The organism is Glutamicibacter sp. AOP12-B1-11 (assembly GCF_052379245.1).
In the GTDB taxonomy this organism is placed as follows: domain Bacteria; phylum Actinomycetota; class Actinomycetes; order Actinomycetales; family Micrococcaceae; genus Glutamicibacter.
This window is the reverse complement of record NZ_JBQSYL010000016.1, coordinates 1-104,019: the sequence shown is the minus strand read 5'-3', so window position 1 is coordinate 104,019 and position 104,019 is coordinate 1. Positions and strand designations below refer to the sequence as shown.

General features: G+C 60.0%; 82 protein-coding genes and 1 pseudogene. 35 read left to right on the top strand and 48 right to left on the bottom strand.

From position 1 onward, the window contains the following. The 6 genes from ACT3UQ_RS11290 to aqpZ all read right to left on the bottom strand — a co-directional run. On the bottom strand, nucleotides 1-2,135 hold a 2,135-nt coding region (locus ACT3UQ_RS11290; protein WP_444637123.1), incomplete at its 3' end, for a choice-of-anchor G family protein. A 1,081-nt stretch (nucleotides 2,136-3,216) separates the two neighbouring features. Next, nucleotides 3,217-4,539, bottom strand: coding sequence for a YjiH family protein (locus ACT3UQ_RS11285; protein WP_444637122.1), 1,323 nt, complete (start codon nucleotides 4,537-4,539; stop codon nucleotides 3,217-3,219). 209 nt (nucleotides 4,540-4,748) lie between these two features. Further along, on the bottom strand, nucleotides 4,749-6,194 hold the full coding sequence (locus ACT3UQ_RS11280; protein WP_444637121.1) for an APC family permease: 1,446 nt from the start codon (nucleotides 6,192-6,194) through the stop codon (nucleotides 4,749-4,751). A 150-nt stretch (nucleotides 6,195-6,344) separates the two neighbouring features. Continuing rightward, entirely contained in the window at nucleotides 6,345-7,529 is a 1,185-nt protein-coding gene (locus ACT3UQ_RS11275) for an MFS transporter (protein WP_444637120.1), read from the bottom strand. 1 nt (nucleotide 7,530) lies between these two features. Further along, nucleotides 7,531-8,304 (bottom strand): CPBP family intramembrane glutamic endopeptidase, encoded by a 774-nt coding sequence (locus ACT3UQ_RS11270; RefSeq protein WP_096286147.1) that lies wholly within the window; start codon nucleotides 8,302-8,304, stop codon nucleotides 7,531-7,533. A 150-nt stretch (nucleotides 8,305-8,454) separates the two neighbouring features. Continuing rightward, on the bottom strand, nucleotides 8,455-9,207 hold the full coding sequence (aqpZ, locus tag ACT3UQ_RS11265) for an aquaporin Z (protein WP_105552680.1): 753 nt from the start codon (nucleotides 9,205-9,207) through the stop codon (nucleotides 8,455-8,457). A gap of 319 nt (nucleotides 9,208-9,526) precedes the next feature. Here aqpZ and ACT3UQ_RS11260 point away from each other — a divergent pair, with 319 nt between their 5' ends. Beyond that, nucleotides 9,527-9,820, top strand: a complete 294-nt coding sequence (locus tag ACT3UQ_RS11260) for a DUF4287 domain-containing protein (RefSeq protein ID WP_105552679.1) — start codon at nucleotides 9,527-9,529, stop codon at nucleotides 9,818-9,820. Nucleotides 9,821-10,176: 356 nt separating this feature from the next. Here ACT3UQ_RS11260 and ACT3UQ_RS11255 read toward each other — a convergent pair whose 3' ends face one another. The 5 genes from ACT3UQ_RS11255 to ACT3UQ_RS11235 all read right to left on the bottom strand — a co-directional run bounded on the left by ACT3UQ_RS11255 (nucleotide 10,177) and on the right by ACT3UQ_RS11235 (nucleotide 16,260). After that, nucleotides 10,177-10,380: a hypothetical protein gene (locus tag ACT3UQ_RS11255; protein ID WP_105569503.1), complete on the bottom strand. Its 204-nt coding sequence runs from the start codon at nucleotides 10,378-10,380 to the stop codon at nucleotides 10,177-10,179. A gap of 8 nt (nucleotides 10,381-10,388) precedes the next feature. Next, nucleotides 10,389-10,904 carry a hypothetical protein gene (locus ACT3UQ_RS11250; protein WP_146113349.1) on the bottom strand — a complete coding sequence of 172 codons (516 nt, stop codon included), beginning with the start codon at nucleotides 10,902-10,904 and terminating at the stop codon, nucleotides 10,389-10,391. A gap of 204 nt (nucleotides 10,905-11,108) precedes the next feature. Beyond that, a complete protein-coding gene (locus ACT3UQ_RS11245; protein WP_444637119.1) occupies nucleotides 11,109-13,202 on the bottom strand; it encodes an ABC transporter ATP-binding protein in 2,094 nt (697 codons plus the stop codon). Next, nucleotides 13,203-14,936 carry an ABC transporter ATP-binding protein gene (locus ACT3UQ_RS11240; RefSeq protein ID WP_444637118.1) on the bottom strand — a complete coding sequence of 578 codons (1,734 nt, stop codon included), beginning with the start codon at nucleotides 14,934-14,936 and terminating at the stop codon, nucleotides 13,203-13,205. A 310-nt stretch (nucleotides 14,937-15,246) separates the two neighbouring features. Next, entirely contained in the window at nucleotides 15,247-16,260 is a 1,014-nt protein-coding gene (locus tag ACT3UQ_RS11235; protein ID WP_258133486.1) for a LacI family DNA-binding transcriptional regulator, read from the bottom strand. Between the two features lie 332 nt (nucleotides 16,261-16,592). On the opposite strand from ACT3UQ_RS11235, the gene ACT3UQ_RS11230 reads away from it, so the two are divergent. Genes ACT3UQ_RS11230 through ACT3UQ_RS11215 form a run of 4 tightly spaced genes read left to right on the top strand, consistent with a single transcriptional unit; the run spans nucleotide 16,593 to nucleotide 22,107 of the window. Continuing rightward, nucleotides 16,593-17,927: an ABC transporter substrate-binding protein gene (locus ACT3UQ_RS11230; RefSeq protein ID WP_105552673.1), complete on the top strand. Its 1,335-nt coding sequence runs from the start codon at nucleotides 16,593-16,595 to the stop codon at nucleotides 17,925-17,927. Nucleotides 17,928-17,932: 5 nt separating this feature from the next. Continuing rightward, nucleotides 17,933-18,853 (top strand): carbohydrate ABC transporter permease, encoded by a 921-nt coding sequence (locus ACT3UQ_RS11225; protein WP_219843913.1) that lies wholly within the window; start codon nucleotides 17,933-17,935, stop codon nucleotides 18,851-18,853. Further along, nucleotides 18,853-19,689: a carbohydrate ABC transporter permease gene (locus ACT3UQ_RS11220; RefSeq protein ID WP_444637117.1), complete on the top strand. Its 837-nt coding sequence runs from the start codon at nucleotides 18,853-18,855 to the stop codon at nucleotides 19,687-19,689. The genes ACT3UQ_RS11225 and ACT3UQ_RS11220 overlap by 1 nt, the downstream gene beginning before the upstream one ends. A gap of 30 nt (nucleotides 19,690-19,719) precedes the next feature. After that, nucleotides 19,720-22,107, top strand: a complete 2,388-nt coding sequence (locus ACT3UQ_RS11215) for a glycoside hydrolase family 3 N-terminal domain-containing protein (protein WP_444637116.1) — start codon at nucleotides 19,720-19,722, stop codon at nucleotides 22,105-22,107. Between the two features lie 16 nt (nucleotides 22,108-22,123). On the opposite strand, the gene ACT3UQ_RS11210 is transcribed toward ACT3UQ_RS11215, so the two are convergent. After that, nucleotides 22,124-22,807, bottom strand: a complete 684-nt coding sequence (locus tag ACT3UQ_RS11210) for a GntR family transcriptional regulator (protein ID WP_444637115.1) — start codon at nucleotides 22,805-22,807, stop codon at nucleotides 22,124-22,126. A gap of 114 nt (nucleotides 22,808-22,921) precedes the next feature. Here ACT3UQ_RS11210 and ACT3UQ_RS11205 point away from each other — a divergent pair, with 114 nt between their 5' ends. From ACT3UQ_RS11205 to bcp, 7 genes are all read left to right on the top strand, one after another. Then, complete coding sequence (locus ACT3UQ_RS11205; protein ID WP_105552670.1) at nucleotides 22,922-23,911, top strand: sugar phosphate isomerase/epimerase family protein; 990 nt, start codon at nucleotides 22,922-22,924, stop codon at nucleotides 23,909-23,911. Between the two features lie 37 nt (nucleotides 23,912-23,948). Continuing rightward, a complete protein-coding gene (gene dhaL / locus ACT3UQ_RS11200; RefSeq protein ID WP_105552669.1) occupies nucleotides 23,949-25,664 on the top strand; it encodes a dihydroxyacetone kinase subunit DhaL in 1,716 nt (571 codons plus the stop codon). Nucleotides 25,665-25,693: 29 nt separating this feature from the next. Next, the gene (locus ACT3UQ_RS11195; protein WP_105552668.1) at nucleotides 25,694-26,161 is read left to right on the top strand and encodes a ribose-5-phosphate isomerase; all 468 of its coding nucleotides are present in this window, start codon (nucleotides 25,694-25,696) and stop codon (nucleotides 26,159-26,161) included. Nucleotides 26,162-26,205: 44 nt separating this feature from the next. Beyond that, nucleotides 26,206-27,171, top strand: coding sequence for a 3-hydroxyacyl-CoA dehydrogenase family protein (locus tag ACT3UQ_RS11190; protein WP_444637114.1), 966 nt, complete (start codon nucleotides 26,206-26,208; stop codon nucleotides 27,169-27,171). 6 nt (nucleotides 27,172-27,177) lie between these two features. Next, nucleotides 27,178-27,981 (top strand): triose-phosphate isomerase, encoded by an 804-nt coding sequence (locus ACT3UQ_RS11185; protein ID WP_444637113.1) that lies wholly within the window; start codon nucleotides 27,178-27,180, stop codon nucleotides 27,979-27,981. Next, nucleotides 27,978-29,402: a GntP family permease gene (locus tag ACT3UQ_RS11180; RefSeq protein WP_105569493.1), complete on the top strand. Its 1,425-nt coding sequence runs from the start codon at nucleotides 27,978-27,980 to the stop codon at nucleotides 29,400-29,402. The genes ACT3UQ_RS11185 and ACT3UQ_RS11180 overlap by 4 nt, the downstream gene beginning before the upstream one ends. A gap of 403 nt (nucleotides 29,403-29,805) precedes the next feature. Continuing rightward, on the top strand, nucleotides 29,806-30,285 hold the full coding sequence (gene bcp, locus ACT3UQ_RS11175) for a thioredoxin-dependent thiol peroxidase (RefSeq protein WP_374954788.1): 480 nt from the start codon (nucleotides 29,806-29,808) through the stop codon (nucleotides 30,283-30,285). Between the two features lie 65 nt (nucleotides 30,286-30,350). On the opposite strand, the gene ACT3UQ_RS11170 is transcribed toward bcp, so the two are convergent. The 3 genes from ACT3UQ_RS11170 to ACT3UQ_RS11160 form a co-directional block, all read right to left on the bottom strand. After that, complete coding sequence (locus tag ACT3UQ_RS11170; protein ID WP_444637112.1) at nucleotides 30,351-31,721, bottom strand: NAD-dependent succinate-semialdehyde dehydrogenase; 1,371 nt, start codon at nucleotides 31,719-31,721, stop codon at nucleotides 30,351-30,353. Between the two features lie 141 nt (nucleotides 31,722-31,862). After that, nucleotides 31,863-32,522: a dihydrofolate reductase family protein gene (locus tag ACT3UQ_RS11165; RefSeq protein WP_444637111.1), complete on the bottom strand. Its 660-nt coding sequence runs from the start codon at nucleotides 32,520-32,522 to the stop codon at nucleotides 31,863-31,865. Nucleotides 32,523-33,040: 518 nt separating this feature from the next. After that, the gene (locus ACT3UQ_RS11160; protein WP_444635962.1) at nucleotides 33,041-33,814 is read right to left on the bottom strand and encodes a FadR/GntR family transcriptional regulator; all 774 of its coding nucleotides are present in this window, start codon (nucleotides 33,812-33,814) and stop codon (nucleotides 33,041-33,043) included. A gap of 79 nt (nucleotides 33,815-33,893) precedes the next feature. Here ACT3UQ_RS11160 and ACT3UQ_RS11155 point away from each other — a divergent pair, with 79 nt between their 5' ends. Both ACT3UQ_RS11155 and ACT3UQ_RS11150 read left to right on the top strand, forming a co-directional pair. Beyond that, a complete protein-coding gene (locus ACT3UQ_RS11155; RefSeq protein WP_444637110.1) occupies nucleotides 33,894-34,772 on the top strand; it encodes a carbon-nitrogen hydrolase family protein in 879 nt (292 codons plus the stop codon). Between the two features lie 45 nt (nucleotides 34,773-34,817). Continuing rightward, complete coding sequence (locus ACT3UQ_RS11150) at nucleotides 34,818-36,170, top strand: APC family permease (RefSeq protein ID WP_096286123.1); 1,353 nt, start codon at nucleotides 34,818-34,820, stop codon at nucleotides 36,168-36,170. A gap of 130 nt (nucleotides 36,171-36,300) precedes the next feature. Here ACT3UQ_RS11150 and ACT3UQ_RS11145 read toward each other — a convergent pair whose 3' ends face one another. Continuing rightward, complete coding sequence (locus tag ACT3UQ_RS11145) at nucleotides 36,301-37,362, bottom strand: 2,3-butanediol dehydrogenase (RefSeq protein WP_105569488.1); 1,062 nt, start codon at nucleotides 37,360-37,362, stop codon at nucleotides 36,301-36,303. Between the two features lie 228 nt (nucleotides 37,363-37,590). On the opposite strand from ACT3UQ_RS11145, the gene ACT3UQ_RS11140 reads away from it, so the two are divergent. The 7 genes from ACT3UQ_RS11140 to ACT3UQ_RS11110 all read left to right on the top strand — a co-directional run bounded on the left by ACT3UQ_RS11140 (nucleotide 37,591) and on the right by ACT3UQ_RS11110 (nucleotide 45,630). Further along, nucleotides 37,591-38,082, top strand: coding sequence for a very short patch repair endonuclease (locus ACT3UQ_RS11140; RefSeq protein WP_096286119.1), 492 nt, complete (start codon nucleotides 37,591-37,593; stop codon nucleotides 38,080-38,082). 230 nt (nucleotides 38,083-38,312) lie between these two features. Further along, the gene (locus tag ACT3UQ_RS11135; RefSeq protein WP_181150495.1) at nucleotides 38,313-39,596 is read left to right on the top strand and encodes an MFS transporter; all 1,284 of its coding nucleotides are present in this window, start codon (nucleotides 38,313-38,315) and stop codon (nucleotides 39,594-39,596) included. 216 nt (nucleotides 39,597-39,812) lie between these two features. After that, the gene (locus ACT3UQ_RS11130) at nucleotides 39,813-41,357 is read left to right on the top strand and encodes an ABC transporter substrate-binding protein (RefSeq protein ID WP_444637109.1); all 1,545 of its coding nucleotides are present in this window, start codon (nucleotides 39,813-39,815) and stop codon (nucleotides 41,355-41,357) included. Nucleotide 41,358: 1 nt separating this feature from the next. After that, a complete protein-coding gene (locus ACT3UQ_RS11125) occupies nucleotides 41,359-42,312 on the top strand; it encodes an ABC transporter permease (protein ID WP_444637108.1) in 954 nt (317 codons plus the stop codon). After that, a complete protein-coding gene (locus ACT3UQ_RS11120) occupies nucleotides 42,305-43,156 on the top strand; it encodes an ABC transporter permease (protein ID WP_105569484.1) in 852 nt (283 codons plus the stop codon). Before ACT3UQ_RS11125 ends, ACT3UQ_RS11120 begins: the two co-directional genes overlap by 8 nt. Then, nucleotides 43,149-44,675: an ABC transporter ATP-binding protein gene (locus tag ACT3UQ_RS11115; RefSeq protein WP_444637107.1), complete on the top strand. Its 1,527-nt coding sequence runs from the start codon at nucleotides 43,149-43,151 to the stop codon at nucleotides 44,673-44,675. Before ACT3UQ_RS11120 ends, ACT3UQ_RS11115 begins: the two co-directional genes overlap by 8 nt. Before the next feature lie 145 nt (nucleotides 44,676-44,820). Next, nucleotides 44,821-45,630: a transporter substrate-binding domain-containing protein gene (locus ACT3UQ_RS11110; RefSeq protein WP_444637106.1), complete on the top strand. Its 810-nt coding sequence runs from the start codon at nucleotides 44,821-44,823 to the stop codon at nucleotides 45,628-45,630. Between the two features lie 91 nt (nucleotides 45,631-45,721). On the opposite strand, the gene ACT3UQ_RS11105 is transcribed toward ACT3UQ_RS11110, so the two are convergent. Further along, the gene (locus ACT3UQ_RS11105; RefSeq protein WP_444637105.1) at nucleotides 45,722-46,795 is read right to left on the bottom strand and encodes an alkene reductase; all 1,074 of its coding nucleotides are present in this window, start codon (nucleotides 46,793-46,795) and stop codon (nucleotides 45,722-45,724) included. 274 nt (nucleotides 46,796-47,069) lie between these two features. Beyond that, entirely contained in the window at nucleotides 47,070-47,843 is a 774-nt protein-coding gene (locus ACT3UQ_RS11100; RefSeq protein ID WP_105552654.1) for an SDR family NAD(P)-dependent oxidoreductase, read from the bottom strand. A gap of 246 nt (nucleotides 47,844-48,089) precedes the next feature. Between ACT3UQ_RS11100 and ACT3UQ_RS11095 the strand changes: the two genes are divergently transcribed. The 4 genes from ACT3UQ_RS11095 (at nucleotide 48,090) to ACT3UQ_RS11080 (ending at nucleotide 52,143) form a co-directional block, all read left to right on the top strand. After that, on the top strand, nucleotides 48,090-49,427 hold the full coding sequence (locus tag ACT3UQ_RS11095) for an MFS transporter (RefSeq protein WP_105552653.1): 1,338 nt from the start codon (nucleotides 48,090-48,092) through the stop codon (nucleotides 49,425-49,427). A 57-nt stretch (nucleotides 49,428-49,484) separates the two neighbouring features. After that, nucleotides 49,485-50,363, top strand: a complete 879-nt coding sequence (locus tag ACT3UQ_RS11090) for a transketolase (RefSeq protein WP_444637124.1) — start codon at nucleotides 49,485-49,487, stop codon at nucleotides 50,361-50,363. Continuing rightward, nucleotides 50,364-51,356 (top strand): transketolase family protein, encoded by a 993-nt coding sequence (locus ACT3UQ_RS11085; protein WP_105552651.1) that lies wholly within the window; start codon nucleotides 50,364-50,366, stop codon nucleotides 51,354-51,356. It begins immediately after the preceding gene. Between the two features lie 127 nt (nucleotides 51,357-51,483). Then, nucleotides 51,484-52,143, top strand: coding sequence for a GntR family transcriptional regulator (locus ACT3UQ_RS11080; RefSeq protein WP_105552650.1), 660 nt, complete (start codon nucleotides 51,484-51,486; stop codon nucleotides 52,141-52,143). A gap of 110 nt (nucleotides 52,144-52,253) precedes the next feature. Here ACT3UQ_RS11080 and ACT3UQ_RS11075 read toward each other — a convergent pair whose 3' ends face one another. From ACT3UQ_RS11075 to ACT3UQ_RS11060, 4 genes are all read right to left on the bottom strand, one after another. Further along, a complete protein-coding gene (locus ACT3UQ_RS11075) occupies nucleotides 52,254-52,901 on the bottom strand; it encodes a 4a-hydroxytetrahydrobiopterin dehydratase (protein WP_105552649.1) in 648 nt (215 codons plus the stop codon). Between the two features lie 233 nt (nucleotides 52,902-53,134). Beyond that, nucleotides 53,135-54,529: a copper amine oxidase gene (locus tag ACT3UQ_RS11070; RefSeq protein WP_444637104.1), complete on the bottom strand. Its 1,395-nt coding sequence runs from the start codon at nucleotides 54,527-54,529 to the stop codon at nucleotides 53,135-53,137. A gap of 199 nt (nucleotides 54,530-54,728) precedes the next feature. Further along, entirely contained in the window at nucleotides 54,729-60,422 is a 5,694-nt protein-coding gene (locus tag ACT3UQ_RS11065) for an SdrD B-like domain-containing protein (protein WP_444637103.1), read from the bottom strand. Nucleotides 60,423-61,592: 1,170 nt separating this feature from the next. After that, complete coding sequence (locus ACT3UQ_RS11060; protein ID WP_105552646.1) at nucleotides 61,593-62,345, bottom strand: SDR family NAD(P)-dependent oxidoreductase; 753 nt, start codon at nucleotides 62,343-62,345, stop codon at nucleotides 61,593-61,595. Nucleotides 62,346-62,539: 194 nt separating this feature from the next. On the opposite strand from ACT3UQ_RS11060, the gene ACT3UQ_RS11055 reads away from it, so the two are divergent. Further along, nucleotides 62,540-64,015 carry an AAA family ATPase gene (locus tag ACT3UQ_RS11055; RefSeq protein ID WP_105552645.1) on the top strand — a complete coding sequence of 492 codons (1,476 nt, stop codon included), beginning with the start codon at nucleotides 62,540-62,542 and terminating at the stop codon, nucleotides 64,013-64,015. A gap of 10 nt (nucleotides 64,016-64,025) precedes the next feature. Here the strand turns inward: ACT3UQ_RS11055 and ACT3UQ_RS11050 are convergent, their stop codons facing one another. The 12 genes from ACT3UQ_RS11050 to ACT3UQ_RS10995 all read right to left on the bottom strand — a co-directional run bounded on the left by ACT3UQ_RS11050 (nucleotide 64,026) and on the right by ACT3UQ_RS10995 (nucleotide 77,173). Then, the gene (locus tag ACT3UQ_RS11050; protein ID WP_258133896.1) at nucleotides 64,026-65,696 is read right to left on the bottom strand and encodes a cytochrome b/b6 domain-containing protein; all 1,671 of its coding nucleotides are present in this window, start codon (nucleotides 65,694-65,696) and stop codon (nucleotides 64,026-64,028) included. A 76-nt stretch (nucleotides 65,697-65,772) separates the two neighbouring features. Continuing rightward, a complete protein-coding gene (locus tag ACT3UQ_RS11045) occupies nucleotides 65,773-66,729 on the bottom strand; it encodes an electron transfer flavoprotein subunit alpha/FixB family protein (RefSeq protein WP_444637102.1) in 957 nt (318 codons plus the stop codon). Nucleotides 66,730-66,791: 62 nt separating this feature from the next. Then, nucleotides 66,792-67,571, bottom strand: a complete 780-nt coding sequence (locus ACT3UQ_RS11040; RefSeq protein WP_105552643.1) for an electron transfer flavoprotein subunit beta/FixA family protein — start codon at nucleotides 67,569-67,571, stop codon at nucleotides 66,792-66,794. A gap of 56 nt (nucleotides 67,572-67,627) precedes the next feature. Beyond that, entirely contained in the window at nucleotides 67,628-68,341 is a 714-nt protein-coding gene (locus ACT3UQ_RS11035; protein ID WP_181148352.1) for a TetR/AcrR family transcriptional regulator, read from the bottom strand. Nucleotides 68,342-68,407: 66 nt separating this feature from the next. Continuing rightward, nucleotides 68,408-69,607 carry a CaiB/BaiF CoA transferase family protein gene (locus ACT3UQ_RS11030; RefSeq protein WP_444637101.1) on the bottom strand — a complete coding sequence of 400 codons (1,200 nt, stop codon included), beginning with the start codon at nucleotides 69,605-69,607 and terminating at the stop codon, nucleotides 68,408-68,410. Nucleotides 69,608-69,631: 24 nt separating this feature from the next. Continuing rightward, a complete protein-coding gene (locus ACT3UQ_RS11025; protein WP_181148350.1) occupies nucleotides 69,632-70,801 on the bottom strand; it encodes a flavin reductase in 1,170 nt (389 codons plus the stop codon). Between the two features lie 17 nt (nucleotides 70,802-70,818). Beyond that, complete coding sequence (locus ACT3UQ_RS11020) at nucleotides 70,819-71,781, bottom strand: phosphotriesterase family protein (RefSeq protein ID WP_105569463.1); 963 nt, start codon at nucleotides 71,779-71,781, stop codon at nucleotides 70,819-70,821. Between the two features lie 118 nt (nucleotides 71,782-71,899). Then, nucleotides 71,900-73,195, bottom strand: coding sequence for a TRAP transporter substrate-binding protein DctP (gene dctP, locus ACT3UQ_RS11015; RefSeq protein ID WP_105552639.1), 1,296 nt, complete (start codon nucleotides 73,193-73,195; stop codon nucleotides 71,900-71,902). Nucleotides 73,196-73,223: 28 nt separating this feature from the next. Further along, a complete protein-coding gene (locus tag ACT3UQ_RS11010) occupies nucleotides 73,224-74,036 on the bottom strand; it encodes an enoyl-CoA hydratase/isomerase family protein (RefSeq protein WP_105569462.1) in 813 nt (270 codons plus the stop codon). 5 nt (nucleotides 74,037-74,041) lie between these two features. After that, entirely contained in the window at nucleotides 74,042-74,830 is a 789-nt protein-coding gene (locus ACT3UQ_RS11005; RefSeq protein WP_181148348.1) for an enoyl-CoA hydratase/isomerase family protein, read from the bottom strand. Then, a complete protein-coding gene (locus ACT3UQ_RS11000) occupies nucleotides 74,827-76,077 on the bottom strand; it encodes an acyl-CoA dehydrogenase family protein (protein ID WP_219843910.1) in 1,251 nt (416 codons plus the stop codon). Before ACT3UQ_RS11000 ends, ACT3UQ_RS11005 begins: the two co-directional genes overlap by 4 nt. Nucleotides 76,078-76,087: 10 nt before the next feature. Next, the gene (locus ACT3UQ_RS10995; RefSeq protein WP_181148346.1) at nucleotides 76,088-77,173 is read right to left on the bottom strand and encodes an LLM class flavin-dependent oxidoreductase; all 1,086 of its coding nucleotides are present in this window, start codon (nucleotides 77,171-77,173) and stop codon (nucleotides 76,088-76,090) included. A 340-nt stretch (nucleotides 77,174-77,513) separates the two neighbouring features. On the opposite strand from ACT3UQ_RS10995, the gene ACT3UQ_RS10990 reads away from it, so the two are divergent. From ACT3UQ_RS10990 to ACT3UQ_RS10965, 6 genes are all read left to right on the top strand, one after another. Continuing rightward, complete coding sequence (locus ACT3UQ_RS10990) at nucleotides 77,514-78,299, top strand: SDR family oxidoreductase (RefSeq protein WP_105569461.1); 786 nt, start codon at nucleotides 77,514-77,516, stop codon at nucleotides 78,297-78,299. Between the two features lie 152 nt (nucleotides 78,300-78,451). Then, nucleotides 78,452-79,225, top strand: a complete 774-nt coding sequence (locus ACT3UQ_RS10985; RefSeq protein ID WP_105552634.1) for an SDR family NAD(P)-dependent oxidoreductase — start codon at nucleotides 78,452-78,454, stop codon at nucleotides 79,223-79,225. Between the two features lie 68 nt (nucleotides 79,226-79,293). Next, a complete protein-coding gene (locus ACT3UQ_RS10980) occupies nucleotides 79,294-79,818 on the top strand; it encodes a TRAP transporter small permease (RefSeq protein WP_105552633.1) in 525 nt (174 codons plus the stop codon). 19 nt (nucleotides 79,819-79,837) lie between these two features. After that, nucleotides 79,838-81,346 (top strand): TRAP transporter large permease, encoded by a 1,509-nt coding sequence (locus ACT3UQ_RS10975; RefSeq protein ID WP_105552632.1) that lies wholly within the window; start codon nucleotides 79,838-79,840, stop codon nucleotides 81,344-81,346. A 476-nt stretch (nucleotides 81,347-81,822) separates the two neighbouring features. Beyond that, nucleotides 81,823-82,578 carry a carboxymuconolactone decarboxylase family protein gene (locus tag ACT3UQ_RS10970; RefSeq protein WP_181148344.1) on the top strand — a complete coding sequence of 252 codons (756 nt, stop codon included), beginning with the start codon at nucleotides 81,823-81,825 and terminating at the stop codon, nucleotides 82,576-82,578. Nucleotides 82,579-82,639: 61 nt separating this feature from the next. Then, a complete protein-coding gene (locus tag ACT3UQ_RS10965; protein WP_105552630.1) occupies nucleotides 82,640-83,932 on the top strand; it encodes a hypothetical protein in 1,293 nt (430 codons plus the stop codon). 240 nt (nucleotides 83,933-84,172) lie between these two features. Here ACT3UQ_RS10965 and ACT3UQ_RS10960 read toward each other — a convergent pair whose 3' ends face one another. Genes ACT3UQ_RS10960 through ACT3UQ_RS10950 form a run of 3 tightly spaced genes read right to left on the bottom strand, consistent with a single transcriptional unit; the run spans nucleotide 84,173 to nucleotide 88,041 of the window. Continuing rightward, nucleotides 84,173-85,543, bottom strand: a complete 1,371-nt coding sequence (locus tag ACT3UQ_RS10960; RefSeq protein WP_105552629.1) for an NAD-dependent succinate-semialdehyde dehydrogenase — start codon at nucleotides 85,541-85,543, stop codon at nucleotides 84,173-84,175. A 39-nt stretch (nucleotides 85,544-85,582) separates the two neighbouring features. Continuing rightward, complete coding sequence (locus ACT3UQ_RS10955; RefSeq protein ID WP_105552628.1) at nucleotides 85,583-86,809, bottom strand: acyl-CoA dehydrogenase family protein; 1,227 nt, start codon at nucleotides 86,807-86,809, stop codon at nucleotides 85,583-85,585. Between the two features lie 35 nt (nucleotides 86,810-86,844). Further along, nucleotides 86,845-88,041 (bottom strand): CaiB/BaiF CoA transferase family protein, encoded by a 1,197-nt coding sequence (locus tag ACT3UQ_RS10950; RefSeq protein WP_105569460.1) that lies wholly within the window; start codon nucleotides 88,039-88,041, stop codon nucleotides 86,845-86,847. A 161-nt stretch (nucleotides 88,042-88,202) separates the two neighbouring features. Here ACT3UQ_RS10950 and ACT3UQ_RS10945 point away from each other — a divergent pair, with 161 nt between their 5' ends. After that, nucleotides 88,203-89,105 (top strand): LysR family transcriptional regulator, encoded by a 903-nt coding sequence (locus ACT3UQ_RS10945; protein WP_105569459.1) that lies wholly within the window; start codon nucleotides 88,203-88,205, stop codon nucleotides 89,103-89,105. On the opposite strand, the gene ACT3UQ_RS10940 is transcribed toward ACT3UQ_RS10945, so the two are convergent. The 6 genes from ACT3UQ_RS10940 to ACT3UQ_RS10915 form a co-directional block, all read right to left on the bottom strand. Beyond that, nucleotides 89,102-89,977: a 3-hydroxyacyl-CoA dehydrogenase family protein gene (locus tag ACT3UQ_RS10940; RefSeq protein ID WP_444637100.1), complete on the bottom strand. Its 876-nt coding sequence runs from the start codon at nucleotides 89,975-89,977 to the stop codon at nucleotides 89,102-89,104. The two genes, ACT3UQ_RS10945 and ACT3UQ_RS10940, sit on opposite strands and share 4 nt — an antisense overlap. Before the next feature lie 25 nt (nucleotides 89,978-90,002). Further along, nucleotides 90,003-90,821, bottom strand: a complete 819-nt coding sequence (locus ACT3UQ_RS10935; protein WP_105569457.1) for an enoyl-CoA hydratase/isomerase family protein — start codon at nucleotides 90,819-90,821, stop codon at nucleotides 90,003-90,005. 214 nt (nucleotides 90,822-91,035) lie between these two features. Next, complete coding sequence (locus ACT3UQ_RS10930; protein ID WP_105569456.1) at nucleotides 91,036-92,457, bottom strand: ATP-binding cassette domain-containing protein; 1,422 nt, start codon at nucleotides 92,455-92,457, stop codon at nucleotides 91,036-91,038. Further along, the gene (locus ACT3UQ_RS10925; RefSeq protein ID WP_105569455.1) at nucleotides 92,454-93,209 is read right to left on the bottom strand and encodes an energy-coupling factor transporter transmembrane component T family protein; all 756 of its coding nucleotides are present in this window, start codon (nucleotides 93,207-93,209) and stop codon (nucleotides 92,454-92,456) included. The genes ACT3UQ_RS10930 and ACT3UQ_RS10925 overlap by 4 nt, the downstream gene beginning before the upstream one ends. 11 nt (nucleotides 93,210-93,220) lie before the next feature. Next, nucleotides 93,221-94,027: a glycosyl transferase family 9 gene (locus ACT3UQ_RS10920; RefSeq protein WP_105569454.1), complete on the bottom strand. Its 807-nt coding sequence runs from the start codon at nucleotides 94,025-94,027 to the stop codon at nucleotides 93,221-93,223. Between the two features lie 119 nt (nucleotides 94,028-94,146). Next, complete coding sequence (locus ACT3UQ_RS10915) at nucleotides 94,147-95,193, bottom strand: nucleoside hydrolase (RefSeq protein ID WP_105569453.1); 1,047 nt, start codon at nucleotides 95,191-95,193, stop codon at nucleotides 94,147-94,149. 151 nt (nucleotides 95,194-95,344) lie between these two features. On the opposite strand from ACT3UQ_RS10915, the gene ACT3UQ_RS10910 reads away from it, so the two are divergent. Next, nucleotides 95,345-96,337: a phospholipase D-like domain-containing protein gene (locus ACT3UQ_RS10910; RefSeq protein WP_146113347.1), complete on the top strand. Its 993-nt coding sequence runs from the start codon at nucleotides 95,345-95,347 to the stop codon at nucleotides 96,335-96,337. A gap of 250 nt (nucleotides 96,338-96,587) precedes the next feature. Here ACT3UQ_RS10910 and ACT3UQ_RS10905 read toward each other — a convergent pair whose 3' ends face one another. From ACT3UQ_RS10905 to ACT3UQ_RS10885, 5 genes and pseudogenes are all read right to left on the bottom strand, one after another. Continuing rightward, entirely contained in the window at nucleotides 96,588-99,572 is a 2,985-nt protein-coding gene (locus tag ACT3UQ_RS10905) for a DUF3427 domain-containing protein (RefSeq protein ID WP_105569451.1), read from the bottom strand. Then, on the bottom strand, nucleotides 99,572-99,961 hold the full coding sequence (locus ACT3UQ_RS10900) for a (deoxy)nucleoside triphosphate pyrophosphohydrolase (RefSeq protein WP_105569450.1): 390 nt from the start codon (nucleotides 99,959-99,961) through the stop codon (nucleotides 99,572-99,574). Before ACT3UQ_RS10900 ends, ACT3UQ_RS10905 begins: the two co-directional genes overlap by 1 nt. A 174-nt stretch (nucleotides 99,962-100,135) precedes the next feature. Beyond that, nucleotides 100,136-100,724, bottom strand: a pseudogene (locus tag ACT3UQ_RS10895) (integrase core domain-containing protein); the annotation flags it as partial. A gap of 271 nt (nucleotides 100,725-100,995) precedes the next feature. Next, complete coding sequence (locus ACT3UQ_RS10890) at nucleotides 100,996-101,382, bottom strand: hypothetical protein (RefSeq protein WP_146113346.1); 387 nt, start codon at nucleotides 101,380-101,382, stop codon at nucleotides 100,996-100,998. Between the two features lie 27 nt (nucleotides 101,383-101,409). Next, nucleotides 101,410-101,856, bottom strand: coding sequence for an SRPBCC family protein (locus tag ACT3UQ_RS10885; protein WP_444637099.1), 447 nt, complete (start codon nucleotides 101,854-101,856; stop codon nucleotides 101,410-101,412). Between the two features lie 107 nt (nucleotides 101,857-101,963). Here ACT3UQ_RS10885 and ACT3UQ_RS10880 point away from each other — a divergent pair, with 107 nt between their 5' ends. Then, a complete protein-coding gene (locus tag ACT3UQ_RS10880; RefSeq protein ID WP_444637098.1) occupies nucleotides 101,964-103,625 on the top strand; it encodes an alkaline phosphatase D family protein in 1,662 nt (553 codons plus the stop codon). The last annotated feature ends 394 nt before the right edge of the window (nucleotides 103,626-104,019 follow it).

The window sequence follows — 104,019 nt, the reverse complement described above, 5'->3', positions numbered from 1 at the left end:
GTACCGGTCACATCGGTCGCCTGACCCGACTCAACAGAGACCGGATCCGCGGTGAGGATCGGAGTGCCCGCTTCAACCACGGTCAACGTTGCATCAGCAGAGTTGGTGGTGGTGTCGTCGGTACCGCGAACGGTGTAGTCGCCTGGCTGAGCGTCAGCCTGGGTCGGGACGGGAACGGTGAAGTTTCCGTCGACGTCTGCGGTGGTGATGATCGGATCGCCAACCGGGTTACCGGCCGGATCGATCAGCTGAACGGTTACCGGACCCTCGGGGGTGTATCCGGAACCGGTTGCGTTGGTTGGGTCACCTGCTGGAACGGTTGGCGGATCCAGACCGAGGTTCAACGCCTGCGCATCCGGTTCAATAACCACAAGTGGCTGAGTGATCGGAGTGCCGGTGATGACATCGGTGGCACGCACATCGTAAGTTCCGGGAGGAACAGTGGCGTCAACCGGTAGCTCGGTGGACGGGAAATCGCCATTGGCATCTGCAGGAACGATGATCGGGTCGCCCACTGGGTTGCCCTCAGCATCAACCAGCTGAAGCTCGACATCGCCGCTAGGAGTGAAGCCGGTTCCTTCAACGTTGGTCGAGGTTCCTGCTGGAACCTCTCCCGGGTTGACGGTAATCGCCGGGTTGATGTCCGCGGCGCAAGCGCCGATACGCACACCGGCCGAGCCCAAGTTCAACCGACCTGCGTCAACTGCCTGCACAACGCCCAAGCTCAAAGCCGAAACTTCGAGGCTGTCGACTAACGTGCCGTCTGGCGCTTCACAGGTAGTTTCTACCTGTCGATTCAGCTGCAGCGAAACTGCTTGCTGCGCCAAGGTGAACACTGGTTCCAATACCGTACGGATTGGCACGGTCATCGCATTGGTTTTGATATCCGTGATCAACAGATCATAGATCGCATGCCCGCCATCGCCCACCAAGAAGTCGCGAATCGGAATGATCGCGGTGTTGACCGCCGGGATCACTGCCGTGTTCATCGCCGCTTCCAATGTGGCACAAGCAACCGCTCCGCCAGCACCCGATGGGGTACAAGTTACCGGAGCAACTTCTTCGCCACCGAGGTTAACGGTCCAGGACGCCTCGGCGCCACCCAATGGTGTGTCAAGCGAAGCATCAACGGTCAGCGTGATACTGGAGATCGCGCCTTCGATCGCGTTGGTTGCTACCGCAACGACCTCTTCGATCAAGTCGTGGATGGTTTCCGCGATGATCGGGTAGAGGTCAGTGGTGATCAGTTCCGTGTTCGGAGCCTGGTTGTTAATGCCATCAGGCAGGTCCATACCCACTGGGCGTTCGCCCGAATAGGCCTTATCCAGATCCACGTAAACGGTTCCGGTGCTCAGATCGATGCTCAGCACCTCGTTTTTCGAGGTGATTGGCTGCGCTAGCAGCTCGTTGAACACTTCGTCCTGAATGTTGGAATCGACCGTGAGATCAAAAGTCGCTCCCACTGGGAGTGCACTAAGCACGTCAAGCAGGTCGGTGATTTGCGACAACCCATTGATGGTGTCTTCCAGCGTGGTATCGACCGTGCCGATGGCATCGTACAACTGAGAGGCCATCTCTTCGACCGCTGGCGACTGCAGTTCCAGGTTGGCTTCCGCCACCCGATACTGGCCCTTGCCGCCGAATCCATCTGGGTCTTGGAATACTCCGTCGACTGCCTCAACCCAGGCGCCACCGGCGCCTGCAGTGAGTTCTGCCTTGCTCAAGGCGAGGCTGGTCAATCCATCGATCCCAGCTTCCTCAAAGAGTGCAAGCAAGTTGATTCGGGCTACGCCAAAATCTCCTTGAGCCCCGTCGAGGGTGATCGCTCCGTCAGCTCCCGCTACGCCGGAGATCGCTTCACCGTTCTTGGCATCTGTAGCGGTTGCGCTAGATACCAGCGCACCTAGTTCGCCAAAGTTAATGAACTGATCTACTGGGATCGGGAATTGCCCGAGATCCAGAAGTTCATTCTGCAGCAGGGAGACGTCAAGTCCGCCTTCATCGGTTCCTGGGCCACTTGGATACAGTGCCCGGGTTTGCCCTCCACCCGCGAGTTCGGTACCCAAGAGACTCAGGTCGACGATACTCGCAGCGGATTCGGTTAGTTCGTCCGGTTGTGTGTTGACATCTGCCATGGCCGGTAATCCGTAACTCGACACCACAAGGGTTGAAGCAACCCCTAAGGCTAACGGTCTACGCCACCACGCCGCGTTTCCTGCAGGTACGTTCCTCTTGCGAACTGTACGTCGCATGGAAAGCCCTCCTTGTATATTGGCGATACTGCATTACACCCCCAAGGCCCCCTCATACATTCAACTCGGTGGTTCATGCCAAAACAAGGGGTTTCTGAGAATAAGATAAGTATTTCTATAAAATTTCATGACTGTACTCCTTTTGGCTGATACAGCACACTAAAGGGGGATTGACTAGTGTATTTTCCATTGACGACTGAAGGGTCATTGCCTGGATGCACCATAGTTTGCATGACAGTACCCCGAATCTCCATAATCCCGATCCGTAGATTTATTTCTTTTTCCACAGAAGCCATGTGCGTTTGAGTGGACAGTCAGGTTAGCTTTTGGAACGCGTAGGCAAAAGCAAATCGGACCGCCAGTGCCTTCTTCAGTCGGACGTATTTCCGCAGTTATCAACAAGACCTGATCGATCCACCAGACGCTGCAGCTGCCTTTTGAATGTCAAGATCAATGAGGCACCCCCTCCACGCGACTCCCACCGCCTGGGCTCCCAAACAGTCCAATAACCGCGCGAGAGCTACCCGATTCGTTCAAACTCGCGCATTCCAAAACGCAGACGACGGCACGCTGTCCGAGAAACTATGCATACATTCCGGACGTGTGGGGTCCGTTCCTTACACCATTCAAAAGCTTCGCCTACCGCAATGCCGACCCGTACATGTTCTTCGATATCGATACGGGAACAGGCGAGCTAGCGAAAACCGGTTGCGACCGGTAGGAAACACCGAGCCGAGTTCCTGCCTAAGTCACCAGATGCTCAGGTCTTCATGCTGAGCGTCCGCGGTCCCGCAACCGTGCTCCCTCTGCCGCCTCGGATTGCAAACTGACCTCTCAGTCCGAGCAGAAAAGACAGATTGACTAGCCACCCATGGCCAACGCTGAAAAGATGGGGCTAGCAGCTGGAGATTCACCGGGCTGATAGCCGTCCAACTCGTCACGGAATCACAACTGGTTGGCTGAGCTACAGCAGCAGACGCACCAGCGGGGTCGCGATCAGGATGGTCAGTGCGACGCGGATGAACCAGATGATGACCATGTCGCGCAGGCGCAGTGGAATGCTGGTGGCCAGCAGGCAGGGAACCAGCGCGGAGAAGAAGATGATCGCCGAGACGCAGACGATCGCGACCACCATGCGCAGCTCGATGGACTCATTCCCGGCGGCCAGCGTGGCGGGCAGGAACATCTCTGCGATGCCCGTCGCCGAGGCTTTGCCGACCAGCAGCGGATCCTCCAGGCCGACCACCCAGGCGAACGGCACGAACAGGTAGCCCAGCCAGTCGAAAATCGGTGTGTAGCGGGCCAGCAGCAGCCCGGCGAGCCCGACGGAGAGAATCGAGGGCAGGATGGCCATGGCCATCTTCAGCCCGTCCCAGATGTTGTCCCGCATATTCTTGCCGAAGCTCGGGGCGCGGCCCACCGCGGCGAGCGCTTCCTTCCACGCGGTGGCCGCGCGCCGCCCGGAGATCTTCTGCTCCGCAAGGTGCTCGACGCCCAGATAGGTCTCATCCTTGATTCTGCTCAGCGGCGGAATGCGCACGGTGATCGCGGTGACGGTGAAGGTGACCGCCAGCGCGAGCCAGAAGTACAGGCTCCAATGCTCCATCAGGTCCAGCGCCTTGGCCACGATGATCATGAAGCTAGCGGAGACCGTGGAGAAGCCGGTGGCGATAATGGCCGCCTCGCGCCCGGTATAGCGTCCGCCACGGTACATCCGGTCGGTAATCAGCAATCCCAGCGAGTAGCTGCCCACGAAGGAGGCTACCGCGTCCACCGCGGAGCGTCCCGGGGTGCGCCATAGCGGGCGCATCACCGGCTGGCAGAAGATCCCGAGGAATTCCATCAGCCCGTAGCCCACCAGCAGCGCCAAGAAGATCGCGCCGATGGGAACGATAAGCCCCACGGGGATGACCAGCTTATTGAGCAGGAACGGGCCCATGCTCTCCTCGGTCAGCCACCCCGGTCCCCCGCCGAAGATCAGCACCGCGCCCACCGCGAGCCCCACCACGTTGGCGAAGGCAAAAACCATGCGCAGCTTCGAGGCCTTCCACCCGCCGTTGCTGAAGGGCAGGATGGTTCCCGCCAGCAGCAGCGCCAGGATGTAGAACGGCACCGCGGGCCCCAGCGAATTGCGGATGAAGGTCACCAGATGGTCAAGGGGAATCGTGCTTGTGCCGTTGAGCGTAATCGGCACAAAAAACATGGCGATGCCGATGAGGCTGAAGACGATGAACTTGGTGACGTGGGAGAACCGCGCGGGTTGCGTAGTCACTGCTTCGGATGGCATGGCAGACCTGTTTCTCGTTGGCTGGAGGGAAGCACGCGGCTGCCTCGGGTCAAGTATCAATAACACCCGATTCAGCTTCGGAAATGTGACCCGCAGCTCACCAACTGTCCGAGACCCCAGACTTTGCAGGCAATACCGGAGACTGCAGAGAAATGGCCCAGGGCGTACCCCGCTGGGTGCGCCCTGGGCCATTGGCATTGTGAAGATTTCTAGCGCCTGCGCGCCGCAACTCGTGCCAGGATCTCCTCTTCGGCCTGCGGGCCCGGCTTGATGCCGCCGGGAACCTTGACGAAGAACACCGCGCCCAGCACCCACCAGGCACCGAAGATCAGCCACGGTTCCCAGCTCAGCGAGGCGGGCATGCCCGGCATGTAGAGCATGAACAAGGCCGCGGTCAGCAGCACCGAGGCGTAGCCGATGATTTCGCCACCGCGTCCCTTGCCCGCCACGCGCAGCGGGCGATCCATTTTCGGCTCGCGGCGGCGCAGGATCAGGAAGGTCACCGAGACCAGGAAGTAGGCGATGATGATGCTCGGGGCGCCGGAGTCGACCAGCCAGCCGAGCATCTCGGCTCCGAAGAACGGAGCGAGCAAGGAGATGCCGCCGATGAACATCAGCGCGTTGGCCGGGGTCTGGTACTTCGGGTGCAGCTCGCCGAACCAGGCCGGAAGCATGCCGCCGCGCGCCATCGAGTAGACCAGCCGCGAGGCGCCCAGGAGCAATGAGTTCCACGAGGTCAGGATTCCGGCAAGGCCACCAGCGATCAGCACCTTGGCCATGATCTCCGAATTGAATAGCGCGCCGAAGGCATCTGCGGTGGCAATGTCTGCGCCGGCCAGCTGGTCCGCAGGCATGGCCGAGGCGGTGGTCAACACGACCATCACGTACCACAGGGTCGCCAGCACCACGGAGATCACCACCAGCTTGCCGATCTGCTTGGCCGGGATCTTCACCTCTTCGGCCGACTGCGGGATCACGTCGAAGCCGATGAACAGGAACGGCACGGCCACCAGCACCGCGAAGAAGCCGCTCATGCCCGGGGTGAAGAACGGCTCCATATTCTCCGCCGAACCGTTGGTGGCCGAACCGAAGATCATCAGCACGCCGATGGCTAGCAGGAAGAGCACGATGAAGGTCTGCACAATGCCGGCCTGCTTCACGCCACGGATATTGATCCAGGTGACGAGCACGCCGGCGGCCACACCTACCAGCGCCCAGGTGAGGTTCACTTCGAACCCCGCCACGGTCCACAGCGGGATCTGGCTCATGCCGGGGAAAATGTATTCCACGGTCCGCGGGAAGGCGACCGCTTCGAAGGCCACGATGGTCACGTAACCGCCGATGATCCCCCACGAGCCAATGAACGAGGTGCGCGCGCCTAAGGCGCGGAGGATGAAGTTGTGCTCTCCACCGGCCTTGGGCATAGCCGCGGTGAGTTCGGCGTAGGTCAGGCCCACGATGGCCATGATGGCGCCACCGGCGAGCATCGCGCAGATGGCGCCCATGGTGCCGGCGTTATCAAGCCAGCCTCCGGTGAGCACTACCCAGCCGAAACCAATCATGGCGCCAAAGCCCAGGGCCAGCGCGTCCCAGTTGCCTAAGGTCTTCGCCAGGGTGGTTGGCGATGCCGATGAGTCGGCGGTATTTCTGCTCATGTTGCACTTCCGTGTTGATGGAACGAAGTAAGGATCGTTAGCCATTGTCCGGCCCATCACAGGCGCGCATTCCACAGCTCACAAAATCATGGTAACCCCAAGCGGTGAACGGTAGAGTTAACGCGATAAACGGAAGTTTGATACTCCGGATTACTTTTTGTGTTTCAGCGCCAAGGCGAAGATGACGGCCAGAATCTGCAACAGCACCACGCACAGCACCAACGTGGCCCAGCCGTAGTGCATGAAGGGAACGCCGATCAGCCAGCCGAGCAGCGAAGAACCCACATAGTAGAAGAGGTTGTAGAGGCTCGCGGCTTGGGCCCGGGTGGCGGGCGCAAGCAACGGCACCCAACCGCTGGCCACCGCATGCGCGGCAAAGAAACCAGCGGTGAAGATCACCATCCCCACGATGATCACCACCAGGTTTCCGGGCAGGGTCAGCAGCAGTCCAGCCATGCTCAGCACAATGCTCAGCAACAGCGCCCCGCGCCGGCCTATTTTGGCGACCAGTCGGCCACTGGCCACCGCAGACCAGGTCCCGGACAGGTAGGCGATGAAGACCAGGGAGGCCAGCGACACCGGCACCATGAATGGCGGTGCCTCCAACCGGAAGGCCAGGTAGTTATAGACGGCGACAAAGCCGCCCATCAGCAAGAAGCCCTGCAGGTAGAGCAGCGGCATGCGTCCGCCGAGCGCCCGCTTGAATTTGCCGAGGATGGGGCGCAGCCCGCGTTGCTCGGTCGGGATGAATCCGAGCGCTGCAGGGGCCTTGAGCAGAAAGAACAGCGTGCCCACGGCCGCCATGAGGCTGACCGCCGCGACACCCCAGCGCCACCCGGCAGGTTCCCCCACCCAGCTGGCCACCAAGCGTCCGGCCAACCCGCCAAGGGTGGTGCCGGAAATGTAGGTACCGCTGGCCAGGGCAACCGCGCGTGGGGTCAGCTCGTCGGCAAGGTAGGCCAGGGCGCTGCCCGGAACACCGGCCAGCGCAATGCCTTCGAGGAAGCGGACCACGAGCAGCGGTTCGAAACCGCTCATCGTGGAGCTGGTTAGGCCGAGGACCACCGAGGCGAGCAACGCAATCGCGATGACCCGCCTCCTGCCAATGCGGTCGGAGATGATGGCCCACGGAGTGACGGCGAGCGCCAGGCCAAGGGTGGCCGCGGAGACCGTCAAGGCCGCCTGGGATGAACTGATGTTCAGCTCACCGGCGATGCTCGGCAGCAGGCCCTGCACCGAGTAGAGCTGGGAGAAGGTGGCAACGCCGCTGGCGAACAGGGCCAGCAGCATGCCGCGGTAGGGAACCGAATGCGGTTCGTGCCCGGTAAAACTCAACCTAGACGCCGGTCGGAAGCAGCGGGTAGACCAAGTAGAGCATGAGCAGGGCCATGGCGTTGTTGATGAAATGCAGCAGGTAGGCGTAGGCCAGCGACTTGCCCGAAAGGATGTAGGCCAGGGACATCAGAATGCCGAGCATCAGGTAGGGCAGAACCTGGACGATCGAGGAGATTCCGCCTCCATTGAGGAAGTGGATTCCGGCGAAAACCAGGGTGGAAATGAGCGCGCAAACCCAGATATTGAGCTTGCGCGAAAGCTTGCCGATCAGCAGGTGGCGGAAGAGGTACTCTTCGACAAAGGGTCCGAAAACCGCGGTGACTACGAACATCACCGGGAGCGGGACGGCGGTGGTCATGCCCTGCAGGGCTTCCTGATTTTCGCTGATCTGCGGTCCGCCAAAGATCGTTGTCACGATGGCGGAGAAGATGATCGTCAGCAGCCAACCACCGGGAAGCATCAGCCATTTGGCCCACGGGTAGTACTTCATGGTTTTAAAGGAGTCGAAGAAGTGCGCTCCGCACTGGACCATCGCCAGGATGAAGAAGCTGGTGTAGAGAATCAGATTGATTCCGAAGAGGGCTTGCTCTTCGGTTTCGAAGGCCGTGAAGTAGCCCGGGATCAGCCCAATGAGTGCCGCTCCGCCGAAGACGAAGAACACGATGTAGGAACCCACCGTCCACCAGTCACCGCGGGTCATCGCTCCGGGGTCGAATACCCGTTGCTTGCGGCGTGGCAGGAAATACTGCTGTGGGTAGGGCGGGGGCTGCTGCATGTTCCTAGCCTATCCAGTGAGCGCACCGCCCCTTGCATTCACGGCCTGGGTTCGCCGTTGATTCCTATGAAAAGCGACTCAATCTACCCGCAAACGCCACCGGCCGGCCACACCAAACTTTGGTGTGGCCGGCCGGTGTAATTCGAGGAGTTACTTCGCTGCCTCGGCGGTCACCAGATCGGAGAAGATCTTCGAGTAGCTCACCCCGGCAATGGCCGCGCCGATCAGCGGGGCCACGATGAACAGCCAAACCTGGCCGAGTGCTTCCGGCCCGGCAAACCAGGCAACACCCAAGGACCGAGCCGGGTTGACCGAGGTATTGGTGATCGGGATGGAGATCAGGTGAATCAGGGTCAGCGACAGGCCGATGGAAACCCCGGCGAAACCTGCCGGCGCACGCCGGTCGGTTGATCCGAGAATCACGTACAGGAAGATCGCGGTCAGCACGATTTCGGCAACCAGCGCGGAGACCAGCGAGTAGCCGTCCGGCGAGCGGTCGGCATAGCCGTTTGAGGCAAACCCCGACTCGGCGGCGTTGAATCCGTCTTTTCCGGAGGCAATGGCCAAGAGCACGGCGCCGGCCACCGAAGCGGCGATGACCTGGGTGATCATGTATGCAGGAACCGCCTTCCACTCCACCCGCTTGGCCAGTGCAGCGCCCAGGGTGACCGCTGGGTTGAAGTGCCCACCGGAGATATGGCCTACGGCGTAGACCATGACCAGCACGGTCAGACCAAAGGCAAGGGCTACACCGAGGAAACCGATCCCCATATTGATGGTGTCGCCGTCGAGGACCTGGGCGGCGAAGATCGCCGAACCGCATCCGCCGAAGACCAGAACGAAAGTGCCCAGGAACTCTGCGGTCAACCGCGAGCCCATGGTGGGTGATGATGACTGTGACATGTTTGTCTCTTTCTAGGAGGAATTGCCGCCAGATAGCCACAGTCTATGCGTTGGTCTGCACAAATTATAGAAACAATTGGCAAAAAATCTACGAATCGTTCTGGTGCACCAGCAGAATTCGTTAATACGGTGGCGCGGCCCCTTGGCCTGGGCGCAACAGTTGCGGCGGACGATGCCAAGAGGAAATGCTATGAACCGATCAAAAAGCGCGCACAATGTTCTGAGGAACGACTGCGAACTGTTGGCTTAGCCCTTGTCGTCCATATTTCCTCGGTATAGGTTGAAAACCCACGTTCCTCTTCACTGCGAAGGCAACCACATGTCATTTCAGGCCTACCTCGATACGATTGAAACCAAGACAGGGCTCACTCCACGGCAGCTGTTAGCACAGGCAACAGACCGTGGATTCGGTTCCGCCACCAAAGCGACTCCGATTATCCAGTGGCTCAAGGAAGAACATGGATTGGGGCGCGGCCATGCCATGGCCATGGTTCATGTGATCACCAAAGGTACACAAATCAGCGACAAGCATGTTGCTAGCGGCGGAGTACACGCAGATGCCAGTAATACATTGTGGCTGGATGGCAAAGCTACAAACCCAAACGCCACTTAATGAACTCATTCTCTCCAAAGCCCTGGAGCACGCCGGGAAGTCGAAGGGCCGCAGCGCGAGCTTTCACTTGAAGCAAAGCTCGGACAGAAATCCGAATTCGCGGAGCAGATACGCAGCTTTCGGTCTTTACCGGTGAGGAACCAACCAAGCTGACATGAATCCGCCGGTCTCAGCCCGGTGTTGTCTGCTGAATCCTGCCACGCCTAGAATTCCGGCGGTTTAGCCAATGACCTGTGCAGCTGCGTCTCGGTAATCGCTGAGCACCGCAGCAAGTCCGCTAGCTTTCGGAATTTACGCGAGAAGCGTTTTCAACTCGTTGATTCTTCCTTTACTGGCCTAGCCAAATGAACGAGAACCTACTTGGCTGCGGCGATGAGCGGATCCTTGGCTAGTTCTTTGCCGAGCTCGGGAGCGAGCGAACGAGCAAAATCTTGAGACAGATTCGACTGGTCGAAGTAGGTAAGCAAAGAGCCAATGACCGCAAAGCAACGCTCCGCGGTGCAGATACCGTTCGTCAGGTCAGCATGAACGATACCTTCCGGAACGGTTTCGCTGTCCAATGCCTTCTTCAGGTTGTGCCGAATGGATAGCCCCCCTGGACGCGAGCAACGGAGCAAGACTGCGGGTCATTGGGATTCGCGGCCACGCATGTGGGCACATTCTTGTTGCCAAGTCGAGGAACTTCCTGCAAAACCGCAACTATCTTGCCCTTGTCGGTCCATGAACTCCAGAGGGCGGTAAACCCTTCGGTCTTTTGATCCGCGAACTCGTCGCCGGGCGGGGAAACCCACTGGCGCTTATTGCCTTGGGCTGCCACGATCACCGCATCCAGAGTTTTATCGTTGGCCAGCTTTGGTCCTAATTCCCGAATCGATTCGGCACACAAGCGTTCGGCTTGGCCACTGAGCAGTTCGGCTTGCTTCGGTGCGGAAAGGGATGGCGAGCAGCCTGAACGGATATGGGTTTCGAGCTGGCAACCGGCGCTGCCTGGATACCGGCGAAGCAGTAAGCGATAGCAGGTAAGCTCCTTTGCCGATGACTCAGTCGCAACCCTGCTCACGGCGCTGGGCTGCGGCTGGGGCATCAGTACCAGCGGCGAGCCGCTGCAGGCCGGGGGCGCGCTGCGTTGTGAGACGGCCCAACGCGCGGCACACCCAACGATGGGACGCCAGACCCACACGCAAGCCCCGACCATCAGGCCCTGTTAGCGGATTTTCCCATAAGAAAAGTGGCCCATTTCTCCGAAGAATTCCTTCGAGGAAATGGGCCACCTGCTCCGTGCGACGACCTAGTTTTTCTCGTCCTTGCCGGTAGCTTCCGGCGTCACGGCGCCCGCAACAGGTACGCCACCGGTGACCGGAACCGCGGCGGTATCCGGATTCGCATCCACATCCTCGGCCGGCCCGGCAAACTGCGACTGGTACAGGTTGTAGTAAGCACCCTGGGTAGCCAGCAGTTCCTCATGGTTGCCCTGCTCCACAATCTTGCCCGCTTCCATCACCAAGATGGTGTCCGCGTCACGGATGGTGGACAGGCGGTGGGCAATCACGAAGCTGGTTCGGTCGCTGCGCAGCGCCGCCATGGCCCGCTGCACCAGCACCTCCGTACGCGTATCCACCGACGAAGTAGCCTCGTCCAGGATCAGCAGCGAAGGGTTCGCCACGAACGCGCGGGCGATAGTGATCAGCTGCTTCTCACCGGCGGACACGTTGGTGCCCTCTTCGTCGATGAGCGTGTCATAACCGTCCGGCAGGGCACGCACGAAGCGGTCCACGAAGGTCGCCTTCGCGGCCTCGATGACTTCCTCATCCGTGGCGTCCAGCCGGCCATAGCGGATGTTTTCCATAATGGATCCGCCGAACAGCCACGCATCCTGCAGCACCATGCCAACCTTCGAGCGAAGATCCGCGCGGGACAGCTGGGTGACGTTGACGTTGTCCAGCATGATCCGGCCCGAGTTCAGCTCGTAGAACCGCATCACCAGGTTCACCAGCGTGGTCTTGCCCGCGCCGGTAGGACCGACGATGGCCACGGTGTGCCCCGGGTCCGCCTCGAAGGACAGGTCCTCGATCAGCGGCTGCTCCCGATTGTAGGAGAAGCTCACATTTTCGAAGGAGACGTGCCCGTCGGTGCGTTCCGGAAGCTGGCGCTGGGCATCTTCTGGATCCTGCTCGTCGGCGTCCAGCAGTTCGAAGGTGCGCTCGGCCGAGGCGACGCCGGACTGCAGCATATTCGCGACGCCGGCAATCTGGCCCAGCGGCTGGGTGAACTCTCGCGAGTACTGGATGAATGCGGTGGCATCGCCCAGAGACATCGACCCGGAAGCCACGCGCAACCCGCCGACTACCGCGATGCCCACGTAGGACAGGTAGGACACGAAGTTCATCACCGGCATGATCATGCCGGAGACGAACTGCGCGCCGAAGCTCGCCTTGTACAACTCTTCGTTGCGCGTGGTGAAGCGCTCCACCATGTCGTCCTCGCGGCCGAAGACCTTCATCAGCTCATGGCCGGAGAAGGACTCTTCGATCTGCCCGTTGAGCGCACCGGTGTTCTTCCACTGCGCGGTGAACAGCTTCTGCGCCTTGGAGCCGATAATGCCTGCGCCCACGCCGGACAGCGGCAGCGCCACCAGGGCAATGAGCGCCAGCTGCCAGGAGACCACGAACATCATGATCACGATGCCGATGACGGTCATCAGCGCCTGGACCAGCTGGCTCAGCGCCTGCTGCAAGGCATTCTGGATGTTGTCCACGTCGTTGGTCACGCGGGAGAGGATGTCCCCGCGCTGCCGGCTGTCGAAGTAGTTCAGCGGAAGCCTGTTGATCTTGTCTTCCACATCCTTGCGCAGGTTGTAGACCACCTTCATGACTAGCTTGTTCAACAGCCAGCCCGAGACCCAGGAGAAGATCGAGGCCACGAAGTACATGGCCAGCACGATCAGGATGTACTGCGAGAGCTGGGCGAAATCGATGCCCTGCCCGGGGACAAATTCCACCCGGGAGAGCATGTCCGCCTGGGAGTCCTGCCCGGCATCGCGCATGCCCTGGATGACCTGCTCGGCGGTGGTTCCCGCGGGCAGTTGCATGTCCTTGCCGATCAGCCCGGCGAAGATCACGTCCATGGCGCGTCCCAGGATCCGCGGTGCAATCACCGAGAGCACCACATACACGGTGATCAGCGCGAAGACCAGACTCATGCCCACCTTGTAGGGGCCCATCAGCCCGATGAGCCGCTTGGCCGAAGGCCAGAAGTGCTCGGCCTTGCGCACCGGGGTTTCCTCCCAGCCTCCGGAGGCCGCGGCCACCTCGAACTCGTCTACCTCGGCGAGATCCGCATCGACTTCGGCGAGCTTCTCGCCGCCTTTTTTCTTCGCTGCCATTTAGGCCACCTCCTCCGCACTGAGCTGGGATGAAACAATTTCCTGGTAGGTTTCCGAGGACTGGAGAAGTTCTTCGTGAGTGCCTCGGGCAACGATCGCCCCATGCTCCAGCACCAGGATCTGATCTGCGCCGGTAATGGTTGACACGCGCTGGGCAACGATGATCACCGCGGCGTCCTTGGTCGGCTCGTCCAGCGCCGCACGCAGCTTGGCGTCGGTGCTCACGTCCAAGGCGGAGAACGAATCGTCGAAGAGGTAGGTATTGGGTTTCGCGGCCAACGCGCGGGCGATGCACAAGCGCTGGCGCTGGCCGCCGGAGACGTTGGTGCCGCCCTGGGAGATCCTGGAGTCGAGCTGCTCATCGCGGGCGGCGACAAAATCATCCGCCTGGGCGATGCGCAGCGCTTCCCAGAGTTCTTCTTCGCTGGCCTGCTGGGCGCCGAAGCGCAGGTTGCTGGCCACGGTTCCGGAGAACAGGTAGGGGCGCTGCGGAACTGCCGAAATATTCTCCGAGAGCAGCTCGCGGCCTAGCTCGCGCACCGGAATGCCGCCGATGAGCACCTGACCCTCGGTGGCGTCGTAGAGCCGCGGAATCAGGTTCAGCAAGGTGGTCTTGCCCGAGCCGGTGGACCCGATGATCGCCGTAGTCTCACCGGGCTTGGCGAGGAATGACACGTCGGAGAGCACCGGGGCGTCCGCGCCGGGGTAGCCGAAGCTGACGTTCTTGAATTCAACGGTGCCCGGGGTGGGCAGTGCGACGCCATTGTTCGCCGCGTCGACCATGCTCGGATCGCTGTCGAGCACCTCGCCGATGCGATCGGCCGAAACCATCGCACGCGGGACCATCATGGCCATGAAGGTACCCATCATGACCGCCATCAGGATCTGCAGCAGGTACTGCAGGAATGCGGTCAGCGCACCGACCTCGACCTGGCCGTTGTCCACGCGATGCCCGCCGAACCACAGCACGGCCGCGGTGGACAGGTGCAGGATCATCGAAATGGCGGGGAACATCAGCACAAACAGATTGCCGACCTTGACCCCGAGGATGGTCAGCTTCTGGTTGGCATCGGCATAACGTTCGGTTTCGTGCTGCTCGCGCACGAACGCGCGCACCACGCGGATACCGGTGATCTGCTCGCGCAGCACGCCGTTGATCCCGTCGATGCGCTTCTGCATATCGCGGAACAGCGGCATCAGCTTGATCACCAGGATGCCGACGACAACCAGCACCAGGGGAACTGCAACCCAGACGAGCCAGGACAATCCCGGATCCTCGCGGATGGCCATGACCACGCCGCCGATGGACATGATCGGCGCGGTGATCATGAAGTTCAGCGCCATCAAGGTGAGCATCTGCACTTGCTGCACGTCGTTGGTGCCGCGCGTGATCAGCGTGGCGGCACCGAATTTGTTCACGTCTTGAGCGGAGAAGGTGGAGACCTTCTCAAAGACCGACTGACGGATGTCCCGGCCAACGCTCATCGAGGTCTTGGCCCCGAAGTACACGGCGCCGATCGCCGTGGCAACCTGTATGAAGGCGACTACGAGCATGATTCCACCGGTTCGCCAGATGTAGTCGACGTCGGCGTTGACCACACCGGTGTCGATGATCTTGGCGTTCAGGCTTGGTAGGTACAGCGTGGCTATCGTGGTGGCCAGCTGCAAGATGACTACGGCGGTTATCCAACCGGCGTAGGGTTTGCTGTGTCTGAGGATGATCTTCAGAAGCATGAGGTATTGTCCTTACTCCATCTGCACCGAAAACATCCTGCACCTTCGGATTAAAGGCAGGGTGTTTCGAGCGCGATTGTCAGTCTAACCCGTGCTACCGACAGTGAATATCATCCTTGCGATTGATTTTTGCCAATCATTAAATTTTTCCGAATTCCCGGTGAATATCTGCGCATGGTGGCGTTGATCGTAGCGTGTGCACCTAACAGCGGAATGCGCCCGAATGAGGCCCTCGGCCTGCCCGGCGAGCTCGCTGAATCAACGCGGTCGAACAACACCCATTAAAACCCCCGCTCGATACCTTGCGCCGCTATTTCAAAGAGGTTGTTGACTCGCGAACAACGAGCTTGGTCTCCAGCTGAAAAGGGTGGGCAAACCTGCCCGGATCATCGACTAACGCCAGCAGCCGCTCCACGGCAATTTGCCCCATCGAATCCAATGGCTGGCGCACCGTGGTCAACGGCGGAGACATCCACAACGCAGCAGCTACATCGTCAAAGCCAACCACACTGAGCTTCTGGGGAATTCCAACGCCCAGTTCCTCCGCCGCACGCAGCACACCCAGTGCCACATCATCCGAAACCGCAAAGATCGCAGTCGGAGGGTTCTTTGCATGCAGCATTTTCAACGCTGCGGCACGTCCAGATTCAGGCCTGAAGCTACCGCCGGCAATAAGGGATTCATCAACAGGAACGGCGGCTTCTTGCATTGCGGTGCGGAAGCCTTGCAGTCGCTCGCCTGCCGGCACGGAATGACGAGGGCCGCTAGCGAATCCGATTCTTCGGTGGCCCAGAGCAAGCAGATGCTCGGTTGCCTGCTTTCCACCTTGCCAGTTGGTGGCTCCGATGGAGACCATATGCTCCGCGTTGGGGGCGGAGGGGTCAATGACGATCACCGGCAGTTCATGACTCCGGCACCAGCGGACCTTGCTGTCCTCCAGGAAGGTCGTAACAAGAATCAACCCGGCCACACCGCTCTTCACCTGCTCGCGAAGCCAAGCCATCGACAGCACATCGTGCCCCCGAGCCTCCCCCTCGATACAGGTATTCACCAGGTCCACCCCAGCACGCTTCGCAGCGCGGATCGCCCCATTCAGCACCGTTGCCGCATAAGGGCTGTCGAAGTGATCGAACACGATAACCACTCGCTTGCTTCCATTGTTCGCTTTCGAACGAGGGCGGGGCGCATATTCCAGATCTTCGGCAATTGCCGCAATTTTTCGACGCACGGATTCACTGACGTCCCCGCGATCATTAAGTGCCTTTGAAGCCGTAGACATTGACACACCTGCGGCTGCAGCAACGTCCTGAAGGCGAATACCCACAGAGCCACCTCCTAATCATGCGTTCCGCCGAACGCTCAGCACCCGACTGACATCATCTGTGATGCACGACATAATATATCGCAAATCTGTCAAGAAAATCTACGAAACTTTCGCCATGAGTCTACGGAACAAATGAACGAAAATGAGAATTCCACGCACCCTCCCCACCTATCCCGGCCGAAAATTTGGGAACCCGACGTTTCGGCCAATTCCCCTTGACGAGACCTAGGCCACACTATAACCTTTCTCCACCGTCGCTAACTTTCCGAAACTTTCGTTCATACGTGTCGGTTGAACGTTGTCTCTCCCCTGCCAAGCAAAGGAATCCCGCAATGCGCAACGCCAAGAACTTGCCCTCCTCTTCCTCGCGGAAATTCAGCACCCCTCGACGGCTGCTGGTTTCTGCTGCCATGATTGCCCCGCTGGCCTTGGCCGCCTGCGGGGGCGCACAGCCGGGCGGAGAAGCCAACGGCGAATTCTCCGCTTGGGCACTGACCGGCACCCAGCAGAACGCATTCAAGGATTCCTTCGCCCAGTGGAATGAAAGGAATCAGGAACAGCCCATCGCCGCCGATTTCTTCGCCAACGATGCCTATAAGGAAAAGGTCCGCACCGCCGTCGGTGCCGGCAACGCCCCGACCCTGATTTTCAATTGGTCCGGTGGCACCCTGGCTGACTATGTGGCCAACGGCAATGTGGTGGATCTGACCGGCAAGGTCGATGCGCTGGAAGAACGTGCCATCGAGGCCATCGAGAAGACCGGTGAAGTTGACGGCGTGCAGTACGCCGTCCCAAATAACAGCACCCAGCCAGTGGTGCTCTACACCAACAAGAAGCTCTTCGAACAGGTAGGCGTCGAGGCCCCCGCCACCTGGCAGGAAACCCTCGACGTGGTCAAGGCATTCAAGGCCGAGGGCATCATCCCCTTCGCTGTCGCCGGACAGAGCCAGTGGCCCTACCTGATGTGGATCGCCTACCTGACCGACCGCATCGGCGGCCCGGAGGTCTTCCAGGCCATCCAAAACAATGAACCCAATGCCTGGAGCCACCCGGCGGTCACCGAAGCATTGACCAAGATCCAGGAGCTGGTCGAGGCCGGCGGCTTCGGCGACTCCTACGGCTCGGTGGTCGCCGACGCCAACGCCGACGCCGCCCTGGTCCACACCGACAAGGCCGCCATGCTGCTGCAGGGTTCCTGGCTATACGCCGGATTCAAGGCCGATGCCCCGCAGTGGTATGAGGAAGAGAATCTGGGCTTCGCACCATTCCCAACCATCGATGGTGGCAAGGGCGATCCATCAAATATCGTGGGCAACCCAGCCAACTTCTGGTCGGTTTCGGCCGATGCCTCCGAAGAAGCCCAGCAGGCGGCCTTCGAATACCTCAACGACTACACGCTGAACGAAGAATCGGTTAAGAGCTTCATCGGCCTGGGCCTGGTGCCTTCGGTTGACGGCGCCGAAGAGGCCATTGCCGCCAGTGAGGACGCAGGCTTCCTGGGCTACGCCTACCAGTCGGTACAAAGCGCACCCAATTTCCAGCTCTCCTGGGACCAGGCTCTGGCCCCCGACCAGGCCCAGGTCCTGCTGACCAACCTGTCGCAGATTTTCCAGGGTTCCATCACCCCGGAGCAGTTTGTAGAAGCAATGAACGCAACCATTAAGTAGCCCCCATGCTGATGAAATCCCATACCGCACCCGTGCGTTCGCGCCGACGGCTCGGCACCAACATCGGCCCGAGCACATGGCTGCTGGCGCCCGCGCTCATCTTCTTTGCCATCTTTGCCCTGGTTCCGCTGTTGGGCGTGGCCGTGCTCTCGTTCATGCACTGGGATGGGCTTGGCACCCCATCCTTCGCAGGCCTGTCCAACTGGCAGCAAACCTTCACCAACCCGGTCACCCTGAACGCCATGTGGCTCACCTTTGCCATGACCGTGCTGTGCTACCTCACCCAGGCACCGATCTCCATTCTGGTTGGCGTGTTCATGGCCGGCGAGCAGAAGTACCGTGCCGTGTACTCGGTGCTCTACTTCCTTCCGCTGCTGTTCTCTGCAGCCGCCGTGGGCATCGCCTTCAAGGCACTGCTGGACCCGAATTTCGGGTTGTCCAAGGCCTTCAACATTGCGCTGCTGAGCCAGGACTGGCTCGGCAGCACCGACCTGGTCTTCTACGTACTGATTTTCGTGATCTCGTGGTGTTTCGTTCCTTTCCACTCGTTGCTGTACCAAGCAGCCGTTAAGCAGATTCCCACCTCCATGAATGAGGCGGCCATGCTCGACGGGGCCGGACGTGTGCGCACCTTCTTCTCGGTCACGCTCCCACAGATCAAGTACACGGTCATCACCAGCTCCACCCTGATGATTGTCGGGTCCCTGACCTACTTCGATTTGGTGTTCGTCATGACCAACGGCGGCCCGGGCAATGCCACGCGCATCCTGCCGCTGGATATGTACCTCACCGGTTTCCGCAGCTACCAAATGGGTGCGGCCAGCGCCATCGCGGTGATCCTGGTGGTGGTGGGCTTGGCGGTCTCACTGTTGCTGAACAGATTCAGCGGCACCGACCAGATGGAAAGCCAGCAGGAGGGCGCCTAATGAAATCGCAAATCAAAACCGGGTACGCGCCGAACGTTCCCGGCGGCCTCGCGGCGACCTTCTGGTTGCTGGTCACCGTAGTGCCGATCTACTACATCGTGGTCACCAGCCTGAAGCCGCGCCAAGAGTACTTCGGGTCCAACCCGCTGGCGTGGCCCCAGAATCTCACCTTCGAAGCGTACGGCAGGGTCCTGGAAAACGACTTCGCACTGTATTTCTTCAACTCTGCGCTGGTCACCGTCGTGTCAGTGGGCGTGGTGCTGATCATTTCGCTGCTGGCCAGCTACGTGATTGTGCGCAACCGCGGCGCTTTCGCGAAATTCAGCCACCGGCTGTTCCTGTTGGGCATTGCGATCCCCATCCAGGCGACCATCATCCCGGTCTATTACATGATCGTGAAAATGGGTCTGTATGACTCGTTGCTGGCATTGATCCTGCCGAGCATCGCCTTCGCCATTCCGATCAGCGTCTTGATCCTGACCAACTTCCTGCGCGATGTGCCTTCCTCGCTCTACGAGGCAATGACGCTGGACGGTGCCAGCCACTGGCAGATGTTCCGGTTGCTGGTACTGCCCTTGTCCAAGCCGGCCATCATGGCCGTAGGTATCTACAACGCATTGCAGGTGTGGAATGGCTTCCTCTTCCCGCTGGTCCTGACCCAGAGCACGGAAGTGCGCGTGTTGCCACTGTCCCTGTGGACCTACCAGGGCGAATTCGCGGTAGACATCCCAGCGGTGCTTGCCGCAGTGGTCCTCTCCTGCGTCCCTCTCCTCGCTGCCTATATTGTCGGCCGCCGCCAGCTGGTGGCAGGCCTGACTGCTGGCTTCAGCAAGTAACCCCCAAAAAAACTTCTGTAAAGGAACCTTGTGAACTACGAGAATTCGATCTGGCGTGACACCGGCCAGCCTATTTCCACCCGCGTCGAGGCATTGATGGCCGAGATGACAATCGAAGAAAAGGTCTCCCAGCTCGGTTCCTTCTGGATTCGACCGGCAGAGCGCAATAGCAATGGTGAAGGCAATGTGGCCCCAATGGAGAACACCTTCTCCAAGGACCAAGCCAGTTTCGACACCGAGATTGTCGATGGATTGGGACAGATCACCCGCGCTTTCGGTTCAGCCCCGCGTGATCCGGCCGCGGGCCGGGCACGTCTGGCCGAGCTGCAGCGCAAGGTCGTGGCGGCAAACCGCTTTGGCATTCCGGCATTGGCTCATGAAGAATGCCTGACCGGCTTCACCACCTTGGGTGCCACCTGTTACCCCGCCTCGATTGCGTGGGGTGCCAGCTGGGATCCGCAATTGGTCAATGAGATGGCCACGCGCATCGGCGCGGATATGAAGAAGGCCGGAGTGCACCTCGGGCTGTCCCCGGTGCTTGATGTGGTGCGCGATTACCGCTGGGGCCGGGTAGAAGAAACACTGGGCGAAGATCCGCATCTGGTCTCTGAGCTGTCCACCGCCTATGTGCGCGGCATCCAGAACTCCGGTGTCCACGCCACGTTGAAGCACTTCGCCGGATACTCCGCCTCCCGTGCCGGACGCAACCACGCCCCGGTGACCATTGGGCATCGTGAATTCGAGGATGTCATCCTTCCTCCCTTCGAGCGTGCGGTGCGCGAAGCCGGTGTGAAATCGGTGATGAACTCCTATTCCGATATCGATGGCGAAACCCCCGCGGCTAGCCACCGGCTGCTGACCGAAGTGCTGCGTGAACGCTGGGGCTTTACCGGCACCGTGGTCTCGGACTATTGGGCCATCAGCTTCCTCGAGACCATGCACCGGATTGCCAAGGACCAGGATGAAGCGGGCATTGTTTCACTAGCCGCCGGCATGGACGTGGAACTTCCCGAAACCAATGCCTTCCGCAATCTGGCCCAAGCCGTGGCCGACGGCCGGCTCAACGCCGAAATACTGGACACCGCGGTGCGCCGCGTGCTGGTGCAAAAAGCCGAGCTCGGGCTGCTCAATGCGGATTGGTCGCCGGAAGCGGATTGGGAAGGCGATCAGGTTGATTTCGACTCGGCAGCCAACCGCGCCCATGCAGGCAAGATGGCCGAAGAATCCATCATCCTGCTTAAGAACACCGGGCTGCTGCCGCTTGGTGGGCCATCGGCCCCGGAATCCATCGCCGTGGTGGGCCCTTCGGCCACCCAACCGCGAGCCCATCTGGGATGCTACTCCTTCACCAACCATGTGCTCTCGCGCTTCTTCGGCGAAGATGTGCATGGCATCGAATTGCCTACGATCCTTGATTCGCTGATCTCGGCTCCGGCGCTGGCCGGAGCCGAGATCAGCTACGAGCGCGGTGTCGATTTCACCGATATGGATGACAGCGGCATTGCCGCCGCGGTAGCGGCGGCTCGCGCGGCCCAGGTGGCCATTGTGACCGTGGGTGACCTCGCGGGCCTCTTTGGCCGTGGCACCTCCGGCGAGGGTTGCGATGTGGTGGATCTTTCGTTGCCGGGCCGGCAGGCTGACCTGGTGGAAGCCGTTCTGGCTACCGGCACTCCGACCATTTTGGTCTTGGTGACCGGACGCCCGTACTCCCTCGGTGCCTTCGCGCAGCGGGCGGCCGGAATTGTGCAGGCATTCATGCCAGGTGAGGAAGGCGGACCGGCTCTCGCTTCGGTACTGACCGGAGATGTCAATCCTTCGGGCAAGCTGCCGGTGCAGATTCCCGATCATATTGGCGGACAGCCGGGCACCTATCTCCAACCCCCGTTGGGTTGGTACTCCGATGGTGTCTCCAACCTTGATCCACGGCCGCTGTATCCCTTCGGGCACGGGCTGTCCTATACCGATTTCGAGCTGCGCGATCTGCAGATTTCGGATGCGGAAATCGCCAATGACGGTACCGTGGACATCTCGGTGACGCTCACCAACACCGGCGATCGTTCGGGAGCGGAGGTCATCCAGCTCTACCTGCGAGATGAGGTCGCCTCGGTAGTTCGGCCCCGTCGCTGGCTGACCGGCTTTGCGAAGGTGGCGCTGAAGGCTGGCGAGTCCAAGCGCGTGAGCTTCACGGTGCATGCGGATCGCACCTCGTTCACCGGGCTGGAGAACCAACGCATTGTGGAGCCCGGCAGCTTTGCCGTGGAAGTTGGCAACAGCAGCGAGGAATTGCCGTTGACCGGTTCCTTCACGATTGCTGGAGAGGTACGCGAAGTGCCCGAAGGAAGAGTCATGGATACGCCGGTGCAGGTGAACGCCGTGGATTCACCCCATTTCCAGGAAGCTGCACCCAGCGGGGCCTAGCTTCGCCGGCGAATAGCTATTCGCTGCTGTCTTCCACCGCTCGCCGCCCGACACCTTCAAGATGCTTTTCCATGGCTGCTCGGGCGGCTTGCGGATCCCCGGCCTGGAAGGCCAGCAGGATCTTGGTGTGTTCGGAGATGGCGCAGTCAGCATCCGTGACGCCGCGTCCGGCGAAGAGCCGGAAGCGCTGCACCTGTCCACCCAGGGCCTGGAAGGCAGTGAGCAAAAAGGGGTTGCCGGTAAATTCTGCGATGAGTCGGTGAAAGTCCTCATCGGCTTTCCAGTAATCCCGGAATTCGCTGTAGGACCCGCCGGTCGGCGCGGTTCGCAACCGCTCGATGGTGTCGGCGAGCTGCTCCACCATTTCCCCGTCAGCCCGGGCGCAGGCCAATTCCGCATTCTCAGCTTCGATAAGTTTTCGAACGGCTACCAGCTGGCCATGTTCCTCTGCCGTCATCAAAGGAGCCACCCGATAGCCCTTGAGCGCAGCACGGCGCACCATCCCGGTATGTTCCAGCCGCGCCAAGGCTTCTCTCACCGGTGTCGGCGAGACACCTAGATCACGGGCAATTCCGTCGATGCTCAGCGCGGCATCAGCCTCAAACCGCCCATCAATCAGGGCGGCGAGGAGCTCCTCATACACGCGATCGGCCAGAACCTGGCGTGAGGGCAGCGAGGTTTGGGAAAAGACGGAGGCCATCAAACCATCATATATTCGTCGGCATTCATTGGCGCTACTTTCAGGTCGAACTATTGACACGGATCACACTTTCCTAGATCCTATAGGAAATAGGATTCAAATATTGGAGGCAGAATGCCCTATACAGCAGCCGACTGGCCGATCACCGCAGCCCTACTGCAGTTCCCCCACGAACTGCCCGCTGGTGGCACAGTCCAAGAAGCCGACGCATCGGTGTGGTTGGACGTTTTCACCGAAGTTCGCGAAGCCGGATTCACCAACGTTGATCTCTTTGATGGTTGGGTCCGCCCCGGAGACCTCAGTGCACAACGCCTCGATGAGCTCAAGGCCACCGCGCAAGCCGCCGGCGTCGGCGCACCAGCCATTTCGGCCATCCGACGCAGCGTGATCGATGAAAAAAGCTGGGAAGGCAACCTCGCCTACAGCCATCGCACCCTCGAAGCCGCCGCCCATTTGGGTTGCGAAGTCGTCTCCTTCGGATTGCATCAGGCCCTGACGCCCGCCCAGCGCGAACAACTGTGGTTCTGGACCGTTGAAGGACATCAAGATCCGGTGGGCGATAGTGAAACCTGGGATAAAGCGGTCTCCCGAATCCGCGAACTCGGCACCCATGCGGCAGAACTTGGCCTCTTGATCTCCTTGGAAATGTACGAAGATACCTACATCGGCACCGGAGACTCGGCCGTGCGCCTGCTGCAGGACATCGATCTTCCCAACGTCGGGCTCAACCCGGACTTGGGCAATCTGGTTCGGGTGCACCGCCCCATCGAGGACATCCATGAGCTCATCGCCAAGACCATGCCCTATGCCAACTACTGGCATGTAAAGAACTACCAGCGCGATGAAAATTTGGCCCGAGGCCATTTCTCAGCCATGCCAACCCCGCTGGAAACCGGCGTGATCAACTACCGCGAAGCCTTCAAGGTAGCCCTCGAAAACGGCTTCCAAGGCATCATCTGCACCGAGCATTACGGCGGAGACGGACTGAGCGTCAGCGCCACCAACCAGCGCTACCTGCGCGAGCAGATCCTGCCCAAAACCACCGGCTACCAGCTCGGCACCCCGCTCGTAGCCCAGGGCCGGCAGCAACTCCAAACCTCCTAACTCGTTTCCCTTCAAGCACAAGCAGGTTCCAGAAGACATGACAAAAATCTTTGACGATCCCACCGGATTCGCCGATGCGGCCATCGACGGTTTGGTCGCAGCCCACCGCAACCGCCTCGAACGGGTGGACGGCGGCGTGGTTCGTGCCAGCGAAATGAAGCGGAACCAGGTCGCCGTGGTCATCGGTGGCGGTTCGGGACACTACCCGGCCTTCGCCGGGCTGGTAGGCCCTGGCCTGGCCGCCGGTTCCGCCTGCGGAAACCTCTTCGCCTCGCCTTCGGCCGGTCAGATTTACCGTGTAGCCAAGGCCGCCTCCACCGGAGGCGGGGTGCTGCTCAGCTACGGCAACTACGCCGGCGACGTGCTGCATTTCGGCCAGGCTCAAGACCGATTGAACGCCGAGGGAATCCAAACTCGCACCGTGGTGGTCACCGACGATATTGCCAGCGCCCCTGTGGAGCGCCGGCATGAACGCCGCGGAATCGCCGGAGACCTCACCGTCTTCAAGATCGCCGGGGCTGCCTCGGAAGAAGGTGCAGACCTCGATGAAGCAGTCCGACTGGCCGAGAAAGCCAATGAGCGGACCCGCAGCCTGGGCGTAGCCTTTGATGGTTGCACCCTGCCCGGCGCCGAAGCCCCGTTGTTCCACGTGCCAGAACAGAGCATGTCGCTGGGTCTGGGCATCCACGGTGAACCAGGAATCTCCGACCATCAGTTGCCTACCTCCCGAGAGCTGGCGGAATTGCTGGTCTCCCAGCTGCTTGAGGAGCGTCCTTCCGCTGCCGGGACCCGGGTAGTACCTATTGTCAATGGCCTGGGCACGGTGAAATACGAGGAACTCTTTGTGCTCTTCGGACACGTAGAACGCCTGCTGACCGCCGCCGGATTGCAGGTCGTTGAGCCCGAATGCGGTGAACTGGTCACCAGCCTGGACATGTCCGGTGCCTCGCTGACCCTCTTCTGGGTGGACGAGGAGCTTGAACGGCTATGGCGCGCCCCTGCCGATACACCTGCATTCCGGCGCGGCAACGTCGCTACCGCGGCTCGACGCACCTTCGCGGTGGCCGACACTGCGGAGCTCGCCCACGAAGCAGCCACCGAGTTCTCCGCGCAGCTCGGCCAGCAAGCGGCCAGCCTGCTGGAAACTACGCGTGAAATCATCGTGCGCCACGAAGCGGAACTGGGAGATCTCGATGCCATCGCCGGGGACGGCGACCACGGGATCGGCATGCGCCGCGGCATCGAAGCAGCACTCGGCGCCGCCCAAGCCGCCGCCGGGGCGCAGAGCGTGCGCGAGGTCCTGGCGGCCGCCGGTGAAGCATGGAGCGAGAAGGCCGGCGGAACCTCCGGCGCCCTGTGGGGCGCGGGAATCACCGCTTTCGGTGAGTCTCTGGGCAACCGTGAACAGTACGGCCCTGCAGACCTGGCCCAAGCCGTCGAGGCCTTTAGCGATGCGGTCATCACCTTGGGCAAAACGGATCTGGGTGATAAGACCATGGTTGATGCCCTGCACCCCTACACGGCAGCCATCCGGGAAGGCATCGAAGCCGGCCAGCCCCTGGGCCAAATCTTGGAACGCAGCGCCAGCACCGCCCGGGAAGCGGCCCTGGCAACCTCGAATCTGCGTCCGAAGAAGGGTCGTGCCCGTCCGCTGTCGGAGAAGTCGCTTGGCCATCAAGACCCCGGAGCGTATTCCTTTGCGCTGATCGTTGCCGGTCTCTCCGCGCAGCATGCCAACAGCACCTTGGCCTAGCCCAACCGAGCACAACAGAAAAGGACAACATGGAAAAGACACTGAAGATCATCATCGGCAATGACGAAGCCGGAGTGGACTACAAGGTAGCACTGAAGGCCTTCTTGGAAGCCGATGACCGCGTGGAATCCGTAGTGGATGCCGGGGTTGGTCCCGATGATTCCACCGCCTACCCGCACGTCGCGGTCGCGGCTGCAAGGCGGGTGGCTGCTGGCGAAGCTGACCGCGCGTTGCTGATCTGCGGCACCGGATTGGGCGTGGCCATCGCCGCCAACAAGGTTCCAGGCATCCGCGCCGTTACGGCTCATGACTCCTATTCCGTAGAACGATCAGTGCTCAGCAATAATGCACAGGTGCTGACCTTCGGGCAACGGGTCATCGGCTTGGAGCTGGCCAAGAAGCTGGCCTCCGAATGGCTCGGCCACCAGTTTGATGCCTCCAGCGGCTCAGCGGCCAAGGTCGATGCGATCTGCTCCTACGAGCCCGAAACCAACTGAACCCACCATAGGGTCAGCGAATCCCCGTCTACGAAAGACTCATCATGGACATCAAAGTAGCAATTATCGGTTCCGGTTACATGGGCGGCGGCATTGGCCAGGTGCTGGCCTTGGCCGGTGCACGCGTAGCCTTGGCCGACACCTCGGCAGAAATCGCACAGAAGAATCTGGAACGCCTGTTGGCCGAATCAGTTGATTTCGAATCCCGCGGACTGTTCCCAGAAGGTGCCACCGAGACCCTGAAACGGAACCTTTCTGCCGCGGCCTCCTTGGAAGAAGCTGTCGCCGGTGCCGACTTCATCGAAGAAGCCGTCCCCGAAGTTCTGGATATCAAGCACGAGACCCTGCGCCGGATCAGCGCGGCCGCCTCGGCAACCGCGGTGATCGGTTCAAACACCTCGACCATCTCCATTGGCGATATGGCGAGCGCCGTGGCCAATCCGGAGCGCTTCCTGGGCGTGCACTTCTCCAATCCTTCTCCGTTCATTCCCGGCGTGGAAATCATTCCCCACGAAGGCACTTCGCAGGATGCGATCGACACGGCCGTCGGCTATGTCGAAGCCACCGGCAAGGAAACCGCCGTGGTCAAGGATGTTACCGGGTTCGTCCTTAACCGCTTGCAGTATGCGCTCTTCCACGAGGCCACCCAGCTGGTGGAAGACGGCGTCGCCTCCGCCGAGGCCATTGACACCCTGGTGCGCACCACTTTCGGATTCCGTTTGCCGTTCTTCGGTCCCTTCGCAATTGCCGACATGGCCGGGCTGGACGTCTACAACTTCTGCTACACGTCCTTGCAAACCGATTTCCCCGAACGGTTCGCCACCCCGGCGATCCTCACCGAGAAGATCGAGGCCGGCCAGCTCGGCACCAAGTCGGGCGGGGGATTCCTGGACGTCCCGGCCGATCAGCTCGAAAGCCTCATCGCCTACCGCAACGAGGCCTACGTCAAGATGGGCCAGCTGCTCAAGGAACTCGGTCCGGCGCCGCTGGCCTCGGTCACCGCCAAGTAGCGTCCCATGGCCGTCATCGATCGTCCGCGCTCCCTCTACATCGGCGTGAGCACAAAAATGTACCTCGGCTACCGGCAGTCGCTCACCTGGCTGGAGGGGGTGCGCCGCGAGCTGCTCGCCCGCAGCGCGGGCGCCCAGGATTTCGGCGGGCGGGACGTGATTCCCTTTGCGGCGCCGTCCTTCCCCGTGCTGGAATCCGCGGCGCGGATCCTTGAGGGCACCGGTTGCCAGCTGGCCGCGCAGAACTGCTCAGCGGCGGACGGCGCCCTGACCGGCGAGGTCAGCGCCGGCATGCTTGCCGAGGTCGGGGTGCGGATCGTGGAGATCGGGCATGCCGAACGCCGCTCCGGCTTCGGCGAAGACGACGGTGTGGTGGCCGCCAAGGTGCGTGCGGCTACCGCCGCCGGGCTGACCCCGCTGCTGTGCGTCGGCGAGCTGGAGCGCGGTGCTGCGCAAGCCGCCGCCGCGCAGTGCCTGCGGCAGATCGCCGCGGCCCTGGGCACGGGGACGGAATCCAGCATCGACCCGTCCGCCGTGCTGCTCGCCTACGAACCCATCTGGGCGATCGGCGCCGCCGCGCCGGCCTCCCCCGGCCACGTCAACTCGGTGCTGGAAATCATCCGGGGGCAGCTGACCGTGCCGGGCTCCCCCGTGGTGCTCATCTACGGCGGCAGCGCCGGCCCCGGCCTGCTGCCGCGCTTGCCGGAGGCCGACGGCCTCTTCCTGGGCCGCTTCGCCCATGCCCCGGCCAACTTCGGCGCCGTGCTCGACGAGGCGCGCGCCCGCCAACTTCACCTGGAGACCCCATGACATCACCGTCCACGCTCGTGCTGGCCGCAGCCGCGGCACCCGAGGCCACGCTGCCCGTGCCCGTCCTGCTGCTGATCGCGGTCCTGGCGATCGCCGTGCTGCTGTTCCTGATCATGAAGGTCCGCCTGCACGCGTTCTTCTCGCTGATCATCGTCAGCCTGCTCACGGCCATCGCCGCCGGCGTGAGTGCCGCCGACCTGCTGGAAACCATCGTCGGGCCGTTCGGTAAAACACTGGGAAACGTTGCCATGCTGGTCGGTTTCGGTGCCGTGCTGGGACGGATCGTGGAAACCTCCGGGGGCGCCCAGGTCATCTCCGAGAAGCTGATCGGGCTCTTCGGCGAGAAGCGTGCGCCCCTGGCGCTGTCGGTGGCATCGCTGCTCTTCGGCTTCCCGATCTTCCTGGACGCCGGATTCATCGTCATGCTGCCCATCATCTATACGGTGGCTCGGCGGGTCGGCGGCGGTCTGCTGAAGTACGCGTTGCCGGCGGCCGGAGCATTCCTCGTCATGCACGCACTCGTGCCACCGCACCCGGGACCGGTCGCGGCGGCCGGCATCGTCGGCGCCGACGTCGGACTGGTGCTCATGGTGGGCCTGCTGGTCGGCCTGCCCACCTGGTACGTGGCAGGCTACCGGCTCTCCTTGCTCCTCGCGGCGCGGACGCAGCGGATCTCCGTACCCGAACTGCTCGGGACCAGGCAGGAAGCGGACCAGGCGGTCCTGCCACGCTTCGCACTGGTGCTGAGCCTGCTGCTTTTGCCGCTGGTGCTGATTTTCATGAATACCGGCATCAAGACCCTGCAAGCCACCGGCGTGGTCCCGGAGGACGCCCTCTGGGCGCAGATTCTCGTCTTCCTCGGCAACACCCCGATTGCCCTGCTGATCTCCGCCTTGCTGGCGATGTACCTGCTGTTGGTCCGGCCACACGAAGGCCCGATCGGTTCAGCGCTGGAGAAGGTCGTCGATGACTCCCTCGCCCCGGTCTGCTCGATCATCCTGATCACCGGCGCCGGCGGAATCTTCGGCGGCGTCCTCACGGCGACGGGCATTGGAGGCGCCATGGCATCCAGTCTCCAAGCCGTCGGCATGCCGCTGATTCTGGCTGGATTCCTGATCGCCGTGATCATGCGCGTTGCCCAGGGGTCGGCCACCGTCGCTGGAACCACGGCGGCGGGACTCATGGCCCCGGCGGTCGCCGCATCCGGCGACCAATCACCGCTGGCGCTGGCCTGCATCGTGGTGGCGATCGTCGCCGGTGCGATCACCCTCTCCCACGTGAACGACTCCGGATTCTGGCTGGTCAGCCGCTTCCTGGGTCTGTCAACGAAGACCGCCCTGTCAACCTGGACGGTCATCGCCACCGCCGTCGGAGTGATGAGCTTCGCCCTGTGCTGGTTGCTCTACGTCTTGGTCGCCTAGCGCGTTTAGGCCGGCCGGCACCGAATCACCGGCCTCTAGCTGACAAACTCCCCAGCGGACCCAAAAGTTCGCTGGGGAGTTTGCTGCATCCAGATGGAAGTCGCTGAACCCACGGCGCGGGAACCGGATTGCATCGGCCCGGCGACCCAAGGTTCTTGAACCCTGGGCAACCCAGTTGCCAAGCCAAGCCCTGCCAACCGCTAGCTGCCGAAAGTCGGCGGCGCAATCCCATCGCGCTTGGTCTTTTCGCGGTCATTCAACTTCTCGGACGGAACAATCACGATGTAATGGTCGATACACAGGAGCATCATTGAGCACCTCAGGATGCCGGGGCCGAAAGCCCTAGAGATCTACCCAAACTAGTCGTAGAATGAAAACTAATTATCGTTATACGAAAGTAGGAATGATGTCAGAACAAGCAGTTAAATTGGTTGCGGGTCAGCCGGCACCAGAATTTACCCTGCGCGATGCACAGTCCGAAGAGGTTTCGCTGTCCGACTTCGCAGGCCAGAACGTCATCGTCTACTTCTACCCCAAGGCAGCGACCCCAGGCTGCACCACCGAGGCCTGCGATTTCCGCGACAATCTCAACTCGCTGAAGAGCGCCGGCTACTCAGTCTTGGGCATTTCCCCGGACGAGCCGGCGGAGATCGCAAAGTTCGCCACCGACGAGTCGCTGAATTTCCCGCTGCTTTCGGACCCGGAGAACCTTGTGGCCAAGGCCTACGGCTCCTTCGGCGAGAAGAGCTTCGGAGAAAAGACCTTTGTCGGCACGCTGCGCTCCACCGCCGTGGTTGCTCCGGACGGCACGATCAGCCAGATTGAATACGCCGTGGATGCGAAGGGACATGTCTCCAGGCTTCGCGAAAAGCTGGGCGTTTAACCACCAGCGGGCCTGTTTCCCAGAGATTTCTGGGAAACAGGCCCGCTGCCAAACTCACCAGCCGGCTAGCGCCCCGCGACCTTCACCAGCTTGTGGTTGATGAACTCGGTCATGCCGTACTTGCCCAGCTCCCGGCCGATCCCCGAGCGCTTCACTCCGCCGAATGGCAATTCGGCCGCCGAGGCCGAAGGTTCGTTGATGGCCACCATTCCGCTTTCCAGCCGCGCGGCGATCCGCTCGGCGCGCGCCAGGTCCTTGGTGTGGACCGAGGCACCCAAGCCATAGTCGGAATTGTTGGCCAACCCGATAGCTTCTTCCTCGCCGTCCACCTTGTAGAGCACCGCCACCGGCCCGAAGAGCTCCTCGGAGAAGGCGCGCATTTCAGGGGTGACATCGGCCAGGATGGTCGGTTCGTAGTAGGCGCCGACGCCTTCGATCCGCTTGCCGCCGGTGAGCACCGTGGCGCCCTTGTCGATGGCGTCCTGCACCTGTTCCGCCAGACCTTCGCGGGCCGCCGCCGAAGACAGCGGGCCGAGAAAGGTCTCGGCCTGGGTTGGATCGCCGACCTTGATGGCGGACACCTGTTCGGCGAGCGCCCGGGAGAAGTCCTCATACACCGAGGAATCCACGATGAACCGCTTGGCCGAGTTGCAGGCCTGCCCGGTATTGCCGAAGCGGGCCCGCATGCCGAGCTTCGCGGTCCGTTCCACATCGACGTCGGGCAGCACCAGGAAGGGATCAGAACCGCCTAGTTCCAGGACCACCTTCTTCAGGTTGCGTCCGGCGACCTCTGCCACCGCCGCGCCCGCGCGTTCGGAGCCGGTCAGCGAGACGCCCTGGATGCGGCGGTCTGCGATGATCTCGGCCGCCTGCTCATTGGTGGCGAAGATGTTCAGGTAGGCGCCGTGCGGCGCTGCGGCTTCACGGAAGATCTGCTCCATGGCCAGCGCGGATTCGGGGCACTGCGGTGCGTGCTTGAGCAGGATCGTATTGCCGTTCATCAGGTTGGGCGCCGCGAAGCGCGCCACCTGGTAGTACGGGAAATTCCACGGCATGATGCCCAGCAGCACTCCGACCGCTTCCTTGCGCACCAGCGCCTTGCCGCCCGAGGCAATTTCCAGTTCTTCATCTTCCAAGAACTTCGGACCGTTCTTGGCGTAGTAGCGGTAGATGGACACCACGATGCCGATCTCACCGAGCGACTGCTTCTTCGGCTTGCCCATCTCACGGGTGATGATCCCGGCAAGCTCTTCGGCACGCGCTTCATAGATATCTGCCACGCGTTCGAGCAGGGCTACGCGGTCGGCCAGCGCAGAGACGGACCATTGCCCATAGGCTTGATGGGCGGTGGTAATCGCGGTCTGGATTTGCGCGTCCGAGGCGATGGGGTAGGTTGCTTCCACGACTCCGGTGGCAGGATTCGTTACTGCGTACATATTCATGCTCCTTCGCTTGGTGGCTTTTCTGCCATGCCCGGAAACCCCGGGTCGACGATCCCATGGCATTTGACCCCAGTCTGCCAGCACCGCCCCACCCGTAGGCAAGACGGCGCGTGAAGAAGCTACACATTCGGTTCGCTAGGACTCGATCCGGGTGAATTCCAGATGCGTCACCCCGCTGCTCGTCGAAGTGGATGCGATCGAGTAGTTTCGCTCCATCCCTTCAAGACCCTCCCAGAGCCTGTCACCGCGTCCTAAGAGGATCGGAACTAGCGCCACGTGCAGATAATCCACCAGTCCGGCGCGCAAGAATTCCCGCACGCTGAGCACCCCGCCACCGAGGCGCACGTCCAGCCCGCCGGCGGCCGCGACGGCTGCTTCCAGGGCTTCCTGCGGGGAGGCATCGATGAAATGGAAGGTCGTCTCCCCCACCGTCTGGGATTCACGCTTCCGGTGGCTGAGCACGAACACCGGAGAATGGAACGGCGGTTCTTCTCCCCACCAGCCGGACCAGCTGGGGTCTTCTTCCCACCCCGGAGGACCGTACTTTCCGGCACCCATGATTTCGGCACCAAGGCCGTCAAACGCCTTCCGGGCAAAAACGTCGTCCTCGGCTGCAGCCTCGTCCAGAGGTACGCGCATTTCGTTGCCCACCAGCGATTGGAAGGTCTGGGTGGGGATGAACCATTCGTGCAGTCGCTCCCCTGCATGCCCGAAGGGTTCTTCGAGGCTGCGGTTCACCCCGCTGCCCATGCCGTCTAGCGAAATACTCAAATTATGCGCTCTGAGTTTTGCCATGACGCATCCTTCCCGTCCAGGTGGGCTACTGTCGTTTCAGGCAACCGCAGGACTGGTCAGCCAGGCGGCCGGAAGTTGTGCCCATAGTCTGCCACTTGGAGGGCACAACCGAAAGGGGTCTGGGCCAGCGATGCTACCGGTTCGGCGGCACATTGGTCGCAAGAAAGTTCCGGCTAATATTTAGGTCCGGTATCCCGCCCTTCCCGGCGAGCATCGCGATGCACGGTATTTCACCATCTCAGGATTGCCGTAGCAGACCAGCGCGTTTCTGAGGTCAATGAAAATTAGTTCATCTCGCTACGAAGTTCCCGTGCTTCTCGGAACTCAAACGCCGTTCAACATCGACTTCTACGCGATAGTTCCCTTATCTTGGGGTGATCCTCACCAATGTTTTCCTTCTGCCCGACACCGCGGTGGGGCTCATGCCGGGGATTCGAACCTTTGCCAAACAGGGGCACTACCTCGCCGGTGAAAAAACAGTGGAGCACAGGAAAGCAGCCCACCGCCTATTGCCGTCACTAGTGCCCTCCACCAGTTCCAAGACCGAAGAACATCTCTTCCCTCAGTGCCGCCACGTGTTCCTGGGTCACCGACATGGCCTCCAAGGGATCATGGCGCCGCAGAGCGTTAACCAGCTGCCGGTGGTGGCCTCGGCCAGCTTCCAGCTTCTCCTGCGGATAGGGCACGAAGTACTTGAGCAGTTCTTCGTAAGCGGCGAGGTAGGTAGGTACCTCGGGAAGGTCGCTGATTTCGGCAAGCAGGCGGTGGAAACGGGTATCGGGGATGTGGTGCTCATGCCAGCTTGCAGCACGAGCCGATTGGCTGATCAATTCTTCCAACTCTTGGCACTGCTCCTCGGTGGCGCGTAGTGCGGCCTGCGCAGCAACGGCGCATTCCATGAGGCTGCGCTGGTCGATCAAGCGGAGTACCGCATCTTCATCTGCGCGGAATGCCTGGACCGAGGAATCATTGAGTTGCGGCGGATCTTGCACCACGAAGGTCCCGCCGCCTCGTCCAGGACGCCGTTCCAGCACCCCGTCTGCCACCAGGCTTTCCAGCCCGCGACGAGCCGTGATGACGCTGACTTCAAGGCCGGCGGCGATCAGCTGGGTACTTGGCAATTTGCCGCCTGGGGCAAGCAGCCGATGTTCGACCGACAGCAGGATTCGTGCACGGACCGTTTCCATCGCCGTTAGCCGGGTAACAGCTGCGGAGCCCGGTGCCGCATGCAGCAATCGCTCGGCTTCACGTTTCTCGGCATTAGCCGAACCCGGATTATTTTTCGCCGTCATGTATTGAGTCTATCGATTGCATCACATACATTTGTATAACTGCTCATATTGATCAGTTATACATCTCGGAAAGAAGTTCATGGTGCCTCGAGAAATCATTGCCGGTTTGGCCCAACGCACTCCGCTGCCCGTGTCGAGCTCGGTAGACGGTTTTGCCGAGGACGTGGAGGCAACGCTAGAGCGTTTCGGAAGGCTGGATTTGCTGGCTTACCCGGAGATGCACTTGCACGGCACCGAGCATCTGCCCGAAGCCGAGCGGAGCGCAGCGTTGGTGAACGCCGCGGTCCCGCTGGATGATCCGTTCATCGCGGCCCTCGGCCGGATCGCGGAAGAACACCGGATCTGGCTCTGCCCGGGAAGCATCGGTGAACGCGACGCTGCCGGCGGTTACTACAACACCCAGCTACTCTTCGCCCCGGACGGAACACTGGCGGCCAGCTATCGCAAGATGTTCCCTTGGCGGCCCTTTGAACCGCATCAGCCGGGCACCGAATTCGTGGTGGCCGCACTGGACGGCTTTGGCCCGGTCGGTTTGTCCAACTGCTACGACGCGTGGTTTCCCGAGCATTCCCGCCATCTCGCGTGGATGGGCGCCGGGGCCATAGTGAACGTCGTGAAGACCACCAGCGATGACCGCGAACAAGAACTGGTGCTGGCCAGAGCTAACGCCATCGTGAATCAGGTCTACATGCTCAGCGTGAACTGCGCCCACCCCGCCGGCCGGGGCCGCAGCATCGCGGTGGATCCCGAAGGCATGGTGCTAGGCGAAGCCGGGCTGGGCGAAGACACGCTCGTGGTGCGAGTCGATCCAACCAGATTACAGCGCGTACGCGAGCAGGGCACGGCCGGAACTAACCGGGTCTGGTCCCAATTGCAGCCTGGAGATCAGCCCATCAAGCTGCCTATGTACAACGGCATGCTTGATCCCTCCCGTTGGGCCCCGGGTCCCCGCTCCTAGATCGTTTCCCTCTCACCTCCCCTACTGAAAACAACGGAGTTTTCCATGTCCACCACCACTGCCCTCACACGCACCTTGACGTTGCCCTCGCTGGTGATCTTCGGCCTGGCCTATCTGACACCGCTAATTGTCCTGGGCATCTTCGGGGTCATCGCATCGCAAACCGGCGGCGCCAGCGCCAGCGCCTACCTCATTGCCTTGCTGGCGATGCTTTTCACCGCCAACAGCTATGGGCGAATGGCAGCCGCCTACCCCGTAGCGGGCTCTGCCTACACCTACGTACGCAAGACTATCGATGGCCGGTTGGGTTTCCTGGTCGGCTGGGCCACCATGCTCGACTACCTGTTCCTGCCCATGGTGATCTGGTTAATCGGAGGTTCCTACCTGCAGGCGCAGTTCCCTGCTGTGCCCATGCCGGTATGGATCCTGGGCTTCATTGTTGCCACGACAATCCTGAACATCGTGGGCATCAAGGTGGCCGACCGGGTGAATCTGGTCCTGATGTCCTTCCAGATCCTGGTCATCGTCTTCTTCGTGGCTCTCTCCGTGGCCAGCGTCGTCGGCGAGCAAGGGGCTAACGGACTGGCCAGCGCCACTCCGTTCACCGGAATCGATGCCACCGCCGCTGGCATCGCCGGCGGCGCGGCCATCGCTGCCTATTCCTTCCTCGGATTCGATGCAGTGACCACGTTGACCGAGGAGACCGTCGAGCCGCGGCGCACCGTACCCAAGGCGATCATGCTGATCGCGCTGATCGGCGGCGGCATCTTCGTGGTGGTGGCCTACACCGTGCAGCTGGTGCATCCGGGCGGCGTCTTCGAGAATTCGGAGGCGGCGGGCTTCGAAATCGCCCAGCAGGTCGGCGGCAATCTCTTTGGAGCGGTGTTCCTCGCCGCCCTGGTCATTGCCCAATTCACCTCGGGCATCGCGGCCCAAGCCGCCGGCAGCCGGCTGCTCTACGCCATGGGCCGTGACGGGGTGCTTCCACGCGGCTTCTTCGGCAAGCTGAACGCCCGGTGGAGCACCCCGGTCTTCTCGATCCTGGCCATTGCCGCGGTGGGCCTGATCGCCATATTCATGGACGTGGCCACCTCGACGTCATTCATCAATTTCGGGGCATTCATCGCCTTCATCATGGTCAACGCCTCGGTGATCGTCTACTGGGCACGAGAACGCCAAGCCGGCAGGCAGCTTAACCCGCTGCTCTATGTCCTGTGCCCGGCCATCGGCGTGTTGGTGATCGGATTCCTGCTCTTGCAGCTGGATATGCACGCGGTAGCCATCGGCTCGATCTGGCTGGTCATCGGCGGGATCATCTTGGGCTTCACGACCAGGGGATTCAGGCGCCAGCCACCGCAGATGGCACTGGATGACCTGGAAGGCGCGGTCCAGCAGTAAATTCCTCCCGCGAGCCACGAACAGTGGCGACCCCCGCCTACAGAGGGAACGGCAAATGCCAAGCCCGACCGGCAGAGCAGTCCTCCAGCTCTGCCGGTCGGTTGCTCTGCCGGCGCCGACAACAGCCAGATCAGGCGCGCGGATTCACGATGATCTTCACATGCTCTTCATTGTTGTTAATCAACTGGTCGAAACCTTCGGACACCAGCCCGTCAAGTCCGATCCGGCCGGTAATGAAGGGCGCCAAGTCCAGCTTCCCGCCCTGCACCAGCGCTATGGTGTCCGGATGATCGCTGGCGTAGCCGATGGTTCCCCGCAGATCGATCTCTTTCAGCACCAGCTTGGGCATGTCAACTGGTGGCTTATGGCCCCAGATCGAAACGTTGACGATCACCCCGCCCGAAGACACCGCATCCAGGAGCATGTCCAGCACCGCAGGAACCGAGGAGCACTCGAATCCGACATCGGCGCCGCGACCTCCGGTTGCGTCGCGCACTTTCTGCGCCACGTCCCCGTCCCGCGGATCGAAGACATCATCGGCCACCCCGGTTTCGCGGGCCTTGGCCTTGCGGGCTTCGGAAAGCTCCGAGACGAAGACCTGAAGCCCCTTGGCTTTAAGCACCGCAGCGGTCAGCAATCCGATCGGACCGGCACCACCGACAATGGCAACCTGCCCGGCTTTGGCCCCCGATCGGACGAACGCATGGTGGGCAACCGACAGCGGCTCTATTAGTGCGGCTTCATCAAGCGGGATCCGGCCGATGGGGTGCACCCAGCGGCGTTCGACCACAATTTTCTCCGAAAGTCCGCCACCGCGGCCGCCCAAGCCGATGAAGTTCATATTCTCGGACAACTGGTAGGGCTGTCCCTGGCTGGTGTCCACGTCTTCATGAACGATATAGGGCTCTACCACCACGTTTTCGCCGATTTCGAGTCCGGTGACTCCTGGCCCCAGGGCCGTGACGGTTCCGGAGAATTCATGGCCCATGGTGACCGGTGCGCTTTCACCCGAGATCGGGTGAGGCTTCCCGGCCGGCGGGATGAAGATCGGCCCTTCAAGGTATTCGTGCAGGTCGGTCCCGCAGATACCGCACCAGGCCACGTCAATGGCCACCCTGCCCGGCTTCAGTTCCGGCTCGTCGATGTCCTCGATCCGGATGTCCCGCTGGTCGTAGTATCGTGCTGCTTTCATTGAGTTTCCCCTTAGTGGTTTCAGTGCTGCCCGGGCCAACGGTCGACGAATTGCCGTTCTCGAGGCCCAACCTACTGGCGCGCCCGGGTCTTGTAAACCGTTGCAATAGGTTTCAATGACATACCCCGGCCCCAGCAGAACAGACCGACCTCGAGTTCCAGCTGCCTCTCGTGGATAGTCTGCAGTGGAACCGTGGCGTGCAGAGCCGATCCGTGCGCACAATGGACCATGGACATCATGACTGTTGGGCAGCGCTCGCGGCTCATGTCGCGGATCCCCGGCAAGAACACCCGCCCGGAACTCGCCTTGCGAAGTCTGCTGCATGCCGCTGGCTACCGTTTCCGGTTGCACGGAGCATTGCCTGTCCGGCAGTTGGCCGCGCTGCGCAAAGAACACCAGGAAATCCTTTTGCGCGGGGGCAAGCTGCCTGGCTCGCCGGATCTCGTCTTCAGCGCCCGGAACAAAGTGATTTTCATGAATGGCTGCTTCTGGCACGGTCACGATTGCCCTGCGGGCCAACACCGCCCCTCATCCAATGCTGAATACTGGAGCCCGAAATTGGATTCCAACATCGCCCGGGACAAGCGCAAACGGCAAGATTTGGCATTGCTTGGATGGGATTCGCTGACGCTGTGGGAATGCGAACTGAAATCGATGGACGAGGTCCTGCGCAGAGCTGCGGAATTCCTGGGGCCTCCACGCAATCCGCGGAGCATGTAGTTCGAGCGGCTATCCGCCTCTGCCCTGCTGTCGATTGGCTTGCCCAAGACCCCGAGAGCAGCCAACAATCCGCCCCGCCGTTACGGCTAGCGGCGGCGGCTTTCTGACAATCGGGTTATTGCTGGCTAAAATTGCAATCCGGTGGCCATACTGCCGACGAAAACCTAAGAAACCGAAGGATCTGATCATCGCCAGAATATCGAAGCGGCCCAACGCGTTCCCTAAGGTCCATGAAAACTAGCTCCCCTCGCTTCGAAGTTCCCGTTCTCCTCGGAACCCAGACGCTGTTCAATATCGGCTTCTACGCGGTGGTTCCATTTCTTGCCGTGGTCCTCACCAATGATTTCCTGCTGGCCGGCACCGCGGTGGGACTCATTCTGGGGATTCGCACCTTCGCCCAGCAGGGACTCTTCCTCGCCGGCGGCAGCCTGGCGGACCGTTTCGGCGCACGAAAAATGATCCTCATCGGCTGCGCGGTTCGCGCGGCCGGGTTTTTCACCCTGGCCGCCTCGTTGTGGGCCAGCACCCCGGTGCTTTGGATGTTCGTTCTCGGAACCCTGCTGACCGGATTTGGCGGAGCGCTTTTTTCTCCCGGGCTCAATGTCCTGGTGGCCGCGGCCCAAGCAGCCCGAGAACGCGGAAAGCCGGCCGAAACCAAACGCACCACGCTTTTTGCCTGGCTGAGCATTACCGGCGAAATCGGCGCGGTCACCGGACCGCTGGTCGGGGCGGCGCTATGGGGCTGGGGCTTCTCGACCGTCGCAGGATTCGGGTCGGTCTTCTTCGTCGCCATCGGCCTGTTCTTATGGGCCAACCTGCGCCGGGATGCCCCAGGGATTTCCCCACGGAGCGCTGGCAATGATTCGGTGCAGCGAAGCATCCCGAAGAGCAGTCTGCGTGCATGCCTGAAAGACCGCAGATTTGTGGCGTTCTGCGGTTTGCACGCGTCGGACCTGTTGGCCTATAACCAGCTCTACTTGGCCATTCCTCTGGAGCTGGCGCGCATGGACTTGCCCACCCAGTGGCTGGGCCTGGTCTTCGCCTGGATTTCCATTCTGACGCTGACCTTGCAGTTGCCCGTTGCGTGGCTCGCCACCCGTCTAGGTCCGTTCATAACCTTGCGTTTCGGGTATCTCTTCAGCGCACTCGGGTTCGCGGTACTCGCGTTCGCTCCCGACTCTGCCTTCGGCGGCGAACCCGGAGCGGCACGGATTATGTGCGCGGTAACCCTGCTGACGCTGGGACATATGAGCGTGCACCCCACCGCGCTGAGCCTGGTCCCGAAATTTGCCGGCACACGTGCCACCGGTTCCTACTTCGGCTTACTGTCCAGTTGCGGCGGGCTGGCGGTACTGCTGGGAAATATGCTCATCGGCTGGCTGTTGACTCGGGCCGGCCAGGAGCTGCTGCCCGGATACCTGCCATGGATGGTTCTGGTTGTTCCGCTGATCTTGGCTTCCATTTGTGCGTCGCGCCTCGTGCGTCGAGTCGGCACCTCCGCCCGGCATTCGTGAACTACGACATATTAGGTAAAACGACGCAGAATTTCCACGCCAATCATCAACTCCGCACTACTCAGGCAGTTATCTCGCTTCCAATCAAACAGCTCTGTTTTTACTCTGCTTTTTCTATGGGCTCAGGACAGCCTCTCGGTGCGGCTAATTAGGGTACGCTTACCAAGGCCCTAACGCTTTAGAAGCCTATTCATTACGTAATGCCGAAGGATTTCCATGAACTTTGGACGTTTGAGCGCAGCCGCCGGAATCGCGGCCGTTGCACTCGCGCTGACCGCCTGCAGTACCTCCACGCAGAATGCCGCACCGGAGCAGGCCGCGGATCAAGACGCTCGCGTAGTTGTGGCCAATTTCCGCGCGCCGGTGTCCAACTGGGCGCTGGAAAGCGATGATGCCTACGTGCTGTCCATCTCCGGGTGCTTGGAAACCCTGACCCGGTATGACCAGACCGAGAAAAAAGTCGAGCCGATGCTTGCGGCATCATGGAAGCAGTCTTCCGATACGCAGTGGGATTTTGAGCTCCGCCCGGACGTGAAGTTCCAGGACGGTAGCGCGTTGGATGCGAAGGCCGTGGCCGCATCGTTGAGCCACGTGCTCGAAGCCGCCGCGCCGGCACGCGCCATCAACCCCAAGACCATCAGCAAGGTCGCAGCTCTCGATGCCGACACCGTCCGCGTCACCACGCCAGCTGCTGATCCGCTGTTGCCCTACCGCATGGCAAGCGTGAATGCCGGTGTCCTCTCCCCTAATGCCTATACGTCCAAGGGCATAGACCCGTTTGGCCACTGCACCGGACCGTTCACCCCGGTCTCCGAAAAGGCCGGCCAGTCACTGACCCTGGACCGCAACGAGAACTACTGGAACGGCACCGCGAAACTGGCCGGCGGCGAAATCCGCTACATCACCGAGGGCGCCACGCGCGCAACCCAGGTCCAGACCGGAGAAGCCGACATCTCCATGTCGATTCCGGCCACCAGCTTGGCCACCTTGGAATCGGATGACTCGGTGAGCGTGCTCAAAACCGATTCTCCACGCACCGCGACGCTCTACCTGAACAACTCACGGGCACCGTTCAATGACGTCAAGCTGCGCAAAGCGGCAACCATGGCGCTAGACCTGCCCGCCATCGCCGCAAGCATTTACGAGGGTGCCGCGCAGCCCGCCACCGGCCCCTTCGCGCCAAGCGAAAGCTGGGCCAATCCCGACTTGGCCGTCCCCCAGCTGAATCTGGACGAAGCCAAGAAGCTGGTGGCCGATTCCGGGTATGCGCAAGATCAGCCGCTGGAGATTATCGCGATCACCGAACGCGCTGAATTCGCCGGGGTCGGCGCCATCATCCAGGAGCAGTTCAAGCAGATCGGCCTCCAGGCCAACGTGGTCACCAAGTCCTACGGCGCCGCCGAACCAGATGTACTGGCCGGCAAGTACGACATGATCCTGAGCCAGCGCAATCGCATGATCGATATTGCAGACCCCATCGGGTTCCTGCAGGCGGACTACACCTGCCAGGGCGGCTACAACCTGAGCCACTACTGCAATGAGGATTACGACGCACTGATTGCCAAGGCGGCCAGCGAAACCGACGAGGCCACGCGCCACCAGCTCTACCGCGAGGCGGGAGACATCCTTGCCGAGGATGCGGCCAATGTGTGGCTGGTCAACGAACAGTCCATCGACGCCGTCGGCGACTCGGTCCAGGGCTACGTCCAGGACCCGCTCACCCGCTACGTGTTGACCAAGGATCTGGCGAAGACCAAGTAAGTTGCTATCCCTCTCATCGGCGCTGCGCCGAGTCGTAGGACTCGGCGCAGCGGTCCTGCTTTCGTCCTTCGCGGTATTTCTCGTACCCTTTGTCTCCCCCGGAGATCCGGTGCGCGCGCTGCTCAGAGCGCGCATGGACATCGGAGCCGCGGATGAGGCGGCGGTGCAAGCCTATGCCCAGCAATTTGGCCTGCATGACCCGATGCTGATGCAGTTCGGTCGCTGGCTTGGCCGGTTCTTCACCGGCGACATGGGGGTCTCTTTTGTCAGCGGAACCCCGGTGGTCGACCAGGTGCTGCCCGCCATTGGCGTCACCCTGGCTTTGGCCGGCTGCGCCCTGCTGGTGGCCATCCTGGTCTCCATAGTGCTGGGTGTGCTTGCGGCCACCCGTGCCGGGCAATGGCCGGACCGGATCATCACCTCGGTGACCCACGCGCTGATTGCCATTCCCGAATATGCGCTGGCTCCGCTGCTGGTCTTGCTCTTCGCGGTGCGCTGGTCCTTGCTTCCGTCGGCCGGATTCGAATCCCCCGCATCATTGGTGCTTCCGGTGTTCGTGCTGGCACTGCGGCCGATCAGCTTTTTCAGCGTGGCGGTACGCTCGGGCGTGCAGCAGGCGCTGGATTCTGAACATGTGCTGGCCGCCAGGGCCCGCGGCCTGAGCCGAAGCCAGGCGCTGATCCGCCACGTCATCCCCCATGGCCTGCTTCCGTTGTGGACCATGGTCGGGGTGTGGTTCGCGGGACTGCTGGGCGGTTCGGTCATCGTGGAAGTCATTTTTGCCATCCCGGGAATGGGACGGCTGATCTTCGACGCCATCGTGGACGCCGACATCCCGGTTGCCCAGGGCGGGGTTGTGGTGGTCGTGGCCTGCGCCGTGCTGGCCACGGGGATCATCGATCTGGTGCACCGGCTCAGCGACCCGAATGTGCGCATTGGAGTACGCCATGACTAAAAAATCTCTTCGCGGGCTGTTGTTCAACCCGCCGGTGATCGTCCTGCTCATCGTTTTGTTCGCGACCATCTCGGCGCCGTGGATTTCACCTTTTGACCCGGATGCGCAAAGCCTCTCCGAACGTCTTGAATCGCCGAGCTGGGCACACCTGCTAGGCACCGATGCGTTGGGACGCGACACGTTGAGCCGGGTGCTTCACGGTGGACGCTTCTCCCTGGCCGTGGCGCTGATTACCACGCTGTTCTCGTTGCTGGTGGGTACCTGTCTGGGCCTGCTCAGCGCGCTGCGCGGAGGCTGGCTCGACGAGATCTTCCTGCGGGTCAACGACCTGCTGCTGGCGCTGCCGGAGATCGTGATTGCGCTGCTGATCATCGCGGTGATGGGCCCCGGATTCACCACCATGGTGCTCTCCGTGGGCGTGGTGGCCTGGACTCCCACGGCACGTTTGGTGCGTTCGCTGGCGGTGCAGTCGCTCTCCACGCACCATGTAGAAGCATCCAAGCACGTGGGTGCCTCACGCTGGTTCATCCTGCGCCACCATGTGCTTCCCTTTGTCGTCGGCCCGGTGCTGGCCCAGGCAGCGTTGCGCTTTGGCCTGTTGCTGGTCTTGCTCGGTTCGCTGTCCTATTTGGGCATCGGCGTCCAGCCGCCGCAGTCGGACTGGGGGTCCATGCTTGCCGACGCGCAACCACATGCAACTCGTTCGCCCTGGGGTCTGGTTGCACCGGGTGCGGCAATATTCTTGGTGAGTTTTTGCGTGACCCTGCTGGGCAACCGCATCACGCAAACGCTCAACGGGCAAGATGTCCTCGCGGCCGGGGCCAAGGCGGATCTGAATGACTAAAGAACTTGAAATCATCGAATTATCGGTCAGTGCCGGAAGCAAATCGCTGCTGTCCAAGGTCAGCTGCTCGGTGCGCGCCGGCGAACTAGTGGCCGTCGTCGGACGCTCGGGTTCCGGAAAAACCTTGCTGACCAAGGCGATCATGGGCCTTCTGCCGGCGCAGCTGCGCGCCGAGGGCGAAATCCTGCTCGGCGGCGAACGCATTGACCAGCTTGATGACAAGGGCATGGATGCCGTGCGCGGGCGGCGCATCGGCATGCTGTTCCAGCAGCCCAAGCGAGTCATGAACCCGCGCCTCACCGTCCGCGCGCACCTGCTCGAGGCCCTCGGCGCGCACGGCGCCGGCAAGGCCCGCAAGCACGACGCCCAGGTCGAAGCCTTGCTCCATGAAGTGGGGCTCGCCCCGGCCGCGGAGATCGCCGGCAAGCGTCCCGACCAGCTTTCCGGTGGCATGACTCAGCGCGCCATGCTGGCCATTGCCTTGGCGGGGAACCCGGAGTTCATTCTGGCCGACGAGCCTACCTCTTCCTTGGATTCCATCCTGAAATCCGAAGTTCTGGAATTACTGCGGCGCAAGCAGCAAGAACGCGGACTGGGCATTTTGCTCATCACCCACGACATCGCCAGCGTCCGGCATATCGCGGACCGAATCGTCGTGGTCAGCGACGGCGAGATCATTGACCAGTGCCCCACTGCCATGATCTTCTCCAAGGACCGGCACGCCAAAACGCGTGAACTGGTTGATGCGACCCAGGCTGGGCCGCGGCAGCGACGCGAAATCAGTTCCGGATGCATCCTCGAAGCCCGTTCGGCCGGCAAGAATTACACGCGCCGGGCCAAGGGCCGTGCGGCTCTGGAACCCACCACGCTGCGTTTGCATACCGGTGAAATTCTCGGCGTGGTGGGGCGCTCGGGCTCAGGAAAAAGCACCTTCGCCAGATTGCTCGCCGGCTTGGAGAAGCCAACTAGCGGTCAGATCCTGAATCATCATGAACACATCACACCCAATGCCGTTCAAGTCATTGCGCAAGAGCCATTTTCGTCTTTTGATCCTGCCCTGACGCTTCGCAAGAGCCTGAGTGCAGCGGTGCACCGATTGCCCGTGCTAGAGGCCACGAAGATCGTTGAGAATGCCATGACCCAGGTTGGGCTTCCTCAGCAGCTGCTGGATCGAAAGCCTGGCCAGTGCTCGGGCGGCCAATTGCAGCGCATGGCCATAGCCCGCGCCCTGCTGGTCGCCCCGCAGGTGTTGATCTGTGACGAATCGACCTCTGCGCTGGATTCCGTGGCCCAGCGCCACATCTTGGACCTCCTGCTGGAGCTGCGCGATCGGCTGGGGTTGTGCCTGGTGGTCATTTCCCATGACATGGACGTGATCCGCTATGTCAGCGATAACGTGGCCGTTTTCTACGAAGGCGAACTCGTTGAGCATCGCAGCCTCGACGACTTCTTGGCCTCCGCCGAACATGAACACAGCCAGGATCTGGTCGCCGCGCTCAGTGCTTCGAGCGGGATTTAAGCAGCGTCAACTTTTTCAGCTGCCGTGCTCCCTGCCAAGGTGCAGGAGTGCGGCCACTGAAGAACTATCCATAACTCTTGCGCTCTGACTAGGTCGGCTTATAGATTGATGGGCTATGACCAAAACTTTTTCTAGTCTAAATTCCGTGACTCGTCTCCTGCCGGTGTTCGCGCTCAGCGCGGTGTTGCTCACCGCTGGATGCTCCGCCCCTAATCCAGGTCAGAGCAACGACGCGGCAACCGCGGCAGGTGATACCCGGTTGGCCAGCGTCAGCGAATCGGGAATCCTCAAGGTTTGTACCACCGGCGATTACCGGCCATTCACATATCTTGACCCGGAAACCGGAGATTGGTCGGGAATCGACATCACGATGGCCAAGGATCTCGCCGAATCGCTGGATGTCGAAGCGGAGTTAATCCAGACCTCTTGGAAGGACCTGATGCCGGACTTCCTTTCCAAGTGCGATATCGGCGTGGGCGGTGTCTCCATCTCTATGGAACGCGCCCAGCAGGCCTACTACAGCGAAGCCACCCTGGATGAGGGCAAAACTCCCATCACGCTGTGTGAAAATGTTGAAAAATACGACACCGTGAAGGAAATCAACACGCCCGGTGTCCGCTCGATCACTCCCATAGGCGGGACGAACGAAAAATTCGCAGAGGCGAATTACCCGGAAGGCGAGATCATTCGTTTTGAGGACAACAATACGATCTTTGATGAAATCATCGCCGGGCGTGCCGACGTGATGACCACCGATGCCTCGGAAACGCGTTGGGTAGCCAATGAACATCCTCAGCTTTGCGCCGTGCATCCGGATAAGCCATTCAACTTCTCGCAGAAGGCCTATTTGCTTCCGCTGGGTGATGACAAATTCCAAGAATATGTTGATCAGTGGCTGAACATGGCCAAGCACGACGGCACTCTTGCCGCCGCGGAGAAGCCATGGTTCGGCTAGCCGATACCGGTTAAAACGAACAAGCCGCATTCATCCGATAAGTATCGGGTAGATGCGGCTTGTTTCTATTCACCTTTGGCTGCGCCGGCGTCTAGTTCTGCCAGAACGGGTAGTCCGTGTAGCCCTCGGCACCTTCGGTGTAGAAGGTGGCGGCATCCGGTTCGTTCAGCGGCAGCTCTTCGCGCCACCGGCGTACAAGGTCGGGGTTGGCAATGGCGGGGCGCCCCACCACAACCGCATCCGCCCAGCCGCCAGCGGCCACCGCGGTGGCGTCCTCATAGCTGGTAATCGTTTGGAACCCGGTATTGAGCAGCACCGGCCCACCAAAGGTGGTGCGCAGACCCTGGACGAGGTCCCCCGATGGTTCCTTGTGCAGAATGCTCAGGGCGGCCAGGCCAAGCGGGGCGATTGACTCAAGCAAGGCCGTGTACGTCGCGGTGACGTCGGCTCGATCCAGCTCGGTGGCACCCTGGATGTTGTGCTCGGGAGAGATCCGCAGTCCGGTCTTTCCAGCGCCGATCGCGTTGGCCACCGCCTTCACTACCTCGATGACGAAGCGCGCGCGGTTCTCCGGGGACCCCCCATAGTTGTCGGTTCGGGTGTTTGAGCTCGGTGCGAGGAACTCGTGCAGCAAGTACCCGTTGGCACCATGCAGCTCGACCCCGTCAAATCCTGCGGCCATGGCATTGCGCGAACCCTGCACAAATTCCTCGATGATTCCCGGCAGTTCAACGGTTCCAAGGGCGCGAGGCACCGGGTAGGGGTGCTTGCCCGTGTAGGTCCGTGACTCGCCTTCCACTGCGATGGCACTGGGCGCGACAATGTGGTCCTGCCCGGTGGTCCCCGGATGCGTCACTCGTCCGGCATGCATTACCTGGGCAACAATGAGTCCGCCCTCGGCATGGACCGCGTCGGTCACCTTCTTCCAGCCGGCGATCTGCTCCGCGGTGACCAGTCCAGGCTGGCGGACAAAACCCTGGCCGGTAACGCTGGGATAAACGCCTTCGCTGACAATCAAACCCATCGATGCGCGCTGCCGATAGTACTCGACCACCTGGTCATCGGGGACGCCGTCCTTGCGTGAGCGTGAACGGGTCAGCGGTGCCATGACTAGTCGATTGGAAAGGCTGAGATCTCCGAGCGTAAGCGGCGAGAACAGATCCATAGGTAGGACTCCTGAAGATTGTAGTTGCTTCGTGCAACCTGCCAGCCGGGAACTATATTCCTGCTTCACAGCGCAAGTGAGATGGATTACGCGCCGATTTCGAAGCGCGTAGACCTGCTTCCGCGGCGAATCTTCTCTCGGCGTCCAACGCAGCAGAGCGAGTAACGGCGCTGGAAGCTGCGCCGTTACTCGCTCCGTTTGGCATCACTAATCCGCAGCGCACCCACCAGCCGCCAAGCGGCAGCCGCCGGGACTTGCGGACGCGGTGCAATCCTTAGTGCATGTGGCTTCCGCCGTTAATATCAATAGTGGTGCCGGTCAGGTAGGAGGCGCCGTCCGAGGCAAGGAAACCGATAACCGAGGCGATTTCGCCGGTGGTTGCCGTGCGTCCGATGGGGATTCCGGCGGCAATTGCGGCCTCTTGCTCCTCGGTGCTGCCAACGCGGATGTTGGTGTCTACCGCCCCGGGAGTAATAGCGTTAACGGTCACTCCGGTAGCCGAGATCTCGCGAGCCAGCGCCTTAGTGAAGCCGAGAATCGCGGCCTTGGCCGAGGAATAGGGAACCTTGCCAAAAACTCCGCCGCCGCGTTGGGCCGAAACCGATGACATGTTGATAATCCGCCCCCAGCCGCTTTCTATCATTTCCGGCAAGAAGGCCTTGGATACCAGGTAGGTGCCGGTGGCATTGACGTTCATGACCTTGTGCCAAATTTCAAGCGTTGTCTCGAGGAAATCGACCGGCGAGGTTATTCCGGCAATATTCACTACCGCTCCGGTGGGCGGCAAACCTCCCGCAGCTACCTGGGCTGCCACGGCGGCCTGCGCGGTGGTTACGGATGCTTCATCGGCAACGTCGATCCGGTGGCCGAACGCGGGAACACCGAATTCTTCGGCGATATCTTGGGCAACTTGCTCGGATGCGGCGTGGTCGAGATCGAGGATCACGACTCCCCAGCCTTCGCTGGCAAAGTGGCGTGCGGTGCTGACGCCGATTCCACGGGGCGAAGTGGCTCCCGTCAGAATGGCGGTGCGCTGGATTTGCTTCATTGCTTTCCTGCTTTCGTTTCGGCTTCTCCTGGCGATGCTTCGGAAAACCTAAGTGAGCGATGGGCGCAGCCTTGCCGGAGCACCCTCGATGCATGTGGTGCACACCACCTTAGTTAAGTTTACTGTTAACAGTCAACTGTTAAATTAGCCCTTGACAGAACTTGTGCTGGTGCTCACACTTCTAATAGTGTTGACTGTCAACAGTGAATGCTTTCCTCCTCCCACAAACCACGAAGGGACCCACTCATGAGCAGCGAAGCTCTAAACATGCGCGGTCCGATCCACGGCACCAAGGACGCCAAGCGCGTTGCGGTAGGTTCCAGTGTCGGAGCCACCATTGAAACCTATGACTTCATCGGATTCGGGACCGCGGCGGCCCTCTACTTCGGCCATACGTTCTTCCCCGGAACAGACCCCCTGACGGGCACCCTCGCAGCCTTTGCCACCTTGGGCGTCGGCTTCGCGGCCAGGCCCTTGGGCGGCATTATCGGTGGCCATCTCGGCGACAAGATCGGCCGCAAGCCGGTGCTTGTGACCTCGCTGATCGTCATGGGCTTGGCAACCTTTATGATCGGGCTGCTGCCGACCTACGAGCAGGTAGGCGTCTTGGCTCCGGCCCTGCTGGTCCTCGTGCGCATCGTCCAAGGCTTGGCCTTCGGAGCCGAATGGGGCGGAGCTATTCTGATGACCTACGAACACGCCCCGTGGAAGCACAAGGGAAGGTTCACCGGCATCGTCCAGTCCGGATTCCCGGTAGGGCTGTTGCTGGCAAACCTGGTATTCCTGGTCAGCGTGCAACTGCCCGGCGACTGGGGTTGGCGAGTGCCATTCTTGGCCAGCATCCTGCTCGTCATCGTGGGACTGGTCATTCGTTCGAAGGTTCCGGAATCCCCGGTTTTTGACGATGTCAAAAAGGCCGGCGAAATCGTCAAGTCACCCATCAAGGAAGTCATCCGCACCGATTGGCGCAATATCCTGCGCGGCATTGGGCTGCGCATCGCTGAAACCGCCGGTTACGCGGTCTCCATCACCTACATGATCTCCTACCTGCACACCACCGGTTTGGCGGCAAACTGGGAGACCCTCACCGCCTTGAGCATCGCCTCGGCCATCGGCATCTTCGCCACCTACAGCTGGGGCAGGCTGACCGACCGGGTAGGCCGGCGATCCGTCTACATTCTCGCTTGCAGCTTTGCGGCGCTCTTCGGCATCCCGATGTTCCTCATGGTGAACACCGGCTCATTCTTAATGATCATCGCCACGATCGTCATCGCCTACGCCGTTTGCCAAAACTCGATGGCAGGAGCCCAAGGCGCCTGGTTCCCCGAGCTCTTCCAAGCCAAGACCCGCTCCTCCGGCGCCTCGCTGGCCTACCAAATTTCAGCCATGGTTTCCGGCTTCACCCCGTTCATCACCACGCTGCTGTTCATCCAGTTCGGCTGGATGGGCCCGGCAACCCTCTTTATCTGCTACGCGGCCATCGGCCTCTGGGCGGCATTGATCACCAAGGAAACCTGGGGTCCTCGCGAGCGCCAGCTAGCTAACGAAGCCGTCGCAGCCCACCCGCAGACGAGCAGCGTCTAATAACTCCATTCGACCAGGGCTCCCGCTAAATAACTTCTGAAAGGACATACAGTGGCAATCACAGCCATCAAGGACAAGACGTTGAATCTCGATCAGCGCACCAAAGAAGTACGCGACGCCGCGTACCGCATCCGCCATCACGCGCTCAATATGGGCGAAGTCCAAGGCCAGGGCTACGTGGGGCAGGCATTGGGCGCAGCAGATATGTTCGCCTCCGTTTATGCCGACCAGCTGGCTTTCCGCCCCGCAGAGCCCGAGTGGGAGGACCGGGATCGCTTCTTGCTTTCCACCGGCCACTACGCCATTGGCTTCTACGCCGCACTGGCCGAGGCCGGCATCGTTCCGGTAGAAGAGCTGGAAACCTACGGATCGGATGATTCCCGGCTTCCGATGTCAGGCATGTCCACGTACACCCCTGGCATGGAAATTTCAGGTGGTTCGCTGGGCCACGGCCTGTCCATCGCGGTGGGCATGGCGTTGGGGCTGCGCCACCAGCACAAGAACCAGCGAATCATCAACTTCCTCTCCGACGGCGAACTGGATGAGGGTTCCACTTGGGAAGCCGCCATGGGCGCCGAGCACCACCAGCTGGGCCAGCTGACCGCCATGGTGGACATCAATGCCTTGCAAGCCGACGGCGCTACCGCCGGGGTGCTGCGCACCGAGCCGGTGACGGAAAAATGGGAAGCATTCGGCTGGTATGCGCAGCGGGTCAACGGCAACGACCCACGGGCCTTGCTGCAGGCCTTCGACAATATCGCAGCCCAGGCCTCCAGCACCGGGCGCCCCTCGGTGATCCTTTGCGACACCAAGGTAGGCCGTGGGGTACCGCTGCTGGAAGACCGCGAGAAGGCGCATTTCATGCGCATCGAAGAAAACGAATGGCAAATCTGCCGCGAGCAACTGACCGAAGGCTTCGAAGGGAGCAACAACTAAATGTCTGCCACCGCCAAACCACGCCTGAAAACCTCCGCGATGATCGCCTCATTCGCGGAGCCCGGCCAGAAAACCGCCGCGGCGCCCTTCGGCCATGCCTTGGCCAAGGCCGCCGAAAACGACCCCCGCATCGTGGGGCTGACGGCCGATCTGGGCAAGTACACCGACATGCATATCTTTGCCCAGCAGCATCCGGACCGCTTCTTCCAGATGGGCATGGCCGAGCAGCTCCTGTTCGGGGCGGCCGCCGGGTTCGCCGAAACGGGACTGGTGCCCTTCGCTTCGACCTATTCGGTCTTCGCCGCCCGCCGCGCCTATGACTTCCTCTGCTTGGACGCGGCCGAGCCCAACCTCAACGTGAACATTGTTGGCGGTTTGCCGGGCCTGACCACCGGGTACGGACCAAGCCACCAGGCTACCGAAGATATCGCCATCTTCCGGGGCATGCCAAATCTGACCATCGTGGACCCCTGCGACTCGATAGACATCGAGCAGTCGGTGCCGCAGCTCGCCGCCTGTGCAGGCCCGACGTATCTGCGCCTGCTGCGCGGCAAGGTACCGACCGTACTGGACGAATACGACTACACCTTCGAGCTGGGCAAGGCCAAGGTCCTGCGTGGCGGAAACGACGTAGTCTTTGTCTCCAGCGGGCTGATGACCATGCGCGCCCTGGACGCGGCGAAGGAGCTAGCCAAGCACAATGTGGATGTCGCCGTGGTGCACTCCCCCACCATCAAGCCCTTCGATTCGGAAACGGTCTTGCAGGAGGTCGCCGGAGACCGCCTGGTGGTGACGCTGGAAAACCATTCGGTCATCGGCGGGCTGTTCGAGACCTTGGCCTCGACCATGATTCGCGGCGGAGTCTCCTCCAAGATTGTGCCGATCGGCCTGCCCGATGAGTTCCTGGATGCCGGCGCCTTGCCCACCCTCCATGACCGCTACGGGCTGTCGATCAACTCGATTGTCAGCAAGGTTCTGGCAGAGCTCGACTAGCTCACCGAGTAGTCCAGCAGGTTGATTCACCTTTAGGTGGGTGCGGTGTTTCCATCGCACCCACCTAAAAGAGCTAAAATCAACAGTTAACAATCAACAGTTGGATTCCAATCTTTAGGGGCACTCAATGGCCATCGCCGATTCTTCCCTGGTAGGGCTTCGCAAGAAGAGCCTGCGCGAGCAGGCCCTGATTGCCTTGCGCCGTGCCATCACCACCGGCGAGTTGCAGCAGGGCACCCATCTGGTGGAGACCGAACTGTCTGCCTCGATGCAAATCAGCCGAGGCACCTTGCGGGAGGCGCTGCGCCAGCTCGAGCAAGAGGGCCTGGTGTCCGCCGGCGAACGCGGAAGGCTCTCGGTTCGCCACCTGGACAACAAGGAAATCCAGGACATCTTTGCGGTCCGTGCCTCGCTCGAAAGCCTCGCGGCCACAACGCTGCTGCAGCGCGAGGATCTGGCTGATGCCCTCGCACAGCTGCGCGCCGCGGTGGGCAACATGGACCGGTTGGCAGGCAACGAAATCGAGGAGCGGATCGAAGCAGACCTCGAATTCCACCGCACCCTGTGCCGGCTTTCAGAGAATGACACCTTGCTGCACGCCTGGGAACAGCTCGAAGGTTCCATCCGCATGTCCATCATGTTCGGTGGATTCGAGCGCGGGGTGCGCAACATGGATGTCGCCCGACACTTCAAGCTGGTCGACACCATCGAGGCCGGGGACAGTGTTGCGGTGAATGCGGAAATTGCCGAGCATATGCGCATTGCCGCCGAAACCCTGATGAACTAGCGGCGCTCAAGCCGCGCTCAACTTCGGTCAGAACTCGATAGCGCAGTCGTCCAATAAACCAGTGCCCCGCCACGCGACGGCGAGGGCCACCGGCGAGGGGGCAGGCCGGCCTAGCGGCCCATCTCGGTGCAAACGCAGAGCCTGTTTCCCTGCGGATCCGTGGCCACCACGAAGTTCGGCGCATGGTCGTGATTCAGCCTGGCGCCGACCAGCTTGAGCCCGTCGATGATGTCCCAATGGTGGGAATGCGGCACCGAGACATCCACATGGAATCGGTTGTCATTGGGCGTATCGGTGCTTTGGAACCAGATCGCCGGTCCACGCCCGTACGGGTCGGTGAGGCTGCCGTCGTGCTGCTCCTTGTAGCCCAGCGCGGTGCGCCAGATTTCCGAGATCTGTTCCCGGTCATCGGTATCGATGGCAATTTCCACCGGCCGAATGAGATTCAGATTCGCCGGGGCTCCATGCTTCTCGGCGAGCTCGGAGATCTTTTCGGCCAGCTGGGTATCGCGCAGCGATACTCCCCCGACGTCATGCGAGACCAGTGACACGAACAAGGTGTCATAGCGCCAATCCACATCCGGATGATGGTTGGCCTCTTCGGCCAAGGCGCCGATTTCGGCGAAGAACTCCAAGGCCACGGCAGCTGAGGGGCATTTGAAGGCAGTGCGCAGAACTCCCAGCACATATCGCCAGTGCGGCAGCTGCGATAATTTGGCTTCTCGGGTTGCTTGATCCAAAACGTCTTTGTCCGACATGGTCCTCGCCTCTCGTGCATTCACGAATTCGCGGTCACCGCGAAACTACGACTCTCGCATACCGTTAGTCTCCCACCATCGCCAGGTCCTTTGAAGTGCCTGGCGACAATTAGTCATCTGCTTTCGACCCGATATCGAAATCCCAAGGCGCTGGTTTCAGTACTTCGCAGTCCTGGTGGCTGCGCGTCGGGAGCCCCCTCGAGGCCGGCCGAGGACACTCCCGGCGCTGGCGGTTAGTTTCCCTCGGGCGGCAGCTGGCCTTGCCAGTCCTCGGGTCTGCCGTTCAGCTCGCTGCGTTCTTCTGGAACGTCGAGGCGCTGCGCGGTCAGGTCACGGGGAACCATGGTGAAGCCCTGCCAATGCACCTCCATGGGTGACTGCTCTTCATCTCGCGGTACGTGGTGGTAGCCCACCGCCACCCAGGACACGACATCTTGGAGTTTCTCCCCGGACTGATTCTTGACGAAATCCAAGACGCCCCGGCCGCAAGTGCCACGGTTGTACGTGGCATAGATGTGGCAGTCATCGGCGTTGGTGAAAGCCACGTCGTAATCCGTTTCACCGTCTGCCCCATGGTTTTTCTCGTCGTCGATAAAGCTGAACCCGTCGGTTTTCCCCATGTCGATTTCATAGGACATCACGTGCCCGTCGGCATTGAGCATCCCGGGGGCGGAGACTTTCCACCAGCGCGCATCGGTCCACTGCGCCGTGGCCGGCTCGCCGATCTTGGTGTAGTTCCCTTCAACGATTGGGGACTGCTCCCCGGACTCGTTGGTGTCCTTGGTATCGTACTGCTCGACCTGCTGGGCACCGGTGCCGCCTAGGGCCCAATGGATTTTCCATACGGCATTGTGCGAATGGCTTGAGGCATGGTGCTCCTCGCCTTCGCCCACGGCGGCGCCATGCTCGGCGTCGCTGTAGTCAACCGGGGACAGGTCGCCGGTGGCGCCCAAGGCCGGCCGGATGCTCCCATCGGCGCCGAAGGTCACCTGGTTCAGGTACTCGTACCAGCCAACCTTCGACACGGTCGAAAGCTGCCAGTCGTTCTTGCGTTTGGCCAGCAGCTGGCCCACCTCGGCGGAGCGGTAGGAGAGACCGCCGTCAACGGTATCGCTGCAAAGCACCGGGCGCGATTCGATCTCGCCGTATTTGCTGCCGTCCCCGATGGTGGGAATGCCGTGGCTGACCAGTGTTCCGGGGCATTCGATCTCGGTCAGCGAGTGCATATTTCCGCCGCCGAATCCGGCGCTGGTGATATCCGATGTCGAACGGCCACCGTCATCGTAGGGAACTTCAAGCTGGGACAGCGACATCGAATCGATGATCTCCATCGGCTCGGCGTTGGGCGGGGTGAAGGTGACGTTCTCCAGCACCATTCCGAGCTTGATGTCTACGGAAAAGCACATGGACCAGTTCGCGCCGCTGGTCATGTCTTGGCCAAGCGCTTCGGACCCCTCGGAGCAGGACAGCTCGCTGATCACGCGCGAGGTGACGCCTTGATCTGCTTGCGCACGGACCGCGGTGCTCTGGTCATTTGCTGCCGAGGAGCTTTGGCAGGACACCAGCACTGCTGCACCGGCCAGCAAGCTGGCGGTTCTCAAGAGGCTTTTATTCACGAGCTCACTCATACTTCAAAGGCTTCTTACTTCGAGGCGTTTATTGTCAGTTCATTATCCGGGGCGAGGCGCCAAGATGGGGAACCCGGTCATCCGGGTTCCCCATCTCTTTGGACACTCACCAGCGGGGTGAGGGCTTTGCGGAAATATTTGCGGGCTACGCCCCGGACCTGCTGCCAGCAGCCGGTCCGGGGCTTAGCCGCTTATTTCCTTAGCTCTGCCGGCCGCGGCGACGTGCAGCCATGGTCAGGACTACACCACCAGCGGCGGCCAGTAGGCCGAGCAGCGAGTACCAGACAACTTCGGCACCGGTGTTAGCCAGGCCATCCTTGTCCTTGCTATCGTTCGAACCATTCTGGTCCGAACCCTCGTTATCCGAGTCGTTCCCGGAGCCATCGTTGCCAACAACCTGGAATTCGCCGGAGTCCAGGACCTTGCCGTTTTCATCCTTCGTGTTGACGGTGTAGGTGCCCTCCTCGGCGTCTTCTGGAATCTGCACCTTCAGTTCGAAGGCGCAGCTCTCGTCGATGACGACCATGCCCTTGGCACTGGCCTCGGCCAGGGAGAGCTCGATGGTTTTGCCGTCCACGCCGGTGATTTCTACCGTAATGGTCTCACCCTCGGTGTAGCCGGTGCCGTTGATGGTGATGTTCTCACCCGGGTTCACCTGCGTCGGGTTGATGCTCAGCGCGGTCTCGGTTGCGCAGGTGTCGGTTGGGGTGTCGCGGATCGTGATGCTCCGTGACTCCTCATTGCCATCTGGGTCAACCGTGACGATCTGGTACTCACCGTCTTCGATGTCCTCGGGAATGACGAGTTCCGTGTGGATCTCGCCGTTCTCGTCGCTTTCAACCTCGATCTCGTGGATGACATTGCCATCCTTGTCACGCAGTTCGATCACGATCGGAGTGTTCGGCGCATAGCCTTCGCCATCGATGGTGATGGTGTCGCCCGGACCTGCATTGTCGGGGTTCACGGTGAACTCCGGGTTCAGTTCCGAGTCGCCATCCTGGAAGGTGATGCCTGCGTCAACCTCGGTGGTGGTTGGCGCGGACTGCGAGAGGGTGACCACGGCGCTGCGGCCGTTGTCGCCGGCATCCGAGTCAACTGCGCGGTTATCCCCTGCGGCCGAAGGCGAGAACGTTCCGCCCTGCGGTGCCACGAATTCAACCGTGTACTGGCCCTGGTTCAATCCTGCGAAGGAGTACATTCCATCCTCGCCGGTCACCGTGGTGATCGGGTTGCCTTCGGTGGAAAGTACCGCGTTGCCCTCGGCGTCGAGCAGGTTCACCCGCACGTCGCCCTGGCCGCGCTCGCCCTCGGACTGCAGTCCGTCGGCGTTCTCATCGAACCAGACGAAGTCGCCGATGGAGCCGCTGCCGGATCCGTCGCCATTGCCGTTGCCTTCGACAACCACCAAGGTGGTGCTGTCTTCGTTGCCTTCGGCGTCGGTGGCCTGCACCTGGTACTGGCCCGGTGCCCGATCCGCTGGAACCATCAGCGCCACGCTGAAGTGTCCGTTGTCATCGGTGGTGGAGATGATTGGATCCCCCACCGGGTTTCCTTCGCCGTCGGTGAGCACCACGCGAATCTCGCTGTTTGGCGCGTAGCCCTCGCCGGTGACCTGGGTTTCTTCACCCGGCTGCACTTCGGCCGGGTCAACGGTCACGGTGGCTTCCTCCGCGGCCGGAGCGTCGACCACACCAGCGTCTACCCCGTTGTTGATCGGTGCGACATGGCTCAGGGCGACAACTTCGGTGCGGCCATTCTCTCCGGCATCCGAGTCAATGGCGCGGTCCGAGCCTTCCATAGCTGGTGCAAAGGATGCACCCTCCGGGGCGTCGAACTCGACAATGTACTGGCGGATGGTCAGCCCGGCGAAGCGGTAGGTACCGTTCTCGTCGGTGGTGGTGGTCTTCGGGTTTCCGGAGATGTCATTGACCGGATTGCCCTCGGCATCCAGCAGCTTGACGGTGACGCCGGACAGGCCGGCTTCACCCTCGTCCTGCAGGCCGTTGCCGTTGGCATCGCGCCACACGCGGTCGCCAAGCTGTCCCGGGTTGGAGCCATTGCCCTCATCCGGATTCGCGACAACCAGGTTGGTGGAGTCGGTGTTGCCCTCGGAGTCGGTGACAACAATCTGGTATTCGCCCGGTGCCGCGTCTTCTGGCACAGCTACCGGGGTCGTGAAGTGGCCGTTCTCATCGGTGGTCACCGTGATCGGGTCCCCTACCGGGTTCCCTTCGCCATCGGTGAGCTGCACCGTGGTCTCGGAATCCGGAGCGAATCCGTCACCGGTCACCTGGGTTTCCTCGCCCGGAGCCACCTCGGCTGGATCAACGGTTACCGTTGCGTCCTCTACTGCCGGAGCGTCAACCACGCCGGCGTCAACACCCAGATTTACCGGTGCTGCGCTGGTGAGGGTCAGCACTGCGGTACGCCCATTCTCTCCGGCGTCCGAATCGAGTCCGCGGTCTTCTCCCACGCCTGCTGGCGAGAACGAAGCATCCTGCGGGGCTGCGAACTCGACGGTGTATTCACCCAAGACCAGGCCCGTGAAGCGGTACAAGCCGTTGTCGTCGGTGGTCGCGGTGATTTCGGCACCGTTGGTGTCGGTGACCGGGTTGCCCGAAGCGTCGAGCAGCTTCACGCTCACGCCGGCCAGGCCGGCTTCGCCGGAATCCTGGATGCCATCGGCATCCAGGTCGCGCCAGACACGGTCACCGAGTTCGCCATTGGCATCTGGATTAGGGGTTTCGCCGCCATCATCCGGTTCGCCCACCGTCAGCTGGGTGCTGTCGGTGTTGCCCTCGGAGTCGGTGACAACAATCTGGTATTCACCCGGAGCTGCATCCTCTGGAACAGCTAGCGGGGTTGTGAAGTGGCCGTTCTCATCGGTCGTCACCGTGATCGGGTCCCCTACCGGGTTCCCTTCACCATCGGTGAGCTGCACCGTGGTCTCGGAATCAGGAGCGAATCCGTCACCGGTCACCTGGGTTTCCTCGCCCGGTGCCACCTCGGTCGGATCAACGGTAACCGTTGCGTCCTCTACCGCCGGAGCGTCAACCACGCCGGCGTCAACGCTCAGGTTCACCGGTGCAACGGAGGTCAGTGCGATCACCGCGCTGCGTCCGTTCTCACCTGCGTCCGAATCGAGTTCGCGGTCATCCCCGGCTGCTGCAGGAGAGAACGAGGCACCTTCCGGAGCGACGAACTCAACGCTGTATTCGCCCAGTTCAAGACCGGTGAAAGTGTAGTTGCCGTTGCCGTCGGTGGTCGCGGTTACCGGTGCACCATTGGCATCGGTCACCGGGGTTCCGGCGGCATCCAATAGGTTCACGCTCACGCCGGCCAGGCCGGCTTCGCCGGCATCCTGGATGCCATCGGCATCCAGGTCGCGCCAGACGCGGTCACCGAGCTCGCCGTTGTTGCCCGCGCCGTCGGCGTCGGTGACGGTGATTGGGTTGGTGGTTTCGTTGCCGTCGGCGTCGGTCACTACGACCTGGTAGTCGCCAGGTGCCGCATCCTCCGGGACCGGCAGGGCGTTGGTGAAGTTGCCTTCGGCGTCCACCGGCGCTTCGATCGGGTCGCCGACCGGATTGCCTTCGGCGTCCTCCAACTGAATGGTGACCGTGCTATCTGGCTGGAAGCCTTCGCCGGTGACCGTGGTCTCGTCCCCGGCAGGAACTTCGGTTGGGTCAACGGTGATGCTTGGGGTATCCGGGTTTTCGGCGTCATCCGCAACCAGGCCGGCGTCCACCGTGTCGGTGGTTGGCACCTCTGCGGTCAGTGCAACAACCTCGGTGCGGCCGTTCTCGGCAGCATCCGAATCCACTGCGTCGTCATCACCCTGGTTGGCCGGTGCGAAGACCGAACCCTCCGGAGCGACGAACTCAACAATGTATTCACCGGCAGGAAGTTCTCCGAAGGAGTACTTGCCCTGATCATCGGAGGTCGTGCTGCGCGGCGTTCCGTCTTCGTTTGGAACCGCGGTGCCCGAGGCATCCAACAGGTTCACGGTGACGTTGGGAACTCCTGCTTCACCGGCATCCTGGATACCGTTGGCATTGGCGTCGGCGAATACGGTGTCACCGATGATCCCGTTGCCTGGCTCCGGGGTCTGTCCCGGATCGTTGACGGTCAACGGGCCTTGCACCGGGGTGCCGGTGGTGACGTCGGTGGCCACCACGTTGTATTCCCCTGGAGTTGCATCTGCCGGAACGGGCAGTGCGGTCTCCGGCAGGTTTCCTGCTTCGTCGGCCGGAACGGTGATCGCCTCGCCTACTGGGTTACCCTCTGCGTCGGTCAGCTGGATCTGGACGTCACCTGCGGGGGTGAAGCCGGTGCCGGTGACGTTGGTGGACTGCCCTGGATCAATTGCGGTGGGATCAACGGTCAATGCCGGGGTGATGGCATCTTCAACCGCATCGATGCGCACGCCGGCGGTGCCGAAGTTCAGGCGCCCGGCATCCGCTGCCTGCAGCAGTCCCAGGCTCAATGCGGAAACTTCGAGGCTCTCGGTGACTTCACCGTCTGGGCCCACAGCAGTGGTGACGTCCTGGCGGTTCAGCTGCACCGAAATGACCTGGGACAGCAGGGTGAAGACCGGCTCAAGCAACTGGCGGATCGGCAGCGTGATGGCGCCGGTCTTCAGGTCGGTCAAGAGCGTTTCGAAGATGGCCTTGCCACCGTCGGAAAGGATGTAATCGCGGATTGGCACCAGCGCGGTCTGGACGATTGGTCCCACCACGGTGTTAATTGCGGTCTCCAGCGTGGCGCACAAAGCCGCGCCGCCCAAGCCTTCGGATTCGCAGACCACTGGCTGCGCGTCGCCCATGAGGTTGACGCTCCAGTTGGCGGTGGCGGTATTGCCCAGCGCCGAAACTCCGGCTTCGAGGTTCAGCGTGACACTGCCCAGTGCGCCCTCAATGGCGCTCACGGCGATGGCGACAACTTCTTCCATCAGATCGTGCACCGATTCGGCGATGATCGGGTAGATTTCGTTGCTGATCAGTTCCGTGTTCGGGTTCTGGTTGTTGATGCCATCGGGCAGGTCCACGCCTTCTGGACGTTCTCCCGAATAAGCCTTGTCAAGGTCGATGTACACCTGGCCGGTGGAGAAATCGATGGTGAGGATTTCATTCTTCGAGGTGATCGGCTGAGCAAGAATCTCGTCGAAGATCTCATCCTGCATATTCGATTCGATCGTGTAGTCCAGGGTTGCGCCCGCTGGCAAGGCGTCGGTGATGCTGGTGATCATGCTGGTCAGATCGCCAAGACCGCCAACGGTCTCCTCCATGAGCTGATCGATCTGGCCGATCTGCTCGTACAGGGTTCCGGCGACGGTTTCCACCACCGGGGACTGAAGCTCGAGGTTCGCTTCCGCAACTCGGTACTGGCCGGCTCCGCCGACTCCGTCCGGGTCCTGGAATTCTCCGTCAACAGCCTGCACCCAAGCGCCACCGACTCCGGCGGTCAGCTCGGCTTTGCTCAGGATCTCGTCGGTGAGTCCGTCAACGCCGGTCTCTCGGAAGAGCGAGAGCAGGTCAAGCTTTGCGTTTCCGAAGTCCGCGGCTTGACCGTCCAGTGTTACCGAACCATCAGCACCGGCGATACCGGTGATTGCTTCGCCATTCTTGGCATCGGTTGCGGTGGAGCGCGAAAGCAAGGCTCCGAGCTCACCGTAGTCAATAATCTGGTCGATTGGTAGCTGCAGGCCGCCGAGGTCCAGCATCTCGCCGCCAAGCAGCGAGGCGTTTAGCGCGCCTTCGTCGGTTGCTGGTCCGCTTGGGAATAGCGCCCGAGTTTGCCCTCCGCCGGCGAGTTCCTGGCCGAGAAGGCTCAGGTCGATAATGCTGGCAGCAGATTCGGTTGCGTCATCTGGTGATGTGTTGATGTCTGCCATTGCTGGCAGTCCGAAGGACGTGATCGCTAGGGATGAAACTGTTCCTAACGCAAGTGGTCGTCTCCACCATCCAGCGTTAATCGCTGGTGCATTTTTTCCACGCTCAGTGCGTCGCATCGAGACAGACTCCTTGATATTTTCGGCATATTGGTCGCTAACCCCAAGGTTTCCCCAAGAAACATCCAAGCTGGCAGTGAGCTGAAAAGCAAGTGGTTCTTATTATTTTCTTAAAATGACGCTAATTTATTCTTGGGAGCTGACATGCTATTTTAAGTATCTTCAACCAATTATATGTTTAAGAATCAAGTTATCCCAGGTGGTTGCGGACCGTAAAAATAGCGCAAAAAGCTAGGGAGAGGACGCCGTGTTGAAAAATCAGGCGATTGTTCGAAAAGCGTGACGGCTAGTCGTTCGCGCGCCGCAGCGGGCGGTGCTCATTCGAGCAGCAGGTCAGGAGCTGAGGTCCATTTAGAAGCGGATGACGTTACGAAAACTCATGAATAGTTGGCATTCAATCGCTCGTGCGAAGGATCCAGCAATAGGACGCATCAGGCATGGTTAGTTGAAGTAGCTAGCTAAGAGCAAAAGCATTTACGCATACCCCATGCGGAAACAGTTTGCGTCGACATAATAAGTATCCCCTTGTGAAAGTGATGATCTATTGGTCAAACGCGAGTAATTTTGACCCTACTATGCCTATGGAGAGGCTTGCAAGCCAAGGGCAAGAATTACTCCATTGCCTGCATCTGACGTTTTGCGGGCTGTTGGCCCTTCATTCACTCTCGCCGCTCTGCGCCAACTCCGCGGAAGCAGTCTCGCTCGCTGAAGAACCTTGAGTTTTCAAGGCAGAACGCGTCAAGTGCATCGCAATTGAAAATAACAGATGAACTTACGCACCCACGCAGGTGTCATTTTTTAGCAGTTTTTTACTAGTAAAAATTACCAAGTAATTTTTCAATAATTGCCCACCGCTCGTCTTCTAGATGCTCAAGCTTTAGCCCAAAGTAAGTTCCAGTCAGGGAACCTGACTAATCGAGTACGACAAAAGGGTATGACACCGATGGAATATCGATGCCACACCCTTGCGGTCCAGCCTGCGACTCAGATCTAACCAATCCTGCCCTAGCGATCCAGTTCAGATTGCAAAGCCGCTAGATCTCGTGAATTCGACTAAACTGCGGTGTAACCACCGTCGACTAGGTGGTAGCTGCCGGTGACGAAGGACGCCGCATCACTGGCCAAGAAGGCAACCAGCGCCGCGACTTCCTCGGGCTTGCCCAAGCGATTAATTGGGTGCTTGGAAACCAAAGCATCATAGGCTTCCTTAGGCATCTGCTGCAGCAGCGGGGTGTCGATGAAGCCCGGAGCCACGCTGTTGACGCGCACACCTTCGGCGGCGTACTCAACCGCAGCGGTCTTGCTCAAGCCCACCACGGCGTGCTTCGTGGATACGTAGGCGGAGCTCCCGGCGAAGCCTACCGAGCCGAGGATCGAAGCCATGTTCACGATAGAACCGCCACCGTTCTCGCTCATGGCGACCGCTTGGGCGCGAGTGCCACGGAAAACCGCATTCAGGTTCACCGACACGACCTTGTCCCAGTCCTCATCGGTCAGCTCGCCAACCTTGGCGGCGCGGCCGCCGATACCGGCGTTGTTGACACCGACCTTCAATGGGGCCATCGCGTTGGCAGCCTTGATGGTTTCCTCGACAACTTCCGAGGAGCTGGCATCTCCAGTTACTGCAACGGCTTCGCCGCCGCTGGCCATGATTTCCTGCACGGTAGCCTCGGCCGCGTCTGCGTTTAGATCTTGAACTACGACCTTGGTTCCGTTTGCAGCCAAAAGAATGGCGATAGCCTGGCCGATTCCGGAGCCTGCCCCGGTGACGACTGCCGAACGATCTGCTACATCATACTGAGCCATGGTGAACTCACTTTCTGCTCCAAGATGGTCACGGGATTTCCGTTGGCCCTATACCAAGGACGCTACTCCGAATCGGACCAAGTGTCGATGACGCGTCAATCAAACCACTATGCTTTCGGTCACGAGCTCTCTAACGCTAAATATCGCGAGATAAGGACTCCCAAGTCGCCCTGACGTGCTGGTAGGCTCAGGCCATGGATCCAGATTTGAGTTCATTCATCACTTCCTTCGCCCGTATAGCTCAGCTGGCGGAGCAGAATCGTCCGGATCGAGTGGGTCGATTATTGACCGCTGCACTCGAAGCGCATTTAGGTGTCGCACCAGCATCGCTTCCGCTAATCGTTGAGGCTTTCGGTGCTCACCGTTTGGCCGATGCCAACATAGTCCTCGATGAGCTCGTGGCCGCAGACGAAAATTCGTCGCTTATAGGCGTCAGCGGCCAGCAACGCCATCACGCAGATTTCTCGGATCTTTTGGACCCGAACGGCGAACGCGGAATTATCGGCGAACCTGATTACACGTCTCTCCCCGTCGGCCCAGGTGAGCAGCAACGATTCCTAGGTTCAGGCATTCACCTGTTCAAGATCCATGGTTCGGCCCTCGCGGTCTATTTACGTCAGGCGAACCCGGAATACGGCCGCCTCCAAGCGCGTCTGGAGATCTTGAGCGCCGACCCACGAGCAGGCGATCTCTTCTTGGTCGACTTCCGCGAAGCCATGCGCACTTCCAGTATTTTCCGTGGCCATGTCATTTCATTTAAGACCAGCGACTATGCCGAGTCGACCGGCGGCGTCACCTTCCATCACCGCAAGCAGATGTCCACCGAAGAGCTGATCCTTCCAAACGGTATCCGTGAGCGCATTGAAGAGCAGGTTCTAGGGGTAGGACAACACCGCGAATTCCTAGCGGCACATGGCGCGCATCTAAAACGCGGAGTCCTAATGTACGGCCCTCCCGGTACAGGAAAGACCCACACCGTACGCTACCTGTCGGCAAAGGCGACCGAGCACACGGTCATCTTGCTTACCGGAAATACGCTGCCATTGGTATCGCACGCTTCGGAGATGGCCCGCGCCCTGCAGCCAGCCATCGTCGTGCTTGAAGATTGCGATCTGATTGCCGAGGACCGCAGCTTCGGACACGGCCCACAGCCATTGCTCTTTGAAGTCCTGGACGCCATGGACGGACTGGCGTCGGACGCAGATGTAACCTTCCTGCTAACTACCAACCGTGTGGAATCCTTGGAACGCGCTTTGGTGCAACGTCCCGGGCGCATCGACCTCGCTATGGAAATCCCCCGTCCCGACTTCGACGGTCGCAAGGCATTGATCAACCTCTACGGAGCGAAACTAAACATTGCCCCGGAAACCGTTGAGTCAGTGGCCGAAACCATCGAAGGAACTACCGCGTCCTTCACCCGTGAACTGGTGCGCCGAGCGATTCTTGCCGCAGCCATTGCTGGGGTAGTACCGCAAGATGCACATTTGGTCGCTGCAGCTGAAGAACTCATGGGTGACACGGCATCGTTCACTCGCAGCTTCTTGGGTGGAACCGAGAGCCCTGATTTTGGCAACGATTTAGGCGGCGAAGAAGACGGAACCTACTTCGGCTGGGTTGAATCCGGCAATGGAAGCCAGTCCACGGTTGAATACCGTGAAGATCCCTTATGACCTCGTTAGCCTAGTTCTTTGAAACCTTGCCCATGGCTCCTGCAATTGGGCGGATAAACATGGGACTGGTTAGGAACCATGCCGCGGCGACGGCTACCACCGAGATTCCGAAGACCACCAATCCCCAGAAATCAGCTACGTCTCGGGACGTGAACATGTGATTGAGGTTTCGGCGCGCACCGGTAAAAAACACCAGGAAGACGTGAACAAGAGTGAAAGCGACAAAGTAAACCATGACCGGAATGTGTACAGCTCGCGCCAATTCAATGGGGTAAAGCTTTGAGAGTTTCTCATTCTTCGCAGGCCACCAGGTAGACATGCGTGCACCTGAAATGATTGCCAGCGGCGCTGCGACGAACACCGTGATGAAGTAGGCCATCACCTGCAATGCGTTGTAGTGGATCCAACCGTTTTCTTCGGGCCAGTCCAATGAAAGATATTGGAGGCCGGCGGAGGCCATATTCGGAAAAACATCCCAACTAGTTGGGACAATGCGCATCCAGAAACCGGTGATGAATAGCGCAGCAACGAACAGCAACCCGTTGACCACCCACGCCACGTCCAGCAGCTGATGCAGCCATTGAGTAATCGAGATCTTCTTCGGCGGCTGATTTCCCGGGGAGAAGAAGGAACGTTTCTTGGCCGTCCAAAACCCCGGTGGCTTATTCTGCAGACGCACTTGCAATCCTGAACGCACAATCAAGACCATGAAGAACATATTGAGAAAGTGCTGCCACCCGAGCCAGGCAGGAATGCCCTCAGGCGTAGAAATCGGCTGGCTCGCATGTCCTGGGTATGCTGCGATGAATTCTTGGACCGAGGAGGTGGAACGCAGCCACTGAGCGGCAAGGACTGCGATGACAGCGATTGCCAGAAGCCCGCCAATCTGCAGACCGCGCTTGGCATATTTGGACGGTGTTTTACTGGCATTTCGAGAATCCAGGTTCACATCGCCATTTAAAGCATTTGCGGAGCCCGTGGAATTTTCCGATGCCAAGCTCTTCGCCGAGCGCTGAGCGGGCTCGCGCTTGCCATCAGCAATTTCAGCGGAGGCACGTTGGGCGTATTCGTCGGACGCGGGCTGCGATGCTTGGCGCAGGCGCTGCCGTTCCGGAACCGAGGATGCTTCGCCAGCAGCACGGTTGCTGGCTGCTGCAGGGATCTGCTGGTTGAATGACACGCTCGCCGGTTCGTTTGCCGGCCTGGATTCTTGCAGCGCGACAACTACCGGCACCGTCGATGGACCAGGCATGCGCCGGCCTCTATTAAGGGCCGAGCCCTGATCCTTGCTGGGAACTTCCCGGAGCTGATCATGAGAAACAGCAGCGTCAATTTCCGTGCGAGCTGGTGGCTGGGCGTTTTCAGCGGCAGGACTATTCGTGGAGACGGCCGTGGCCGTTCCGTACGGTGCGGAGGAGGAAACAAGCAACGGCGCATTTGACGCGCCCGCCATGCGGCGGCGGTTGCCGCCTGCCGGAGGAGTTGCAGCGGTTTCGGCGTGCGCAGGCTTGCCGGCAACGAGATCCTCCTGGGCTTGGAAACTTGAAGGCTCCGGCTGCGGCTGTGCTTCGATGTCCTTGCGCATCGGTGCTTCTCCGCCATTGCGGATTAGGTCCGGGGCCAGCGGAGGGATTCCAGCCATGCGCCGTTTCTGGCGTACCGGGTTTCCGATCTCATTCACGCGTTTCGCTCCATTACTATTCGCATTCACAGCCAAATCGTTCAAGTTCCCAGCTTGGGTACTTGTTCAGTTCTTGCTAGTTCCTGCGGGCGTTGATTTCGTCTACGATCCGAGGAACTACAAAGAACAAGTCTCCGACGATGCCGAAGTCGGCGATCTCAAAAATTGGTGCGTCCTCATTTTTGTCAATGGCCACAATGGTCTTGGCCGTCTGCATGCCGGCACGGTGCTGAATGGCTCCCGAAATGCCCAAGGCAATATAAAGGTCAGGTGATACTGCCACACCGGTCTGTCCCACCTGGTAGCTCTGCGGAACATAGCCGGCATCCACTGCCGCACGTGACGCGCCCACGGCCCCGCCGAAGACGTCCGCCAGCTGTTCCACGAGGTGGAAGTTCTCCTTGGAGGCAACTCCTCGGCCTCCGGATACCACCACCGGGGCGATGTTCAAGGCCGGGCGTCCGCCGTCGTGGGCAATCTCGTTCGAGCTGACCACGTGCGCTCCCGTTTGGGATGATTCCGGAACCGAGATGATCTCCACGCTTGGCTCAAGCGGCGCGGCCCGATGGGAAATGCTTCCCGAGCGCAGGGTCGCAATCATGGTGCCGCCCTCGACCGTTGATTCCGTGACGAAGTCTCCGCCGAAGACCGAATGCTTGGCGATGATCTCCCCCTCTTCCAACGCCACATCGATTGCGTCGGCTGATACCGACGAGCCAAGGCGCGCGGCCAGTCGTCCGGCGATCGCGCGACCGCTCACGGAACCATCCAGGAATACGCCCAACGGCGCCTGCTGGACAATGCACTGCTGCAGCAATGCCACCTCGTCGGTGGCAAACCGGTGGGCTCGCTCAGCGGAGAGGGTTCCGACGATGACCTGTGCCGCGCCCAGCTCGCCCAGTTTCTCGCCGATGATCCCGGCATTCGCTTCGCTGCTGAGTGCCACCACGATTGGCTCGCCCACGGCAGCTGCGGCACCGATCAGGGCGGCCACGCTGCCGAGCGGATTGCCGTCGGCGGCGGTCTCGGCCATTACAAGAATTTTCGACATTTTTTCCTCGGAGTTCAGAAGTTTTCAGGTAGCTGGACGCCGCCCTAGAGCAGGTGCTTGGATTCCAAGAAATCAACGAGCTTGCCGACTGATTCATCGTCATCGTTGAGTTTCGGACCGGTCTGCTTCGGAGGCGCCGCCACGGCGGAGACCATGACGGAGCGTTGCGGTGCATAGGCTGGACCGGCCTGGATGCCCAAATCCGCCAGCGCAACCTTCTCCAGGGTCTTCTTCTTGGACGCCATGATGCCCTTGAAAGTTGGAAAGCGCGCTTCCGCTACACGTTCGGTGACTGCGGCGACGGCTGGATAGCTGGCCGAGAGCTGCAGCTCATTTTGCTCAGTGCGCACCGATCCGCTGACCTGGCCGTCGGCCACGGCGAAACTGGACAGGTCGCTGAGCAGCGGCACTTCCAGCAACTCGGCAACCATCGCCGGGACCATGCCGCCCTTGCCATCCGTGGACTGGTTTCCTGCGAGAACGATATCGAATCCTTCTCGTTTGATGGCAGCAGCCAGGGTTTTGGCTGTCTGCAGCATGTCAGAACCCTCCAAAGCGTTATCTACGACCTGGATAGCGCGGTCAGCACCCATGGACATCGCTTTGCGCAACGTCTTTTCGGCTTCGTGAGCGCCAACGGTGAGAACCACGACCTCGGTGCTGCTGTCCTCGTCTTTCAGGCGCAAGGCGCATTCGAGCGCGCGTTCGGTAATCTCATCCGGGATCGCTTCGGTCGCGGCCCGATCCAAGATGCCGGTTTCAAGGTTGAGCCACCGAGTCTCACCGGTATCCGGAACTTGCTTGACTAGGACAATGAGTTTCATGGTCAATCCTTACCTGCTGGCCGGCATGCTGCCGGACCGGTCAATTCTTCGTGTTTTCAGCGATCCTTGAGGCCGATTCCGGCGCACCAGAAGTTGGTCATCAATTCGATCAGCTCCGGCGTAGGCTTCTTCTTTTTCCAGCCAATTTCCACTTGCGCAATATTGGTCATCATCGCCAGGATCAAGGTGGCCGATTCGCGCGCGTTGAGTTCCTCCGGGACATTCCCGGCGGCCTGCTGGCGGCGGATCCCCCGTGCGATGCGGTCGACGAACAAGTCCCTGATCACCAAGCGAATAGTACGGAATTCCTCGTCATAGTGCGCCACCTGCTCGATGACCATGGAAAGGTCCTGCGTATTGGTGTAGTTATTCACGAAACGTTCGATGGTTTCGGTAACTCGTGCGCGATAGTCCGACTTGTCCACATTGGTGACATTCGTTTGCGAAAGCCGCCCACGCACGTGCTCTTCCACTACTGCTGCGAAGACTGCCTTCTTGCTGCGGAAATGCGAATAGAACGTAGCGCGGGAGATCCCGGCCGCAAGCAATACGTCCTCGACGGAACTGTCAATGTAGCCCAGTCGCACGAACACGCTACGGGAAGCTTCCACGATCTGCGCTCGGGTGTTGATGCCGCGCTTGTAGATTGGGGCCGCTTTTGACTTGACATCGGTCCAACGGCTCAACGCGTCCAGGAACAGCGCTACTTCAGCCTGCCTTGCCTCGCTCTTGGGGCCGCTGTCCGCTTCTACGGGTGCTTCGGTTTGCATGGTCTTCATCCTTCAAGCTGAAGTCAATTTAGCTAAATTGTGCCAGTTTTCATTAGCCTTTAGCATCTAAAGCCCTAATGGAACCGTGCGCAGGGCCTCGGCCTCGCGTTCGTTCATGCCCAAGAGCCTGCCCAGCACCTCAGCTTGGTCTTGCCCGACCTTGGGCGCGACGCTTAAAGCAGCTCCCGGTTGCTGGGTGGACATCTTCAGCGGATTGCCGACTACCGGTACCCGTCCGTTTTCCGGATGGTCGATGAATCGGATCATTTCGCGCTCGATTAAATGCGGGTCTTGGTCAACCTCCCGCAGGGTCTTGACCGGGGAGAAGGGAACTCCGGCGCTGCCCAGCAGATCCGAGATCTCCGCGCGGGTCAGCTTGCTGGTGGCCCCAGTAACCAGCGCGTCGATTTCTTCCATATGCTCCGCCCGGCTCACCGGATCGGCAAAGCGCGGTTCCTCGATGGCCTCGGCGAAATCCAGCGCCTTGGCCAAGCGGGTCCAGTGATTATCTGAGGCGCAGATAATCGCCAGCCAGCCATCGGCCGCGCGATAGACGTTGTATGGAGCAATGGCCAGCCCGGAGTGCTGGTTGCCGGTGCGCTCGGGCAGCTGATCGCCGGGTTGGTTGTACAGCGCGCTGAGCGCAGAGGTCAGCATGGGATAGATGGTGTCATGCATTGACACCTCCACGATTTGCCCCGCGCCGGTAAGCGTCCGGTCGAACAGGGCCGCCATCGCGCCGCCGAACAGATGGATGCCGCCAGAAAAATCCGTAAAGGCCGGTCCTGACTTAACCGGAGGCCCGTCTGCGAAGCCAGTGGTGCCGATTGCGCCGGACATTGCCTGGACCGTCAGATCCATGGCCGGCATCTTCGAGTATGGTCCGCTGCTCCCATAGCCCTTGCCCGAAGCAATCACTAGGCGGGGATTGCGTTCCAGCAGCGATTCAAGTGCCAGGCCAAGACGTTCAAGGGTATTTGGCGCATAGTTTTCAATGAGCACGTCGGCCCGGTCGACCAGCTTCAGGAAGGTCTCTTTGCCGTCATCGCTTTTCAGATCCAAGGCGATGCTCTTCTTATTGGAGTTGAGCATGACAAATTCCTGCGGGTCCGCGTCTCCGCGGGCACGAGTGCGCAGGCGTTCGCCGCCCAGCGGCTCTACCTTGATGACTTCCGCGCCCAGGTGGGCAAACAGCAAACCGCAGTATGGGCCGTTGTAGATATGCCCGAGTTCAAGGACGATGAGATTGGAAAATGATTTCAGCACGAGTTCTACCTTTACTGGAGGCTTTTAGCGGGAGCGGAACTGGAGTTCCTGGCTTGCCGCGTCCGCGGCGAGCTTGAGCCGTTCCACGGTGGCCACGACATCGGACCCGCGAGTCAGGCCGTCCGATCCCCAGACGGTCATCGAGAACAAGCACGCTCCGTCCTTATCGAAGACCGGGGCGGTGGCCGAATGGAATTCGTATTCACCTTCATGGGTGACATCCGCGGCGTTGAACGTCTCGGCGGCGTCGTTGACAACCGCCATGAGCCGCTGCCGCGCCTCGGGATCCCGTCCGCCGTAGGCAATCTGTGCCGAATGCTCGATGCCGCTGCCGCGTTCATGTCCGATCCCGGCAGCGTAGCCGCGTTCGCGGACCTTGGCCAGGCCTGCCTCGAAATGCGTCTGCAGCGCCGGGTCGGCGTCCGGATGACCCTGCGCGAGCCACTGGGCCTCGGCTTCCGGCCCCCCGAACGCCGCAAAGACTCCGCCGATCGGCGGCATGAATGGCACATGGATGCCCACCCGGCTGGAGCGGCCCTGGCGGGTGGAAGAGCCTGCCGACCCGACGTTGATCAGTTCGGTCTCCACCCGTGTCATGATGCTCACCTCGGCAACCAATTCGGCCGCCAGGCGTTCCATATGCGGACGGATCAGGTCCAGCTGGCTCAAGACCTTGACCGGGATGTCGGTGCTGATGGCCATGGAACCGGGCGCGAACGAGCCGTAGCCTCCGCGGTAGAAGAGCAAGGGCAAACTAGAGCTGAGCGTGAACAGATCCAGCACGCTGCCCATCACCCAGTCGTGGTCCCCCGCGTCGGATACCGACTGCATCTCGCAGTCGACGAAGGCGACCGAGTCGGTCAGGATCGGGCTGCCGTTCTTGGACAGCTCCCATTCGAAGCCTTCGAGCTTATCCGTCTTGCGCGAGGCCACCGCTCGGCACAGATCCTCCTGGTCGCTGGCCAGCACGTTGATGCCGAATCGTGTGCTCGTGCGGTTCTGCAATGCGGCCCATGAGGACGAAGTCTTGGTTGGCAGGAAGCCGACCAAGGCTGGCTCCAAGGACACCGAAACGAAGGACCCGACGGTCATCGCCAGGGGCTGCCCGGCGTCGTCCATTCCGGTGACGATGACAACTCCGGTGGGGAAAGCCCCCAGCACCCGGCGGAATTCAAAGGCATCGATCTTTGCCATGGCTAGTTCTCCTGATTTCATTGTGCGCTCCCGAGGATTCGACGTGGATTGGCGAGCATCATCTGATCAATGTCCGAGTCCGAAACGCCCAGGTTCCGCAAATCGGGGACGACGCTGTCCATGATTTCGCTGGCTCGCCATTTCGGCAGCCGTTCGGCACGCGCCTCATCCGGGAAGTTCATGGAGTAGGCCGATGAGTCGGTGGCGATGACGACCTGCTGGGCATAGCCCTGCTGGCATAGTTCCTTCACGGCGTGCAGCCGCTTTTCGTAGGGCAGCTTGGAGTCCAGTCCAAAGCGGTCCATGCCCAGTATGGACCCGCGGTCCGCAATCTGCTTCAGGTAGTCCAGGTCTTCGCTGTCTCCGCAGTGGCCGATGACCACGCCACCCAGGTCGACTCCGCGCGAGGCCAGGTAGTCCTGCTGGTCCAGGCCGTTGCGCTGGCTCGGGTTCGAGTGCGTGAAGATCGGTGCCCCGGTTTCCAGATGGGCATCGGCCACCGCCTGCATGACGTTCAAGACGCCTTCGGAGAAGCCGTAGTGGTCCGTGGCGAACTTCAGCACCCCGGCCTTGACTCCGGTGCCATCGACGCCATCGCGGATATCGCGGATGAAGAGCTCGGTCAGCCGATCGCTTCCGCCGAGCAGGCGGCCGGGTCCATTGAGCGTGGCGAAGGTCGGCGCGTCGTGGAAGGTGTACCAGCCGGTGGCCGCGATGATGTTCATCTCCGTGCGCTCGGCTACGCGCTTGACCAAGGGGATGTTCCGGCCATTGCCCATCACGGTCAAGTCGACAATGGTGTCGATGCCGTTGGCCTTGACCCCATTCAAATACTCCACCGCGCGGTCAACCAGGTCATCTGCTGGAAACTGGCCCGGGTAGTTCAGGAACAGCTCGGCGTTCAGCACGAAGACGTGTTCATGCATCAGCGTCGCGCCCAGGCGGTCGGCAGGAAGTTCCCCGGTGAATGTGGTAATCATCGTCTTGGTCCTCTCTGGAAATCGAGGTAGTGGGTGGGAGCCCGGAGGTCGGATAAGGATGGTCCGGCCTCCGGGAGGACGTTGGTCAATAGGCTACGTCTTGCCGGGCAAGCTGCCGCTACTCGGGTCGTTGCGGAAGAATGATCTCGTTGTATACGCGCTCGGCAAAGGGCTCATAGTATTCCAGGTCAGCGGGATCCACCGAGCCCTCGTACCAATCGGTGAATTCAGTGACTTCGCCTTTTTCCCCGTATCCCAGCTCTTCGGCGATGCCGGTCCACTTCTCGATGGACGAGGCTACCGCTGCGTTCACGGCCTTGCCGTCCAGGTTCTTGGAATTCTCGACCTGCGCCAGCAGTTCCTTGTTGGATTCCGCGATCGCGGCCTCGCTCTTCGCGTCAAGGTAGTCCAGCTTGCCACCCTGCTCTTCGGCGGTCTCGGTTGCGATCTTCAAGCTGGCTATGGCGTTGAAGTCCTCGCCGGCCACGTAGCCCTCCATGCGGTCGAACATCAGCTGCTGCACCAGCAGCGGCAGCCCCTCCCAGGAGGAGCCGGCCACCAGGGCGCCTGCGCCCGGAGCGAAGCTGGCGTCCTTCGGAATGCTGATGAACGGAGCGACTTCGAGCCAGCCCACGGAGACAGCGGTTGCGGTTGACTGCAGCGAGCAGTTCAGCACGCCGCGTTCCAGCGCTTCATAGGTTTCGGCCAGTTCCACGGAAGTCAACACGCCGCCCAGCGCCTTGGCCTGGATTTCGTGGGCCGCCGCATTGCCGCGGATTTGGGAGCCGGCCCAATCCGCGGGTTCTTGCTGGTCTTCCCGGCAGATCACCGAGGTGTTGCCGTTGGGGTTGGCCGGGTGCAAGACGTGCATACCGCGGTCCTCGTAGTTGGCCATGACCTCGGGGGTATTGAAGCCTACCTCCATCATGACCGCGTGCGAGACGAACTCGCCGACCACCGGGCTGCTGGGAAGCTGGACCAGCGACGTGGACATGTCCACGAAGGCGGCCATTTCCTGCGGTTCATAGGTGGTGTAGTAATGCGCGATGTCCAATCGGCCATCCTGCAGCGCCCCGGGAACCTCGGTTGGCTTCGCGATCGCCCCGGCCGCATGGGATTCGATGGTGACCTTGCCACCGGACCATTCCTCCACGGACTCAGCCCATTTCAGATCTCGTTGGGCCGAGAAGGACTTGGGGTTGGTGCTGGAATACTGGAAGTCCAGGGTGATCGGCTCAATATCTTCAAAGGCAGCGATGTACTGCTCCTTCGTCGCGCCTGGGGCAATACCTGCGCCACCGGCACGATCTTCGTTGCCGCCGGAGGAGTTCAGACCCCCGGCGCATGAGGTCAATCCCAGCGCTGCCACGGCGAGCATGGACAGCGCGCCGGCAAAATACTTGCGTGAAAACATTGTTTTTCCCTAATCCGATCGTTGAGTTCTAGGACTGGCTGAAGTGCTTGATTGCTCCCTTGAGGCCCTTGTCCTTCATCAGCGCCTTCACCTCGCCGATCGAGTCGGCCGTATGCGAAATGGCATCCCATTCCGCACCTGCGCGCAGTGATTCCACGAAGCCCTGGCGGTCGTACACCTTGTTCAAGGCCTGCTTCTTCAGGTAGAGCAAATCCAAGGGGGTCTTGGCCACGCGGCCGGCCATGGTCTTTGCGCTTTCCAGCGCGGTTCCTTCCGGCACGGCCTTGTTGGCCCAGCCCAGCTCCGCGGCTTCGATGCCGCTCATTGAATTGCCCGCGATAAAGGACAATTCCTTGGCCTTGCGCATGCCGATATGCCACAGCGATACCGGAGAGAGCAGCCCGCCGCCCAATGGAATCGATGGCCATCCGATGTTCGCGGTCTCGGAGGCGATCACCAGATCGCTGCAGGAGACCAGCATGGTCGCTCCGCCCAGGCAGTGCCCTTCGATAGCTGCAATCAGCGGCTTGGGGAAACGGTAGACGCGTTCCCACAGGTCGATTTTCTCCTGGAGATTGCGCCAGTCCTCATAGGCCGTCTTCGAACCGTATCCGGAGACCACATCGTACCCGGCGCTGAAGTTCTTCCCGCTGCCGCGCAGGATCACCACCGAGATCTCGTCATCATCCGCCAATTCCGACAGCGCGGACATGAGCCCTTCGAGCAGCGCGTTGTTGAAGGCGTTGATCTTCTCCGGGCGGTTCAGGGAGAGGATCGCGGTTTTCTTCTCGACATCGCGCTCAACCAGCACGACCTGGGTATCGGAAATTACTTCAGTCATCTGTCTTACTCTCCTTGGAACTCATAGCTGGATTTGGCTTTGAACGCGGCAACCGAGTTCTTGTGATCGCCGGTGGTCGAGGTGACCGCCGAGGCGAAGGACTCGAATTCCCAGGCCTGGGCCAGGGTCATGTTGTGCGAGGCCTGCACGACCTTGCGGGTAGCGAAATAGGCTGCGGTGGGACCGTCCGCCAAATTCTTGGCGAACGCCGCCACCTCTTCGGAGAAATTGCCGTTGCCGATCACCTTCGAAGCGATTCCCAGGTCTGCGGCCTGCTCGCCGCTGATCACTTCGCCGGTCATCGCGTAGTGCAGGGTTCTGCGGTTGCCGATCTGCTGGGACAGCAGGAATGGCACCGCGCTGTCGGGCGCGAGTCCGCGCTTGATGAATCCGAACTGGAATTTGGCGGTCTCCGAAGCGAGGATGATGTCGGTGGCCAGCGCCAGTCCGAACCCGGCACCCACCGCGTGGCCTTGGACCGCGGCGATGGTCGGCTTCTTCAGGTTGCGGATCAGCTCCACCAGTTCGCGCCCCAGCGAAATGCGTGCGGCGCCGTTGCTCGGGGTGTTCTTGCCCATGCGCTTCACGTCTCCGCCGGCGCAGAAGTTCTCCCCCGCCCCGGTGATCACGATGGCGCGCACGTCCTGGTCATCGTTGGCTTCAAGCAGCGCCTGACGCAGGTCCTCGCGCAGATCCGGGCTCAGCGCATTGCGCGCTTCGGCGCGGTCGAGGACCACCGTGCGGACCCCTTGCTCGGTGCTGACGGATACCAGACTGGTTCGCACAGCACTCACAGCTTGGTATCTCCTGCCAATAGCCGCTTGGCCACCGTGCGGCGCTGGATCTCGCTGGTTCCATCCGGAATGCGCAAGGTGCGGGCGAAGCGGTAGGCGCCTTCCAGGCCCAGTTCGTTGGTCAGCCCCAGGCCGCCATGGATCTGCATAACCTCATCCACGACGCGGCTGAGCATCTCGGTGCAGGAGAACTTGATGATGGAGGTTTCCTTGATCGCCGGGAACCCGGCGTCCAGCAAGGCGGCGGTGCGCTGCACGGCCGATTTGCACAGGTAGATGTCGCGGGCGATCTCGGCCAGCTTGGACTGGATCATCTGGTGCTGGCCGATGGTCTTGCCGAAGGTCTTGCGGGTCTTGGAGTATTCCAGGGCCTGGTCCAGCGCCCATTGGGCGACACCGATGCAGGTGGCGGACATGGTCACGCGTCCGCGGCTGATGCCGCCCATGGCCAGGTTCAGCCCCTTGCCTTCCTCGCCGATGATCTGCTCCGGGGTGACCTTCAAATCGGTGAAGGAAAGGATCGTGGCGTTCGAACCGCGCTTGCCCATGATCGGGATGCCGGCATCCACCGAGAACCCGGCGGAATCGGTGTCCACGAAGAAGCAGGTGATCCCGCCGCTGCGGCTGGCCACCGCCTCCGGGTCGGTGACCGCGAAGACGAAGGCGTGCTTGGCGTGGGCCGCATTGGAGATCCATTGCTTCTGGCCGTTGATCACCCAGCCGCCATCCACCGCGATAGCGCGGGTCTTCAGGTTGTAGACGTCGGATCCGGCATCCGGCTCGGACAACGCGAAGCACAGGGTCGAGGTTCCGGCACGGATCGCGTCGATGCGCGGTGCCAGGACATCTTCCTGCAGCTGCAGGAGCAGCGGGCTCAGGCCGTTGGTGAACGGGGAGGGGATCACCGATTCGTGGATCAGCGAACGCTCCGGTCCGTAGCGGTGGTGCAGGGCCTCCTGGATTTCCACGATGGCCGCGGCCGGAAGCTCCGCGCCGCCGAGGGACTCGGCGCTGTAGAGCGTGTAGAAGCCCGCTTCGGCGGACAGCTCGCGCACCTGCTGGTTGATCTGCTTGTACTTCTCGGTCATCAAGCCGCGCGAGTCGAAGATGTTGACTTCGTCCTTGAGGAATTCCGCGTGCTCCTGCTCGATGGGCACAACGGCCTTTTCGATGAACTCGATGAGCGCATCGATAATTTCTTTGTACTCGCTCGGACCCACGCGCGGGTCTGCAGTCATGGTCGTCATGGTGTTGTCCTTAGGCCCGTGCGGTTTCAACGGTTGAATCGCGGGAGGTCAGCTGGGGGCGGACCTCAGTGGCGAACTTGGTCATCGAGCGCAGGACCTGCTCCTGCGGCTGGCTTCCGGCGTCGAACCAGCCGACGAGGCCGCCGATGCCGGTGACCTTCTTGTAGTCTTCCAGCTGCTGCGCAACGTCATCCGAGGAGCCAAGCAGGATGGCGCCCTTCTCGACGTAGTCATCGAAGCTGAGCTCGGTCAGGCCCAGGCCGACCTTGGCGCGGTTGCTGAGGATGCTCAGGTACCACATCAGGCCTTCTTCGTATTCCTTGGCGGCGGTGGCGCGGTCCTCGGATACGTGGATGGCCTTGAGCTGCGAGGAGCGGGCGATATTCGCGTCGATGGCGTCGTAGCTGTATCCGGCGGCGCGGGCCTCTTCGCGGTAGACATTGACCAGATGGGCCATGTGCTCCCAGGTAGGCATCTGCCCCAGCACGAAGGCAAAGCCTTCGCGGGCGGCGTAGCGCAGCGACTCCTCGGTCTGCGAGACCATGATGTACACCGGTGGATGCGGTTCCTGGATCGGACGCGGCATCAACTGGATCTCTTCGGTCTGGTTGCCTCGGCCAGGGACCTGGAAATGCTTGCCCTGGTAGTTGATCTTTCCGTCTTTCCAGCCCTGCATGATGATTTCGAAGGACTCCTGGTAACGCTCATCGCGTTCTTCCGGGTCGATGTCGTAGGCCTGGAATTCCAGCAGGTCATAGGCCTTGCCGATGCCGAAGTTCAGGCGGCCGTCGCTGATGACGTCCAGCAGCGAGAAGTCCTCTGCGGTCTTCAGCGGGTGGTTCATCGGCAAACGGGTCACACCCGAGCCCAAGCGGATATTCTTCGTTGTGCCTGCCACGGTTGCGAGCATCATCTGCGCGGAAGAGATGATTCCGTAGCGGCGGGCGTTGTGCTCGGCTACCCAAGCTTCCTCGAAGCCCAGCTTGTCGGCGAGGTTGATCTGTTCGATGCCCTTGTGGACTGCTTCGCGTTCGGTGCTCCACTCGGGAACATTTGTCAGGCAGAAAATACCGAAGTGCAGATTGTCCTGGCTCATCGTGGCCTCCATAACCGGTGCCCATCAACTGTGACGGGGATCATTTGTTTTGCGGAATATGTTCATTGAATCACAATACATACACGTTCGTCTAGAATTTAGTTCAAGATGTCCGCAAACAGCTCGCCCCGCGTCATGACAGCAGGAAAGGTTCAGGAAAAAGTCCAAGTCAAACTGTCTTTATAGAAAAATTAGTCCCGGGAACGAACGCGTAACATCTTCGGAGTTCCAGCGGACTCGAACCAGACTCATAGCTCGAACGGCAACATCGAACCATCGAAGACGGCAGGCCGCCACGCCGGTCCCGCAAATATCAACTACCACCAAATTAGGAGCCATCATGGCAAAGCAACACAGGCAATCAACCCCGGGGCGACTCGCCGGAAAAGTCATCCTGATCTCCGGGGCAGCCAGCGGAATGGGCGCCGAGCACGCCCGGTCCATCTGCCACGAAGGAGGCCGCGTCGTGATCGGAGACATCGCCCATGAAGCCGGCCGCGCCTTGGCCGAGGAGCTGAACGACGCCCACGGCGAAACGGTCGCTCGCTATGCCGAACTGGATGTCACCGTCTTCGACGACTGGCTGCGAGCCGTCGAAGGTGCCAGAGTCCACTTCGGCGCATTGCACGGACTGGTCAATAATGCCGGAATTGGCTCCAGGGGCTCGGTGGAGGAGGCGACCCTCGAAGATTGGAAGCGGACCATCGACATCAACCTCACGGGCAACTTCTACGGGATGAAAGCCGCCGTGCCCGCACTGAAGGAGCATGCCACGAGTTCGATTGTGAACGTTTCCTCGATTGCCGGACTGACCGGCTTCAAGAATCGGGCATCGTATTCCGCTTCCAAATGGGGCGTGCAGGGGCTGACGAAAACTTCCGCGCTGGATCTAGGCGACATGGGCATCCGGGTGAACTCGATTCACCCGGGGTCGGTGAATACGCCCATGACAGCTGGCCTCAAACGAGGCTTCGGGCAAATTCCAGTTGGCCGCGCAGCCGAGACCAACGAGGTGAGCCCGCTGGTTATCTACCTGCTCAGCGATGAGTCGCGCTTTGTCAGCGGTGCCAGCATTTCCATTGACGGCGGGGAAACCGCTGGAAATAACCTGCGGCCCTTCAACTAGGACCACCGGGGAAATTGATTTGCGTCACATTTCCAAAAGGGGTGACACGGATCCCGGTCGCATGTATCGTGGTTCAAATCACAATGTCGAACATACATGTCTATATTCACACCACGCGAAGCATGGGCATGCACTAGTCCTGAAGGATTGCTATGCCTGCACAACGCGCGGTGGTAGTCACCGGTGGGCTAAGTGGCCTAGGTGCCGCCTCAGCCAAGCTCTTCGCCGAAAACGGATGGGCGGTACATGTCTTTGACATCAAGCCCAACGCCGAAAATCCGGCTACGGGCATCACCTACCACAAGGTCAATGTCGGCGATGACGCCGAAGTCCGCAGCGCCTTCGACACGGTGGCAGCGGACGGGGTCGAGCTCCGTTGCATCGTTCACTGCGCAGGCATCACCGCTTTCGGACCGCGGAACCCGGGATACCTAGTTGACACTGGATCCAGGACTCCTTTGGATAATTTTGAAACGATCGAGAATGTGCTCCGCACCAACTTGCTGGGTACATTTTCGGTCGTTCGCCACGGAGCGGGACTGATGTCCCGGAACGCAGACCCGCACGAGAACGGTGCGATCGTACTCACCTCGTCGGGTGCCGCGCTCGATGGCAAAGCAGGGCAATCGGCTTATTCGGCATCAAAAGCAGGGATCGCAGGGATGACACTTCCGCTGGCCCGCGAGCTGTCCGAGCTCTCCATTCGAGTGGCGACAATTGCTCCTGGACTTTTCGACACGCCGATTCTGGCGGATACCCCGAAGTTGGAACGACACGTTCCGTTCCCTCCGCGCGTGGGGTTCCCGCACGAATTTGCGCAATTGGCCATGCAGATCTACCAGAACAAGTACCTCAACGCGGAAGTGATTCGCCTGGATGGCGGCATTCGCGGCGGCTTCGCGTCCACGACGCCTTTTGTCCGCTGATTCCATGACCCACCACCACACGCTGCTGACTGCTCTCACCGTAGAGACAACAAGAAGTGGAGCATCCCATGCTTAAACTCACCAAAATCCTCGAACGGATCATCTCAGGCCTTGCCGGTCTCGCCCTGCTGACCATGATGCTCCTGAGCCTGGCCAACGCGCTTGGCCGCACCTGGTTCCAAACACCGATCTACGGGGCGAACGAGGTTGCGGCCAACTGGCTCCTCCCCGCCCTGGTGCTGCTGGCCATCCCCGGCGCACAAGTGTGGAAGGAACATATCAACGTAGCACTGATCGTCGAGAACTTGAGCAACCGCAGCTTGGCCTGGATTCGGCTTTTCGGCTGCCTGGCCGGCGCAGTGATGTCCGCCCTTCTGGCCTGGTATGGCTTAGCGGAGGCCCTGGCAAAGACCGCAGTCCAGGCGACCGGCGGCATCACCTCGATCCCAATATGGCCAGCGTACTATTTTGTCCCGCTGGGCTTCACGCTTACAGCTTTCGTTCTGGCAATCGATGCTTGGCTCGGGTTCAAGAGGCCAGAGCATGACCTCAACACCGGCACCGGCAAACCGACCGCTGACGTAGCAGCTTGATTCTAGGTAGGTACCCACAATGATTGAGACACCCTTGATTGCCCCCTCCAAAACCGAATCGAGCCCGCAAGGAACACCAGCCGGAACCAAATTGAAGGGGACACCTCTTCGATTCTGGATTCTCGTAGCGGTCAACATTGCGTGCGCCATCGGGCTGTTCACCAGCAGCTCCGCCTCGGCAGCGGGGCTGTGGACCATCGCCCTCATGGTAGCGCTGATGCTGGCCGGCATCGCAGTCGGCTTCGCGTTATCCATTGCCAGCGTCCTGGGCCTGATTTACGTAAGCGGTGCAGATGCCGCAATCAGTGTTCTGTCGACCGCCCCCTATACCGCTTCCAGCGGCTGGTCGATGTCCGTCCTTCCGATGTTCATCTGGATGGGATTGCTGCTAACCCAAGCAGGATTGACCCAGCGCCTTTACCAGGCAACCCACCAATGGTTCGGATGGCTTCCAGGAGGACTTGCCATCGGAACTACGGCTGCGGGCGCAGGCTTGGCTTCGGTGAGCGGCTCGTCAATTGGCATGACCTACGCCCTGGGCCGCGCCGGCATCCCGGAAATGCTCAAGGTCGGCTATGACCGCCGTGTGGCAGTCGGAGCCGTGCTCACCGGCGGATTGAGCGGGCAGCTCATCCCACCGAGCATCATGATGGTGGTATATGCCGGAATCGTATCCGTACCAGTCGGTCCGCAGCTCCTGGCCGGAGTGGTTCCCGGTATCGGCCTAGCCGTCATGTTCGCACTCATCTACTTCACCATGGCCCTGATCTTCCCGCAGATGTTCGGGCGCGGAAATCAGCAGAAAGCAGCAGCTGCGTTCAGTGTCACGTGGAGCGACCGATTGAAGTCACTGGGCGGGCTTTGGGGACTGCCACTGATCATGCTCGTGCTTTTCGGCGGCTTGTTCACCGGCTACTTCACTCCCACCGAAGCCGGTGCGGCCGCGGCCTTCGCCTCGCTGCTGATCACCCTGTTCTACACCCGCAAGAATAAGCCCCTGCGCCAGATTTCCGCATCGCTGACCGGTGCCGCCAAAGCGACGGCATCGATCTTCCTGCTGCTGATCGGCGCCGAAATGCTTACCCGGGTGCTGGCCGTGACCGGCATCGCCGGAGACATCACCGACTTCATCGCGGAACTGGGGCTGTCACGCTTCTGGTTCCTAATGGCCTTGGTCGTGCTCTACATCTTCATGGGCATGTTCTTCGACACCATGTCAATGATGCTGCTGACCATCCCCCTGCTGTTGCCGGTTTTGGAATCCTACGATATCGGCCTGATGTGGTTCGGCGTCTTCATCATCATTCTGGGCGAGGTCGGCATGATCACGCCCCCGGTGGGAGTCTTGGCCTACATTTGCTACAACCTCCTTAAGCGCCGAGAAGTCAACCAGGGAGTCAAGGTCTCTCTCACCGATGTATTCACCTCGATCCTCTGGTTCCTGCCATTTGCCCTCGGCTTTATCATCATCATGATTTTCTGGCCTGAACTAACGACCTGGCTGCCCTCGATTTCATCGGCATCCTAAAATTCGCCATGCTGTAGATTAGAAATAAATTCAACAATTAGACCTTGCATTCTCCAGAAATGATATTTAGGAGAATGCGAGGTCTAATTGCATTGGAAAACATTTATTTAGGCCAAGATTCACCGCAGCTCCCGATCATCAGCCTCTTCAACCTCAGGTCAAACGCAAAAACCATCGCGTAATTTTCTGATAAAGTGATGCAATTCACAGCTATTTATGGTTAGCTTTAAATGGCAGTCACATGCACTGGCGTTCACTATGGCATTGAATATAGCGAACCGCAATAGTGCCTTTTGCAAAAAAATCATGATCGCACGGAATTCGTGACGCGAGTCGATCCAACGTCCATTCCATTTCCGAACGAACTGTCCTTCCAGGCACTTCCCTCTGCGCCTTATCCGCGCCGAGATCCTCCGGCTCTATGCGCATGCCCAATCAAATATGCGCCCACCGAACTGACCCAGGAAATGAACACAATGGCCGACTCGCAAACCATTCAATGCCCACGCGCAAATTTCGAAGCTGCCCACGGTTTCTGGAATGCAGATTTAGAGAATCTGCTGAAACTCGACCCAAATTATTTCGAATCCTACGACCGGCTGCTCCAGGTAGCTGGCTCTCGGGGGTCGCTGACGCCAATCCAACGTGAGTTGATCTGCATATCGGTCAATGCACAAGTCACCTACCTGAACTCCACGGCAACTGAGCACCATATCCGCCAAGCAACCCATGCCGGCGCCTCTACGGCAGAAATCGCAGAAACAATCCAGCTAGCTGCCTCATTGGGAACTCATTCGATGCTTGTCGGCATGCCCATTGCCCACGGGGTTTTCGAAGAGCTTGGCGTAGCCGTAGAAGTGAGTGAAGTTCCGGCTGATGAGCACCGCCGAGAACTGAAGGCCAAATTCATCCGCAACCGAAAGTACTGGTCCGAAAGCTGGGACACCGTCTTGGCCTACTCGCCAGAATACTTTGAGGCATATCTGGAGCTCTCAAGCATCCCCTGGGAGCAAGGACCCCTGGATGAGTTCATGAAGGAACTGATCTATATCGCAATAGACGTTGCCACCACTCACCTTTTTGTCCCCGGCATCCGCACCCATGTCAAGAAGGCCATTGAATACGGCGCCACCCCAGACCAGATCGTAGACGTGATGACGCTTGCCAGCAATATCGGCATTCATACAACTCTCGTGGGGGCCTCCACACTCGCTGAGGAAATGGGGAGATAGCAAAAATCACTACTCGAAGCACTGGAAAATTTCTCCGATACAACTTCCAAAGGACCACCTTATGAAACGCAAGAACCTGATGGCTTTCGCATCAGCCGCAGCAATCGCATCTTTGGCGCTCACCGGCTGCACCATGGGCGGCAACAGCTCAGCCGATTCCGGCTCCTCCGGTACCGGAACTGGGGTTGACTATGGTTCCAGCAAAGCGGACTTCCAAGCGGCCCTAGCCGACATGGACGAAGTAACACTCAAGTTCCAGGTGTCTTCACCATCTGCGAACTCGATTTCCGGGCAACGCGACCAAGCTTTCGCCGATGCCATTGGAGATTGGTCCGGCGGAAAGATCAAGGTCGAGGTCATCTACGCCAACGCGGTCGTGGCACCCGATGGCATCTCCGATGCGTTGGCTGATGGGCGGTTGGACCTTGCGCATTGGCTTACTTCCTACCACAAGGATGAAATGCCGGCTTTCATGGCTCTGCAAGATGCCTTAGTAGCGGCACCTTCCAGCCCACTGCAAGGAGAGATCGTCACGCATTTCGCAGCACAAGAGGTTGCGTTCGATACTCCCGAAATCATGGCAGAGTTCGAAGAACAAGGCATGACGGTCCTGAATCCGCTCAATACCTTCGGCTCCACGGCCATGGCCTGCACCGACGAGAAAAACGCCTTGAGCGACTTTTCTGGAACCCAGATTCGGGTCAATGCGGCCGCACAGGTCATACAGTCCGAAGCCATGGGAGCTTCCACTGTTTCCTTGCAGCTAGCCGAGACCTATGAAGGACTCCAGAGAAATGTCATCCAATGCACCTACGGATCGATGACCACGATGGTGAGCAACGGCTGGATCGAACAGGCCAGCAACGTATACCTGCCAACGGACAGCACCTTTGGCATCGGCTCCGGCAGCATCGTCGCCGGTTCCAGCTGGTCAAAACTGCCATTGGCAGCACAGCAGCTGATCTTCGACCAGATGAGCGTCTACAACGTCGGAGAGCTTGGACAATCTTATGCCGCCCAAGCAGAAGGCATCGAGGTGGCAAGTAAAGCCGGATCGGGAATGCACTTCCTGGCTCCAGAAATCAGCGCGGCCCTTGCGGCCGGCAATGAAAAGATCCTTGAAGGGGTGCAGGAATCCTCGCAGCTCGACGGTCCAAAACTGGTGGACAGCGTGCGCACCACCTCGGCAAAATGGACCGACATTGCAAATGAGCTCGGGTACAAGGACGAGGGCGAAATTCTCGACTTCGCTGATTGGTACGAGGGCAACGGCGAAGTCATGGACCATGAATACCTGGAACCAGTGGTGGATCGCTTCTTCGAAGAGGTGCTGCTCGAACATCGTCCAGCCTAAACCTGTCTAGGCTCGGAAATTCCCTAAAGCACAAGCACCATCTGGGCCGTGTTGGGGGTTGGCCACTCGTCGTGCATCGCAGCGATTGCAATAGCCCTCGTCTTGCAGGATCTGGACCCCTGCATACCACTGGGCCCGGTGCCGCCGAGTCCCTGATCGCTCATATTCTCTTGGACAACAAAAAACCCGGCGGCCGGCTCACAAGGTTTCGTGAGTCGGCCGCCGGGTTCCGCGGATCTGTCAGCTGCGGCGGATCAGTTTCAAGTTCGCGAACTCATCGATGCCGTAGGTGCCCAGTTCACGCCCGATGCCAGAGCGCTTGACGCCGCCGAAGGGCAGTTCCGGGGCGCTCTTGGACACTGCATTGATGTAGACCATCCCGGTGTCCAAATCCTCGGCGATGCGTTCGGCCCGGTCCTCGTCGGCCGTGAAGATCGCACTGGAGAGCCCGTACTGCGAGTCGTTGGCAAGATCCACGGCTTCCTTTATGGAACCCACCCGGAAAACCATTGCCACCGGGCCGAAGAGCTCTTGGTAGTACACCCGGTTTTCGACGGTGACGCCATCCAGCACGGTCGGCGGATAGTAGGCCCCCGGGCGGTCAAGACGGCTTCCGCCTGTCAGTATCCGGGCGCCATCGGCGACCGCCTGCTTGACCTGGCCGTCGAGTTCCACCAGTGCAGCTTCCGAGGACAGCGGACCCATGGTCGTCGCCTCATCGAGCGGATCGCCGACCACGACGGATTCCATGCCCTGGACAAAGAGTTCGATGAACTCTTCATAGACGCTGTCCTCGATGATGAAACGCTTGGCGCCGGTGCACTGCTGCCCCGAGTTATTGCAGCGCCCGATGACTGCCGCCGCTGCGGCTTTCTTGATATCCGCATCGGCGAACACGATAAATGGATCTGATCCGCCGAGTTCCAGCACTGCCGGCTTGATGTGCTTGCCTGCCAATGCACCGATTCGCTCGCCGGCTCCGTCGGAGCCGGTCAGCGAGACGCCCTTGATCCGCGGATCCGCGACCAAGTGCTCAATCTGGGCATGGCTTGCGAAGATATTCGAATACACGCCTTCAGGCACTCCGGCGGCGCTCATTAGCTCGTCGATATTCTGCGCCGATTGCGCGCAGATCGAGGCGTGCTTGAGCAGGATGGTGTTGCCCAGCAGCAAGTTCGGCGCAACGAATCGGGCCACCTGGTAGTGCGGGAAGTTCCAAGGCATGATGCCCAGCAGCACCCCAATGGGATCCTTGCGGACCTTGGCCCTTCCGGAAGCGTAAGCGGGAATGTCCTTGGGCTCCAGCATGGCCGGCCCCTGCTCGGCATAGTACTCGTAGATCGAGGCAACCAACGCGAGCTCCCCGAGGGCGGCCTTGATCGGCTTGCCCATTTCCAGTGCTACGTCCTTCGCCAGCGCGTCAGCACGTTCGCGGTATTCCCGTGCGATGCTGCGAAGCAGTTCAGAACGTGCCTGGACCGGTTCCTTTTTCCAAAGTCGTTGCGCGGCATTCGCTCGCGTCAAGGATTGCTCGAGCAGTTCGTCGGTGAGCTGCGCGAACTCGGCGAATACTTCACCGGTGGATGGATTGACTGCTGAAATATTGGCCACGTTGTGGTCCCTTCAATAGTTGGTCTGGATTTCGGCGCATCAGCGGACAGCCGACGCGGCCTTGGCCCGGCTGTTGCGGGTGAAAGCAGACAAGCCAGTGATGTCTCGTCCGACAATCAGTGCCTGCATTGAATCGGTGCCCTCGTAGGTGGAGACAACTTCCATATCAGTCAGGTGGCGTGCCACGTGGTTCTCCAGCAGCAGGCCATTTCCTGCCAGCATGTCCCGTGCCTCGCGGCACATCGCCAAGGCCTTGCGGGAAGTGGTCATCTTGATCATCGAAGCCATGGAGGCTGTCAGCTTGTCGCGTTCCTGAAGTTCGGCCATGCGGGTGCACATCAGCTGCATGCTGGTCAGGTCAGAGAGCATCGTGGCGAGTTTTTCCTGGACCAGCTGGTATCCACCGATGGGACCGCCGAATTGCTCGCGTTCCAGGGAATACCGGGCAGCGATCTCGAAGGCCGCCATGCCGTGCCCCACTGCCTCCCAAGAGGCACCGCCGCGGGTGGCCTTGAGCACCCGGTTGACCCCTGCAAACGATTCGCAATTCGCCAAACGGTTTTCGCTGGGAATCCTCATGTTCTCTATGGTGATGTCCGCTTGCAGGATGGCGCGCTTGCCGATCTTGCCTGCGATGGGAGTTGGATTGTAGCCCTGCGGGTACTGTCCTTGCCCATCGCGTTCCACGATGAAGGCCTTGACCTGTCCATCTGCCACGTCCCGCGCATAGAGCACAATGACGTCTGCTTCATGGCCATTGCCAATCCAGCGCTTATGGCCATTGATGACCCAGGTATCCCCTTCCAAGCGTGCAGAGGTCTCCAAGGAGACCGAGTCGGAACCGTGAGTCGGCTCGGTCAGCGCAAAGGCGCCGGTCTTCTGAAGACTGGCCATCGCCGGGAGCCAGCGGTTGCGCTGCTCCTCATTGCCGAGCATGTAAATGGATCCCATGCCCAAGTTGGAGTGCACACCGAGGAAGGTATTGACCGAACCGTCAATGCGTCCCATTTCCCGTGCCACGATTCCCGCAGCCTGCCGGGAAAACCCAGGGCAACCATAGCCTTGGATGAACGTGCCGATGATCCCCAATCCGGCCAGCCCCGGGACGACTTCGCGCGGGAACTCAGCGCGTTCCCAGTAGCCGTTGATGATCGGCTCGATCTGGTTCACGCCGAAGGCACGCACGCGATCGCGCAATTCACGATCCGCATCCGTCAGGTCCAGGTCCAGCAGCAGGTAATCCGGGTGGTCTATTACAGAAGTCATTTCGTTCTTTCGATTCTTTGGTTCTTGGGCTGCGTCTAGACCGCGAGCTTGTCGTCAGCGGTGCGCTGGGGATTGCTGCTGATCCATTCCAGAACGGCTTCCCTATCCCCATCCAAGGCGGGAGGAGCTTTGTCATAGCGGATTTCGCTGCGGCTGAACGTGGCCGGGTGCTTGATGGTCGGCACGGTATCCGTGCCCTTGCCTGCTTGCACGATCGGGTCCAGACCGAGGCGCTGCGCGAATTGCAAGCCCTCGGCGACGTTCAGGATCGGCGAGCAGGCGATGCCCTTCTTCTGGAGCTCTTCGAACCACTCATCGGCGGTGCGCGCGGCCAGGGCCTGCTCCAGGATCACGCGCAGCTCTTCGCGGTTGGCGTTGCGGTCCGCCATCGTGGCGAAGCGCGGATCGATGCCGACCTCGGTGATGCCCAGAGCTTCGGTCAATCGCTGGAATTGCACGTCATTGCCGCAGCAGATCACGATCTCGCGGTCAGCTGCATGCAAGGGTCCGTAGGGGAACAAGCTCGGATGGTCATTGCCCATGCGTGTCGGGATGTTCCCGGCGCCGGCGTAGCCCATGGTCTGGTTAACCAGTCCGGAAACGGCTGAGGACAGCAGGTTGACGCCGACATGCTGCCCGCGCCCGGTGAGATTGCGCTCTTGCAGGGCACCGAGGATGGCGACAGTTGCGTGCAAGCCCGTCATCACATCGAAGACGGCCACTCCCGCGCGTTGCGGTGGACCGTCGGCATCACCGGTGAGCGTCATCATTCCCGAAACCGCTTGGGCCAGCAGGTCGTATCCGGGCATGGAGCTCCCGCCCTCGGTTCCGAATCCGGTGATCGATGCGTGGATCAGGTGCGGCCAGCGTTCAGCCACGGCTTCCTGGTCCAGTCCGAACTTGGCCAGTCCTCCGGGTTTGAAGTTCTCCACGAACACATCCGCCCGTTCGATAATGCTGTAGGCGGTTTCCAGGTCCTGGGCGTTGGACATGTCCAGCACGATGGAGCTCTTGTTGCGGTTGATGGACAGGTAGTAGGTGCTCACGCCGTCGCGGTGCGGAGGAACCCAATTGCGCGTGTCATCACCTGCCGGCCCTTCCACTTTGATGACCGTAGCTCCCATGTCCGCCAGAAGCATCGTGCAGTATGGTCCGGCTAGTACGCGGGAGAAGTCTGCAATGACGATTCCCGATAGCGGGCCGGTGGTTGCGGAACCCGTTGAATTCCTCATATGCGCTCCTGGTCTGTTCAACATGCTCGTAATGAATCGCGTGCCTCGTTTACGCGATAGGTCTCAACATTCATCGAACCATTAGTATTCTTAATAGTCCAAGACCTAATATTGATTGAATTGATAATAAATTCACATCAAAAAAGAAGTGGAGCACCACAGTGGACGTGCATCACGCGGAAGCGTTTCTGGCGGTAGCCAAGGAGCTCCATTTTGGACGGGCCGCCGCGAATCTTCGCATGGCGCAGCCCGCCCTCAGCCGGCTCATCAAGCAACTTGAGCACACGGTGGGTGCACAACTCTTCGAGCGCAGCACCAGACATGTTTCCCTGACTCCGGCAGGCCAGGCCCTGCTTGAACCTGCCACCGAATTGATGAACATTTCACGGCGCGCACAGCAGGTGGTCCGTTCTGCGGTGACCGGTGAAACCGGTGAAGTACGCATCGGCTTCGCCGGCGCTTCAACGAATACAACCGTTGGAGCTCTGGCCCGCGAGTTGCGCAAGGTCCACCCCGGACTGCGCCAGCAATTCCACAGCTCGCAGTTCTCGCATGTCGGGTTGGAGCGCATTCTGGACAAGACCCTGGATCTGGCCATCGGACGCTGGGATTTCATCCCGCCCGACGTGGATTCCTACGTTATGGCGATCGAGCGGGTGCTCATTGCCTTGCCCATCTCGCATCCATTGTCCGGGCGCAGCGCCGTGCATATGGCCGATTTGGCCCAAGAGCAATGGATCACGCTGCCCGGTGGATTCAGCGCAGCCCTGCAGAACCGGCTGAATACCTTGTCCATGGCCGCCGGCTTCGCGCCCCGAGTGACCCAGATAGCACCCGATACCCTGACCCAGCTCGTCTTGGTCAGCACAGAGATGGGGTGCGCCCTGACGGTGGATTCGGTGCGCGCCAACATCACCATTCCCGGCGTGGTCTACGTTCCGCTCAAGGATGCAAATGTCGAGCTTGAAGCGCGGCTCATCTGGCGCAGGGAAGACACCAATGCCGCATTGAAAAACGTCATCAAACTCGCCAAGGAAGTCTTCCCGGACCCGCGGGGCAGCTAATTGCTGTAGCTGTACCATCCCTTGCCGGTTTTGCGGCCAAAAGATCCTTCTTCGTAGAGCTTCTTGACCGACTGTGCAGGCAGGCTCTCGGGGTCTGCAGTCTGCTCATATTCGGCCATCCGGATCAGGTAGACCACGTCTATGCCCACGAGGTCCATGAGTTCGAAGGGCCCCATAGGGTGGCGCAATGCGGTCTTGGCGACCAGGTCGATATCCTCGGCACTGGCAACACCATCCTCATAGAGTTCCAGAGCTTCGCGGCGGATCGCATTGAGCAGACGGTTGGCGATGAATCCAGGAACTTCTTTATTCAACTTCACGACGCGTTTGCCGAAGGATTCGGCCAGTCGGGCAGCAATATCAACGGTCTCTTCTGAGGTTTGGGCATGCGGGATGATTTCCACGCATTCCATGACCAGAGCGGGATTGAAAAAGTGCATATTGCACACCCGGTCTGGGCGGGACGTGGCATCAGCGACGCGTGAGGAGACAATATTCGAGGAATTCGTGGCCAAGATGGCGTGAGGTGGGGCGATCCGATCCAAATTGGCGAAGAGCTCGCGCTTGATCTTCAAGTCCTCAATTGCCGCTTCGATGACGAAGTCAGACGCAGCCACCGCTGCTTCCAGGTCCGTGGTGAAGCTCAGACGCTCCTTGGCCGCGTCGACGTCAGCCGAAGCGCGGCGGCCTTTTTGGACATCACGGTCCACGCGGGACCAGAGTTGCTCCTTGGCTTGGTCCAGTTGTTCTTGCTTGATGTCCACCAGTGAAGCGCTGACCCCTGACAAGGCGGCCACCATGGCGATCTGCGAACCCATCGTTCCGGCACCGATAACGGTGATCCTGTCGACGGGACGGTTTTCCTGAGACATAAAGTCTCCTTCCAAAATCGGTTTCCTAGGCGTTATGAATGGCTGCATCGGACTGGCGCACACCCCGGAAGTCGGGGCGGCGCTTTTCCAGGAAGGCGCGGGTGCCTTCCTGCTTTTCCTCCGAGCTGTAAGCGAGCGCTTGGGCCAGTTGCTCCAGCAGCATGCCCGTCTCGTGGTCTACGTCGAATCCGCGGCTGACCACCAGCTTGGCCAGCTTGATGGCCAGGGGCCCCTTGGCAGCGATCTTGCGCGCGAGCTTCTGCGCCGAAGCCGCAAGTTCATCCGCTTCGACCAGCTCGGTGATGAGTCCGGCCTGCAGTGCTTGGAAGGCATCGAGGCGCCGGCCGGTGAGGATCATGTCAGTGGCACGTCCAATGCCGACGATTCGAGCCAGCCGCTGCGTTCCGCCTGCGGAAGGAATGATTCCCAATCCGGTTTCGGGCAAGGCGAACAGGGCTTGAGTGGATCCGATGCGCACGTCGCAGCACAGGGCCAATTCATGGCCACCACCAAAAGCGAATCCGTTGACCGCCGCAACTGTAGGTTTCGGGAACTTGGCAATCCTGTCGTAGAGATTCTGCATCCGGCCGCCCAACGCGTCGATGGGGGTTCGCGCGGCAAGCTCGTTGATATCAGCTCCGGCGACAAAGGACTTGTCTCCGGCACCGGTGAAGACGATGACCTCTATCGCGGAATCCAGTTCAATCTCGTCGAGCAGGCTATGCATGCGTGCAATGACATGTTGATTCATCGCGTTCAGGGATTCCGGCCTGTTGATTGTCAGCCATGCGACTCCGTCCGTGTCGTTTCGGAGCACCAGTTCTTCGCCAACTGCATCAGACATCAGATAGATCCCTTCCTTGCGGCCTCATCCAAAGACCGATGACAACATCAAACTTATTTATACGCGACCAGTTCCATAGATAGATAGATCAGTGAACTATTCATGTGAATTCAGCATGAATCAAGTCAGTGTTTCGCATGACGATTCGACGGTTGGCACAACTCAGCAGTTGCACAATTTTCACGTGAACTGAGTACGGCGAAAGTCGCCGAGACTATGAATCGGGGGCCGTTGGCTCGGGGTTTTCTGACATCAGATGGACCCAGTGGGTAGTCCTATTCATGAATTCCTTGTCGTGGGTGGAGAGGAGCACCGCTCCCCCGCGAATCAGCACCGAGTCGATGACCTCTTGCAAGCGCGCCAGCCCCGCTGAATCCAAGGCCTCGGTTGGTTCATCCAGCAGGAGGGTCCGCGGTTCGCGGACCAGAACGGTCGCTAGGGCCACGAGCCTGCGCACCGAAGCCGGCAACTCGTAGGGATGAGTCTCGGCGAAAGCTTCCAACCCGAGTTGCGAGAGGACTTCCGGAACACGCGATCGTTGCGCGCCCTTCTTTGGAAGGCCGAAAGATACCTCACGCAATACGGTGCGTTCGAAAAGCTGGTCAGAGGAATTCTGCAAAAGCATGCCGGTAGTAGCTGAAACCGCCAGACTTCCGGCGGTTGGCCGCAGCAGCCCTGCGGCGGCTTTGAGCACCGTGGTTTTACCCGATCCATTCGCACCCGCCAGTCCAACGCATTCACCGGCCCGCACTTGCAGATCCAGCCCGTCGAGGACTGGGCGCTCGGCCCCCGGATGGACCAGCTGGACATCACCGAACTCCAAGAGAACATTCGCTTCGATAGGAGTGGCACGCCGCTGGGTTGGCTCAAATACGGAGTGCTGTACAAGATCGTCTGAAGAAGCCTTGCTCAGTTGCCCATTCGCTAATGTCCTCAATGCATCAACTTTGCCGGCCCACGGCTTGGCAGTCCTGCTCAAGACCACCATCGCGGTACCGCCTGCGCGCAGCCGGGTAATCATTTCGGTGACGGCTGCCGTAGCTTCTGCATCCAAGCCCGCCAGTGGCTCATCCAAGACCATGATGGATGGTTCCGAGATTGCCAATGAGGCCAGAGCAACTAGTCGTTCCTGACCGCCAGAAAGCTTGGCAGGATCGCGTTCAAGCAAATGGTCCAGGCCCAGTTGCGTGGAAAGCGCAGTGATGCGCTGGCACATCTCATCTCGTGGCACGCCCTCGTTTTCGAGCGAGAATACGAGTTCCTCGGCAACCCTTTCACGAATCCGTGAAAGATAGTGCCCAGCTTCCTGAGGAAGCAAACCGACGTGTTTAGCCCACCCCGCCACATTAATGCGCTGGCATTCCAGGCCGGTATATTCGATCCGTTGCCCGGCCAGATTTATTGTTCCCAGGCATTGGTCTGCGCCCTGCCGCGGCAAGATACCTGCGAACACCTCGCCCAGAGTGGACTTGCCTGAACCGGATTCCCCGACGATGACAGTCAATGAGCCCGGAGCCACATTCACCTCAATGTGCTGCAAGGAATCAAGCTCAGCACCGGAATAGCGGAAGCGCTCAATTTTGAGGTCGAGCAGCACAGTATTACCCGTGCGCGAGTTCTTCTGATTCTCTATCATGCACTCCCCCAGAAGGGTGCCAAGATTGCTGTCGGGCCCACCACGGCGCAGAGCAGGGAAATCCACCGGACACGTTGCTGGGTGACAGAATCTGCGACGGTACGCAGTCTGGTGTGGGATCCGGCAGCGGGAAATCCGCGGGCTGACAGGTGAGACGACCTATCGTGGGCATCCTGAAGGGAGGCGAGCACCAGCGGAACCGCCCGCAACCTCACTCGTTGGAACCAACCGGAAAGACCACGTCCAGTTCCCGCTTGGCGGAGTGCCTGCGCTTGGCCGATGGTGCGCTGCTTGTCGGCCATATGGGGCAGGAGAAACAGCGTGGCTGCCAGCAAGTACCCCACCTGCGGCGGTGCCGGAGACAGGTCTATGGCCGCTACCAGCTGATGCTTACTGATCAGCAAGGTACAGAGCAGACCTGCCACCACCAGCACCGCAGTGCGCAGGCCCAAAACCGTGGCTGCTTCCAGTCCGCCTTCAGTCACCCGGAACGGCCCGGCCACAGCGATGAGCCCGGACGCCTGTTGGGAGACGAGCCCATGGATTAATAGCAAGGACGCGAACGTAGGGATCAGGATGGCAGCGCTCAGGACCGCCAGCCGTCGCAGATGCCCAGTCCAACCGGCAACCAGTACGCAGACAGTGATGACCGCGCAGCTCAACCACCAGAGGCCAGCGGCGGTGGTCATCGTGACGACGGCCGCCGTCAGAGCCAATACGGTAAATGGATGCAAGTTGATGGACTTGGGCATAGCGGGTGGGCCTACTTGGTTCCCCGCTGGCCCAGCACCCGGTAACGACGGATGAAGTCAAAACTTCCGCTCAAACGCTTGGGCAGGGCGTAAATCAGCAAAGCCGCAATGAGGAAGACGATGGCCTTGTCCCCCGGGTCTGAGATCAAGGCCTGCTTGGTCACGGCTGAAAGCAGCGAGTCGCCCATGGAGCGGAAAGCCGCAACCACTGCGCCGGTGCCTACACCCGAAGTTCCGCCGAAGACAAAGGCCGCCACCGGAGCTGAAACCACGCCGACAAGAACACCTGCAACCACACCGGCCACGGGGGCAAGATACGGACGGCGCAGCGCACCGAAGCGAGCGGCGGTTCCAGCGAGGAAGCCGACCAAGGCGGCGCCAGCTGCGAAGGGCAAGACCGTGGGGGCGAACAGGGACCAGATCAGCGTGCTGAGCACACCGGTGGCTGCACCGGCCCGACGGCCCGCCAAGAACCCTACGAGCACCGTGCCAATCGAGTCGAGGTAGAGCGGGACCATTACGGAACCAACGAATTGCCCCAAGATGATGTTCAGGGCCAGCGCTACCGGGATCAGCGTGAGAGTGGATACCGGCAAGTCCGGAAGCACCGCGACCAAAAGCATGACTGCGGCAGCAAGGTATGCGGCAAAGGTAACCAGTGCGACGCCCTGTCCCAGTCCTTCGGCTATGCCCGTGGGTTGGGTAATGACTAGGACCAGGTAGGTGCCGATCAAGAGCAGGGTGCCAGCAGTAGCCAAAATCCTGCGGCGCAGAACTTGGGAGCTGGTTTCTTCGGGCAAAAGCAGATTCGGTGACATAGAAAGGCATTCCTCGGTACGAGTGTGGCTGTGCACCCAGGTACTACTGGGTGCGTGCGAGTGCGGGGCCTAATGTCACCTCGGCCCGGTAGATGAGTCTAGCCCACCTAGGTTACGGCTCAGGAATTCGTGTCGAGTTTTCGGGCCAGTGCACCGAGGCGGGTAAGTAGCTCAGCGAAGCCTGATTCGGGATCGTTGCTGGATACTATGCGAGCATTTGCTGGCTTGCCCCATAGTCCTCGGAAATCGGCCACGGTAGTTCCGAAGAGAAGCTCGGATTCAGTTTCCACGTCAACTGTGGCAAGTCGAGTTTGGTATTCAAGTGTGCCAGCAGCGACACCTGCGGCGAAGTAGTCATGGACATGGGCAATGTAGCCCTGGTCGTAGTGCCGGTGGAACTCGAAGTAGAACCGCAGAGCATCTGAAAGATAGCGCACTAGCGGATTGGATGCGGTGCTCAAGGTTCCCTCGGGATCGCTGTCCAATACAAGTTCGGGCTCGACGCACCCAGCTTCTGCCGCCAGGTGAGTCAAGAATTCCGGCTGCATTTCAAAGCGCTCAGTGGTGTCCAATGAGCACACGATAGGAAGCTTCTCAGAAGGCAACCCCTGTTCCGCAGCCGCGGTGTAGGCAGCAAAAACTTCCTTTGCCGCATGAGGATCAACGTGAGTGTTCCACTCCGCGGTAGGAGTGGTGTTGCCTTGGTAGTAGAAGGCGCCTCCCATGATGACTACCTTGCGCAGCAACCAGGGAAGTTTAGGTTCTTCGCGTAGCGCCAGGGCAAAGTTGGTCAGAGGTGCAGTAAGCAAAACTGTTAGCTCGCCAGGGTTAGTTCGTGCGGCTTCGATCCAATAATCCACAGCGTCGTGACTATGCGCGGCGACGCCTGGAGTCGATAGCGTCGCATACCCGACACCTTGTGGTCCGTGAGTTTCGGGCGTGGTGACCAACGGAACCTCTAGAGGTTCTCGCGCGCCGATTAGTACTGGTACGTCAGGCTGATCACAGAGTCCAAGAAGTGCATCGTTATTAGCTGTAACCTGCTCAGCATCAACGTTCCCAGGTGTACTGGTGATTGCCTCTATCTGTACATGTTCGCAAGCACAGAGGTACGCCAACGCGAGCGCATCATCGATACCCGTGTCGTTGTCGATAAGTAGGCGCATTTGTGGATTTTCGCTCACATCAGTTTGGGTCTCGACATTGTTTACTTCTTCAAAATATATCCAAAAGCAGCAGTCAGAGCACGTCGGTGTCCCCCGCTCGTCAGTGAATCAAATGTCTTGTTGCTCATGACCATCCGATTAGACTTCAATCATGGTAACTCGATTTCATTCTCAGGCCGTTTGGCCGCATATCACCAACGTAGTTGAGGGCGCAGGAAGAACATATGCCGCAATCGCATTTATCGGTAAAGATGCTCCGGAACGACTTCCTCTTGGTTTAGGCGACGTCCTCCTTGTAAATGCTAGCGACCAAAATGTAGCCTCAGGGGCAACAAATCCTTACGCCCTTGAACGATTTATTAATTCAGGCGTCGAAGTGCATACGTCTTCGATATTGCATGCCAAAGTCATTTCTACTGACCGACACGCAGTCGTGGGATCTGCGAATGCGTCCGCGAGTTCTGCGCGAGCATCCGAAGCTGTTCTAATCACCACTGATCGTGAAACTAGAAAAGAAGTCAGAGAATTCGTCGAGCACGAGATTGAAGCTTCGGGAGGAAAAATCACCAGCTCGAAGTTATCTGACCTCAAAAAACTATTTGATGCTGGTGACCCTTCGCATCGCATTACGGGCATAAATACCCCCGAACCACAAGCTTTCGGATTCCCGTGGGAACTTAACAAAATATACATAGTTCGGTGGATTGATGCTGATCTAACCCCTGACGAGGTCGTAGAACTTTTGCAACAAGAGAAGGAAGGTTCGTTGCGTCAACGCAAGACTGGTTTTCGATTCGATTTATTGCAGATAGTGGAAAAGGAAGGCGCCTTCTCTCGAGGAGACATCATTTTCTTCATCAATGATACCCACGTGTTTCCTCCGGTTCGGATAGATAGTGATCTCATCCATCACGACGCAAACGAATCACGTATGGGACAAGTTATCCTGCACAAAGTCGATACTAAAAAAGAACTCCGCCTCGAAACAGTGGGTAGAAGATATGAACACGGCCCGGAAGCTTTCGATACTCTGTTGCAAAAAATTGATAAGACCCCTGACGAATTTTTAGAGCTCTCCGCGGATGACTGCGAAGGGCTAATAAAAATCTGGTATCCAGAATTTATGCTAAATTCTGGATCCTAAATTTCTGCGCCTATCCGTTCTACAAACCAAGCTAGATGAATACCTTACTCCTGACCGGACGATGTATTTTTCATGTATCTGTATGTCGAAGTTTGATTAGGACGGTCTCAAAAAATTGGCCGATAGAAAGCTAGTGGAAGAATACATTCGACGGTTCGTATTGATGGCAAAGATCGTCGGTAACAGTTCGTTGCGACTATCCGGCCCGAAATCGCCGCTGATTCTTTACGCCCATTTGGTGTCAGCGAAGTTAAGTCAGGTTCTGATTCGGGCTCAAATAGTCGTACAAAGCGTTGTCGATCGCTTTCTCGAAATGCAGGTTCATCGTGACGACGTCAAGCTGCTCTTGGTTCTTTCCAGACATGTGAGTCTGTTCGGCATTGCGCGAATCGGCCTGGCCTAAGTAAAAGAATTCGGTGCCTTCCGCATCGTCTTTCTTAACGAAGACGTACAGATCAACCTCGTTATTCACTATTCGCCGGACTTCATCGCTCTGTAGCGTTCGCCTTGATCGCGTGAACCATCGCAGATGGGAAGGATCAACCAGTTCATCCTGGTACGCGGTGCTAGCCGAGATATCGTCCGATTTGTGCAGCGTCACAAAAATCGGGCAGGTCTTCGATTCTGGATCGACTTTGTACCCGTAAAGCGTTGACGTCCATTTTCGTGGCAGTCCCAGAAGACGTGTCACTTCCTTTCGGGAATACTGTCCTCCAACGATAAACGGATCTCCAGCAACATACCGGTCTCGCACTAAGGCCATGCCCGTTTGCATGATGTCGTCCACTTCGTTGGTGAATGCACTGTGTGAACGATATGAACTGAGAAAACCAGAATCAGCCGATATAGATTCTCCATCGATGTGTGCCAAACGAATTCCATATCGACTTTGATCAACTTGTCCGTGATTAGCAAGATTCAGAGTTTCTACGGTGCTCATCAATTCGCGATGGGTCGCGTCGATTCCTTCGTTGAGGAGCGCTGCTTGGAATTGGGGCAAGGTTACCGAACCGTGTGAAAGCAACTCACGGACAAGCACGAACTCATGAATTCTCTTCGACGTCAGGACTTCATGCGATAGTAGTGACAACGCCTTGAGCTCATCATGGCTAAGCTCATGATCAATCCGCAAAAGGCTCTTAACCAACGCTGGATAGTTTTCCTTCTTCGTTGCCAGTAATACCGGATCGACCGATTCAAATCGATAGAAATCAAAGAGCTTCGGTGCGCGTCCAACTCGGTTCTGCATCGACTGCATCGCACCGCGGAGCTTTTGAATGCTGTCCAGAGCAGTTGTACGGATGGAATCAAGCACACGCTGCTGCGAGACCTTATCGAATCGAACACTTGATAAACCGGCAAGTACGCCAGCCTGTTCGGTGGAAATAAGCTTCTCTTTCAGCGACTCTTTGTTCAGCGATTCATCGCCGAACAGCGCTATCGGGATCATGTAGTTGTTCGCGTAGTTGCCAATGAAGTCGATCACCACCAAGTAGTCCTTCATCGGTGCTTTACGCAAACCGCGTCCAAGCTGCTGCACGAACACTATGGCCGATTGCGTTTGGCGAAGCATGACGACCTGATTCACTGTGGGGATATCCACCCCCTCATTGAAGATGTCGACGGTGAGGATGTAGTCGAGTTCTCCGCGTTCCAGTTGCCCAACTACTCGTTCTCGCTGATCCACCGAATCGTCACCGCTGAGACTAACCGTCCGCAAAGTTTTCCCACGCAGTTGCTGCTGATTCAGCGCTGCAGATAGGGCAGCAGCTTCAACTTTACGAGAACAGAAAATAAGCCCCTTTGGGGCAACACCCGCCTGCCCATATTTAGCCAGCGCGTCAATAATATGGTGAACACGGTCCGCCGTCACAAGATGTCCCAGATCATCTGTGCTGTCTAGGGTCGTCTGGTCATCAAGCGTTACGTCGGCTATCCCGTAGTAATGAAATGGGCTCAGCATGTTCTCTTCCAACGCGTGATTCAAGCGAATCTCATAAGGCACGTTGTAGTCGAAAAACTCAAAAACATTGAATCCATCGCTACGTTCTGGTGTGGCTGTCAGGCCAAGCAGGAAAGTAGGTTCGAGGTATCCAAGTACCTTCTTGTATGTTGGAGAGCCAACGCGATGTGCCTCGTCAACGATGATGTAGTCAAAAGCGTCTGGCTGAATCTCGTGCAGCACACTATCTTGGGACAATGTCTGCACCATTGCGAAAACAAACTTGCGGTCGCTTTGTTTGGAGGCACCGGCAAGTTTGCCAAAATCGTTGTAGTGGCCGCCGATGACGCGGCGGTACTCTTGGATGGTTTTATCGAGAATCTGCTCGCGGTGAACGACAAATAAGAACCGGCCAGGATGAGCTGCCCGTACTTCCAATGCCGAGAGGATCGTCTTTCCCGTACCGGTAGCCGAAATGACTATGGCCTTCGACTCGCCGCTCGACCGAACCTGTTCCAGCGCCTTGAGCGCCTCCGTTTGCATCTGGTTCGGGAGGATCGGCAGGAACAACTCGGTCGACACAGCGCCATCCGGCGATTGGCCGGTCACATCAAGATCTTGTTCAGTCGCTATCGGCAGAAGCTGCTCATCAACGTCAGGTTGAGGGGTAACTACTACTTTCCGACGTATCGGAGGAGGCGTGTACTGTTCCGCATACGCATCTATCCACCGTTGGCTCAGCACCATGGATTCTTCGATCTGGTTCTGGGTCAACAACGATAGCTGGTCAGCTAGATCGCTGCCCTCGGATGCTGAAACTTTCAGGTTCCATTCGTGATTTTTGACGATCGCGTTACCGGTCAAATTTGAACTGCCGATCATGGCCGTAACCATATTCTCGGTTATGAAAATATAACCCTTCGGGTGAAAGGCTCCCGCGTTGTGAATTCGAACGTTGATCCCTAGAGTTTCAAGGTTAAGTAACTCGTTAAAAGCCGATGGCGAGTTAAAGCCCAAATAGTCGGAGGTGACAATCGTTCCTCGACCCGAAAATTCCACGAGCTCCTGTTTAAGTAAAGCAATCGCATTCGGGGTTACAAAAGCGACGGAGAAAATGAATTCATCACACCGGGCAAGCTCTTCGCGAAGGATGCGCAGAACCGTATTTCCGTCAGCGTTCAATACGACACGAGGGTGGTGATGGCGGCGAGATTGCTGTTTCCCGTCTAAGAATCCAAAAGTGACGTCTCTAGAGAGAGCACTACCAAGAACGAGATCAGCGTTTGTCTTCACTACGCCGCCTGGATGATTTCCACCGCGGGAATGTCCGCTGGCGCCCACTCCAGAGACATGAGTTCATCGCGTTTGAGCCACTTTGCATCTTCATGCTCCGTTAGCTGCGGTTCTCCTTCGACTAACTCGCAATAGAAGGTTGTCAGAGTAACAATTCCGAAGTCATATTCATAGGTGGTACTCGTGACTTCATCGTCTACTTTGACCGTGCAGAGGAGTTCCTCTCGAATCTCACGTTCGAGTGCTTCGCGAGGAGTTTCTTCTGGCTCAATTTTGCCACCAGGAAATTCCCACATGCCGCCGAGACTTCCATTTAGGCCTCTTTGAGCGCAGAGGATTTCATCGTTCCTGATGATAACGGCACCAACAACATTGATTTGCTTCTTCAAGCTAATTCTCCTCTGACGTAGATCTCAAATCGCGACTTCCGATAGTTGTGATCCTATCGGTCTGTCCAGACGGAAACACATTCCGCTCCACCAGATCCATGGATTATCGATTCATGGAAGCGGGAACCGTAGGACGATTTCAGCGGTGTCGGGGTCAGACAATATTAATTCTTATTCGGTGATCGTCCGTACGAATCGAAACTATGCAAAAGTTGACGGTAAAAAACTGTCTCCCTTTGTAGTAGGTCTAACAGTTGCTGGTGGTGACTTCCATCAACAAATGATTACTTTCAATTACAGCGCCGTACTCTTCATGAAGCTCAAGTCTCCCAGGATGTTTCCTGTCTCCGAAACAACAATGTCGGCCCGATTCACCCCAATACGTCCCAGCCTGCGTTCCATGAGGTATTCGACAGCTTTGGCCGCCAACGCTACTAACGGTATCGGCTCAGTAGCCGGCGTATGCTCCAGAAGCTACCTGCAGTTTGCGGTGTGGCCTGGTTCGAGGATTGATGAGGACGACGCTGATTGTAATGTTCGCGGTAACGACGCAGGAGTTTCTGTACCCCAGCAAGATCTCGCGGCTTGTTTGATTTCAGAAAACGCTGCAACGCCTGATAAGAGCGTTCGTTCTATCTTTGCGTCATCGGTCGGCCAGGGAGACCGGCCATTGGCATGCTCCATTGCGGAGCCACGTAGATTTCAACGGACCAATGGTTCTGCTGCGTAGCTGATTGAACGCTTTGAAATTATCGCTGCTAATGTGAATTCGCCTTAGCAGCGACAATTCGCTCGCTCCAAAAGACTATATGTTTCCTTCTATGCCGGGTCACTGAGGACGCAAATTCTTGAAATTGCACTTGTGCGCCACGCGGCTATCCAAATGCTCCTTCCGCCAAAAGGACGACGCATCGCAGTGCTGTTGCCTTCTGAAAACGACAAAAGTCTCTTGTCTCGGAAGAAGACGGCTAGTTGCTCTTCATCATTCCCATGTTGATCGTCGCCGCCAGGATGATCCCCGGGGGCTAGGGCCACTATCGCCGCATCCCAGGCTGGCGCCCGGCGGTCCGGGCCGTCACCACGACCACCATGATCCACAGGCCCACCAACAACAAGAAGTTCAGGTCGAATAATGCCAGAGCCCGGTCGAATTCGGCGTCCATGGCGAAGGGTGCGAATGCGTTCTCGGCGAATCCGCGGGCGCTGAGGAGCGCGGTCGAGTCCGAATAGCAGGCCCAGGCGTAGGTGTTTGTGCCGCCCCCAGCTGTGGAGCCGGCAGACGTTTCTTGGAGTCGACGGCCAGCAGTGCAGCCACGACCGTGGAGAATCACGGGTTGATCCGCTACGGATGCCAGCGTTTCCCAGCGGACCGCCGATGAGCACGGTGAGGCGTGGCGCTGCACGGTGTTTTGCCTCGTCATCGACGAGCTGCTCAGCGCAAAGCGCCCTTACCCGGTGGTCTCGGGGAACTGCGCGGCCAGCCGTTCCAGGGTGCGTTCCATATTGGGCCCGGTGCTCCGGGTAAAGCCCATCAGCCGCAGCAGCCATTGGTGCCGCACCCGGCTCGCGTCCCAGGTTTCGCTGACCAACGTCCCTGACCCGGCAGCTTCCAGCTCGTAGCGCCACCGATGCCCGCTGAAGTGCCGCCAGGCGATCTGCCGGTCTTGCTCGAATTCCACCACGGTATTGCTGATCCGGTACGGGACACCCAGGCGCATCTGCATGCCGAACTCGCTGCCCAGGGTGAGCTTGCTTCCCTGGGCGTTCGAGGCACGCACCGTTCCGGAGCCGTCGATGACCGGGTGCATGGCCGGATCGGTGAGCAGTTCGAAGATCTCTGAAGGCGAAGCGGCCACGAGGCGGCGGCGGGTTTGCAGATACGGGGATTCACTCATCAGCCCATCCTATGCAGGAACTGATCCTCTGCCCGGCAGCCAGGCCTATCCGCAACGATGTTGTTGTGCCATTCTTGGTTGACCTGCACCTCCAGGAAGGGAAACCGATGAGCCAGCAAAGCGATCAGGACCTAGTGCTTGGCCCGATGCTGCGCTACGTGGATGCCAGCTGCGCCAGCATCTGGGTGGAGACCGCTCGGTCTGGCACCGTCGAGGTCCGTTGCGGTGGATCCACCTGGCGTGCGCCGACTTTTGCTGCCCACGGCCACCACTATGCATTAGTTGAGGTGAGCGGGCTGGAGATTGGAAGCGTCAATCCCTACAGCGTGCATCTCCAGGGGAGCGCTATCTGGCCGCGCGAGGATGGCTTCCCCGAATCGATGATCGCCACCATCGACCCCGCCAAGAATCCCCGGCTGGCCTTCGGGTCCTGCCGCACCAGCGTTCCGCACGACGCGCCGGGCAACCGCAAGCACGGGGTGGACGCGATGCGCGCCTATGCCCTGTCCATGGCGGGCCCGGAGCACGGACCGTGGCCGGATCTGATGCTCTTCCTCGGGGACCAGGTTTATGCGGACTCCACCAGTGAGCAGATGCGCGAGTTCATCGCCAGCCGGCGCGATATCAGCGAGGAACCCGGGGCGGAGCTGAAGGACTTCGAGGAATACGCCCATCTGTACCGGTTGGCCTGGTCGGACCCGGCCAACCGCTGGCTTCTTTCCACCCTGCCCAGCGCCATGATTTTCGACGACCACGACATCCGCGACGATTGGAACTCCTCGCGCAGTTGGAAGCAGGACATGGAGCAGACCAGCTGGTGGCACGAACGCATTGTTGCGGGCCTCGGCTCGTATTGGATCTATCAGCATCTGGGCAACCTCTCCCCCGAGGGGCGGGCTGCAGATCCACTGTGGCAACGCATCGCGGCGCACACCGGTCCCGAAGAATTGGATATCACTGCCGACTTGGACCGGTTCGCCGAGCGCGTCGATGCCGCACCGGAAGAATACAGCTGGAGCTACTGCCGCGACTGGGATACGGTGCGGCTGATCGTGGTGGACTCCCGTGCCGCCCGCAGCCTGAACCCCGAAGCCCGTGCCCTGCTAGATCCACCGGAAAGTGCGTGGCTCGACGAGCACATGCAAGGCGGATTCCGCCACCTGCTTGTCGCTACCTCACTGCCCTTCCTGCTGCCCATGGGCCTGCATCACGTGGAAGCATGGAACGAGGTCTACTCCTCCGGGGAACGCGGCCCGGCCCGGGCGTGGCTCGGCGAACGACTGCGCCGGGCCGTGGACCTTGAGCATTGGGCGGCGTTCCAGCAAAGCTTCCAGGACGTCGTCCGGTGGGCCACCGAGGTCGCCGATGGCCAGCGCGGCCCCGCCCCGGCGTCCGTCACGTTCCTCTCCGGCGACGTGCATTTCTCCTATGTCTGCGAAGTCGAACGCGAGAACGTGAGCAGGATCCTGCAGGCTGTGTGTTCGCCCATCCGCAACCCGCTGCCCCGGTTGATGCGCTACTTTGCCGCAGCCTTGGCCTTGGGGCCGGCCGTCCCGTTCGGGGCTTGGATGGCGCGCAGCGCACACGTGCCAGACCCGCCCTTTCGCTGGAACGGCTTCAAGGGGCCGTGGTTCGATAACAACCTGGCCATCCTCGAGGACACCGAGGACGGGCTGGTGATCAGCTGGGTCACGGGGGTGGTTGAGAACGGGGACCATCTGCACCCGAGGTTGGAAACCGTCGAAACGGCCGTGATCGAGCCTCGCTAGGGCAGAACCGGCCGTCAGCTAACGGGGGTATTTCATCGCCTTTAGACCTCAAGAAACAGGGAAGTTCACGTTGACCGCGTGCTATCAAGTACGGCCAAAATTCTTCCCCTCAGCGACAACCGCGCAACCAATACAGTACAGCGCAGTGTACTTCTTGCCGATTAGTAGGTACGACACTGGTTATGCTCATGTAGAAAGGTTCGTTCCACCAGGAGATCGTCTGTGCCAGCTCAGGATGACATTAGCAATCAGGTCGCGCGGCTCAAACAACGCGTCGCTGCCTTGGAGCACCAGCTTCATCTGGTGCGTGCAGACCTGTCGGCACTCGAATCCTCGATTGTTGCGCCGGCACCAGCGCCCGCACCCATGCAGCTGCCAGCTATCCCAGCTGCTA

What these genes read in the sequence shown, in the direction of transcription:
- ACT3UQ_RS11065 (WP_444637103.1), bottom strand. Translation starts at nt 60,422, where the DNA reads ATGGCAGACATCAACACATCACCAGATGACGCAACCGAATCTGCTGCC.
- ACT3UQ_RS10990 (WP_105569461.1), top strand. Translation starts at nt 77,514, where the DNA reads ATGGCAAAGCAACACAGGCAATCAACCCCGGGGCGACTCGCCGGAAAA.
- ACT3UQ_RS11210 (WP_444637115.1), bottom strand. Translation starts at nt 22,807, where the DNA reads ATGGCCTCCGTCTTTTCCCAAACCTCGCTGCCCTCACGCCAGGTTCTG.
- ACT3UQ_RS11135 (WP_181150495.1), top strand. Translation starts at nt 38,313, where the DNA reads ATGAAAACTAGCTCCCCTCGCTTCGAAGTTCCCGTTCTCCTCGGAACC.
- ACT3UQ_RS11195 (WP_105552668.1), top strand. Translation starts at nt 25,694, where the DNA reads ATGGAAAAGACACTGAAGATCATCATCGGCAATGACGAAGCCGGAGTG.
- ACT3UQ_RS11035 (WP_181148352.1), bottom strand. Translation starts at nt 68,341, where the DNA reads ATGCAAACCGAAGCACCCGTAGAAGCGGACAGCGGCCCCAAGAGCGAG.
- dctP (WP_105552639.1), bottom strand. Translation starts at nt 73,195, where the DNA reads ATGTTTTCACGCAAGTATTTTGCCGGCGCGCTGTCCATGCTCGCCGTG.
- ACT3UQ_RS11185 (WP_444637113.1), top strand. Translation starts at nt 27,178, where the DNA reads ATGGCCGTCATCGATCGTCCGCGCTCCCTCTACATCGGCGTGAGCACA.
- ACT3UQ_RS11105 (WP_444637105.1), bottom strand. Translation starts at nt 46,795, where the DNA reads ATGGATCTGTTCTCGCCGCTTACGCTCGGAGATCTCAGCCTTTCCAAT.
- ACT3UQ_RS10890 (WP_146113346.1), bottom strand. Translation starts at nt 101,382, where the DNA reads ATGACGAGGCAAAACACCGTGCAGCGCCACGCCTCACCGTGCTCATCG.
- dhaL (WP_105552669.1), top strand. Translation starts at nt 23,949, where the DNA reads ATGACAAAAATCTTTGACGATCCCACCGGATTCGCCGATGCGGCCATC.
- ACT3UQ_RS11250 (WP_146113349.1), bottom strand. Translation starts at nt 10,904, where the DNA reads ATGCCCCAGCCGCAGCCCAGCGCCGTGAGCAGGGTTGCGACTGAGTCA.
- ACT3UQ_RS10970 (WP_181148344.1), top strand. Translation starts at nt 81,823, where the DNA reads ATGGCCGACTCGCAAACCATTCAATGCCCACGCGCAAATTTCGAAGCT.
- ACT3UQ_RS11245 (WP_444637119.1), bottom strand. Translation starts at nt 13,202, where the DNA reads ATGGCAGCGAAGAAAAAAGGCGGCGAGAAGCTCGCCGAAGTCGATGCG.
- ACT3UQ_RS11260 (WP_105552679.1), top strand. Translation starts at nt 9,527, where the DNA reads ATGTCATTTCAGGCCTACCTCGATACGATTGAAACCAAGACAGGGCTC.
- ACT3UQ_RS11025 (WP_181148350.1), bottom strand. Translation starts at nt 70,801, where the DNA reads ATGGCAAAGATCGATGCCTTTGAATTCCGCCGGGTGCTGGGGGCTTTC.
- ACT3UQ_RS11160 (WP_444635962.1), bottom strand. Translation starts at nt 33,814, where the DNA reads ATGACGGCGAAAAATAATCCGGGTTCGGCTAATGCCGAGAAACGTGAA.
- ACT3UQ_RS11170 (WP_444637112.1), bottom strand. Translation starts at nt 31,721, where the DNA reads ATGTACGCAGTAACGAATCCTGCCACCGGAGTCGTGGAAGCAACCTAC.
- ACT3UQ_RS11115 (WP_444637107.1), top strand. Translation starts at nt 43,149, where the DNA reads ATGACTAAAGAACTTGAAATCATCGAATTATCGGTCAGTGCCGGAAGC.
- ACT3UQ_RS11155 (WP_444637110.1), top strand. Translation starts at nt 33,894, where the DNA reads ATGGTGCCTCGAGAAATCATTGCCGGTTTGGCCCAACGCACTCCGCTG.
- ACT3UQ_RS10940 (WP_444637100.1), bottom strand. Translation starts at nt 89,977, where the DNA reads ATGTCTCAGGAAAACCGTCCCGTCGACAGGATCACCGTTATCGGTGCC.
- ACT3UQ_RS11140 (WP_096286119.1), top strand. Translation starts at nt 37,591, where the DNA reads ATGGACATCATGACTGTTGGGCAGCGCTCGCGGCTCATGTCGCGGATC.
- ACT3UQ_RS11285 (WP_444637122.1), bottom strand. Translation starts at nt 4,539, where the DNA reads ATGCCATCCGAAGCAGTGACTACGCAACCCGCGCGGTTCTCCCACGTC.
- ACT3UQ_RS11100 (WP_105552654.1), bottom strand. Translation starts at nt 47,843, where the DNA reads ATGAAGCAAATCCAGCGCACCGCCATTCTGACGGGAGCCACTTCGCCC.
- ACT3UQ_RS11180 (WP_105569493.1), top strand. Translation starts at nt 27,978, where the DNA reads ATGACATCACCGTCCACGCTCGTGCTGGCCGCAGCCGCGGCACCCGAG.
- ACT3UQ_RS11190 (WP_444637114.1), top strand. Translation starts at nt 26,206, where the DNA reads ATGGACATCAAAGTAGCAATTATCGGTTCCGGTTACATGGGCGGCGGC.
- ACT3UQ_RS10975 (WP_105552632.1), top strand. Translation starts at nt 79,838, where the DNA reads ATGATTGAGACACCCTTGATTGCCCCCTCCAAAACCGAATCGAGCCCG.
- ACT3UQ_RS11000 (WP_219843910.1), bottom strand. Translation starts at nt 76,077, where the DNA reads ATGACGACCATGACTGCAGACCCGCGCGTGGGTCCGAGCGAGTACAAA.
- ACT3UQ_RS10880 (WP_444637098.1), top strand. Translation starts at nt 101,964, where the DNA reads ATGAGCCAGCAAAGCGATCAGGACCTAGTGCTTGGCCCGATGCTGCGC.
- ACT3UQ_RS11045 (WP_444637102.1), bottom strand. Translation starts at nt 66,729, where the DNA reads ATGGCCGAGACCGCCGCCGACGGCAATCCGCTCGGCAGCGTGGCCGCC.
- ACT3UQ_RS11085 (WP_105552651.1), top strand. Translation starts at nt 50,364, where the DNA reads ATGTCTGCCACCGCCAAACCACGCCTGAAAACCTCCGCGATGATCGCC.
- ACT3UQ_RS10885 (WP_444637099.1), bottom strand. Translation starts at nt 101,856, where the DNA reads ATGAGTGAATCCCCGTATCTGCAAACCCGCCGCCGCCTCGTGGCCGCT.
- ACT3UQ_RS10985 (WP_105552634.1), top strand. Translation starts at nt 78,452, where the DNA reads ATGCCTGCACAACGCGCGGTGGTAGTCACCGGTGGGCTAAGTGGCCTA.
- ACT3UQ_RS11280 (WP_444637121.1), bottom strand. Translation starts at nt 6,194, where the DNA reads ATGAGCAGAAATACCGCCGACTCATCGGCATCGCCAACCACCCTGGCG.
- ACT3UQ_RS11020 (WP_105569463.1), bottom strand. Translation starts at nt 71,781, where the DNA reads ATGATTACCACATTCACCGGGGAACTTCCTGCCGACCGCCTGGGCGCG.
- ACT3UQ_RS11040 (WP_105552643.1), bottom strand. Translation starts at nt 67,571, where the DNA reads ATGAAACTCATTGTCCTAGTCAAGCAAGTTCCGGATACCGGTGAGACT.
- ACT3UQ_RS11130 (WP_444637109.1), top strand. Translation starts at nt 39,813, where the DNA reads ATGAACTTTGGACGTTTGAGCGCAGCCGCCGGAATCGCGGCCGTTGCA.
- ACT3UQ_RS11205 (WP_105552670.1), top strand. Translation starts at nt 22,922, where the DNA reads ATGCCCTATACAGCAGCCGACTGGCCGATCACCGCAGCCCTACTGCAG.
- ACT3UQ_RS11240 (WP_444637118.1), bottom strand. Translation starts at nt 14,936, where the DNA reads ATGCTTCTGAAGATCATCCTCAGACACAGCAAACCCTACGCCGGTTGG.
- bcp (WP_374954788.1), top strand. Translation starts at nt 29,806, where the DNA reads ATGATGTCAGAACAAGCAGTTAAATTGGTTGCGGGTCAGCCGGCACCA.
- ACT3UQ_RS10965 (WP_105552630.1), top strand. Translation starts at nt 82,640, where the DNA reads ATGAAACGCAAGAACCTGATGGCTTTCGCATCAGCCGCAGCAATCGCA.
- ACT3UQ_RS10915 (WP_105569453.1), bottom strand. Translation starts at nt 95,193, where the DNA reads ATGCGCCTACTTATCGACAACGACACGGGTATCGATGATGCGCTCGCG.
- ACT3UQ_RS11010 (WP_105569462.1), bottom strand. Translation starts at nt 74,036, where the DNA reads ATGACTGAAGTAATTTCCGATACCCAGGTCGTGCTGGTTGAGCGCGAT.
- ACT3UQ_RS10935 (WP_105569457.1), bottom strand. Translation starts at nt 90,821, where the DNA reads ATGTCTGATGCAGTTGGCGAAGAACTGGTGCTCCGAAACGACACGGAC.
- ACT3UQ_RS11070 (WP_444637104.1), bottom strand. Translation starts at nt 54,529, where the DNA reads ATGAGTGAGCTCGTGAATAAAAGCCTCTTGAGAACCGCCAGCTTGCTG.
- ACT3UQ_RS10995 (WP_181148346.1), bottom strand. Translation starts at nt 77,173, where the DNA reads ATGAGCCAGGACAATCTGCACTTCGGTATTTTCTGCCTGACAAATGTT.
- ACT3UQ_RS10925 (WP_105569455.1), bottom strand. Translation starts at nt 93,209, where the DNA reads ATGCCCAAGTCCATCAACTTGCATCCATTTACCGTATTGGCTCTGACG.
- ACT3UQ_RS10910 (WP_146113347.1), top strand. Translation starts at nt 95,345, where the DNA reads ATGGTAACTCGATTTCATTCTCAGGCCGTTTGGCCGCATATCACCAAC.
- ACT3UQ_RS10920 (WP_105569454.1), bottom strand. Translation starts at nt 94,027, where the DNA reads ATGTCACCGAATCTGCTTTTGCCCGAAGAAACCAGCTCCCAAGTTCTG.
- ACT3UQ_RS11150 (WP_096286123.1), top strand. Translation starts at nt 34,818, where the DNA reads ATGTCCACCACCACTGCCCTCACACGCACCTTGACGTTGCCCTCGCTG.
- ACT3UQ_RS11095 (WP_105552653.1), top strand. Translation starts at nt 48,090, where the DNA reads ATGAGCAGCGAAGCTCTAAACATGCGCGGTCCGATCCACGGCACCAAG.
- aqpZ (WP_105552680.1), bottom strand. Translation starts at nt 9,207, where the DNA reads ATGTCACAGTCATCATCACCCACCATGGGCTCGCGGTTGACCGCAGAG.
- ACT3UQ_RS11055 (WP_105552645.1), top strand. Translation starts at nt 62,540, where the DNA reads ATGGATCCAGATTTGAGTTCATTCATCACTTCCTTCGCCCGTATAGCT.
- ACT3UQ_RS11060 (WP_105552646.1), bottom strand. Translation starts at nt 62,345, where the DNA reads ATGGCTCAGTATGATGTAGCAGATCGTTCGGCAGTCGTCACCGGGGCA.
- ACT3UQ_RS11080 (WP_105552650.1), top strand. Translation starts at nt 51,484, where the DNA reads ATGGCCATCGCCGATTCTTCCCTGGTAGGGCTTCGCAAGAAGAGCCTG.
- ACT3UQ_RS10950 (WP_105569460.1), bottom strand. Translation starts at nt 88,041, where the DNA reads ATGAGGAATTCAACGGGTTCCGCAACCACCGGCCCGCTATCGGGAATC.
- ACT3UQ_RS11165 (WP_444637111.1), bottom strand. Translation starts at nt 32,522, where the DNA reads ATGGCAAAACTCAGAGCGCATAATTTGAGTATTTCGCTAGACGGCATG.
- ACT3UQ_RS11270 (WP_096286147.1), bottom strand. Translation starts at nt 8,304, where the DNA reads ATGCAGCAGCCCCCGCCCTACCCACAGCAGTATTTCCTGCCACGCCGC.
- ACT3UQ_RS11120 (WP_105569484.1), top strand. Translation starts at nt 42,305, where the DNA reads ATGACTAAAAAATCTCTTCGCGGGCTGTTGTTCAACCCGCCGGTGATC.
- ACT3UQ_RS11225 (WP_219843913.1), top strand. Translation starts at nt 17,933, where the DNA reads ATGCTGATGAAATCCCATACCGCACCCGTGCGTTCGCGCCGACGGCTC.
- ACT3UQ_RS11145 (WP_105569488.1), bottom strand. Translation starts at nt 37,362, where the DNA reads ATGAAAGCAGCACGATACTACGACCAGCGGGACATCCGGATCGAGGAC.
- ACT3UQ_RS11075 (WP_105552649.1), bottom strand. Translation starts at nt 52,901, where the DNA reads ATGTCGGACAAAGACGTTTTGGATCAAGCAACCCGAGAAGCCAAATTA.
- ACT3UQ_RS10955 (WP_105552628.1), bottom strand. Translation starts at nt 86,809, where the DNA reads ATGACTTCTGTAATAGACCACCCGGATTACCTGCTGCTGGACCTGGAC.
- ACT3UQ_RS11230 (WP_105552673.1), top strand. Translation starts at nt 16,593, where the DNA reads ATGCGCAACGCCAAGAACTTGCCCTCCTCTTCCTCGCGGAAATTCAGC.
- ACT3UQ_RS11220 (WP_444637117.1), top strand. Translation starts at nt 18,853, where the DNA reads ATGAAATCGCAAATCAAAACCGGGTACGCGCCGAACGTTCCCGGCGGC.
- ACT3UQ_RS10930 (WP_105569456.1), bottom strand. Translation starts at nt 92,457, where the DNA reads ATGATAGAGAATCAGAAGAACTCGCGCACGGGTAATACTGTGCTGCTC.
- ACT3UQ_RS10980 (WP_105552633.1), top strand. Translation starts at nt 79,294, where the DNA reads ATGCTTAAACTCACCAAAATCCTCGAACGGATCATCTCAGGCCTTGCC.